Genomic DNA, 115,343 nt, shown 5'->3' with positions numbered 1-115,343 from the left:
TGGCAGGCCCATCATTTACAAATCGTTAAATCTGAAGATATTGTTATTTTTAACAATATAATTTGCTAACTTTAAGCTCTATGCAAAAACTTTAGAGTATGAGTTGGATGGACGACCTCTATGTGATTTATCAAAAGCTGGATGCCAACAGCTGCCAGGAGGTAAAAACAGAAATTATCAAAGCCCAGTTAAACGGCTGTAGCGATGGCACGATTTACTATCTGGTATTGCAACAACTGGTAAAATTAAAGCGCGACAAAGCGCCGGTGTACGAACTGATCAAAGGCGAGGTGGAAAATATCATTCACGCCCAGCATGCTTACGCACACTAAACTCTTAATTCTTCAATCAGCTTCTGCACCTTCAGGTAGTTGGGAGCGCCTTCCGGAATTTTAAGGAGCCATTCGAGGCATTCCTGTTTATGCCCTTCCCTGAGGTAACTGAGGGCGAGGTAGAATGCTGCTTCGTAGCGGATTTTGTTATCGCCGTTGTACACGGCGAGCAGGTCCTGCCGTGCCGGAGCGAGCTGCTGCAGATCTACCAGGCATACGCCGCGGTAGTAGCGGGCGTAGATGTTATCCGGGTGGGCGGCCAGCTCCTGGTTGAGTAGCCGGAGCGCGTCGCTGAAGTGGCCCTTGTTGAATTCCCTTTGCACTTCTTCGGAAAGGCGCAGGGTATCGTTTTCCATGGCCTGCATTTCCGTAGAGGAAAACTGGCTGTAGATATTTTTGCGCCAGGGGCTGATGTAGAGGAGCGTGGCCAGCGTCATGGCGATGATGGCCGTGGCGATGACGTAATTTCGTATAGGCGTGATGGAAGTATCTTTCACCGCAAACCAGGTGTTGCGGTGGGCATACAGCTGGTGTTGCAGCTCATCTCTTTCCGTATCGGCGCAAACGCGTTGCGCGAGCAGCTGGCGGATCAGGTCGAACCTTCTTACCTGGTTAGCCAGCGAAGGATTTTCTTTTAATTTTTCCGCAAACGCATGGCGGTTAGCTTCTGACATGATGCCGCAGAGGAAAGCGTCCGCCGCTTGTATGTCCGATTCCGGCATACTGTCCACCGGTTTCAGTTCCCCATCGATGCGGAGGAACAGGTTTTTGAAGCAGGAAGCGCGGCGTGCCGGCAGTTCCTTAACGGGGATTTTTGTTTCCGCAGCAATATCTTCCTGCAGGCAATCGGTAAGTGCCCAGCGGATCAGCTCCCTGCACTCGTCGCTCAGTTGCAGGTATTGATGGTAGGCAACCCTTCTCTTTTCTCCTTCCCTGAGTACATCTTCCAGGTCCTGCATATCCTCGCGGCTGAGAGCCGCCGTTTCGTCCGGCTCAAGGCCGGGAATACGCGCGCCTCTGCGCTCTACTTCCTTTTCCCATACACGTTTGCAGAGCAGGATGAGAAACGCCTCGAAAGAGGCAACCTTCAACGGATGCCGGCGAACGAAGAAATAAATATCCAGCAGCACTTCTTCAAAGATGTGCGCTGCATCGCGTATTGTTCCTCCTTTTTGCTGGATAAACCGTTGGGCTTTTATCGCAAAGCGCTGATAGATAGAATCAATAACATCTGCCTCATGATGAAGTAATCCGTTAATATAGTCCTGTTCGTTGCTCGTTAGTGATTCAGGTGACATACGTTTGGGATTTTACCTGTTCTCTGATTACTAATTTATTAAACCTTGCAGAGCTGACCTAATTATTTTATTCTACCTCTCACATGTAGATTTTTCCTATATTAGCTGCCGCATTGCAATCTATGCCTGCAATGCGTAATAGGACAGAGACTTTAGAGAATACGCCTCAGGTCTTGTACAGGAGGGAACCTAATTATGTACCAGCCGACTACTGACGCCACTGATCTGATTGTTCGATTTATTAATGCACCTCACGATCCCCAGTTACAGGATGAGATAGCAGCTTTAAAGAATCAGGGACCAGAGCAGGCCGCTTATGTTGAAAAGTTGTTGCAGGATTGGTTACAGGACGATATGCAAAGAACCGTAACCACCCGGCCAACAAAGAAAATACGCCCGATATGTAAATGGTGCGCAGTGGTGATCATACTGCTGCTCACGGTGGGTTGTTACCTTCACTTTTGGAGTCCGTCTTCCCTGGTTGTTACGGCTAACCAAACCGGTTATATAGATTCATTCCTGTTGGCAGACGGCAGCAAAGCCATTCTGAACAGCAGCGCCAGCATTGCCTACCCTAAAAGTTTTGATAAAGCCGTGCGCCGGATGTACATGAAAAAGGGGGAAGCCTTCTTTTCCGTTCCCGGCAAAAATGAGCAGCCTTTTGAACTGATCATCGGCGAAACGGTACACCTGAGAATGAATGCGGCAGCTTTCAATGTGCGCATGGATAAAAACAGGATAGCCGTGTACGTTACAGATGGAAAGCTGAAGATGAAGGCAGACGGAGAGGAGGAGCTGCTGCTGACGCCTGGGTTACAGGGCAGCTACAGCAACAAAGGGCTGGAACAGGAAGTCATGATGAGCGACGGCGCCCTGGCGTGGAAAACCGGCCGGCTCAGGTTCACCAACGTGCCAATGAAAGAGGTATTGCAGGTGATCCGCAACTATTACGACATCCAGGTGGAAGTACCGCCATCCGCCCGCGCTATCCTCAAAAGAAAGGTCACCGCCAACTTTGAATCTGAAGGCGCGGAAAAAGTCCTGGAGGTTGTCAGCAAAAAAATTGGCGTCTATCTTACTAAAGATAAAGAAGGAAGGTATTATCTTACACTGAAGTAAGCTGCCACCTACCGGCACATTTTACCAACACTGTGAACATGAAAAAACAATTTCTTGCAGGACTCATTTTGTCCGCATGTATCCAACAATCGATTGCGCAAAGCCGGACTGCCGTACCTTTCACCCAGAACTGGCAATTCACCAAATCGGACTATTCGCCTAAAGACAGCGCCGTACCCCATACCTGGGAAACGGTGAACCTCCCGCATACCTGGAATAACAAGGACATGCAGGCAGGGAAAGATTTTTACGCCGGCAATGGCCTCTATAAAAAGACGCTGGAAATAGATCCGGCCCTGCAAAACAAAGTGGCGTACCTGCGCTTTGAAGGCGCGGGGCAGGTGGCGGACCTGTATGTGAACAACAAGTTTATCGGCCAGCATAAAGGCGGCTACAGCGCTTTTATCATGGACATCACGGCCGCCCTGAAATTCGGCGCTGAAAACACCATCCTCGTGAAGGTGAACAACGAACCGCGGAAGGACGTGATCCCTATCAATAACAACCTCTTTGGCATTTACGGCGGCATCTACCGGCCGGTGCAGCTGCTGATCATGGATAAGCTGCACATCTCCGCGACGGATAATGCTTCCCCCGGGGTGTACATCCGCCAGCAAAATGTAAGCGCGGCCGGGGCCGATATAACGGTGACGACTAAACTGACCAACCGGTACGATAAGGCGCAAACGGCCAGGCTCAGCACCCGCATCTATACGCAAAAAGGAGAGCTGGTGCAGGAGATAAAAAATGATATCCGGGTACTGCCGCAGGGGCCGCAGCAATTTGTACAGGCTGTCCACATCAGCCAGCCGCGCCTCTGGAACGGCCTGAAAGACCCGCACCTCTACAAGGTAGTTGTATCCCTTACCGGTGCAAACGGCCAGGTGATCGACGAAGTGACCCAGCCGCTGGGTATCCGCAAATTCGAAATTAAACCGGGCAAAGGCTTTTACCTCAACGACCAACCCTACCGGCTGTACGGCGTTTGCCGCCACCAGGACTGGTGGGGCTACGGCTCCGCCCTGGAAAACTGGCAGCATGCGCAGGACCTGGAAACCATCCGGGAAATGGGCGCTAACTCCATCCGCTTTGCCCATTATCAGCAGGCGGATTACATCTATGCCAAGTGCGACAGCATCGGCTTCGTGGTATGGGCGGAAGTGCCTTTTGTAAACGCCGTTTCCGGTGAGGAAGCAGACAATGCCAAACAACAGATTACGGAGCTGGTGAAGCAGCAATACAATCACCCTTCCATTTATACCTGGGGCATGCACAACGAAGTGTATGAAAAGAAGCCTTCCGATTATGTACGCGCCCTCACGGCGGCTATGGTGGATATTGCCAAAACGATTGACCCGGATCGCTATACGGTCAGCACTAACGGTTACGGCACTATGAACCGTCCTGAAAACCTCCAGGGCGATATACAAGGCATGAACCGCTATTACGGCTGGTACGAAGGCCATACACCGGACCTGGAACAATGGGTGAGCGGCCTGGAAAAAAATTACCCGGAGCATAACGTGGTACTGGCAGAATACGGCGGGGATGGCAACGTATTCCAACACGCGGAAATCTTGCCGGAAGTGGAATACAATGGTTCCTTCATGCCGGAAGAGCGGGAAACGCGCATCCATGAAATCCAATGGGGCATCATTGCCAAACATCCATACCTGGTATCCTCCTATCTCTGGAATATGTTCGACTTCTGTGCGCCGATGTGGAGCAGGGGAGGCGTACCTGCCCGGAATATGAAAGGTATGGTCACCTTTGACCGGCAGATTAAAAAGGACGTTTTCTACTGGTACAAGGCCAACTGGAGCGGGGAACCGGTGGTATATATTTCCGACCGCCGCCTCGTGGAACGTAAGCAGGCTGTGACCACCGTTACCGTGTACGATAACATCGGTACGCCGGTATTAACGCTAAATGGTAAAAAGCTGCCAGCGCCTAAAACCGGGACAACTCCAGTGCATTATGTGTTCGAAAATGTAAAGCTGAAAAAAGGAAAGAACGTGCTGGTATGCACAGGCGTGAAGGATGGAAAAACTTATAAGGACCAGGTGGAGTGGATATTGCAATAATCCCATTCCCTATAAAAAAGCAGCGGGTGTATCCTTCGTGATACACCCGCTTTTTTTTGGAATAATATGATAAAGCAGCAGCTGCTGTACCTGCGATTAGCGGTCGCCGTATTACTCAGTCACTGTTTCTGCTTTGGCGTAATATCTCAAACCGGCGGTAGTATTGCTGATCCCTACCTTAAAGCCTTGCACGGTTCTGATATTGGTGGATTTAAGTCAATCGGCGCTTAAAGCCCCCGCGATGCCCATTTCCAGTCCGCGCAACTCCGCCAGTCCACGCAGGCGGCCGATGGCGCTATATCCCGGATTGGTTTTTTTATGCAGGTCATCCAGCATCTGGTGGCCATGATCCGGGCGCATAGGGATCACCACATTGCGGCGTTTCATGGTGAGCAGGATGTTTTTGATCACATGGAACATATCCACATCCCCTTCGAGGTGGTTGGCTTCATGGAAGTTGCCCAGCGCGTCCCGTTGGGTGCTGCGGAGGTGAATGAAGTGGATATGATCGCCCAGGCGTTCTACGATGCCCGGCAGGTCGTTATCGGCGCGCACGCCGTAGGAACCGGTGCAGAAGCAGAGGCCATTGGATTTATAGGGCGCTGCGGCGAGCAGTTCTTTCGCGTCCTGTTCGGTGCTTACCACGCGTGGCAAACCGAAGATAGGGAAGGGAGGATCGTCCGGATGGATGGCCAGTTTCACGCCTACTTCTTCTGCTACCGGCGCAATTTGTTGCAGGAAGTAGAAGAGATGCAATTTCAGTTGCGTTGCATCGATGCCTTTGTAGGTATCCAGCGCAGCCTGGAATTGTTCGAGGGTGAAGGATTCTTCGGAGCCCGGTAAGCCTGCAATGATATTTTTTTGCAGCAGTATTTTGGCTTCCGGCGTCATGCTGTCGAAATGTTCTTTTGCACGCGCAATTTCTTCTTCGGTATAATCTTTTTCAGCATTGGGGCGTGCGAGAATGAACAGGTCGAATGCCATGTAGGCGGCCTTTTCAAAACGCAGCGCTTTGGAACCATCTTCAACGGTATAAGCGAGGTCCGTGCGCGTCCAGTCCAGCACCGGCATGAAATTGTAGGTGACAATTTTTACGCCGCATGCCGCCAGGTTGCGGATAGACTGCTGATAATTGGCGATATATTCCCGGAAGCGCCCCTTTTGGGTTTTGATGTCTTCATGTACGGGAATGCTTTCAACTACTGACCAGGTGAGTCCTGCAGCTTCGATCAGCGCTTTGCGCTGCATAATTTCTTCTTTCGTCCATACCGCTCCGTTAGGCACATGGTGCAGCGCTGTAACGATGCCGGTGGCGCCCGCCTGTTTGATATCAGACAGACTTACCGGATCGTTCGGGCCGAACCAACGCCATGTCTGTTCCATTCTCAGCATATTGCTATAGATTTATAATTCCAAAAGTAAGTGATCCAAACCCCAAAAATAAAATCAATCTGCACATATACAAAGTTTAAGTGTAAGAAAAACCGGCGCATACCGGGGCGCTGGCTTCAAACATTGGCTGGTAAGGGGTTTGGGGGAGATGTTAATGCCGTGATTAACATCTGTTTTTCAAGTGATTAATACGATCTGAATGTCCATAACATTGGTTTGCGTTGCGCCTGTAATTAACAACCTGCTTGTTTGCCTGAAAAAATTCCAGGCATCATTGTTATCAAGAAAGGCCGCAGCGTCGAGTTGTAGCCGGTTGGCCTCCTGCAGCGTGTAGGCATCCGCGATGGCGCCTGCCGCATCGGTGGGCCCGTCCGTACCATCTGTACCGGCGCTGAGCAAGGTGAGGTGGTTGCCGCTGTAACCCGCGTCCTGTAAGGTTTTCAGCGCGGCGAGTGCCAGCTCCTGGTTACGGCCGCCTTTACCATTGCCCCGGATGGCGACCGTAGTTTCCCCGCCCTGCAGCAAACAGGCTGGCACTTTCTTATCATATTGTAATGCAGTATTGGCTAAATTTTTTCCGGCCTCTTTTGCTTCTCCGACTATGAGTTCTTCCCTTACAACGACGGTATAGCCCAAGGCGTTTGCCTGATGGGCTGCTGCCTTAAGGGCTATGCGGTTCGAACCGATGAGCGAATTGTACACCCGTTGAAAAACCGGGTCACCTGGCTTAGGCGTCTCTGATTTCTCCCCCAACCCCCCTTTTTTTAAATGACTAAACACCGAAAGTGGAATTTTGGTCGTTAAATGATAGCGTTCGAGGATGGACATGGCCTGCGCAAACGTGCCGGGGTCGGGCACGGCGGGGCCTGAGCCGATCACTTCCAGCTTATCGCCCGGCACATCGCTGATGATCAGCGTGCATAACGTTGCCGGATATATGCGTTTTGCCAGCTGCCCGCCTTTTACGGCCGAGAGGTGCTTACGCACGGTATTCATCTCCTCGATGTCGGCGCCGGAATGCAGCAGCAATTGAAACAGTTGTTGCACGTCCGGTAAAGTGCATCCCTCCGGAACGTCCGCCAGCAGGGCAGAAGCGCCGCCCGAGAGGAGGAGTATCACGAGGTCGCCCTCCTGCAGGCCCTCCACGGCGGAGAGGATTTTTTGCGTGGCCAGCACACTGTTTTCGTCCGGCACGGGATGGCCGGCCTCCAGCAGTTCCAGCTGTTGTAACGGCAACGCATGCCCGTACTTGGTCACCACCACGCCGCTGACAGGAAAATGCGGCAGCAAAATATTTTCCACCGCCGCGCCCATAGCTGCCGCAGCTTTGCCAGCGCCGATCACTATCACCCGGCTGTGCGGCGCAAGGGGAAACGTTTTTCCGCAACAGGTAAGGCTGCCCGACGTGGCGGACAGGGCATGGGGCAGCAACCGCTGCGGATGTACCGCAGCCACGGCCGCGTTAAAGATTTTCTGTATGTCCTCGTATGGATTCATGGCAAATAAAAACAGCCACACAAAGGTAGTGGTTAGCTCCGGGTGTGGCTGTATAATTATATGGGGAGATGGAAATGCGGCTTAGTGCGGCTGCCCCTCTTTTTTCAATCTTTTCTTTTCAATCTTAGCTTCGAGGTGGTCCTGCTTATTGAGCGTCCAGTCCGTCCACTTCTTGTATTGGGCGGCGGTCAGCACTGTTTTAAAACGCTGATTCCGCTCGTTATTCAGTTTGTTCATTTCGGACAAGGCCTTGCTGTTATCCCGTTTGGTGAACTTTACCTGCTCGCTTTTCTTTTCAATATCGAGGTTGATGGCGTAAATTTCTTTGGTCTGCGCTTTTGAAAGCTTCAGTTCCCGGCTGATCTTGTCCGTCATTTTATCTGCCCTGCCTTCCGCCGTCCACCGGCCACGGCTGGCCGTACTGTCCTTCTGTTGTGCGGCTGCGGGCGCCAGGCTGATAGCACAGCTACTCAGCAACAATATGGCAAATACAGTAAACTTTTTCATAGTCAGATAGCATTGTAACAAACATAACGGCTATTCGTAATTTAAATTATCCCTTTTTCGTGTTAATCCAAAATGTTTATCAGGTTATTAAAACTCCGCCCGGCTACCATTTATCAAAAAATCGATTTATTACTGGCAACGGCTGGGATGATTTGTTAAATTTAGCCCCAAAGTCTAAATCGTATAAATACAGTTTTCATGAAAAAAGCTTTTGAGAAACGCGGGTTGGCATTACCCTCCCGTGGATTAACCTATGCCCTGAAGCGGCGGCGCAGTCAGCTGTTGCTGGCGGCGCTACTCCTGGCCGGCACGCATGCCGGCGCACAGGCGACCTTCCCTGTCAACGGCATTTCCGAACCCAGGGAAGGCTGTTATGCCTTCACCCACGCCACCATCGTAAAGGACCCGCAAACTACCGTCACTGACGCCACGCTGGTGATCAGGGATGGTAAGATCGTGGACCTGGGACCTGGCGCCGCCATCCCCAAAGATGCCGTGGTAGTGGATTGCAAGGGGAAATTTATTTACCCTTCCTTTGTGGATATCTACAGCAGCTACGGCCTGGGCGAACCTAAAAAAGGAGGCGGCTCCTGGAATGCGCCGCCGCAGTTCCTCTCCAACACCAAGGGAGCCTACGGCTGGAACCAGGCTATCAAAAGCGAAGTGAATGCGGTGAGCCTTTTTGCCACCGATGCTACCAAAGCGGCATCCCTGCGGGGCGCGGGCTTCGGTACCGTGCTGACGCACCAGCAGGACGGCATTGCCCGGGGTACTGCCACCCTCGTTACCCTGGCGGACGACCGGGAAAATAATGTGATCATACGGGAAAAAGCGGCATCCGCTTATTCTTTCGATAAAGGTACTTCCACGCAAAACTATCCCAACTCCCTGATGGGCACTGTAGCCCTGCTGCGGCAAACGTTCCTGGACGGGCAGTGGTATAAATCCCGCCCCGCCAAAGAAGGCGTGAACCTGAGTCTGCAAGCCTGGAACGACAACCTGCAGCTGCCGCAGATATTTGCCGTAAACGATAAGTGGGACGCCATCCGCGCCGATAAGATCGGGGACGAGTTTGGCGTACAGTTCATCATCAAGGGCGGCGGCAACGAATACCAGCGCATCCAGGAAATAGCCGCTACCAAAGCAGCTTACATCCTGCCGCTGAACTTCCCTGCCGCCATCGACATGGAAGATCCTACAGACGCACGTTTTGTAGCGCTTGCAGATATGAAGCACTGGGAAATGGCGCCTGTGGAGCCGGCAGCTTTTGAAAAAGCCAATATTCCCTTTGCGCTCACCGCGGCTGAGTTGAAAGATGTGAAGCAATTCCTCGCCAACGTTCGCAAAGCCATTGAATACGGCCTCTCCGAACAGAAAGCCCTGGAAGCCCTCACCAGGACGCCCGCCACGCTTATAAAAGCCTATGATAAAGTGGGCAGCCTGGAGCCGGGCAAGCTGGCTAATTTCCTCATTACCTCCGGACCGGTGTTTAAAGAAAATACCGTCCTGCTGCAAAACTGGGTGCAAGGGAAAAAGTACCAGCTGAAAGCCGAAGGCTGGGCGGATGTGAGAGGTACGTACAATATTAGCCTGAGTAACGGGCAGGCCTATACGATAGAGATAAAAGGCGCAGCCGATAAACCGCAGGTAGCCCTGTTGCAGAAGGATACCCTCAGCGGAAAGATTGATATTTCCGATAAGCTGGTCAGCCTCGTGCTGCCGCTGGCAAAAGGCAATAACAATGGCCTCCGCCTTAGTGGCGTCATCGGCCAGGATAAATGGATGGGCACCGGCGCGGATTCGCTGGGCAATAACCTCCGCTGGACGGCCATGCTCACCAGGCCATTCCAGGAGAAATCCGATTCCGTTAAAAAGAAACCGGCGCTGGAAATTGGCCAGCTCCTTTATCCATTCAACGGCTATGGCTGGGATAAACTGCCGCAGCAGCAGGACATCCTCATCCGCAACGCCACTGTATGGACCAACGAAAAAGAGGGTAAGCTTGAAAATACCGACGTATTGGTGAAAGGCGGGAAAATTGCCCAGGTAGGTAAAAACCTTGCTGCCGGCAGCGCCCGCGTGATCGACGGTACAGGCAAACACCTCACGGCAGGTATTATCGATGAGCACTCGCATATCGCTATTTCCAAAGGCGTAAACGAATCCTCCCAGTCGGTGACTGCGGAAGTGCGCATTGCCGATGTGATCAATCCTGAAGATGTGAACATCTACCGCCAGCTGAGCGGGGGCGTCACTGCATCGCACCTGCTGCATGGCAGCGCCAATGCCATCGGCGGCCAGAGCCAGCTGATAAAGCTGCGCTGGGGGCAATCTGCCGAAGAGCTGAAAGTGGCCGGGGCGGACGGTTTCATTAAGTTCGCGCTGGGTGAGAATGTGAAGCAGTCCAACTGGGGCGACAGGAATACCGTTCGCTTCCCGCAGACCCGTATGGGCGTGGAACAGGTGTACATGGATGCGTTTACCCGTGCCCGTGACTATGAAAAGCAGGGCCCCGGCAAGCGACGCGACCTGGAGCTGGACGCGCTCGTGGAAATCCTGCACAGCAAACGGTTTATCACCTGCCACTCCTATGTGCAGAGCGAAATCAATATGCTGATGCATGTAGCCGATTCCTTCCATTTCCGGGTTAATACGTTCACGCATATACTGGAAGGTTATAAGGTGGCGGATAAGATGAAAGCGCATGGCGCAGGCGCCGGCACCTTTGCTGACTGGTGGGCTTACAAGATGGAGGTACAGGATGCCATCCCGCAGAATGCCGGCATCATGCACGAAGTGGGCGTGGTAACCGCCATCAACTCCGACGATGCTGAAATGGCGCGCCGCCTGAACCAGGAAGCAGCCAAGAGCATCAAATACACCGGCATGTCTGAAGAGGAGGCACTGAAAATGGTGACCCTGAACCCGGCCAAACTGCTGCATGTGGATAACCGTATGGGTAGTATTAAAGTGGGTAAGGATGCGGACCTGGTGCTGTGGAGCGCCGAGCCGCTCAGCATCTATGCGAAAGCGGAGAAGACCATCGTGGACGGTATCGTGGAGTTTGACCGCGAGTACGACCTGCAGCTGCGCCAGCGTATCGCCGCAGAGCGGAGCCGCCTGACAGCCAAACTGCTGAATGAAAAGAAAAAAGGCACGCCGGTGGAAAAAGCGTCCTTCCGTCCGGAGGAGATTTACCATTGCGAGGACCTGCAGGGTGGCCACCAGCACGAAGTAATCCAGTAGCCGTTTAACATTAATCGAGAAAAAATGAAAAGACAATATTTCGTATATACCGCTGCCCTGGCCTTGTTGCTGCATACCGCACAGGCGCAGGAGACCGTGTTGCCGGCGCCGGCGCAGCAAAAGCCGGTGTACCTGACCAACGCTACCATCCATGTGGGTAACGGGCAGGTGATCAGCAACGGAACCATCGGGTTCGACAAAGGAAAGATCATTGCCGTAGGCAGTAATGTAAGCGCGGCGGCCAATGCCACCGTGTATGACCTGAAAGGGCAACATGTGTACCCCGGGGTGATTGCCCCGGAATCCAACCTGGGCCTCGTGGAATTTGAGAGCGTGCGCGCCACCAAAGATGAGCGGGAGGTGGGAGAGATCAACCCTTCCGTGAGGTCGCTGATTGCGTATAACACCGATTCCAAAGTCATCAACACGCTGCGGTCAAACGGTATCCTGCTGGCCAGCGTGACGCCTGCCGGCGGGATTATCAGCGGTACTTCTTCCGTGGTGCAGCTGGATGCCTGGAACTGGGAAGATGCCGCTTACAAGACGGATAACGCGCTGCATTTATTTTTACCGCGCCTCGTATCCGTAGGAAATGCTACCAACGATCCGCTGAAGAATGCGCTGGCGCAGGTGGAAAATGTGCGCAACTTTTTCAGGGAGGCGAAAGCGTACCTGGCGGAGCCTAAGCATGCCGCAACCAACCTGAAATACGAGGCTATGCGCCGGCTGTTTAACAGGGAGCAGAAGCTCTTTATTCATGCGGAGCTGGAAAAGGAAATGCTGATTGCTATTGACTTTGCGAAGGAATTTAATGTGGATGTGGTAATTGTTGGCGGGGCGGACTCCTGGCGGGTGACCGACCTGCTGAAAGCCAATAACATAGCGGTGATCCTCACGCAGCCCCATAGCTTACCGCTCATGCAGGACGATGATGTGGACCAGCCGTATAAAACGGCGGCCATCCTGCAAAAGGCAGGCGTGCTGTTTTGCCTTAGCAACGAGGGCTTCTGGCAGCAGCGCAACCTTGGCTTTGAAGCCGGTACGGCTGCTACTTACGGGCTCACAAAGGAAGAGGCGTTATCAGCGGTGACGCTGAATGCCGCAAAGATCCTGGGCATTGACCAGGTAACTGGTACGCTGGAAACCGGCAAGGATGCCAATATTGCCGTGAGTACGGGGGATATGCTGGATATGAAGAGCAGTGTGATTACGAAGGCGTTTATACAGGGGCGTGAGATTAACCTGGATAATAAGCAGAAGCAATTGTATGAGAGGTACAGGAAGAAGTATGGGTTGAAATAAGTGTGTTTGCGTAGGGTGGAAGTATGATTTTATATAAGCGCAGCTTGCAGGAGAGATTTAAAATGCAGGGGCGTATGGATAAAAAAGAGAGCGCTAATGGCGCTCTCTTTTTTTTATATCGAGTATTATTTATAAGCGGTTATTATTTATATCGGTATTATTTATAAGCGCTTGTTATTTATATCGCTTATTATTTATATCGGGTATTATTTGTTTCGCTTATTATTTTTAAGCGCTTATTATTTATATCGCTTTCAGCAGATAATAGTTTTTCTTTCCTTTTTGAATAAGTATGTATTTATCCCGCAGCAGGGCTTCGGTATTAACCACTTTGTCAATGCCTTCGACTTTTGTTTTGTTCATACTTACGCCGCCGCCTTGTACCATTTTACGGGCTTCTCCTTTGCTGGGGAAGATGCCGGTGTCCGCCAGGAGGGATACAATGTCTTTTCCGGCTTCCAGCTCGGCTTTGGCCACTTCCACCTGGGGTACGCCTGACATAACGTCGAGCAGTTGCTCTTCGGTGAGGGAGAGCAGCAGTTCCGCAGTATCGTTTCTGAACAGCATTTCAGATGCCTGTACGGCAAAATCGTAGGCTGCTTCGCCGTGGATAAATACGGTTACTTCCTGTGCCAGGCGTTTTTGCAGCAGGCGTTTTTCAGGCGCTTCGCGGTGCTGCGCGATGAGGGCCTCTACTTCCGGCTGGGTAAGGAAGGTGAATATTTTGATATAGCTTTCAGCATCTACGTCGCTGGTGTTGAGCCAGAACTGGTAGAAGGTGTAGGGAGAGGTACGGCGGCTATCCAGCCATACGGTACCGGATTCCGTTTTACCGAATTTAGTGCCGTCTGCTTTTTTGATGAGCGGGCAGGTAAATGCAAAGGCTTCCCCGCCGGCTTTGCGGCGAATGAGTTCAGTGCCGGTTACGATATTGCCCCATTGATCGGAGCCACCCATTTGCAGCTTACAGTTTTTAGCGGTGTACAGGTGGTAGAAGTCGTACCCCTGTATGAGCTGATAGGTGAATTCAGTGAACGACATTCCGCTATCGCCTTCCAGTCTCTTTTTCACGGAGTCTTTAGCCATCATGTAGTTCACGGTAATATGTTTACCGGTATCGCGGATAAAATCCAGGAAGGTGATGTTTTGGAACCAGTCAAAGTTGTTGACCATTTCCGCTGCATTAGGTTTGGCAGGATCAAAATCGAGGAAGCGTTCCAGCTGGGCTTTGATGCCGGCTACGTTTTTAGCCAGTGTTTCCAGGTCCAGCATTCTTCTTTCTTCTGCTTTGAACGAAGGGTCGCCCACCATTCCGGTGGCTCCGCCTACCAGCGCCAGGGGTTTATGCCCTGCCTTTTGCAGGTGTACCAGCAGCAGGATAGGGACCAGGCTGCCGATGTGCAATGATTCTGCAGTGGGGTCAAAGCCGATATAAGCAGTGGTCATTTCCTTTTGCAGTTGCTCTTCAGTGCCCGGCATCATATCCTGTAGCATGCCACGCCAGCGCAGTTCTTCTATCAGATTCATGAGTCTTTAAATTTGTCAATTTTGCAAACCTACTGAATTAATAGGAATGGTTTTGTATTAAATCGAAATGCGTATTTCCACTATTTTTTTTATTGATTTAATATATATGTAATCTTTTCTTGTTCAAAGAAAAGTAGAGTAATCTTTTTTGAAATTATAATTTTACATCATATAAAGTCATGTACTAACAAAGAAGGAGTAAAAAAACCTATGAAAAAACTAATGCTTTTCGGCTTTGCCGCCACCATGCTGTTTCTGGCATGCTCCAAAGACAAGGATAAGGGAATTGAAACCAAAGCTTATTCTGCCTCTGAATTAACTGCCGCATCTGTTGCCTTCCATGGAACTATTGTAAAAGGCGATGTGCCTGCGGCTTCCGGTGCTGATGCCCCTGTTCTGGCGGCTGATATGGCGAATGAAAAATATGCGGGCGTTGCCGGCCGTTACATCATCGTGCCGCTGTTCCTGGAAGCAGGTACTGCAAAGGGTGTGTATGCAAAGATCGATGGCGCTGATTCCTATTTCAGCGTAGATTTCACCAAGCCAAGGAACGCGCGTAAAGCCGGTAAGCGTGATCACGGTTTTGCAAGAAGCGGTAATGCTGCCGATTCCTGCCTGATCATCAAAGTGCCTGCTGATGTAAAAACGGGGGATATTAAACTGAAAGTAGCTGTTTATGACGCTGCCGGAAAGGTGAGTAACACTGTTACCCTCTCTGTAAGTCTTTATAACACCGCTGCTGAATCAACTTCCCAGGCATTTGCCGGTAAATGGACGCTGTCCAGAACCCAGGAAGGTACCGGGCCATGGGTGGTAAGAGGCACTCCGGATACCAGCTATTCCAGCTTTGTATGCGTGGAAAATAAATTACAGTATGCCGCTCCCGGAACAGCAAACGCATTCAATCTCATTACGCACATCTATAAGAATAACGACGAATATATACAGCTGAATGCTAATGGCAGTGGCGCTTCCTATTACAGCGACTCTTCCAAATCGCTCATCACCTACAATGTAGCGTGCGACAGCCGCAATTACGAGTTAATCGAAGATATTGGCGGTGGTAACCTATCCTGGTACTATCATCCAACTACCAAACAACTGATTTCTATCGAAGAAGACCTGGAATCTTCTTATCCGCAAGATATTGAAGTGATGTCAGTAAGCGCCAAAATTGAAAATGGTAAACTGATCATTGTTGACGGCGACTGGACTGCTGAATATATTAAGAAGTAGTAGTTTCTCCATACAAAAAAGCTCGCACTTCAGCTGAAGTGCGAGCTTTTTTTATCACTGTATTACTATTAAATAAATTTCAGGCATTCCGCCAGGCTCTCCCGCCAGTAAGGGATTTCAATGCCGAAGGTGGCTTTGATCTTCTCCTTGTTCATAACGCTGTAGGATGGGCGTTTGGCCGGTGTAGGATATTTATCCGATGTGATAGGCAGCACGCGGGTGGTAGCGCCGGTGAGCTCTTTAATGGCCACGGCGAAATCGTACCAGCTGGTGACGCCTTCGTTGCTGTAATGATAAACCCCGCCGATGGCAGCATCCGGCTGTTGAAAGCGGTATTGGAGGATTTGGAGTAATACCCTTGCCAGGTCTACCGCGTAGGTAGGCGTGCCGGCCTGGTCAAATACCACATTCAGTTCCGGGCGTTCCTGCATCAGCTCCTTCATGCGTTTGGCGAAGTTGACGCCAAATTCGGAGTATAACCAGGAGGTGCGCACCACGATGTTATGTTGATTTACATCCAGCACGGCGGCCTCTCCGCGCATTTTGGAGCTGCCGTAAACGCTTTGCGGATCAGTATCGTCTGTTTCCTTATAAGGTACGCAACCATTACCGTTGAATACATAGTCGGTAGAAATATGCACCAGGGTAGCGTTGTGTTGCAGGCAGGCTTCCGCCAGTGCCAGCGGCCCCTGGAAGTTCAGTACAAAGGCGGTGTCCTCATCGCTTTCCGCTTTATCTACGGCCGTATAGGCGGCGCAGTTAATACAGGCGTCCGGCGTGTTTTCGCTGAAGTAGCTATTTAGCGCTGCGGCATCTGTGATGCTTAGGGTGTCGTAGTCCGTATAAACCAGGTTGAAGTCCGGAAACTCGCCTGCAATCTTCCTGATAGCCTGTCCTAACTGGCCATTACCTCCGGTAATAAGAATGTTTTTCATGAAGCGTATTATCGGTTGTAAGTAAAATTATGTGAAATATCGGCCAGCTTTGGCAGCACCAGGTCCTTTTCAGATACGATGGCGTCTTTCAGGTCAATGCCCCAGTCGATCTTCAACGCAGGATCGTTGAAAATAATTCCTCCTTCACTTGCTTTGTGATAGAAGTTATCGCATTTGTACATGACTTCTGCCGTTTCGCTGATAACGGCATAGCCATGGGCGAAGCCTTGCGGCACGAGTAATTGCTTTTTATTTTCGGCGCTCAGTTCAATGGCGAATGACTGTCCGTAAGTAGGAGAGCCGGTACGGATATCTACCGCCACATCGATGATGCGGCCTTCCAGCACCCTTACCAGTTTGGTTTGGGCATAAGGCGCCAGCTGGTAGTGGAGTCCGCGCAATACGCCATAGGTACTGCGGGCCTGGTTATCCTGTACAAACTTGTAATGGATACCTGCGGCGCTGAAGGTATTCGCATTGTAGCTTTCAAAAAAGTAACCGCGATGATCGCCGTGTACTACCGGTTCAAATACCAGCAGGTCCGGTATATGTGTTTCAATAAAAGGCATAGTATCAATTATCTTTTCTGGTATTGCTCACTGTAATATTGTTGATAAGCTCCGCTGGTCACATGATCCAGCCATTCTTCGTTTTGCAGGTACCAGTCAACCGTTTTTTCCAGGCCTTCCTCAAACTGCAGGGATGGTTCCCAGCCCAGTTCCTTATTCAGTTTGGTTGCATCGATGGCATAGCGCAGGTCATGACCGGCACGGTCTTTTACGAAGGTGATCAGCTGCGCGCTGGTACCTTCAGGCCGTCCGAGCTTTTTATCCATCACTTTGCAGAGCAGTTGGATCAGGTCTATATTTTTCCACTCATTGAACCCGCCAATGTTATAGGTTTCCCCAAGGCGGCCGTGATGGAAGATGGTATCGATCGCGCGGGCGTGATCCTCTACAAACAGCCAGTCGCGCACGTTTTCACCTTTGCCATATACAGGCACGGGCTTGTTATTTTTGATATTGTGAATAGCCAGCGGGATCAGCTTCTCGGGGAAGTGATGGGAACCGTAGTTATTGGAACAATTGGAAATAATAGCAGGCAGGTGGTAGGTGTGATAGTAAGCCATCACGAAATGATCGGAGCTGGCTTTGGATGCGGAATAGGGAGAGCGCGGATCATACGGCGTTTCCTCTGTGAATAACCCCTCTTCGCCCAGTGTGCCGTACACCTCGTCGGTAGACACATGGTAGAACAGTTTACCTTCCTCATTGCCTTTCCAGTATTTGCGGGCAGTGTTCAGCAATACCGCGGTACCCAGTACGTTGGTTTTGATAAACGCTAACGGATCCATGATAGACCTGTCTACATGGCTTTCCGCCGCCAGGTGTATAACCCCATCAAAAGCATAACGCTGAAAGAGTGCATCCACCAAAGCCTCGTCCATAATATCGCCTTTCTCGAAGATATAATTCGGCTTGTCTTTTACATCCTTCAGGTTTTCCAGATTACCGGCATAGGTGAGCGCGTCGAGATTCACGATCTGGTAGTCAGGGTATTTATTTACAAATAATCTTACTACATGGGAGCCAATAAATCCGGCGCCACCGGTAATTAAAAGTTTCCGCTTCATGGGAATTAAAATATCGGTTTTATTTTGATAATGCTTTTTTGAAATATTCATAAGTGATCCGTAAGCCTTCTTCCCTGCCTATCTTAGGCGACCAGGACAGGAGCGTGCGGGCCTTGGTAATATCAGGCTGGCGTTGCTTGGGATCGTCTTTTGGCAGCGGAAGATAAACTATTTTTTGTTTAGAGCCTGTTAAGCGGATTACTTCTTCCGCAAACTGGTTCAGGGTGATCTCTTCCGGGTTGCCTATGTTTACCGGCAGGTGGTAGTCGGATAACAACAGCCGGTAAATGCCTTCAATCAGGTCTTCCACGTAGCAGAAGGAGCGGGTCTGGCTGCCGTCACCGAATACGGTGAGGTCCTCGCCGTTCAGCGCCTGGCTCATAAATGCCGGCAGGGCGCGGCCATCGTTGAGGCGCATGCGGGGGCCGTAGGTATTGAAGATGCGTACGATCCGCGTTTCCACACCGTGGAAATTGTGATAGGCCATGGTGATGGACTCGAGGAAGCGCTTGGCTTCATCATATACGCCGCGGGGGCCTACGGGATTTACATTACCCCAGTATTCTTCCGGCTGCGGATGTACAGTGGGGTCCCCATAGACTTCGGAAGTAGAGGCTACCAGTATCCTGGCTTTTTTCTCTTTTGCCAGTCCGAGTAAGTTGTGCGTCCCCAGGGATCCTACCTTCAATGTCTGAATCGGCATTTTCAGGTAATCGATGGGGCTTGCGGGGGATGCAAAGTGCAGGATGTAATCGAGTTTACCGGGAACGTGCACAAACTTGGTCACGTCGTGATGGTAATACTCGAAATCAGGTAAGGGGAACAAATGTTCAATGTTGCTGATATTTCCTGTCAGAAGGTTATCCATGCCAATAACATGGTAACCTTCCTTAATAAAGCGATCACAAAGATGTGATCCCAGGAAGCCGGCAGCGCCGGCTATCAGGATTCTCTTTTTTTCCATATAAGAAAAGCGTTAAGAAACAACAGGAGTACGGCCTACGCTCTCGTAATGATAACCCAGTTCACTCATACGGCTTACTTCAAATAGGTTTCGGCCATCAAAGATGGCTTTGTTTTTTAAGGCGGCTGAAATCTTGTTGAAGTCAGGCGTTCTGAAAACGCTCCACTCTGTACAAATGATCAGCGCATCGGCATTTTCCAGGCAGTTGTACTGGTGTTCGCCATAACTGATTTTATCACCCAGCACCTGTTTCACATTGCTCATCGCCTCCGGATCAAACACAGCCACAGTAGCGCCTTCTGCTAAGAGGGCATCTATCATATATAATGCCGGGGCTTCCCTGATGTCGTCTGTATTGGGTTTGAATGCGAGTCCCCACATGGCAAAATGCTTTCCTTTCAGGTTATTACCGAAATACGCTTTGATCTTTGGGATCAGGAACAGCTTCTGCGCTTCATTCACGTCCATCACGGCATTCAGTATCTTAAAATCGTAATTGGCTTCCTCGGAGGATTTCACCAGTGCCTGAACATCTTTAGGGAAGCAGCTGCCGCCATAACCGATGCCCGGGAAGAGGAAACGCTTGCCTATACGGTCATCGCTGCCGATACCGCGGCGCACCATATCCACATCCGCTCCCAGTTTTTCACAGAGGATAGCGATCTCGTTCATGAACGAGATTTTAGTGGCCAGGAAGGAATTGGCCGCGTACTTGGTGAGTTCAGCGGACTTTTCGTCCATGTAGATCACGGGGTTACCCTGGCGTACAAATGGGGCAAAAAGTTCCCCCATTATCTTACGGGCTTTTTCCGATTCCGTACCGATGATTACCCGGTCAGGTTTCATGAAATCGTCCACCGCCACGCCTTCTCTCAAAAACTCAGGATTGGAAACTACGTCGAAAGGAACATTGGTGTTGCGTGCAATCGCTGCGGCTACCTTTTCGGCAGTGCCTACAGGTACGGTACTTTTGTCTACGATAACGGTATAGGTGGTAATGAGTTTTCCCAGCTGATCAGCCACGCCTAACACATAGGAGAGGTCCGCTGCGCCATCAGCTCCGGGAGGGGTTGGCAAAGCAAGAAAGATCACCGCAGCATCCCTGATTCCTTCTTCCAGGCTGGTAGTGAAATGGAGGCGGTCTTCCTTCAGGTTCCTTTCGAAGAGTTTTTCCAGGCCGGGTTCATAAATGGTGATCTGGCCGGAGGATAATTTCTGTACTTTGTTGGCATCGATGTCCACACAGGTAACATCGTTTCCCGTTTCTGCAAAACAGGTACCGGTTACGAGTCCAACGTAACCAGTACCTACTACTGTAATCTTCATGCAGGGTTCTGATTTAGAAATGATTTGACGGATTGAATAATGTGATCAAGCTGATCAGCGTCCATTTCAGTGTGTATTGGCAAGGAAATCACCTTGTGGGTGAGTGCGTCGGTTACCGGTAAATCAAATGCTGCACCGCCAAATTCAGCAAACATTTTCTGGCGGTGTGCAGGAACAGGATAGTAAATCATCGCAGGCACCTGCTTTTCGGCCAGGTATTGCTGCAGTTGGAGCCTGTCGGCTCCTTCCAGCTGTAAGGTGTACTGGTGAAACACGTGGTAGCTGTTGGCTGCGCGGAACGGTGTTATGATCTGCGGAACGTCGGCAAATGCGGCGTCGTAAGCGTCCGCTACTGCGCGGCGGGCCTTGATATATTCGTCCAGTAAAGGTAATTTGATACGTAAAACAGCGGCCTGTATGGTATCCAGGCGGGAGTTAACGCCTACCACATCGTGGTAGTAGCGGGCGGACTGGCCATGGTTGGCCACCATGCGGATCTGCGCCGCCATCGCGTCATCATTGGTGAAGATAGCGCCGCCATCTCCATAGCAACCCAAATTCTTGGAAGGGAAGAAGGAGGTACAGCCGATATGACCAATAGCGCCGGCTTTTTTCTTGCTGCCGTCTTTAAAGGTATAATCCGCGCCGATGGCCTGGGCATTATCTTCAATCACATACAGGTTGTGCTTTTTAGCCACTTCCATGAGCGGCTCCATGTCTGCCACCTGGCCATAGAGGTGTACCGGCACAATGGCTTTGGTTTTAGGAGTGATGGCTTTTTCAATCTGCGCTACATCGAGGCAATAGGTTTTCGGGTCAATGTCCACAAACACCGGCTTCAGGCGCAGCAGCGCAATCACCTCTGCAGTGGCAATAAAAGTGAAAGAAGGTGTAATGACTTCATCACCCGGTTCCAGTCCTAATGCCATCATGGCAATTTGCAACGCGTCAGTACCGTTGGCGCAGGGTATCACGTGCTTTACACCTAAATATTGCTGTAATTCCTGGGAAAACTGCTGTACAGCTCCGCCATTGATAAAGGCAGAACTCTCCAAAACTTCCTGGATGGCTGCGTCAACCTGCGGTTTAATCTTGTTGTACTGGCGTTTCAAATCGACCATCTGAATAGGAACCATATGCTCTGTATATTTTTATTTTGTTTAAAGTGTGCAAATTTACAAAAATTGACGTTGGGAGGGGCCTATCTTTGTACCTCCCCAATTTTTGGGTAAAAGTACGCAAGCAAAACATGATAGCATCTATTATATATAACTTATTTATAAGGTTGTACCGGGCGGGAGTGGGGATGGCCGCTGCTGCCGGCAACCAGAAAGCCCGGAAATGGATCGATGGGCGCCGCCACTGGGCCAGCCAGCTGAAGGAGCAACACCTGGAACGGGCGGCAGTGGTATGGGTACATGCCGCTTCCCTGGGGGAGTTTGAACAGGGCCGGCCTGTGCTGGAAGCTATCAGGGCTGCTTACCCCGGCCATAAAATTTTGTTAACTTTTTTCTCCCCTTCGGGTTATGAGGTGCGCCGCAACTATCCCGGCGCGGACTATATCTGTTACCTGCCCCTGGATACTGCCGCCAATGCCAGGCAGTTCGTGGAGATCGTACATCCCCGGCTGGTTATTTTTATCAAGTATGAATTCTGGATGCACTTTCTAACTGAGCTGCATACACGAAAAATACCGGTATTGCTGGTTTCCGGCATCTTCCGGGCGGACCAGGTGTTCTTTAAACCTTATGGCGGCATGTTTCGCAGGCTGCTGGCCGGTTTTACGCATCTGTTCCTGCAAAACCAGGCTTCCTTTATGTTATTGCAGCAGTTGGGGCTTAAAAATATTTCTGTTAGCGGAGATACGAGATTTGACCGGGTGTCGGCATTGCTGACGGATGGGCAGACGCTGCCCCTCATCGAAAAGCTTGGCGCTACCAGCCAGCTGTTAGTGGCAGGGAGTACCTGGCCCGCGGATGAACAACTCCTCGCCGGCTGGTGGCATGCACGGCAGCAACAAGGCCTGAAGCTGGTGATTGCCCCGCATGAGATCCATGAAGCGCACATCCAGTCTATCCTGCAGCACTTTCCGGAGGCGGTGCGCTATTCCGCTTTGAAAGAAAGCTGGCAGGAAGCGGAGGTGCTGATTATAGATAATATAGGTATGCTCACCACGCTGTATAAATATGCTGCTATTGCATATGTGGGCGGAGGCTTCGGGAAGGACGGTATTCACAATATCCTGGAACCGGCTGTTTATGGCATGCCTGTAGTGATTGGTCCTGTTTATGAAAAATACTTCGAGGCGGTGGAGCTGGTGGCCGCGGGCGGCGCGCTGGTGATAAAGGATCAGGAACAATTGGGGCAAACGATACAGCAGCTGCTGACAGATGAGGCGGCGTATAAAAAAACAGCGGCCATCAGTAAATCTTACGTGATGGCCAACCGGGGAGCTACCCCTAAAATTTTGGATTATATTCAGGAGAAGCGCTTCCTGAGTAATGAGTAAAATTGCTGTACCAGCGGATGATCGTCCTGCCAGCCCTGTAAAATTTTTATTTCGCGCTGTATCCAGCGGTCTGCATCCTGCAGGGTGGGAAATTCATTGATGGTTTTGATGGAACGTTCATACAGGTCGGAGTCGTTATGGAACAACTCGGAGATGAACTGGTATTTATCGTTGATGCCGATAGCGCTTTTCAGATCGTGAATGCGCTGTTGTCCCAGCTTTTGCCCCAGTTCTACCTGTTGCTGGGCGAGGCGTTCGTTTAAGGATGTAGGGGTGGTGTGGCCGTTGTTGTTTTTTGGTTCAATGTGGTCGAAAAGCGTAGCCACGGAGGGCTTGGGCTTTTCGGTAGGCGGTTGTTTGGTGGCAGGGGGTTGGTGGATAACCAGTTCTTGTACAGGTTGCGCTGGTTGTTGGATGAGTTGTTCCTGTACAGGCGCGGATTGCGGTATATTTACCGGTTGTTGTTTAACCGGTTCCTGTGCAGGTTGCACCGGCTGTTGGATGAGTTGTTCCTGTACCGGCGCGGATTGCGGAATGTTTACCGGTTGTTGTTTAACCGGTTCTTGTGCAGGTTGCGCTGGTTGTTGGATGAGTTGTTCCTGTACCGGCGCGGATTGCGGAATATTTCCCTGTTGATGGATAACCGGTTCCTGTGCAGGTTGCACCTGCTGTTGGATAAGTTGTTCTTGTACCGGCGTAGGTGGCGGTAAATTTACGGGTTGTTGTTTAACCGGTTCCTGTGCAGGTTGTTGGATAAATTGTTCCTGTACCGGCGCAGATTCCGGCACGTTTACCGCCTGCTGCACAACTCCGGCCGCCTCCGCCCGCACTTTTTCCCCCTGTCCCCAAGTCTCCGGTTTAACCCCCGCAACATCCGTCGGTTTATTTGCCGGTAATGTTGTAGTTTGCACCGCTGGTTCAGGAACGGTCACATAAGTTTCCTGGCGCGCAGGCAAAATCACGGCAATCTGCCCCTGGTTAGACTGCGCCTGCATTTGCTGGTTTTGCTGATGCTGGCGGTTGCGCGCATGCAATACCTCTGCCTGCAACAACTGCGTGTAATACGAGATGGTTTGCAGGTCGGCGCCGGTGTACCTCAATTCCTGAAGCTTGTCAATTAATGCATATATTTTTTCCATGCCTTAATTGTTAAAACGGTGAATAATAGATAATTATTTCACTAAAATTATGGTATTTTAATTAATTAATAATCAAAATAGTACATTATGTTTATTGAACCTTCTCTTGCAGGAGGACGCAGAGGCTGGATAGAAGTTATTTGCGGCTCAATGTTTTCCGGAAAAACGGAAGAACTGATCCGCCGACTCAAACGCGCGCGTATTGCCAACCTGAAAGTGGAGATATTCAAACCCGCTGTGGATACACGTTATGATGAGGTAAACATCGTATCGCACGACGAGAATGCCATTATGTCGACCCCGATTGAAAATTCCCAGCAGATATTATTACTCGCCCAGGAAGTAGATGTGGTAGCCATTGATGAAGCACAGTTCTTTGATGCCGAGCTGCCCAATGTATGCGATCAACTGGCACTGCGCGGTATCCGCGTTATCGTGGCCGGCCTGGATATGGATTACAGCGGCAAACCTTTCGGCCCTATGCCCGCCCTGTTGGCTAAAGGAGAGTATATCACCAAACTGCATGCAATCTGTGTAAAATGCGGCCAAATCGCCAATTTCTCCTTCCGGAAGTCTGCCACCAAAGATACCTTGCTGCTCGGGGAAAAAGACCTCTACGAGCCCCGTTGCCGCCATTGCTACTACGAAGTGCCATAAGGATATTCCTACAAACAAAACGGGGATGGGCCATATGGTCCATCCCCGTTTTTATGTTTAACGGAAAAGTTATGCAGTTTGCTTCACCTTGAAGGTGAATTTCTTTTGCGTAAGATAGCTGAAAATCACTACCACCGCAGTGGTACAGATCCTCGCCACAGTCGGGAAAAAGTGCAGGTGCTCTACAAACAGCTTCATCAGCGCATAGTTCAGCAACACGCACACACCCACCAGCATAAAGTAGCGGAATAACTGCGTACGCCCCTGCAGGTTAGATTCTGAGAACACCACATACTTGCTCAATAGGAACCCGGTAGGGAAGGTAACCGCCATGGACATGAACATAGCCGCAATATGCGCCCCGATGTTAATAAATGGCAGATGTACCACCTGTTTTTCCAGGATGAAGTTGTAGCATATGAAATACAGGAAAATATCCAGCAGGGTATTGCCACCCCCGCAAGCCAGGTAGCGGAACGTCTGCTTGGGAATAATTCCACTGAATGGTTTATGGAAGAAGTCAATAATGTTGAGTATGAGTCTGCGTATCATATTAAAAAGTCCCGCAAAGTTAAACGTTTCCCATTTTTATGGAAGCACTTTAACTTATTTAACATAAATATTGAATTATCTTAACGTATTACGTTTTTTCCACCCGTTTGAACCCTGGTTTACCGTTAATGCTTCCTGGCGTAAAGCTAATTGTTCCTGCTGCCATACCTGCGCAGCCAGGATGGCGGCCAGCTTGTCGACCCGGGGATCCTCACTCAGCAAGCTTTGCGGGGTAAAATATTTTCCGATAAAGTTGGTGTCAAACTTTCCTTCTATAAAGGCAGGATGCTGTAATGCCCAGTGGCCAAACGGCAGGGTAGTGCGGATGCCTTTTACCTGGTACTCCTCAATAGTGCGCAGGAGGCGGAACCGGGCTTCCTCGCGGGTGCTGCCCCAGGCAATCAGCTTGGCAATCATAGGATCGTAGAAGATAGGGATATCCATGCCCTGCTCATAACCATCGTCCACCCTTACGCCATAGCCCTGCGGGCGTATGTAGGTTTCGAGCTTTCCGGTATCAGGCAGGAAGTTGTTGGCCGGGTCTTCTGCGCATACGCGCAGTTCAATGGCATGCCCGTTGATATGCAAACTTTCCTGGTTAAACATCAACGCTTCGCCCCTGGCTACTTTTATCTGTTCTTTCACCAGGTCCAGGCCCGTGATCAGCTCCGTAACCGGGTGTTCCACCTGGAGGCGGGTGTTCATTTCAAGGAAGTAGAAGTTCAGCTGCTCGTCCACGAGGAATTCCACCGTGCCGGCGCCGTAATAATTGCAGGCCCGGGCCACATCCACGGCGCATTTGCCCATGGCCGCCCTGATGGCCGGCGTGAGTACGGAGGAGGGAGCCTCTTCAATCAGCTTCTGGTGGCGGCGCTGGATGGAGCATTCCCGCTCAAAAAGATAAACATAGTTACCATGTTGATCCCCTAATACCTGTATTTCAATATGACGGGGGGAGCCTACGTATTTCTCAATAAATACGGCATCATCCCCAAAGGCGCTCATGGCTTCACTTTTAGCCAGGCGAATCTGTTCTTCCAGTTCTTCCGGGGCATTCACCACCCGCATCCCTTTACCACCGCCGCCGGCGCTGGCTTTGATCAGGATGGGGAAGCCTGTTTTCTTCACCACCTCCCGGGCTTCGTCCAAATCCCGCAGCGGCGTTTCGGTACCCGGTACCATCGGCACGCCAAACTGCTGGGCGGCCTGTTTGGCGGCCAGCTTACTGCCCATCACCTCAATGGAAGCAGGAGAGGGGCCAATGAAAGTAATGCCGGCATCATTTACCTTTTGGGCAAAAACGGCATTTTCACTCAGGAAGCCGTATCCGGGATGGATAGCATCCGCGCCCCGTTCCTTCGCTACGGCGATAATTTTATCGCCCAGCAGGTACGACTGGTTGGATGGCGCAGGACCAATACAAACGGCTTCGTCAGCATATTGTACAAAAGGCATGGTACGATCGGCCTCGGAAAATACTGCAACGGTTTTGATTCCCATTTCATGTGCAGAGCGCATGATTCGTAACGCTATCTCCCCTCTGTTGGCTACCAGGATTTTTTTCATCAGCTCGGAATTTATATAAATGGCAATATAAGGAATCGCTGCCAGCTAACCGCAGGTTTTGACCCTCATTGACTATCTTTGCGGCTAATCATGAAGAAAAATAATCCGATCCAACAAACGCTCACGCTGGTAAAAAAGGACCTGTTGCTGGAAATGCGCCAGCAATACGCATTTTATGGCGTGCTGCTCTATATAGTATCCACCGTGTTTGTCATCAACCTCATGATGGGCAAACCGGAAGATAAACTCTGGAACGCCCTTTTCTGGGTGGTTCAGCTGTTTGTTGCCGTGAATGCGGTTGCCAAAAGCTTCATGCAGGAAAGCAAAGGCCGGCTCCTGTACTTTTATTCCCTCGTACACCCCCGCTACTTTATCGCCGCCAAGCTGGTATATAATGTAATACTCATGGTGGTCATGAGCCTGATCGCCCTGGGCGCCAGCATCATGCTGCTGGGCAACCCGATCACCAATCCCGGTTACTTTGTAGGCGTGGTGCTCCTGGGAGGCATTAGCTTATCCCTCCTGTTTACCATGCTGGCGGCTATCGCCGCGCAGGCAAACCATAGCGCCGCCCTCATGGCAATTATGGGTTTCCCGCTGATACTGCCCATTCTCATGCTGCTGTCCAATATCTCCGTTTCGGCCTTTCTGACGGTTTTCCAGCCGGACCTGCCACGGATGTTCTGGCTGCTGGGGGGGCTCGACTTCCTCGTCATCGCCCTTTCCCTCATACTTTTCCCGTTTTTGTGGAAAGACTAGTTAGTGAAATCGCAAAAAAATGCCTTACTTATAATAAGGATGTTTAATGAGTTTTCAGGGATATTGGATAAACTTAAAATCCCTTAAAATCTTTGTGATTAACAGTAAAACGTGTAGGTTTGCCCCGGAATATAGCTGCAATAAAATGGCCAGACATTGGTGGAAAGCATTGGCGATACTGCTTCTGATTTACGTAATTATCGCCGGGTTCACTATCGAAATACCCATCATAGGAACAAACGGACAATCATCCCGTGGACTGTTTTTTCATGTGCCAATGTGGATGTGCATGTACACCATGTTCACAATCTCCGTTATCAATTCTCTCCGTTTCCTTTCGGGCTATGATCTGAAAAAGGATGTATATGCCGCTACTGCTGCCGGCGTAGGGACCCTCTTCGGTATCCTGGGCTTTGCTACCGGCTCCTTATGGGCTACCTATACCTGGGGAGGCACCCTTACCAGCGATCCCAAGCAGATGTGCACCGCCATCGCATTATTGATTTATATGGCTTACCTGGTACTGCGCCTCTCTATCCACGATATGGATAAACGCGCCCGTATCTCCGCCGTATTCAACATTTTTGCCTTCGCCCTTCTCATCCCACTGACCTATATCATCCCTAAAATGGTGGATTCCCTCCATCCCGGCAGCGCCACCACGCCCGGCTTTTCCAAGGAAGATACAGACAACCATATGAGAATGGTGTTCTATCCTGCCGTAATTGGCTGGATCCTCTTGAGTGTATGGATTTACACCCTGGCAGTACGTTACAAGAAACTTGAGCTAAAAAATATTTTTAAATGATCCATAGAAGAATATTCTCCCGCGTACTTACTATCATGTTACTGCTCCTTTCATTCCTGGCGAATGCCCAGCAGCAGAACACAGAAACGGGCCCGGTCAACGAATTGTTCCGGAGTAATGGTAAAATCTATGTGATAGTAGGAATTTTGGTGATCATCTTCATCGGTATTGTGCTATTTCTGATCAATCTGGACAGAAAGATCAAAAAGTTGGAAGATAGGGATAGAAATCTGTAAGAAATCTAATCATTATACCAAAACGATATATTATGCCGCAAGATCAGCATTACAGTTTTTTCCAGAGTGTGGAAAGAAGCTTCGACAAAGCAGCAGCCTTTACCAAATGGGATAAAGGGATACTGGAACAGATCAAGGCTTGTAACGCCGTTTACCAGATCAAATTCCCCGTACGCATCGGCGAATCTGTACAGGTAATCGAAGCGTACCGCGTTCAGCACTCCCATCACAAACTGCCTTGTAAAGGCGGTATCCGCTTCAGCGACGAAGTAAACCAGGATGAAGTGATGGCTCTGGCTTCCCTCATGACCTACAAATGTGCGATCGTAAACGTACCATTTGGCGGCGCTAAAGGAGGTATCAAAATTAATCCCCGCAACTACACCCCATTCCAGCTGGAAGCGATCACCCGCCGTTACACTGCCGAGCTGGTAAAGAAAAACTTTATTGGCCCCGGTACAGACGTTCCCGCTCCTGACTACGGTACAGGTGAAAGAGAAATGAGCTGGATACTCGACACTTACATGAGCCTTCGCCCCGGCGAGATTGACGGCTATGGCTGCGTTACCGGTAAACCGGTGTCCCAGGGCGGTGTGCGCGGTCGTACCGAAGCCACCGGCCTCGGCGTATTCTACGGCCTCCGTGAACTCTGCAACATCAAGGAAGACATGGATAAACTCGGCCTCACTACCGGTATCGAAGGAAAACGTGTAGTCGTACAAGGTATGGGTAACGTAGGCTACCACGCTGCCAAATACTTCCATGAAGCAGGCGCCAAAGTGATCTGCCTCATCGAATGGGATGGCGCCATCTTCAATGAAAATGGCCTGAACCCCGATGAAGTGCTGAAACACAAAAAAGCAACCGGCTCTATCAACAACTTCCCGGGTTCCACCAACCTGAATAAAAATACCGACGGTCTGGAACTGGATTGCGAAATCCTTATCCCTGCCGCCCTGGAGAATGTAATCGACAAACATAACGCGCCCAACATCAAGGCCCGTATCATCGGCGAAGCCGCCAACGGCCCGCTCACGCCCGAAGCAGACGAAATCCTGAACAAAAAAGGCGTAATCGTTGTGCCGGATATGTTCCTGAATGCCGGCGGTGTGACCGTTTCCTACTTCGAATGGCTGAAAAACCTCAGCCACGTGCGCTACGGCCGCCTCGGCAAACGCTTCGACGAGAATATGAACATGCATATCCTCCAAACCATCGAAGACCTGACCGGCAAAAAAGTATCCGAGCAGGAAAGGAAATTCATCGCCCATGGCGCTGACGAGGTAGACCTGGTGTACTCCGGCCTGGAAGAAACCATGCACGCTGCCCTCCACGAAGTGCGCGATGTTATGATCAGCAACCCGCAGATACACGATATGCGTACAGCCGCTTACGTTTGTGCTATCAACAAAGTAGGCGCCGCTTACGAACAACTGGGTATCTTCCCTTGATATTATTTTATACCTTTTTTCGGGGGGAGCGGAAGGTGGCAACGCCTTTTGCTACCCCCGAAATTGTATAAGGGCAGGCTTTTTTCATCACCGGGGCTAAACCGGGATTCTTCCCTCACCAAACCTTCTCCCATTCCCGATACAACCGTATCTTCGCACCAAACGCCCAACAGCTTGATTAAAATAGATTTCCCGGAACCGGACTTCAAAGTGATAAAGGAAGGAGATAAAACACTGATTTTCGATCGGTTGAGGAAGCGCTATGTCACCCTGACCCCGGAAGAATGGGTGCGCCAAAACTTCCTGCAATACCTTTTTAAAATAAAAAACTACCCGCCGGCGCTTACCGCCGTCGAAAGGGAAATCTACCTCGGCGAACTCAAAAAACGATTCGACATCGTCCTGTATAACCGTCAGATGACGCCCTGGATGCTGATTGAATGCAAAGAAATGAACGTCCCCCTCAGTCAACAAACCCTTGAGCAGGTTGTACGCTATAACATGGTCATACCTGCCAAATACCTCGTGATCACCAACGGAACCAATACCTTCTGTTGTACCTACGATCATACCGCCCGCCAGTGGAGCTTCCTCCAGGAGATGCCGGCATATGAATAAGCCGGCCCGGGCTTAAATTTCTCAATCCGCAAACAATTTCTTACATTTGCTTGTCAAAAAGCTATGAAGACAAAAGAAGAAATTGTAGCTAATTGGCTGCCCCGTTACACTGGTGAAAAGTTAGAAAACTTCGGAACCCACATCCTCCTCACCAACTTCAGTAATTACCTTACCATGTTTGCCGAATGGAACAACGTTGAAGTTGTAGGCATCGGTAAACCCATGCAATGCGCCACTGCCGGCGAAATTACCATCATTAACTTCGGTATGGGAAGCCCCGGCGCCGCTACCATCATGGACCTGCTCAGCGCCATCGACCCCAAAGCCGTACTGTTCCTCGGAAAATGCGGCGGACTGAAAAAGAAAAACCAGATCGGCGATCTGATCCTACCGATTGCGGCTATACGCGGCGAAGGTACCTCTAACGACTACTTCCCGCCTGAAGTGCCCGCACTGCCTGCATTCGCCCTGCAAAAAGCTATCTCCACCACCATCAGGGACGCCGGCCACGACTACTGGACAGGTACCTGCTACAGCACCAACCGCCGTATCTGGGAACATGACGCCGAATTCAAACACTACCTCGAAAAAATCCGTGCCATGGCCGTAGATATGGAAACTGCCACCATTTTCTCCGTAGGCTTCTACAACAAAATACCTACCGGCGCCCTGCTGCTGGTATCCGATCAGCCAATGGTGCCGGAAGGGGTGAAAACGGAAGAAAGCGATAAAAAAGTGACCAGCAAATACGTGGACCGTCACCTGAAGATTGGTATTGAATCTCTCCAAAAACTAATCGACAGCCACCAGACCGTGAAGCACCTGCGCTTTTAAGATTTGTTGTATCTTCCCGGAATGCAATATCCGCGGGCTGCCATTAAAGACCTGAGGGTGAGTTTCCGCTCAGGCAATAACAGTGTTACAGCTGTCAACAACATCAGCTTTACCATCGGTAAAGGCGAAATGATCGGCGTTGTTGGCGAATCCGGTTCCGGCAAGTCCGTAACCGCGCTTTCCCTCATGCAGTTGGTGCAGGAGCCCGGCAGGATCGATAACGGGCAGTTACTGTATTACGCAAACGAAGCCCCCGTTGATCTCCTGCGGCTCTCTCCTGACGCCATGCGCCAATATCGTGGCAACGAAATTGCCATGATCTTCCAGGAGCCCATGACTTCCCTCAACCCCCTGCTGACCTGCGGCGACCAGGTCACAGAAGCGATCCGCCTGCATAAGCAAATCCCCGCAGCGGAAGCGAAAGCCCGCGCCATCGCGCTGTTTGCGCAGGTAAAACTGCCGGATCCTGAAGGAATGATGAAACGCTTTCCCCACGAACTCTCCGGTGGCCAGAAACAACGCGTCATGATCGCCATGGCCATCTCCTGCGAACCCAAACTCCTCATTGCGGACGAGCCCACCACCGCGCTGGATGTCACCGTTCAAAAAGCGATCCTCGAACTGCTGAAGGAACTGCAGCAGCAAATGGAGATGAGCGTCCTCTTTATCACGCACGACCTCGGCGTGGTAGCGGAAATCGCTTCCCGCGTGATGGTCATGTACAAAGGTAATATCGTAGAAGAAGGCCCGGTAGCGCAGGTCTTCCATAATCCCGTGCACGCCTATACGAAAGGGCTGCTCGCCTGCAGGCCGCCGCTGGATAAGCGTTTGGTCAGGCTGCCCGTCATTCGCGACTTCATGGAGCAATCCGGCGAAGGGCAGCAGGTAGCCGTAAAATCCTTTGTGGACTCCCTGCAGATGAGCGATGAAATGATCACCGCCCGCCGGAATACGCTTGCCGCCCGCGAACCCATCCTGCAGGTACAACACCTGAGTACCTGGTTTCCCGTAAAACGCTCCATCACCGGCAAGGTGCTGGAATGGCGCAAAGCCGTCGACGACGTGAGCTTTGAGATGAAAACCGGCGAAACGCTGGGACTGGTAGGGGAGTCCGGTTGCGGTAAAACGACCCTCGGCCGCAGTTTATTGAGATTGACAGAACCAACCAGCGGTACAATTGTTTATAAAGGACAGGATTTGAGAAGTTTGTCCGCACAAGGCATGCGCGCCATGCGTAAAGACATGCAGCTGATCTTCCAGGACCCTTATTCATCGCTGAATCCCCGGATTTCCATCGGAAAAGCCATATTGGAACCAATGGAAGTGCACGGCCTGTACGGCAACGCAGCAACCCGCCGGGAGAAAGTATTGGAGCTGCTGGAAAAGGTACGCCTGCTCCCGGAGCATTTCAACCGTTACCCCCATGAGTTTTCAGGCGGGCAACGCCAGCGGATTGTGATAGCAAGGGCGCTGGCCGTAAATCCATCCTTTATTATCTGCGATGAATCGGTAGCAGCCCTGGATGTAAGCATCCAGGCGCAGGTGCTGAACCTGCTGATCAGCCTCCGGGAAGAATTCGGGTTCAGCTGTATCTTCATCTCTCACGACCTGTCCGTAGTCCGCTTTATCAGTGACCACATGCTGGTCATGCGTAAAGGAAAAATTGTGGAAAGCGGGGAGGCGGACCAGATCTACCAACAGCCAAAAGATGCCTACACCCAACAACTGATTGCAGCCATTCCCAAGGGAATCTAATATAAAATGCTTTGATTTATAATGAAAATGGCCAATTTTTGACGATGTGGATAAAAATTGGTACTTTTGCGCACTTTAAAAATTTATTCATACCGTAATATGAAACTATCACAGTTCAAATTCGACCTTCCTTTAAATCTCATTGCACAGCATCCTTCCAAAACCAGAGATGAATCTCGCTTAATGGTGGTGCATCGTGCTACTGGAAAAATTGAACACAAGGTATTCAAAGACATCCTGGGTTACTTTAACGACAAGGATGTGATGATTGTGAACAATACGAAAGTATTCCCTGCCAGGCTGTATGGTCGCAAAGAGAAGACTGGAGCTAAAATTGAAGTATTCCTGCTGCGTGAGCTGAACAAGCAAAACCGCCTGTGGGATGTTATTGTGGACCCGGCGCGTAAAATCCGTGTGGGTAACAAGCTGTATTTCGGCGACGATGAATCGTTGGTAGCCGAAGTAATCGATAACACGACCTCCCGTGGCCGTACGATCCGTTTCCTGTTTGAAGGCAACGATGAAGAATTTAAGCAGGTGCTGGACACCCTGGGTGAAACGCCGCTGCCTAAATATATCAAACGTAAACCGGAAGAAGAGGATAAAGAACGTTACCAGACCGTTTATGCGAAGTATGAAGGCGCCGTGGCTGCTCCTACAGCAGGCCTGCACTTCAGCCGTGAGCTGATCAAACGCCTGGAGATCAAAGGCGTGAAATTCGCAGAAGTGACCCTCCACACCGGTTTGGGTACTTTCCGTCCTATCGAAGTGGAAGACCTGAGCAAACACAAAATGGATGCGGAATACTTTCATATCGATGAGCACGCGGTGAAAATTGTAAACAAGGCAAAAGAAGAAAACCGCAAAATCTGTGCGATCGGTACTACCTCCGTACGCGCCGTGGAATCTTCCGTTACAGCGCAAAATCACCTGAAGGCTGCTGAAGGCTGGACTAACACCTTCATCCATCCGCCATATGATTTCGCTATTCCGAATGCTTTGGTGACTAACTTCCACCTGCCAAAAACAAGTCTGCTGATCATGACCTGCGCATTCGCCGGTTACGACCTGGTAATGGAAGCTTACCAGCAGGCGATCAAAGAGAAATATCGTTTCTTTAGCTATGGCGATGCCATGCTGATCCTCTAATGATAAGCATCTTATGTTTCAAAAGTTCCCACCAGCAGGCTGCCGGTGGGAACTTTTTTTGTTTATATCTTGCAGCACAAGCTATCATCATACATGAAAGAGCGAAATAAAGTGGCCATCATAGTGGCCGGAGGGTCCGGCTCCCGTATGCAGAGCGCTGTTCCCAAACAGTTCCTGGACCTGAATGGCAAGCCGGTATTGTACCATACCATTGCGGCTTTCGTCAACGCCTATGCGGATATACGCATTGTGCTGGTATTGCCGGAGGCGCATTTTGAATCGGCCGAACAGGTATTATCCCATTTCCCCGCCCGGCCGGATATTACCCTGGTCAAAGGAGGGGAAACCCGTTTCCACTCCGTGAAAAACGGCTTGCAGCATGCCGGGCCGGATGCCGTGATCTTTGTACATGACGGCGTACGGCCGCTGATCTCTCCTGCGTTGATCCGTAACTGTTATGAAGCGGCTTTAGTGTACGGCGCCGCTATTCCGGTAATTGACATGAAGGATAGTATCAGGGTGGTGGAGAAAGAAAAAAATGCCGCGGTGGACAGGGAAAAGTACAGGATCATTCAAACGCCCCAAACATTCCTGTCAGAAATATTGCTGCCTGCATTCGACCTCCCCTATGATCCCCTGTTTACGGACGAGGCCACTGTGGCAGAGCGATTAGGGCATACTATTCACCTCGTACAGGGCGAGGAAGCCAATATAAAAATTACCAGGCCGCTGGACCTGATTATAGCTTCCGCATTGTTGCAGGAGCAAAAGTAACCTGATCAAAAAGGGGACTGGTAATGCTACCAGTCCCCTTTTCCTTTAACAGTATCAAAAATTATCTTGCAGTTTGGCTTTCCGCCAGCGTCTTATTGATCTTATGCAGTATCTGGTGGGCTACATCCACGGCCTGCAGGCCATCTACGGCGGTTACAGCCACCGGCGTGTTGTGCAGGATGGCGTCGCGGAACAATTCCAGCTCCATGCGGATAGCATTGGTCTGTTTTACTTCCGGGTTATCGATAGCGATGGTTTTCTTGCCGCTGTTGGTCTCGATGTCCAGTGTGAACAGGCCTTCGTCTTCCGGGGTTTTCAGTTTGATGATCTCTGATTTTTTGTCCAGGAAGTCGATCCCGATATAGGCATCCTTCTGGAAGAAGCGCATTTTGCGCATTTTCTTCAGGGAAATGCGGCTGGAGGTCAGGTTGGCCACGCAGCCATTATGGAATTCGATACGTACGTTGGCAATATCCGGGGTGTCGCTCATAACGGCAACGCCGCTGGCGGATATGCGGCTGATGGTGGATTTAACGATGCTCAGGATGATATCGATATCATGGATCATGAGGTCCAGGATAACGCTTACATCTGTTCCGCGCGGATTGAATTCTGCCAGGCGGTGTACCTCGATGAACATGGGGTTCAGCTGGTAGCCTTTCAGCGCGATGAAGGCAGGGTTGAAGCGCTCTACGTGCCCCACCTGGAATTTGATATTGGCTTCCTCCACGAGTTTCACCAGCGTTTTGGCTTCCTCAATGGTGTTGGTCATCGGCTTTTCCACGAAGATGTGCTTGCCGTTGCGGATGGCCAGCTCGCAGAGGTTGAAATGAAGGGTGGTAGGGGCCACGATGTCAATCGCGTCAACAGCCAGGATAAGCTCTTCGGCTGAGTTGTAACGGGGAATGTTGTAAAGTTCAGCAATGCTTTTGGCATTCGCGTCGCTTGGATCGAAGAAGCCTACTACTTCTACGTCTTTCATGGTTACTAACTGAGAAAGGTGAATTTTCCCTAGATGTCCTACCCCGAAGATTCCTATTTTGAGCATATGGATCAGAATAAATAATAAATGCGAAAGTAAATACTTTAGCGCATTTTATATGCTTTGCTTTATTCCGGCTCCCCGGCCGCCACAAAAAACAGCCATCCCGCTATAGCATCCCTTCTTCCACCAGGCTCAGGTAGCCGGTTTCGGCCACAATGATATGATCCAGGACCTCCATGTCAAAGAGCCGCGCCGCATCGCAGATTTTGCGCGTCACGTTGATATCCGCCTGGCTGGGCCGCAAACTCCCCGAAGGATGGTTATGACAGAGGATAATCTTGGTGGCGTGTAGTTCCAGGGCCTCCCGGAAGATAATTTTGGGATCCACCACCGTACTGGACATCCCTCCGCTGCTGATACAGCGCACATGCAGCACCTTATGGGCATGGTTGAGAAACATGGCATAGAACGTTTCGTGGTATTGATCCGCGAGCATAGGCTTAAAGTACAGGGCAGCGTCTGCGCTGGTCTGGATCACGTTCTTTTTATGCACACAGGTGGCCTGCCTGCGCCGGGATAATTCCAGGGCGGCCACTACCGTCACGGCTTTGGCCTTTCCCATTCCCCGCAGCTTCCGGAGATCGCGCACGTCCAGGCGGCCCAGTTCCGAGAGGTTATTTTTGGCCAGGCGGAGGATTTCCCGGGCTAAATCAACGGCGGATTTCCGGCGGTAGCCGGTTTGAAGGAGTATAGCCAGCAACTCTGCGTCGCTGAGGGCTCTCACGCCCTTGTCCATAAGCTTTTCACGGGGCTTGTCGGCATCCGGCCAGTATTTGATGGCCACATAACTGCCGGGGTTAACATTAACAAACATAAAATCTTTCCCTTTACACAAATATACTCCCTTCCCTCCGGATTTCTTTCACCCCACCATACATTTCTTCCTTACCTATATTGCCTGACTTTTATATTGTAATGAATAATAAAATTAACTTATATAAAATTGATATGAAAAAAATACGGTGCATCCACTCAAAAATCATAGTTTTGCAACCTCTTTTCCACAAGTATGCAACCTTCAGTAAAAATCTTCACAGGCAACAGTAATCCGGAATTGGCTGAGAAAATTGCCAAACGTTACGGCAATGGACTAAACGGCCTTGGTAAAGTAAAAATCCAGAAATTCAGCGATGGCGAAATTCAGCCGGTATTCCTGGAAAGTATTCGTGGCGACTATGTTTTCCTCGTGCAGGGAACCAGCGCCCCGTCCGACAATCTGATGGAACTGCTGTTGATGATTGACGCCGCCAAGCGCGCATCTGCAGGGTATATCACCGCAGTAATCCCTTATTTCGGGTATGCCCGCCAGGATAGAAAAGATAAGCCCCGTGTGGCTATCGGTTCCAAACTGGTCGCTAACCTGCTGGTTGCGGCAGGGGCTAACAGGGTGATTACCATGGATTTACATGCTCCTCAGATACAAGGGTTCTTCGACATCCCGGTGGACCACCTGGACAGTTCGGCGATTTTTATCCCTTATATTGAGCAATTAAAGCTGGAAAATCTTACCTTTGCGTCCCCGGACGTAGGTAGTACCAACCGTGTACGCGAAGTAGCCTCCTACTTCAATGCCGAAATGGTGATCTGCGACAAACACCGTAAGCGTGCCAACGAAATCGCTTCCATGGTGGTAATCGGGGATGTGAAAGACAGAGATATTGTGCTCATTGATGATATTTGCGATACCGCAGGTACCCTCTCTAAAGCCGCTAACCTCCTGAAGGAGAAAGGCGCCAGAAGCGTACGTGCTTTTTGTACCCACCCCGTATTCAGCGGCAAAGCGTACGAAAACATCGAAAATTCAGTGCTGGAAGAAATCGTCGTTTGCGATACCATCCCGCTGAAACAGCACTCTTCGAAGATCAAAGTAATTACCGTTGCCGAACTCTTCGCCGTTGCCATCCGCAATATGCACGAAAATAAATCCATCACCAGCCTGTTCATTCACAGCCAGCGCAGAGGCGATTGATAACTAAGTATTTTTTTATTTATTATATAAATGTTTAAACAATGAACACAATAACCATCGAAGGAGAACTCAGGAGCGAATTTGGTAAAAAAGCCACCCGCCAACTCCGTTCTGAGGAAAAAGTGCCTTGCGTTATTTACGGGGGTGCAGAAGTTGTAAGTTTTTCAGCGCCTGCAAAAGCATTCAAAAACCTCGTGTACACCGCTGCTTTCCAGATCGCAGAAATTAAACTCGGAGCTAAAACTTACCGCGCGGTAATGAAAGATCTCCAGTTTGACGTTGTGACTGACCAACTGTCTCACGTTGACTTCATGGAGCTGGTAGAAGACAAACCAGTTGCAGTAACCCTGCCAATCAAACTGGTAGGCCAGTCCGTTGGTGTGAAAGCCGGTGGTAAACTGGTTTCCAAAATGAAAGCGCTGAAAGTAATCGCGCTGCCTAAATACCTGGTTGAAAACATCGAAGTAAACATCGATAACCTGGAACTGAACGGCAACATCCGCGTAGAAGACGTGAAAATTGAAGGTATCACCATCACCAACTCTCCGCGTATTCCTATCGCTTCCGTGGTAATGACCCGTCAGCTGCGTCAGGAAGAAGCAACCGCTGAAAAAGAAGCTAAAAAGAAATAATCTTTTTAAAATATTCTTTAAAAATAGCCCACGCTTTGGCGTGGGCTATTTAATTTTATACCTGTTGATAACACCATGAAATACTTAATAGCAGGATTAGGAAATATTGGCGCCGAATACCAGCATACCCGCCATAACATCGGCTTCGATGTGGCGGATGCATTCGTCGCCAAACACAACGGCAGCTTTCACAACGATCGCCTGGCCGACGTTGCCGAAATCAAATGGAAAGGCAAGACCTTTATCGTGATCAAGCCCACCACGTATATGAACCTGAGCGGCAAAGCCATCAAATACTGGCTGGATAAGGAAAAGATCAGTATCGAAAACCTCCTCGTCGTGGTAGACGAACTGGCCCTCCCGCTGGATGTAATGCGCCTGCGCCCCGGCGGCAGCGATGCCGGCCACAACGGCCTCAAAAGCATCCAGGACTCCCTGGCCACCACCCAATACCCGCGCCTCCGCTTCGGCATCGGTAACAACTACCCCAAAGGCCGGCAGGTGGAATTCGTACTGGGAAAATGGAAACACAACGAAACCGCCATCGTGCAGGAGAAAATCGGGAAATCCGTGGAAATCATCGAAAGCTTCGCCACTACCGGCCTCGCACGTACGATGAATGCCTATAATAATTTAACTTACCCTTCCGTAAAGTAAATTTGTAAATATGGCAGCTATCTGCTTTATTTAACCTTTAAAAACAAGCGCATTATGAAAATTATTTGCGTAGGTAGAAACTATGCCGACCATGCCAAAGAATTGAAGAATGAAGTGCCTGAGGAACCAGTACTCTTCATGAAACCGAAAAATGCCTTGCTACAGAATAATCATCCATTCTATTACCCGGAATTTACCAGCAACCTGCACTATGAATGCGAGCTGGTACTCCGCGTGAGCAAGAACGGTAAACACGTCCAGGAAAAATTTGCAGATAAGTACTATGACCAGATATCCGTGGGAATCGACTTCACCGCAAGGGATATCCAGGACCGCCAGAAAGCGAAAGGGCTGCCCTGGGAAATAGCAAAGGCTTTCGACAACTCCGCCATCGTAGGGAAATTCCTGCCCATTACGCCGGAAATGGACAAGAAAGACATTAACTTCTGCCTCTATAAAAATAAAACCCTGGCGCAGCAGGGCAATACGAAGGACCTGTTGTTTAACTTCGATTTTCTCGTTGCCTATATCTCCAAATACTTTACGCTCAATATCGGCGACCTCATCTTTACCGGTACGCCGGCCGGTGTAGGCCCCGCCGAAATCGGGGACTCCTTTGAGGCATTTATCGAAAATGACAGCCTGCTGGAGTTTTCTGTAAAATAATTAGGTTTTTCCCTTCGGGAGAAGTAAAACCAGTAATGAAAAAGGGGCCGGTAACAGGCCCCTTTTTCATGGAATATGCCACAGCAAAAATCCATCCCTACTTCGGCACATTCGCATAAATCGTGTCCAGGATACGGGTCAGCTCATTATAATCCTTTTCCGTCAGAGTCTTCCACCCCACCTTACGCATTTCATGCACCATCGGCTTCACATCCTTGTATTTTTCCACACCCTCCGGCGTGAGCTGTAAATAGACCTTCCGGCGGTCCAGGCTGTCAGCCTCCCGCTTTACCAATCCCTTTTTCACCAATAACTCAATAATCCGGCTGATCGTCGTAATGTCTTTCGACGTATTACGCGCCAGCTCGTTGTGGGTGGTCTTTTTATGCTTGTAGAGATTTTCTATCAGTAACCATTGATCCACTGTAATGTCCTTCTGCTTGGCGTCAAACTCTTTTTGCCAATAATTGCGCAGTTTCTTAAGCGTAGCATCCAACTTAAAAAAAGATGGATTACTGACGAAAGTATCAGTCATATTTCTTTAATTTGCATTAGCAACAGTTGTTGTAGCAACTATTTTGCTTTTCCGGATTTCATCACCAAAACAGTCTTACGTGTTTAAAGATAGTACAAGCGTTTCAACTTTAAAAGCACCGGCTGAAGGGAATAGGAAACCAGCCGGTAACCGGGACCTGCTCCAGGCCTACCGCCTGATGTGTGAAGCCGCTGCCATGGCGGCCGTATATGAAGCCAACCGCCCCATCTGCAAGTACGTACACTCCACCTCCAGAGGCCACGAGGCCATCCAGATCGCCACCGGATTACAACTGCGCCCCTGGGACTATGCAAGTCCCTACTACCGGGACGATAGTATGCTCCTTGCCATGGGATTCTCGCCGTACGAACTGATGCTGCAACTCCTCGCCAAAGCGGAAGACCCGTTTTCCGGCGGGCGCTCCTACTATGCGCACCCTAACAGTAACCGGCCGGACAGGCCTAAGATTCCCCATCAAAGCAGCGCTACCGGCATGCAGGTCATACCCGCCACAGGTATGGCACAAGGCCTGCAATACCTGGCCCAGCTCCGGCTAAGCCTCCTGCAAACAGGCCCCGATGGGGAAATGCCGGTCGTACTCTGCTCCCTCGGCGATGGCAGCGTTACCGAAGGCGAAGTGAGCGAAGCCCTGCAGTTTGCCGTACTCAAACAACTCCCCATCATCTACCTGGTGCAGGATAATGAATGGGGCATCTCCGTTACCGCCGCCGAAGCCCGCGCCATGGACGCGTACGAATATGCCGCCGGCTTTAAAGGGCTGGAACGTATGCGGGTGGATGGCAGCGACTTCGAAGCCTCCTACGCCGGCATGGCCGCCGCCATCAGCTACGTGCGGCACGAACGCCGGCCCATACTGGTACAGGCTACGGTACCCCTGCTGGGGCACCATACCTCCGGCGTACGTAAGGAATGGTACCGCGGTGCGGACGACCTGGAAAAACACGCCAAAGACGATCCCATTCCCAAACTGCGACAGCTGTTGCGCAAAAAAGGCGTAACGGAAGCGAAACTGGCGGAAATCGAATCGGAGGCCACAACCTATATTCAACAATGCTTCGATAAAGCGGTAAATGCCGCCAATCCCGATCCTGCTACCATCCACGACCACGTATTTGCCCCAACGCCGGTTACCGCGGAAAGCGGCGACCGCACGCCTGCCGGCGGCCAAAAAGTGGTAATGGTGGATGCCGCCCTCCACGCCGTGGAAGAAATCATGCAGGCCTATCCGGAGGCCATCCTGTACGGCCAGGACGTAGGCCGCCGCCTGGGCGGCGTATTCCGGGAAGCGGCCACCCTCGGCGATAAATTCGGGGACCACCGCGTGTACAACACCGCCATCCAGGAAGCCTATATCATCGGCTCCACCGCCGGCCTCTCCGCAACAGGCGTTAAACCAATTGTGGAAGTGCAGTTTGCCGATTATATCTATCCCGGCTTTAACCAGCTGGTGACGGAAATTTCAAAATCCTGTTATCTCTCCAACGGAAAATACCCGGTGCAAACCCTGATCCGCGTGCCCATTGGCGCATACGGTGGAGGAGGGCCCTACCACAGCGGCAGCATGGAATCCACCCTGCTCACCGTAAAAGGCATCAAGGTGGTATATCCCTCCAATGCGGCGGACATGAAAGGGCTGATGAAAGCCGCCTTCCTCGACCCCAATCCGGTAGTAATGCTGGAACATAAAGGACTTTACTGGAGCAAGGTGCCGGGCGCCCAGGATGCAATGACGATTGAACCAGCGGCGGACTACGTACTGCCGTTAGGGAAAGGCAACATCGTACTGCAGGCGCATCCCAAAGACGTAGCCCGTGGCAATTCCATGTGCGTGATCACTTACGGGATGGGCGTGTACTGGGCCAAAGCCGCCGCCAAAAACTTCCCCGGTAATGTGGAAATCATCGACCTCCGCACCTTATTCCCCCTGGATGAAACACTGATCTTCGAAACCGTGAAAAAGCACGGCAAATGCCTCGTGCTTACGGAAGAACAGCTGAATAACTCCTTTGCCGAAGCCCTGGCAGGCCGCATACAAAAAGCCTGCTTCCGCCAGCTGGATGCACCGGTGTACACACTGGGCGCGCTGGACCTGCCGGCCGTACCGCTCAACACCGGCCTGGAAGCAGCCATGCTGCCTAATCCGGATAAGGTGGCTGCTGCCATTCATGAGTTGCTGAACTATTAATCCATACTACCCATCCATCAGAAAGCAGCGCCACAGCGCTGCTTTTTTATTTCCGGCACAGTTCCTGCGCTTCATCCACACCAAATATTACCCTGATGCCCGATATCAATGACCTGAACATCCGCGAACTGATTCCCGTGTATGATACCACCCGCAATCCTGATGCCCGCGAAGTGCTGACGGCCCTGATGCTGGAACTACCCGGCAGCCCCGAACTGATTTATAAAAAACAGGAGGTCATGAAAGCCATGATCCATCACGGTTACTACCGTACGCCGCTGGAATATTCCAGGGTGGATTATGCCGAAGTACAGGCATTCCTGCACCGCCTGGAACAGGTGGAATTACCCGCGGCGGGGGAGGTGCTGTTCAGGGTCTTCCACTATAAAACGCTCCGCGATGACCTGTATAGGTTGCTGGCCGGCCTGCGGCAGCTGATCGGCTTCCTGGACGTGGCGGACCGTTATTTCTCCATCATCAATCCTGCACACTTTCCGCCGGATTTCCGGCAGCAGTTAATGCTTATACAGGATCTATTCAGGAAGATGCAATTGCCGTCATGGAAGATAGCCGCACGTAACGGCACATTTGCCGCAAGGGAAGTAAGACGGTTGCTGCAATTGTTCCGGCAGGAAATATCCGTTCCGGAGTGGATGGCCTTCTGGCAGACTTTCAACTACTGGGAAGCCTGGCTGTCCATCGCCCATACCGCCGTAAAACTGGAATTGAGTTTTGCAACATTTACCACCGGGAGCTTCACGCTGGAGGATTTTTATCACCTGCTGTTAAAGCAACCGGTGCGCAACAGTATTGATACCGATGCAAGAGTAATACTGCTTACGGGCGCCAACATGTCCGGCAAATCCACCCTGCTGAAAGCAATTGGCTGCTGCGTGTACCTGGCGCATGCCGGTATGCCCGTGCCGGCCCGCGTTTGCCGTATTCCTTTTTATAATGAAATCAGTGCGGCCATTAACCTCCGGGACGATCTGCAAAGTGGTTACAGCCACTTTATGATGGAAGTGCAACAGCTCAAACGTACGCTGCAGTTGGCAGGCGCGGGCCGGAACTGCTTTGCCATATTTGATGAATTATTCCGTGGGACTAATGCCGACGATGCAACGGACATTTCCCTGCAAACGATCCGCGGGCTGGCAACATCTCCGCAAGGATTATTTATTATATCCACCCACTTACACGCGCTGGAAAATTTACTGGCGCCTAATGCCGGCTGGCAGGCAATGCATATGGTATGCGAACCGGGCGATGGCTTGCCCCGCTTTGCTTACCGGCTGCGGGAAGGGTGGGGGCGACTCAAAATCGGCCGCATAATTTTTGAGCAGGAAGGACTGCCTGCAATGTTAAACCAGTGGAAAAGCTTAACTTAATAATAGCAGTTTAAACAGGTAAAATGTGAATATTATACCATTCGAAAAAAAAGTTGCAAAAACGTTTTAGTTATTGGGAAATATCCCTATTTTTATCTAGAGAAAATTGCCAGAGTGAGGACCCGGTTCTGTATTGCTTATTGACCATCATCGAAATGAAAAATTAATTAACCTACTGCATCAGGAACGAAGAACCAGTGTTGAGACGCTATTGCGAAAATGATTTCCACGAAAATGCTGTAAAACCAAAAGGAGAAGTAGAAATAAATAAAACCGAAAAGTATGTAACAAAAAAATTCACAGTTGTACTGGCTTGTATTTTTTGCTAAATCGATTTTATAATACGTTTGAACAGTATTATAAATCCTGTATTCCAGACCCTGTAGAATTGCTTGTAAAACTGAGTGCCAAAAAATATTGCAGATGCCAGGAGTAATTTTTCCACGTATGGCGCCCGGGTCATTCTGCAATAGTGATTCAATTCCATTTATTTAATCAACATCGCATGTAAAACTTAAAACAATGCTATGATGCAACGCTGACGGCTATACGAAAATCCATAGCCCTCTTCACATGTACCACATCCGGTACATAACAGCTTCCTATTGTCCATTTTTCATTACCGCTATGCCGGGATGACTGGGCGCTGTTTGCCAAATCGATTTAGCAGAAATGCTAACCAAAACCTAAAAATCTAAAATGTATGAAGACGAATTTGACATGCCTAATGCGGTCGGCCCTGCTCAGCATACTTATGCTGCTCACCGGTCTGATGGCATTTTCACAATCCAAAAAAATCACCGGGCGTGTATTCGACGGCAGGGATAACTCCCCGCTGCCCGGCGTAACCGTACAGGTAAAAGGCACCAACACCGGCACGCAAACCGGTGCGGACGGTTCCTATTCCCTGAATGCCCCCGCGGGCGCCACACTGGTATTTACCTTCATCGGTTATACCCCGCAGGAAAAAGCGATCGGCAACGCTACGCAAATAAACATGGCGTTAACCACCGATACTAAATCCCTCCAGGACGTTATCGTAATCGGTTATGGTACCGCCAAACGCTCTGACCTCACCGGCTCCGTAGCCTCCGTACGCGCGGCGCAACTGCAGGAAAGACCCGCCCCCTCCCTCAACCAGGCCCTGAGCGGCCGCGTACCAGGGGTGCAGGTAAACACCAACTCCGGACGCCCCGGCGGTCAAACGAAAGTCCGCATCCGCGGTTTCAGCTCCATCAACTCATCCAACAACCCGCTCTATGTGGTAGACGGGGTGGCGCTGCCCGTAGGTACGCAAACCCAGAACAGCAACGCCATCGACTTTATTAACCCATCCGATATTGAATCCGTGGAAGTGCTGAAAGACGCTTCCGCTACCGCCATCTATGGCGCCCGCGGCGCCAACGGCGTAATCCTCGTTACCACTAAAAAAGGAACTGCTACCGGCGGCCGCGTAACTTACGACGGCTACGTAGGGAAAAACACCCCGGGCCCCCACCGCGTGAAAATGCTTAATGCCAGGGAATACATGGCCGTGGAAGACCTGGCCTGGAAAAATGCGGAAATATACGATCCGGAAGGCTGGGCCAAAGGCGACTATGTTTCCAAAAATCCTAAACTCAAAAGAACCGATCCGCGCCTCTTTGATAAAGACGGTAACCCGCTGTACGATACCGACTGGTTCGAAGAATCCCTGCAGCACAAACTTTCCCAGAACCACCAGCTGGGCTTCACCGGCGGTAACGCGGAATCCCAGTACGGCCTCTTCCTCGGCTACCTCGATGATGAAGGACTGCTGAAAAACTCTTACCTCAAACGCTACTCCGCACGCTTTACCATCGACAGTAAAGTGAAGGAATGGCTGCGGGTGGGCGGTTCCCTCTCTTACAACAACCAGGAAGAAAACCTGGTGGACATCGGCACCGGCGGCCTGAACTCCGTACGTATGATTACGGAGGCGCTGCCTTTCCTCCCGGTGAAATTTGCCGATGGAACCTGGTCCAATAATAAGGTATATCCCGGCGCGGAAGGTGGTTCCAACCCCGTGCAAATCCTCACGGACAGGAAATATATTCTCAACACCCAAAACCTCCTGGGCAACGTTTACGCGGAATTGCAACTGGCCAAAAACCTGACCTTCCGCAGCGTATTCGGTACCAACATCGTTACCCGCGGCCGCAACGAGTGGAACGGCCGTTCCCTCCTGGATATCTCCGCCAGCCAGAAAGGTATTGCCATCAGCGCGAACGACAGGGAAACCTACTGGTCATTCGAAAACTATATGACCTATTCCAAACGCTTTAACGATAAACATAGCTTCACCGGCATGGTGGGCTTGTCCTGGCAGGAAAGCAACTTCTTTGGTTTCAACGCCCGCGCTGAAAACTTCTCTACAGATTATTTCGAGAACAACAGCCTCGGCTCCGGCTCCAATATCCCCGCCAGCGGCGTGGGTTCCAGCCGTAACAAATTCGCCTTCAACTCCTATTTCGCAAGGCTGAACTATACCTTCCGCGATAAATACATGGTGACCTTCACCGGCCGTGCGGACGGTTCTTCCAAATTCGGAAAGAATAAAAAGTACGCAGTATTCCCTTCCGCAGCTTTGGCATGGAGAGCCTCCGAAGAACCTTTCCTGAAAGACAGCCGCGTGATCTCCAACCTGAAGCTCCGCACCAGCTACGGTTTAACGGGTAACTCTGAAATTGCGCCATACACCTCCCTGGCCTCCCTTTCCGCCAGCAGCACCTATGCGGCCGTTATCAACGGCGCTAAAGTACAGGGGGTAGGTACCAACCGCCTCGCCAACAGCGACCTGCACTGGGAAAGAACCGGGCAGTACGACGCCGGCGTGGAAGTGGGCTTCCTGAAAAACAGGCTGAACCTGGAACTGGATTATTACTACCGCAAAACCACCGATATGTTGCTGGATGCCCCGGTGCCTACTACCAGCGGCTATACCACCATAAAAAAGAATATCGGTACCATGGCCAATAAAGGGGTGGAAGTAAACGTAAACGCCACCATTATTGACAAGGAGAAATTTACCTGGAACAGTGCCTTCAATATTTCCTTCAACAGGAACAAAGTATTGTCCCTCGCTACCCCGGCAGATATCTTCGGGGTGGGTGGTCCTAACTTCACCAACCAGACCAACGTGATTCGTGTAGGCGAACCCGTGGGTTCCTTCTGGGGCCTGGTACGCCTCGGCACCTGGAGCACCGCAGAAGCGGCTGAAGCGGCTAAATTCAAGGATTACCGTGGCGGTAAGCCCATCCTGCCGGGAGATATCAAATACCTGGACGTAAACGGCGACTACGCCATCAACGATGCGGACCGTATGATAATTGGTAACGGTAACCCTGACGGCTGGGGCGCATGGAATAACAACTTCCGGTACAAAAACTGGGAACTGGCCATCGAGCTGCAATTCATGTACGGCAACGATGTGCTGAACATGACCCACCACTCCGGGGAAGACCGTACCGGCCTTGCCAACAGCTTCAAATCCGTACTGGACTACTGGACGCCGGAACATCAGAACACCATGATTGCCGCGCCGCGCAACCCATCCGCCGGCTATGTAACGAACGTGGATACACGCTGGGTAGAAGACGGCTCTTTCATCCGTGGTAAAAACCTGCTGCTGGGTTATTCCTTCCCGGGCCAGACGGTGCAGCGCCTGCACCTGCAACGCCTGCGCGTTTACGGCTCCGTGCAGAACTTCTTCCTGAAAACCAAGTTTAGCGGCAATGATCCGGAGGTGACCACCTATGGCGATGTGTTCGCTCAGGGGCAAACCTTCTTCGACTATCCGAAACCAACCACCTTCACCGTGGGCGTAAATGTGGCATTCTAAACCTGTTGTGTTATTAAAATGAACAAGATCATGAAACGTAAGATATTTAATAAATCGCTGCTCCTGGTGCTCACAGGCGCGCTGATGCTGGGTACCGGAACCGGTTGTAAAAAGTTCCTCGAAGAGCAGGACCCCTCCAACCTCTCGCCGGACAGCTACTTTACGCTGCCTGAACATGCGGATGCAGCCGTATTTGCGGCTTATGCGCGCACCCGCATCATTGCGGAAGGGGCGGGTATCTTTTCCAACAACTTCCAGCTGCTGGACGCCGTAACCGGTACCGCTACCACCGGTACCGCGCAGAACTCCGACCTCAACAACCTGCTCGGCCTGGTGTACAACGGGGAAAACCTCCATATCCAACAATGGTGGAGAGGCTTGTACCGGGTGATTGCCCAGTGTAACCTGACGCTGGATAACGTGCCTAAGATCAATCCCATGGATGAAGCCCAGCGTAAACGGGTAATGGGAGAAGCCAGCTTCCTCCGCGCATGGGCCTACTTTTATGCCGTAAGGTTCTGGGGCGATGTGCCGTTGATATTAAACTCCCAAACGGCCAGCTCTCCTGATTTTGCGCCTTCCCGCACCAAAGCCGAGGATGTGTATAACCAGATCGTAAAAGACCTCCAAACCGCCGAAGCGGCAGGCTTGCCCTGGGTAGACCCCACCGGCCGCGTCAGCACCGCAGCCATCAAAACACAACTGGCAAAGGTGTACCTGACCATGGCGGGCTTCCCGCTGGCAAAAGGCGCCTCCCATTATAAACTGGCCGCCGATAAAGCGAAGGAAGTGATCGACTACGCCACTGCGCATCCCGGGGAAATAGGGCTGTTTACCAATTACAGCCAGCTCCATGCCGTGGCCTCCAACAATAAGCTGGAACACCTCTTTGAAGTACAATACCTGAGCGGCGTAGAGGAAAATCCTTTACAGTCCGTCATGCTGCCCAATAACTCCCTGTCCAAAAACATCTCTGCGGACGGTAGCGGTGTGGGCAGCTCCATGCCTACCCGTTCCTTCTACGACTCCTACAAGAAATTTGAGCCGAAGGATAAACGTACGGACGAGCAGCAATTCTTCTTTACCTCCTATTACGTGGATGGCAGCGGGGCGGACTTCCCGCTGGGCGCTCCCTACATCTTCAAGCATTTCGACGTGGTTTGCCATGGTACCAAAGGCGTACCCGGTACCGGTATCAGTAACCTGAACCTGCCACAGATCCGTTATGCGGAAACCCTGCTGATTTATGCGGAAGCGCAGAACAGGGCGGACGGGACGCCTAACGCTACCGCCTACACGGCGCTGAACGCCATCCGCGGCAGGGCAGGCCTTGACCCGCTGGCCGGCCTCAGCTCCGCCGCCTTTGAACAGGCGGTATGGCGCGAACGCTGGCATGAGTTCGCCTACGAAGGCATCATCTGGTTCGATATGGTGCGACTGAGAAAAGTATATAATGAAGATAATAACGGTTTCGACGAGTTTGAAGGACACGTGAACAAAAATTCAGGCCAGGCGCTGCAGAAGAAGCATCTGCTCTTCCCGCTGCCTACCTCTGAAATGAAGAACAATCCGAATCTGAAACCGCAGAACGAAGGTTACGGTAACTAGCAGGTTACTGGTTTAAGGCAGTGTCTTCTCGTGGCATAGCGCGGGAAGCACTGCTTTTTTATTTGTACAGGTCCTCCTTTTCAAGGGTAAACTTCACAGCGGCAGTGAGTCGCTTAATGGCAATGGCCAGCTGGTTCTCCACCGTTTTGACGGATACATTCAGGATTTGCGCCGCTTCCCGGTATTTTAACCCATGCTGCTTGATCATCAGGTAAATGGTTTTACACTTCGGGGGTAACTGCTGAATGGTGGCTTCCATTTTCCGCACCATCTCGGAAGTGATCATTAGCTCCTCGGGATTGCTGTCGAAAGTAATTTGGATATGGGCGTCAGGAGGGAGGTCAACAGCCCGGAAATGGGCTTGCTTTCGCTTATAATCCACCGCTTTGTTGCGGGCCACGACGAAGAGGTACACCTCCGGGTTTTTAATGTCTCCCAAAGACCCCCTTTTTTGCCAGCAATGCATAAATACGTCGTTGGCAATTTCTTCGGCTACTTCCCTGGATTTGGTAAGCGTGTAGGTATATCGCAACAGGCGCACGAAACACTGATTATAGAAAAGCTTGAAAGCCTCCTCATCATTGTTCGCCGTCATATCAGTAAAAAGCTGATTAATGTTACACTGTTCCATCCCTGTTGACTGCTAGATATTGGTTGCAATTTATATAACGCAGATTAAGCTAAAGTTAACAAAATATTCCGGCTGCAAACGCCAAAAAAAATTTCTCCGGTCTTTGGGGGTATTTCACCCCCGGTGCGACCTACCTGTATAACGATCAGTAGCATTAATGAGTGAACAAAACCGTATTTATGCACTAATGGCCAGGAAGGCAGCGGGAGAAGCTTCCCCTGACGAACTGGAAGAACTGGAACAGCTCCTGCTGGAAAATCCGGAATTACAATATGCATTCAATATTGTAGTTGATATCCGTGAAGTGCATGAAACCAACAACTTTACAGCCGAAGAGGCCGAGGTGCTGAAAACCAAAGGGCTGGAACAACTGGCCGGCTGGCTGCAACAGGAGCCGGACCCGGTAAAGCGCCACCGCCTTACCTGGAAAGTGTTTGCCGCCATCGCCGCGGGCGCCGGCCTGCTCATCGGCACATTCTTCTACTGGCCTAAATCCGGGACCACTACATTCGCCAACCAGGTAGTGACCCGCAATGGTTCCAAATCCACCATGGTATTGCCTGACGGCAGCACCGTAGCGCTCAATGCCTGCAGCCGGCTGCAATATGATGCGGATAAATTCCTGAAAGGTAACAGGGAGGTAACACTCACGGGAGAAGCCTATTTCGATATCAGGCACGATCCCGCACACCCCTTCATTGTTCATTCAGGGAAAGTGAACATCAAAGTATTGGGCACCTCCTTTAACGTGAAAGCCTACCCGGAGGACAAACAAATCGAAACAACGCTGATCAGCGGCAAAGTGGCGGTATCTTTCAAAACCGCTGAAAACTCCGAAGCAAAAGAAGTAGTACTGCTGCCGGCGCAACGCCTGCTGATCAACAAACTGCCGGCGCAAGGGATACCTGCCCATGCGGCACAGGCCGGTCTTACCAACTATTCCGTGGCCACCGTCCGCAATGCCGCCGCCAACACCATAACAACAGAGGCTATACCAACGGCCTGGATGAACGACCGCTTCGAATTCGACAGCATCCCGCTGGGGGAATTGTCGCACGACCTCGAACGCTGGTACGACGTCCGTATCATCTTCAAAAATGAAAAATACAAGCAGGAACTTTTTACAGGCGTGTTCAAAAAACAACAGCTGGAAGAAGTGCTGAGCGCACTGCAACTTACGCTGGGCTTTAGTTACGAGATAGATAAAGAGAAGAAAACAGTCACCATCAGGTAACAACAAAAATCCATCATCTATGGAATAACAACACCATCAACATATTTCCAGACATGAAAAAGGGAAATGCGGCAACATTCCCCTTTACAAAGGCTAAACAAGTAAACCGATCAGCGAGATCCGGTAATGGCCTATTATTTAACCTAATGAAACAAAATTATGAAAAAAAACTATTGGTGGCCTTCGCATATTCCCCATGGGAGTATGAGGAAACTCATTATGCGTATGAAATTGACTTCCGTATTGCTATGCGCCGGTTTTTTACAGTTGAGCGCCCACGGATTCTCGCAGGAGAAAATCAGCGTGGACCTCAGCAATGTCCATATCAGTAAACTACTCAGCCTCATAGGTAAGAAAAGCGACTACACCTTCCTCTATAAAACCGGCGCCCTACCGGATGTGCGCGTAAGCCTCCGGATGGAAAATGCCGCCGTTACCGCTATCCTGGATAAAGCCTTCACCGGCACCAATCTCAATTACCGCGTAATGCCCAACAACCTCGTGGTAATTGTAAAAGGAAGCGAAGTGGTAAAAACAATACCCGTAAAAGGTGTGGTGAAAGATATGGAGGGCACGCCCCTCATCGGCGTAACCGTAAAGGTACAGGGCACCTCCCAGGGCGTTACCACCAACACCAAAGGAGAATATGAACTGGAAGTGCCGGAAAATGCCGTGCTGGAATTCAGCTATATCGGCTACGAATCCAAACAGATGCCCGTTAAAGGCGTTCAGCATTTTAACGTAACCCTCACTGCCAACTCCAGCGGCCTCAACGAAGTAGTGGTAGTAGGTTATGGCACGCAGAAAAGGGTAAACCTCAGCGGCGCTGTCGATAACATTTCCGGCAAGGCGCTGGAAAGCCGCCCGATCACCAACGTGGGCACAGGCTTGCAGGGGCTGATCCCCAACCTGAACATCGGCATTAACAACGGCCGTTCCTCTTCCGCGCCTACGTTTAACCTGAGGGGTTATACCTCCCTCTCCGGTGGCGATCCGTTTATCCTGGTGGATAACATCCCTTTCAGTGCGGAAGAAGTATCCCGCCTCAACCCCGCCGATATTGAAAGCGTAACGGTATTGAAAGACGCTGCCTCCGCCGCCATCTACGGCGCCCGCGCGGCTTTCGGGGTGGTGCTCATTACCACCAAATCCGCAATGGACGGCAGGCTCACCGTTACGGCCAATACTAACTATGCCGTGCGTACGCTCGGTAAAGTGCCGGATGTGATCACGGATCCGCTCATCACCATGCAAATGAAGCACGATGCCGCTACGCCGCTCTACAACCTCTACCCGGATGCGGTGAGAGAGTACGCCGCTAAAAGATCTAAAGATCCCTCCCTGCCGGCAGTTATCACCGATCCTACCAATCCCAATGCCTACGCTTACTACGGCACTACGGACTGGCTGCACGAAGTGTACAATAAAAGCGCGCCCGCCTTTACCGGCAACTTCAGCATTGCGAGAGGGGATGAAAAGCTGAACTATTACCTCTCCGGCGAATATTACCAGCAGGACGGTATGCTCCGCTATAACCCGGATGTTTACAAGCGTTACAACCTCCGCGCAAAAGCTACCTATACCTTCAACGACCGTATTAAATTAGGTACCAACACAACCTATACCACTTCTTCCTATGACGCGCCCAGCACAGCGATGGATTACCTGTTTTTCCATAATGCGAACCGTACGCCGTCCCTCTCGGTGCCACGTAACCCGGATGGTACCTGGACTTCCGACGGCGCCGCGCTGCTCGGCCGCTTGCAAAGCGGTGGGCGGAATACGACGGACATGAACGAGTTCCTCGCCAGCTTCAACGGCGAGCTCGGTATCATCAAAGGTATCTGGAAATTAAAAGGGGAAGCCACTTTCCGCCGTACCAATTCTGCCGGCAAATCTTTCGTACTACCGGTAGCGTATCGCACCGGGCCCGGCCAACCGTTGCAATACACAGACGGAAACCAGTCCAGCGCTTCGTTTAACAGCCTGGGCATGAAATACACCGTGTATAACCTCTATTCCGATTTCAATAAAAAATTCGGCAAGCATGAACTCTCCGCGCTCGTAGGCTTCAACCAGGAGTACTTCCAGACGGATGCCTTCAACGGTAACCGCAATGGCCTGATCAGTACCCTGTACCCCACCGTGCAACTGGCTACCGGTACGCCTAAGATCGGGGAAAGTTTCGAGGACTGGGCAGTGCGCGGCCTCTTCTACCGCCTTGCTTACAACTACAGTGATAAATACCTGCTGGAGGTGAACGGCCGCCGCGATGGCTCCTCCCGCTTCCCGATGTATAAACGCTGGGGCACCTTCCCGTCCGCCTCTGCGGCCTGGGTGGTGACGAATGAAAACTTTGCCAAACCGCTGGCCACCGCCATCGGGATGGACTTCCTGAAACTCCGCGGCTCTTATGGCTCCCTGGGGGATCAGACTTTTAACTCCTACGGTTATTTTGAAACCATGAATGCCGGCACCCTCAACACCATCCTCGACGGATCGCAACAGGTAGCCGTATATATGCCCAGCCCTGTAACGGCTGATTATACCTGGCAAACAGTGAGGTCTATCAATGGCGGGGTAGATGTGGCCTTCCTGAAAGAACGCTTGTACGTGAGCTTCGATCATTATACCCGCTTCACCGAAGGGATGTTTGTGAAAGGCAAAACCCTGCCCGGCGTTTATGGCGCTGAATCGCCCAAAACGAATGCGGCCGACCTGAAGACCCGTGGCGGCGAACTGTCCATCATGTGGAGGGACCGCATTGCGATCGGGAAGGACAACCTGTCGTACAGCATCAAGGTAGCCGTGGCTGACAGCAAAACCTTCATCACCAAATACGATAACCCGGTAGGCAACCTCAATGACTACTACGTAGGTCAGCGTTTAGGGGAGATATGGGGGCTGGAAACAGAAGGATTCTTCCAGAGTGAAGACGAAATCAAGGCCCATGCCGATCAGTCGAAGGTTGGCTCGGACGACCAGGGTTACAAATGGTATGTAGGCGATCTGAAATTCAGGGACCTTAACAATGACGGTGAGATCAGCTATGGCAAGAATACCGTTAGCGATCACGGGGACAAGCGCATAATCGGTAACAACAGGCCGCGGTTGCCCTACAGCGTGGACCTGAACGCCAGCTACAAAGGCTGGGATTTCAGGGCTTTCTTCCAGGGTATCGGCAAACGCGACTGGTATCCGAATGCCGGCAACCACTACTTCTGGGGCATTTATGCGCAACCATGGGCAAACGTGCAGGTGCAGAATATGGACCACTGGACGCCTGAAAATCCGAACGCTTACTTCCCCCGCGTGAAATCCTACATCGCGGAAGATGCTACGGAGCTGGGCGCGCCGCAGACGCGCTACCTGCAAAACGCCGCTTACCTGCGCCTGAAAAACGTGACGCTGGGCTATACCCTGCCTAAGTCCGTAACTGACCGGCTGAAGATTGCGCGCCTGCGCTTCTACCTCTCAGCGGAAAACATCTTCACCGTTTCCCACCTGAAGGCCGACCTGGATCCGGAAGGGCTGGATGGCAGCGTATATCCGTTCCAGAAAACCTATTCCGCCGGCTTAAACCTGAATTTCTAAACTCTGCAACATGAAAAAAACTGCTTCTTATATACTTTTACTCGCAGCAGGCTGCTGGACTGCCTCCTGCAACAAGGACTTCCTCCAGCGTAACCCGGAAACATCCATCGTTCCCGATGCTTACTTTGGCTCGCCCAAGGACCTGGAAACTTATTCCAACTCTTTCTACAGCGTGCCTACCTATGCCACGGATGATATCAACAGCGATAACATTTCCTATTATAGCCAGGCCGGCGAGCTGGACCTGATGATGGAAGGCGGGCTGAATGCCACTACGGCGGGCAGTACCGGCTGGGACGACTGGGGGCGCCTCCGCTCTTACAACTACCTGCTCGATAACGCCAATAAAGCCACCGGCGATACGGCGCTGATCAATCATTACATTGGCATCACCCGTTTCTTCCGCGCCAAGTTCTATTTTGATAAGCTGGCCCGCTACTCTGACGTACCGTGGTACTCGCATGTGCTGAAAAATACGGATAGCGCGCTGTATGCGGCCCGTAGCCCGCGCACGCTGATTGCGGATTCCATCATGGCGGACCTTCGCTATGCCATCGCCTACATCAAACCGGATGAAGGCAACAGAACGCGGGTAAGCAAATGGACGGCCCTGGCGCTCATGAGTCGCTTTGGCTTATTTGAAGGCACTTTCCGCAAATATCATCCGGAGCTCGCCTTACAGGAAACGGCCAAGCCCTTCCTGGAAGCGTCGGTAGCAGCTGCGCAGGAACTGATCAACAGCGGCAGGTTCCAGGTGTATAATACCGGCAAGGGCGCGGTGGATTACCGGGCGTTGTTTGTAAGTCCTACGCTGGCTTCCAACCCTGAAATGATCCAGTGGTACGAATGCCGCCAGGCGTTGAAGGTGGGCAACAACACCCATACCGTGCTGGGCTGGACCTGGTCCATCAGCAACAGCCTCGTGGAAACCTACCTGATGAAAGACGGTACGCCGTTTACCAGTCAGGCCAATTACAACAAAAAAGGTTTCGTGGAAGTATTTGCCAACCGCGATCCACGGCTGGCGGAAACCGTGGCCTACCCCGGTTATTCCACCACCAACGATAACAAATATTATATTCCCAAACCAAACCTCGGCGGCTTTGACCAGCTGAAGTTTTACCCCCGCGACCCTGCGCTGCGCCAGGGTTGGGATGCCAACTACACCAGCCTGCCGGTTTACCGCTACGCCGAAGTATTGCTGAACTATGCCGAAGCCAAAGCGGAGCTGGGAATGCTCACCCAGGATGATTTGACCAACAGCGTCAACAAGCTGAGGGCGCGTGTACAAATGCCTGACCTCCTGATGGCTGTGGCCAACGCCAATCCGGACCCCGTACTGGCGGCTGCTTACAGCAATATAAACGGCAGCAACAAAGGCGTATTACTGGAAATCAGGCGGGAACGCCGGGTGGAGATGGCCTGCGAAGGCTTACGCCTCAATGACCTCAACCGCTGGGCTGCCGGCGCACTGATGGAGCAGGCCCAACAAGGTATGTATGTACCTGCATTGGGTCCTTTGGATATTACGGGAGATGGGGTAGCTGACATTGCCATACTGGCAACGCCGAATGACACAGCTTCGCTGGGCGGCCTGCCGCCGGCAGTAAAACAATCGATTAGTCGGTACGCCCTCAAAGACGTGAACGGTAAGGAAAATAACTTCTACCTGGATAATAACACTTCCGGTCATATTTCGTTTACCCGTTACCGTGATAACAAACGGAAATTCGTAGCGCCGCAATATTACTATCGCCCGATTCCGTTCAGTGAAGTGGTGCTGAATCCAAACCTGAAGCAAATACAGGGTTGGTAGCAAGTTAAAACTTACAGGAGGGTGTGTGAACCGGAAATGACCAACGGGGCATTCTACGCAGTACGCAGAAAATGTGCATCCGGGCGTTTACTGTTCACATACCCTCCCCCTTTTTATAATTACTATGAAGATACAGCTACTCGTTGCCGTACTGCTAAGCCTCGCAGGCAGTGCATCCGGACAGGGATTTTCCGGGAATGTTTACCATGATTTGAACCGCAATGGCATAAAGGATGCAGGAGAACCCGGGATTCAACATATCAGTGTTTCGGATGGGCGCCATGTGGTGAAAACGGACGTGGCAGGCAACTACCGCCTACCCGGCCACGCCCGGCAAAAGTTCATTTTTATCACTCCTGCCGAGGGGTTTAATTTCGTCACCAATTATTACCAGCCGATCGATTCAGGAAAAAGCAGTTACGACTTTGCGCTCTATCATACGGGGAAAGTTGCTGCCAGCAGCCGATTCGTAAGGATCACGGATACGGAAACCTATATGTACGGCGATTGGATCAATGAGGTGAAGCGCTTTGCGCGCAACGAAGCGGCGGACTTCATTGTACACACCGGGGATATTTGTTATGAAAAAGGGATGGAGTTCCACGCCCGGCAGATTAATTCGAAAACGATGGGGCTGCCCGTGTATTACTGCATAGGCAATCACGACCTGGTACGCGGGCCTTATGGCGAAGCGCTGTATGAATCTCTCTTCGGACCTGTATTTTATTCCTTTGAATACGGGAACACGCACTTTGTGGTAACGCCCATGGCTTACGGGGATTACAAGCCGTCGTACACGATCGATGATGTGTATGACTGGTTGCAAAACGATCTGGCCAATACCGATCCGTCAAAATCAGTGGTCGTGTTTAACCATGACCTGCTCACCTTCGGCAATGATTTTTCCATTAAGAATTCAAAGGGAGAAGTATTGGACCTTCACAGGCATAACCTGAAAGCCTGGATCTACGGGCACTGGCATTATAATTTCACGCACCGGCATGGCAACAGCGGTATTCGCAGCCTCTGCGCCGCGCCGGCCGCTGACGGAGGCATCGATAATTCCATTGCCAATTTTGAACTCGTGCAGGTGGATAAAGCCGGTATTACCGCCGTAACGCGCCGTTATAGTTATGTGGCCAATCACATCTCCCCCATAACCCCCACTGTAAACGGAATAGCATACAGGAATGGAAAAATACTAGTGAGCGCCAACGTGTATCAAACGGATGAATTGGTACAAGGCGTAAACTATAAAGTTTACAACAGGAAAGGCAACCTGCTGCAATCCTTATCCCTGCAGCCTTCCGGCGACTGGAACTGGAACGGGGAAATGGAGGCCGCACCGCTGAAGCCCTACCTGAAAGACAGCTGTTACAGTACTTTGGAGGCTACTTTACGCTCCGGCCGCATACTCTTCCGGCGGGATACGTTTGTGATGCAATCTCCTGCGGTGGTTAAACCATCGAAGGATAGCTGGACGCAGGTGCTTCAAAACCCGCAACGGACGCCGGTTACCAGGCCGGTAGATTTCAGCCGGCTGCAATTGATGTGGTCCGCCAACCTGGGTACGGCCGTTTGGAAGTCGTCCCCGATTGTGGAAAACGGCAAATTATACCTGGCCGCTATTGATGATGAAAACCTGGAAAAATGCGGTATCACCGCTATGGATGCCGCTACCGGTAAGGTTTTGTGGAGATATAAAACCAACAATTCTATAAAGCATAGTTTATCGTTGCAGGGTAACGTACTCCTTGGTACGGATGCAGAAGGCATCACCTATGCCCTGGACGCCGCCACAGGCAAGCTGTTATGGCAGCATGCCGGCCCAATGAAAGGCCTGCCGCCTTATAACTGTGCAGGCGTGGTGTTTGAGGATACGTACATCACCGGTACCGGCAACTTCCTCGAAGCCCTGGATATCAATACCGGAAATGCCCGCTGGACCAACACTTCCTGGAACGGGGGAGAGGCTACGCCCACGGCTATGACTATCTGGAACAACCTCCTCATTACCTCCAGCAACTGGAATCACCTGTTTGCGCATGACGCCCGTACCGGCCAGCTGCGCTGGAAAAGGAGCGACGGTGGCATCCGGTTCAGGAGCGGCACGCCGGCGGTGTTTGATAATAAATTATACGTGCAGGGTATTCGCATGCTGCACGTGCTAAACGAAGCAGGCAACACTATCGATAGTATAAAGGTGGATGCAGAGCTGAAAACGATGACTGCGCCTGCCTTCCGGAAGGACCAGGTATTACTGGCTACGGCAGCGGACGGCGTGCAGGCTTATACGTTAGGAACGGGAAACCTTGCCTGTGCCTTCAAACCCGCACAGGCATTGAGCTTTACGGCTCCTTACTCCCTGCCGCCGGCAGCAACGGTGGAAAGCACGCCGCTGATCAACGGGGATCGCGCTTTTGTAGCAGCGGCGGATGGCTGGCTGTACGTGCTCGACCTTAGCGCCAAAGGCAAGGTGGTGGCGAAGTTGGAACTGGGCGCACCCGTGTATGCGGATATGGCGTTGACGGGCGATATGTTATACGTAGCAGATTTTTCCGGGAATGTAAATGCATTTAGGTTGATTAAATAAACGAAGAGACGCCAATGCAATTTAGTCTCTGGTATAAACAACGAGGCGGAATTCATTCCGTCTCTTTTTTTTGTCTGATCCCGACCATGGCGGCAAACGCTTATGGGCTGCGGACCTCCCGGGATGGGACCAACGAAAAAAGGCTTTCAAGCGTCTGCTTAAAAGCCTTTCTTTTTGTAGCGAGGAGCGGATTCGAACCACTGACCTTCGGGTTATGAGCCCGACGAGCTACCTCTGCTCTACCTCGCAATGTGGTTGCAAATGTAGGCAAATAAATCAAACCACAAAAAATAGTGTTAAATTTTTTTTATCAATTCGTGAAATGATAAAAAATTACGCCTGCTGAAACCCTTTGCAGTAAAGCGTTTCCGATCGTATGAAAAATGCCGGAAAAATATTTTTTAAAAATCTGAATAGGCTGTCGGACGCACAAATATTATATCCTGATGTGATACATTGTGTGCGTATTCAGGCATTGCAGAAAGTTTTTTCCAGGCAGGATCTGCGCCAAACGACTTCCAGTGCGCGTCGCGGTCAGCTTTATTATTGAAGGTAGTCATGTACATCAGGTTCGGCATTTGGCTGCCGGCAATTACGCTACCGTAGAACACTGCATTGAAACCCAGGCGGCGGAAAATTTCTATCTCGCCTCCTTCATTGAACATCTTTACTTTATTGTGATGGTAGGCTTCCGTAGCGCTCTCGTAGCTGCGAAGCTCATACACCCTTTCTGATTTCGGACTGTTGAGCGCGGGCACTGCCATGGCAGGCATGTCCTTAAAAGCCAGCAGCAGTATAGATTCTACGCGACGGTAAGGCGCCGTTTCGTTGTAACCGCTCATAAAGGTAGAAGCGGCGCTGTTGTATGCGGCATCTTTTTCCAGCCTGGCGGGGAGTTGCGCCACCTGCTCCAGTGAGCTGAATGCGCTGAACACGTACACACGAAGATCGGCAGTATCCTGCGTGATAGGCTTAAACACGCCCACGCGGCTGATGCCCGCGCGATGTAAGGCCGGCAGGTAGGCTTGTTCCAGGTAATTATCCAGTGCAGCCTCCTGGGATGCATGAATGTGGTACACCCTGATCTGGTAATATTGTTGTTTATCCTTGCCTGTAGCGAAAAACGGCATCGCTATGCACCAGGTCAGCAACGCTAATAATGTTTTCATATCCGTGAATTTTGCCTGTCAAAATACAAAAAGAAGCGGGAGAATACCAACATTTCCCGCATCTGCAAGGATAGGCGTATATTAGCCGTTATAAATGGAAACTTATGTATAGCGAACCCGTAATGCTGATAGAAGAAGCGAACGACAGAGGTACCATGTATGCCATGGTAGAGCAGGATGACCGCACAGCATACTTTTATTTATACCCATCCGAAATCATGGGGAACCGTTTTAAACCCAGGCCCTGCTGGTTGCGCAATCTGCAACCCGCCCCTGAAAAGCGGGATACGGCCGCCATGGAAAATGGCGTAGCGCCCATGCTGGAAGCAAAATTTTGCAAATACCCTGAAGGCCAGGCCCCATTGGAAAAAGAACGCATCTCCTTTATATGGAATGCTGAAGGCGACGGCGCTGCCGTGCTGTACGATGAGGAGATCATCGGGATCATTCCCGGTTGGGGATTGTATATGGACAAGCCGCCGGCTTATGCCGCCGCCTGTGCAGACAGTGACGATCACAGCATCACCTTCCCCATGGGAACACCGGATACCAACGTGCAATACCGCAAGTTCCTGGATGCGGCTGAGTTCTGGGGCAGCTGGCACGATGAAACCAATCCGCAATGGCCCGCTATCCAGTCCGCTTTCCTGGACGCCTATACGAAAGTCTTCGGCCCGGATCAGGCTTACTACGCCATTGACGGCAACAAGTGGCCGCCTATGGCAATGGCTAAATTTGAAAAAGATGACATCGTTTATTTCCTGACCCTGGGAATGAGCATCCGCCCTATGCCCTGGGTGGACTTCCTGTATAGCGAGAACGCCAATGCCTATCACCGTGCGGAACTGGCGCTGGCTATGGACAAAAAAGTTTTTACGGACGAACAGATCATGCAGGTGGCGCAGATACTGTCCGGCCTGGCAGACAGGCCATGGAGGTTCGTTACCTGGCTGGGGGAAGGGCATACCGTGTCGTCCGGCGCGCTGCAACCGCCCTACGAGAGCCTTGTTCTCTCGTCCGCCCTCTATAACGGGCCGGCCATAGATATGCCGCAAATGTATGGGGACAAGGTGAACCTCTACTGGTGTGTGCCTATTACCTTCGAGGAGCGCAACTTTGCGCACAGCAAGGAAAACGGCGGGTACGACCTGCTGGAAAAAATGATCGGGGAAGGCAGTAATCACATTGTCGGGAACCGGACTCCGGTCGTGTAGCCGGGCCGTAATAATAGGAACTGATAGAAAAAAACAGGGGTGTATCAATGAAGTGAACCCAAAACCTTAGACAAAAGGTTATATAATTAAGCGGCTTGAGTTCGGTATTGTACTGGACTCAGGCCGTTCAGTTTTAGTTTTATTCTGTCGTGATTATAGTAATCAATGTATTTAACTATGCTTCGTTTTAGAGACTCTACTGAATCAAATTTTTCAAGATAGAGTAGTTCAGACTTAATAATACTGAAAAAGTTCTCCATTACAGCATTATCGAGGCAATTTCCTTTTCTGGACATGCTTTGCTTTATTTTATTCTCTTTTAGTTTTTCCTGATATTGTCTCATTTGATATTGCCAGCCCTGGTCAGAATGAAGGATTGGCCGGGCCTTTTCCGGAAGCTTTGTAATCGCCTTTTCCAACATACTCATTACTTGGATAAAGGTTGGCCTAAAAGAGAGATTATAGCTAATAATCTCGCCATTATAGAGATCCAATATTGGAGATAGATAAAGCTTTTTACCTGCAACACTAAATTCTGTAACATCTGTAACCCATTTCTTAAATGGCTTTCTAGCCTCAAAATTACGTTGCAGTAGGTTTTTAGCAATCTTACCTGTCTTACCCTTATATGACTTATATTTCTTTATTCTAACCAGACTTTTAAGACCTGATTTGTGCATGAGTCTTAATACCTTTTTATGATTTATGGTCAGACCTCTTTGCTTCAATGTCATAGTGATGCGTCTATAACCGTATCGGCCTTTATGCTGATGATATATGTCTTTTATGGCTGCTGTAATAGTGGCCGATTTATCTGGTTTCTGGAGCTGCCTGAGGTAATAATAGAAGGTACTCCTCGCCATCGTGGCAACTTTTAACAATAGTTCCTGATTGTGATCCCGCCTTAATTCCTGGATTACTTTTGCGATTTGAGCCCCGTTGTGGCCTGCTTCTCCTCTTGAATTAAGGCGTCTAACTTTTTTAGGAACGCATTTTCTGCTCGTAAATATTCATTCTCCTTCTGTAAGGCTAACAGTTTGGCCTCTGCATCGCTAGTAGATTTGACAACTTTATTCTTACCTTTCTTTGCCATAATTGATTTGCGCCCTCTGGTTTCAACTAGCAACCCCTTAGCCCCTAATTCTTTATATTTTTTAAGCCACAAGCCAACAGTACAATCCTGTGGTACTCCAAAAAAGGCTGCTGTTTGCGTTAAAGATAATTGTTTTTTGAGCATGTATTGAATTACCCGGACTTTAAACTGACCGCTATATCGACCTGCCGACCGATCAAAAACTGCTCCACCGTGATGACGATAAAGATTTACCCACCGTAGGATCACTGTATCCGTTGTTCCGATTTTAACCGCAGCTGAACAACAGGACTCTTTTCCTGATATAACTGCCTTGACTATTATTAACTTTTGCGATGAACTGTATTTTATTCTTTTATCCATAAAAGTGCCCCCAAAAAGTGTCTAACTTTTTGGGGGCACTTCAATTTTGATACACCCTTTTTATTTTTCCTGAGTTGCTTTTTACGGTATTTGTTCAGTGTGTACTGTTCCCGGTTTACGCTTGTTTATGATCTCCCGAGCCGTTGATCAAACTGGAATGGCTGGGTTTTTCTTACGAGTATTTCCGCAGCTTCCGGGTGCTCCGGGTTGATGAGAAAGTTATATTCATCCGCAATGATGACGGAAGGGATTTTCAGTACGGGGTATTTCGCCGTTTCAATCCATTCATCCCCGATACACTGCAGTTCCGGCAACGGCGTCAGCGACTGCCAGTTGGCCGGCAGCTCTTCCGGGGTAAGGGTTTTGATCCCGATATTATCCGGGATATGAATCGCTGCAATGCAAAAATCCTGTATGATATTTTTCAGTGGTATGTGTACCAATACCTCCAGGGCAGCAAGCGCACGGGAGCCTGCCGTGTACACAATGGAGTGCCCTTTGCTGTTCCAGCGGCCGCCATACAGGCGCGCGCCGGTTCCGCTCAGGTCATTGATGTAAGCGCACTTACTGATCCTGTAAACGTCCATGAGAAAAAAGTTAATAGCTATGCAAACAAACCATGTTCAATCCGGCCCAGTTCATCCTGGATGAGCTGAAACCCGAAAGTGGTGTCTAATAGCGAAATAGGGAGTTGATAGTTGAAGGATGGCAGCGGTGTGCGCATCCATTCCTTGAAGTTTTCGAGGTCGCCGAATACTTCGGCCCCTCTCTGGTAAAGCGCGGAAAGCATAATGGCCCGCTCGCTCGTGTCCAGCGATAATTTGGCATCGTCCGCATAACGTTGTAAGGTACGCTCAGATATATGTACCACCTGCGCCAGCTCCGTTAAGGAAAAAGATATCTGCCTGCTCAGGTTTAATAAAGCTCTTTTAATAACGCCACTTCTGGACAACGCGATGAAATCAAAGTATCCGGTACCCGGGCCCACGTGGTCCGCCTGAATCAGCAGCGCATTTTCCTGTGCCTGGTATCCTTTAAAATTTTGCATAATCCGACATTTGTCACAAAAATAAGGATTTTTGTCGTAATTACTGCGCTTTATCCTCAAAATAGCCGATTTTCCGCATCTGGCTGATTTCCAACGTAATAACTCCGTACTCTGACACCACCCGGCCCTGTAGCTGGTAAAAACCGCCTTTCTGGAAAGGGTATTGGCGCAAACTGTCCGGAAAATGGACGGTATCGATGAACTGGTCTTCCGCATCCAGGAAAGTACCGAAACACATGGGCTCTCCCCGGGAGGTCCGCAACATCTTCATCGTCACATAATACCCCAGGGCAATCACCTCTTTCCCTATGTATTTCGGGAAGTCGCGGGCAAGGATATAGGCCGACTGGTTATGCTGCAATATGCTGAAGGGCGATTGCAACGGAAAGCCCAGCAGGTCGATCTCATCAAATGCATCCTCGTGGGTATGGTAACTGAGCTGGGGCAGGGTACAGTCTACCGGTGCAGGTTTGAATAAGGGGAGATGGTGGATCTGCTTTACTTCCCTGCCGCGTACCAGCAGGCTGCCTTTCCAGAGCAATTCCTTTTTCGTATAGCCGGTGAAGTTAAAGCAGCCGATACGGATCAGGATTTCCAGTTGTTCCGGCCCGGGGCCTATCCGCTCTACAAAATCTTCCAGGTGCAGGTAGGGGCCGTAATCCTTCCGCTCCGTCAGTATCCGCTCTGCCAGCGCCTGTTCCAGTCCTTCGATGTGGATAAGTCCCACATATACATCCTTGCCTTTAATGTTGGTCACATAGTCGCTATGATTGATGCAAGGCGCATGCAGCCGGACGCCCGTTTGTTTCAGCTGGTTGAAATACAGTTCCCTGCTGTAAAAGCCTCCGAAATTATTGATCACCGCCACCATAAACTCTGCCGGGTAATAGGTTTTCAGGTACAGGCTCTGGTAGCTTTCCACCGCAAAGCTGGCGGAGTGGGCTTTTGAGAAGGAGAAGTTGGCGAAGCTGGCAATCTGCCGCCATACTTCCTCGCTCACATGCCGGGGATGCCCTTTGGCATCGCAGTTCCGGAAAAATCGCAGTTGTATCTGTTCCAGGTCTTTATATCCCCTGTATTTCCCTGCCATGGCCCTGCGCAGCCGGTCGGCATCCGCCAGTTCCATATCGGCGAACTTATGCGCCACTTTAATCACGTCCTCCTGGTACACCATGATGCCAAAAGTTTCTTTCAGCAGCTCTTCAATAACCGGATGCAAATATTGCACGCTATCAGGATTATTATACCGCTCAATATATTGTTTCATCATGCCGGACTGCGCTACCCCGGGGCGGATGATGGAGCTGGCGGCTACCAGCGACCGGTAGTTGTCGCACCGCAGCTTGGTGAGCAATTGCCGCATGGCCGGCGATTCTATATAGAAACACCCGATGGTATTTACATTCCGCAGGTTGTGCTTCACCTGTTCGTCTTTCATGAAGGCCTGCACCTGGTGGATGTCTATATCCACGCCGTGGTTCTGTTTGATCAGGTCAATGGCGTCACGGATATGCCCCAGTCCGCGCTGACTCAGGATATCGAATTTATACAGCCCGATGGCTTCCGCCTGGAACATGTCCAGCTGCGCCGTGCTGAAGCCTTTCGGCGGAAAGTAGGTCGTGCAGTAATGATGGATGGGTTCATCGCTGATGAGTATGCCGCCGGCATGAATGCTGAGATGGTTGGGAAAGGATTTCTCCTGGTTGTCCATCAGCTGGCAAAAGTGCAGGATTTTGCGTTGTATGTTGTCTTCATTCAGCTGGATGGTTAGTCCGCCGGTAAGTATCCGGTCTATCTCCTTCTTGGGCAGCCCGTATGCCTTCCCCAGCTCGCGTATGATCGCATGCGTCTGAAACGTGGTCACCGTACCGAGTAACGCAGTATGTTCTGCGCCATATTTATCAAAAATATATTCAGTAATGGTATCTCTGTCTTTCCAGGAGAAGTCGATATCGAAGTCCGGCGGCGAACTGCGGTGCAGGTTCAGGAACCGTTCAAAATACAGGTCCAGTTCAATGGGGTCCACATCCGTGATCCGCAGGCAGTAGGCGACTATGGAATTGGCGCCGCTGCCCCGGCCTACATAAAAGAATTTTCTTTCCTGTGCAAAGCGGATAATATCCCAGGTAATGAGGAAGTAGGATTCAAAGTTTAGTTTGGCGATGATATCCAGTTCCTTTTCTATCCTTTCCCGTGCCTGTTCCAGTTCATCCGTCTGGCCATACCGGTGGATCATTCCTTCGAAGGCCAGGTCCCGCAGGAGTTGGCGGTCTTCTTCAATGCTGCCGGAAAATATTTTTTTATTGCGGGGGATGCCCATTTGCATCTCCACTTCACAGGCATCGAGTACGGCCAGTGTGTTCTCTACGATATGCGGGTATTGTTCAAAGTGCGCTACCAGGTCTGCCGGGTGTATGAACATTTCGTCCGGCGCGGCAATAGTATCGGGCGTTAGCTGGGAGATGAGGATGTTTTGGTCAATAGCCCGGAGTACCTGGTGCAGTTCATAATGCAGTTCATCCTGGAAGGTGACCGGTTGCATGATCACCAGTTTTTTCCGGATGGCGAGGGTATCCACCCTGAACAGTTTATTGATATCGCGCACGCTTACGCCGAGGAGTTCATGCTCGTGTAATGCAAGCGGGTCCTGCGTTCCCCAGGGATAGATAACGAAGGTATCCGGCAGCAGCGGCGCTCTTTCCGGGAAAGGCTCCTCTGTATGCAGCTTATGGGAAAGGAATTTATTGATATGGAACCATCCCTGCTGATTCTTTGCCAGCAACAGGTAGCAGCGGGTATGTTCATTCCTGCATTCCACGCCCAGTACGGGTTTGATATCATGCTTCCGGCATTCGGTTACAAAGGTCCATGCATCGGAAGTGATGTTGATGTTGGTAAGCGCCAGCGTGGTGATACCCAGCTGTCTTGCCTGCTCCACCAGTGTTTCCACGTGCATGGTGCCGTATCGTAAGCTAAAAAATGTTTTACAGTTCAGGTACATATGCTGTTTTGTCGCCTTTTTATTTACTTAGTTGCCTTAACAATGGATGAAAAGCCGTGCTATACCTTGAAATAGGGGGTGATTTCTTTTTTCCTGCTCAGGTGCTTTTTGTCTGGTGGGATTACATTGGTGCCTTTCATTAAGAACTCCCAGCCGAACCTGTTTTTGATCTGGTCTATGGCCTGGTAGAGCGCAATCATTTCCTGGCTGTCGTCGAAGAGGCTGATCTGGTAGTTGCCTTGTACGAGGTGGCTGAACCGTACGCCGATGAGGCGTACCAGCAGCCGGCGGTCATAGAGTTTTTTAAAAAGCTCCTTTACTTTTTCCAGGAGTATATGGTCGGAGCAGGAGTAGGGGATGGTCATCTGCTTGGTAACGGTTTCAAAGTCCGAATACCGGATTTTTACCGTGATGCAGCCGGTAAGTTTATTTTGTTGCCGGAGTTCAAACGCAATTTTTTCTGTCATGCGTACCAGTTCCGCATGCATGAAGTCCATATCGATGGTATCTGCGGGGAAAGTACTTTCCGTTGAAATAGATTTCTGTTCATAGTAGGGGATGACGGGGGTTTCATCTATCCCGTTGGCCTTTTTCCAGAGGGAGATGCCGTGTTTTCCCATCCAGGCTTCCAGCAGGGATACCGGCACTTCGCTGAGCGTTTTTACGGTTTCTACGCCGCGCCGGCGCAGTTGTGCGGCGGTTTCTTTTCCCACCATAGGTATTTTTTCAATTTTCAGGGGGGCGAGAAATGATTTTTCCTCCCCGAAAAGTATCTCGAGCTGGCCATTGGGTTTCGCTTCGTCGGTGGCGACTTTGGAAACCAGCTTATTGGAGGCCAGTCCGAAAGAAATGGGCAGTCCTGATTCTTTCATAATGGTTTTCCTCAGCTCGGAGGTCCATTTCAGGGAACCGAAGAATTTATCCATGCCGCTGATGTCTATATAAAATTCATCGATGGATGATTTTTCGTAAAGCGGGGCTTTTTCGGCAATGATCTCCGTCACTTCCCGGGATTTGTTGCTGTATGCCTCCATGTCGCCGCTGCGTACGATGGCGTGCGGACAAAGGCGCAGGGCCGTTTTCATGGGCATGGCGGAGTGAATGCCGTAACGTCTGGCTTCGTAACTGCAGGCGGATACCACGGCCCGGTCGCTGCTGCCGCCTACGAGTAATGGCTTTCCTATCAGGCTGCTGTCCTGCTGGCATTCCACCGAAACAAAGAAGCAGTCAAGGTCGAGATGCGCAATGGCGCGTTGTTGCAACGATAGCATAACACAAGTTTTTGAATGAGTCTGTTTATGCAAGCAGAGGGGTAGTGGTTAACACCGCGATTGATGCGGAATTCAAAGATACTAATATTTTTAGTTTTACTAAAATTATTAGTAAAATAATCGGGGTGCTGAAGAGATTTCGTAATTTTACAACATATCGGGCATACAATCTGTAATATGTCAAGCATATGAGAATGAGGTAAAAGGAAATTGTGAATATTCATCCTTTAAAGCATGTTCCTATGACAAAAACGGATTATCGCAAAGAGCTTCTTCTCCTGGCCCTCCTCGTGGCCCCGCTCATTTACCTGGGCCTTATCTGGCAATCGCTACCGGACGTTTTTCCTGCAGCCCTGAATGATACGGTACAGCAGCAGATCCAGACCAAAAGCGACTTCCTGCTGTTAATGATATTTGTATTTCTCACGAATGGATTGTTGTATGCACTGTTTCGCTATCTGCCACGTACGGACGGAGAGGAGGTAAGCGATCCGGAAGCCATGCGGCATGAATATTACCGGGTGCGGTTTGTGATGCAGCTGGCGCTCACGGCGATGAGCTGCCTCATTATCCTGATGGTGCAAACAGGGCATTCCTATGCCATGGAACGCTGGGCGTTTATCGGAATAGGGCTGGCCATCGCAGGCATTGGCCTCTACCTGAGAAACCTGCAACCCAATAATTATGTAGGGATACGCACCCCGTGGACACTGCGCAGCGCCGCCATCTGGAAGGAAACGCACCGGTTTGCCAGCATCCTGTGGACGGCCGCCGGCATCGTGTTCATTGCGGGGGCCTTCTTCATGTCGCTCATTACGGGGATATTCGTTATATTTGCTGCATCAATGATACTGCCGGTACTGCCCTACATCTACTCCTTCAGACAGTACAACGAGGACAAGGGCTAACGGTAAACACGCAACGTTGCTTAAATAGTGGTCAATTCATAAAAAAGAAATGGCGGCTCCTGACAGGGGCCGCCATTATTATTTGGAGTATATCTTCAAGGGATTAGATCCAGCCGCGCTGGCCTTTTGTCATAATCATTGCTACCATGATAATAATAAGGATCATCGCGATACTGTAGAAATTCAGCGCCAGTTTGTGTTTTTTAACCGCGTCTGTAGCTTTCTTTACTTTGGATTTACCAATGTGAACCAACGCAATGGCAACGATTGCCAGCGTTTCATGTTCCACAGTGAATAAACGCAGTACGCCGTCTTTCATAGCTGCTCCCATATCTGCACGGGCTGCAGTTACCAGCGGACTGGTAAAGAAAAGAATGATACCTACCAGTAATTGGATATCACAGGCGATCATAAAGAAAAGACCTGCCTTATTATCTGCAGCGGTGAACGGAGTTTTGCCTGAAACACCTTTGTAAGCACGGATTACGGCCCATATTCCGGTGAGCAGTACCGCCCATCTCAAAATGGAATGTACAAGTAACATAATTAGTTAAATTGATTAATCCGGGCAAAAATAAGTCTTGGCCGCCAGATATATTTGGTAAATGATAAAAATATTTGCTAATTTTGTTAGCAAGGTACTAAATAATTTAGGTTATGTCCGTAGTATGCCAGAATTTGAAATATCTGCGTAAGCAAAAAGGCTGGACGCAGCAAGAATTTGCCGACAAGCTCGGTATCAAGCGTTCCCTGCTCGGCGCATATGAAGAAGAGCGTGCGGAACCAAGAACGGAAGTGCTGGAACAGGTCAGCGACATGTTCCGCGTATCCATTGATGATCTGCTGCGAAGAGATCTCAGTTCACAGAAAGACAGCTACCTGGAAAAACGCCGTCAGCAAAAGCTGGGCAGCAACAGGCAGTCTATCACTTTTGTGCCTGTGAAAGCCGCCGCAGGTTACCTAGCTGGATACAACGATGAAGAGTTCATCGAAGAGCTGAACACTTTCACGCTGCCTATGCTGGGCGCAGGAGATTACCGTGCATTTGAAATCGCGGGGGACTCCATGCTGCCGGTTCCTTCAGGTTCCGTTATCGTTTGTCATAAGATCGACGGCTGGGACGATATCAAGAATAACGAAACCTACGTGGTAGTTACCTCCCGCGGCGGTATCGTATTTAAAAGAGTGCAGAAGAGCAACCGGGCCAAATCCAAAATCACACTGGTATCCGACAACGAACAGTTTGAACCTTATTCCGTAGAAATGGAAGATGTACTGGAACTCTGGCAGTCAGATGCAGTCATCAGCAAGTCCAGCCAGCAAAGCCGGATGAGCGTCAACCACCTGGCCGATATGGTGAGCCAGCTGCAAGACCAGGTTAGCCTGCTCAAAAAGAAAATTAAAGATTAATGCAGCGCAGCTTTAAGAGCTGCGCTACTCCCCGGAAAGGGTAGCGTATTCCTGTGGATTTACACAGGGACGGGATTTGTACTGTCTTGAGCTAATTGTAGGGCTTGGGGTTAATAGCAGTTTGATTGCGCGACCATGCCATACAATGCCGGCCTGCCGGCAATTCCGCCGGTATAGTATTCTTTATTGGTCAGGTTATCGAGTTTCAGGCCTATCCTGTAGCGTTTCACGTCATAGAAAACGGATGCGCCGAGTACAGTATAGGACCCGTGAGCTGTATTGATATTGCGGCGGTTCGGCCTGTATCCGGGCCGGTATTCCCTGATCGCTATACCTCCACCCCTGGGATAAGCGCATTCCTACAATAGTACTGCGGGAACTATCCTCGTAGTCTTTATCTGCGGGAATGGCCTGGTTCCCCTATTGCCAGCTCATTCCCGCTTCCTTGTTTCCGGATTTTTCCTACGTTTCCGAGAACAACACCCCACAGTATGCCGGTTGCCTGATGATCAGGGTAGTTAGCAGTTAGTACCGTGACCATGCGGTAACCGCAGCTGAGGGGAATTAACAGGCCTCGTAATGGAAAAACCACCAATACCCAACTTACTGATTCAAAGTGATTAGTACTTGCAGCCTGTTCAGGTGGCTGACGGGGAAATAAGGCGAAGGGTCCTTTTCTGGTTAGTGCAGGTAAGACTGCCTGGGAAGTTCACCGGGAATGCGGTAGAAAGCCGTCATTTGGTTATTGTAAGTAAGCCCGCTGTGTAAACTAGCGGGAAATACGGTAAAAGGCCGTTTTTGGGTTATTATGGGTAAGCTCACCGGAAAAACCACCGATTGTCCCGGTAAGCCTGTCTTTCTGGTTAATATCAGTAAGACTACATGGGAAATTCCACCGGTTATCCTGGCAAAGCCCGTCATTCTGGTTAATATCAGTAAGACCATATGTGCAATCCCACCGGTTTCCCGGTAAGCCCGTTTTTCTGGTTAATATCAGTAAGCCCACATGGGAAATCCCACCGGTTATCCTGGCAAAGCCTGTCTTCCTGGTTTTTACAGGTAAGACTACCGGTTTCCCGGCAAAAGCCCGCCTTTTGTGTTAATATCCATAAGACCACATGGGTTATCCCGCCTTCTGGCTATTACAGCAAGCCCACCCCGGCAAGACCTCACCTACCCCCCAACCAGATACCGCCCCGCCTTTTTACATCCGCCTGACCGGTACACAAAGGCACAAGTCCATGCAGCCACTGCAGCCCTGAGCCTTTGTGTACCGCGGTACTTTCGCACCAACCTTTGGCCGTTCGCACGAAAATTCCTAATTTAAATGACAATTTCCGATCCGATCACCCAAATTGTCTGCCCATGAGGTTTCATGTATCGCTGGCCGAAGCATTGCAACAACTGCAGAAAAGTGAAGACGACTTTGCCGTTCTATTCGAACACGGCAGTATGAGAGGAATCATTTTCAGACCGGAAGACATCGACGACCAGGAGCCCCATCTCCAGGATGAAATATATATAGTCCTGAAAGGGAGCAGCGATTTTACCCTGGAAAATAAAACGGTGAAGGTGGGTCCGGGCGACTTCCTCTTCGTTCCCGCAGGAGCTGAACACAGATTCACTAACTTTACAGCCGATTTGCTACTCTGGGTCATTTTCTACGGAGAAGAAGGGGGAGAGGAAGATTAAAGGCAAAAAATATCCAACCTTTTTGTTTTTCCGGAATATTATGCTATCTTTGCGTTCCTAAAAATAAGAGGCAAAATTATGTTGATAATTGATTCTAAAGATTGCGAAAACATAGACAAGGCGCTGAAAAAGTACAAAAAGAAATTTGAGAAAGCTCGCATCCTGCTGCAACTCAGATCACGCCAGTCTTTTACCAAACCATCTGTTAAACGCCGTACTGAAGTACTGAAAGCGGTTTACAAACAACAGCTGGCTTCTGGTAAAATTGAAGGATAATATCCTTTTGCTAATTTAGCTTAGAGCAACTCAAAATATTTGATGATTGTAAGGTTATTTGATAACTTTACAATCATCAATCTTTTTGTGTTGAATCAAGAGCTATATTCCTTATCCGAGCGCTTTTTAACCTATCTGCAGCTCGAGAAACGATACTCAGTCCATACCTGCACTGCCTATCGTAATGACCTGACCCAATTCCTCGACCATATTACCACTACTTATGGTCGCACCCTCCTCGGTGATATTTCCCATGTAATGATCCGCGACTGGCTGGCTTCCCTGATGGAAAATGCCATGACCGCCAAAAGCGTCAACAGGAAAATCTCCACCCTTAAATCATTTTTTAAATACTGTCTGCTGCAATCGCTCATCACCCAGTCGCCCATGGTGAAAGTGATCGCGCCCAAAATCAAGAAACGCCTGCCCGGCTTTATTGATGAAAAAGGTATGCGCGCCCTGGAAGAAAACCGCAGTCCCGTGTCCACCACTTCGCTGCATATTTTCTCCAACGATTTCGAAGGCAGAACACATCAGCTGATATTTGAAGTGTTTTACCAGACAGGCCTCCGTTTGTCCGAACTGATAGCGCTGGAAGAATTTAAAATAGACAAAAGGAACCTCACCATTAAAGTAATGGGGAAGGGGGGTAAGGAGAGAATCATACCCATCTCCGCCTCACTGGCCGCGCAAATTGAGCATTATCAAACGGAAAAACGAGCCGGCTTTGAAACCTTCGAGGAAGGGGTCTTATTTGTACACCCGCAGACAGGCCGAAAACTATATCCCAAATACGTGTACCTGATGGTGCGCAAATACCTCAGCGAACATCAGATCACCACGCTGAAAAAGAAAAGTCCGCATATACTCCGCCATACATTCGCCACGCACCTCACCAATAACGGTGCGGATCTGAACGCGGTGAAGGAGCTGTTGGGGCATTCATCACTGGCAGCTACACAGGTCTATACGCACAATACAATAGAGAAATTAAAGAAGGTTTATCAGCAGGCGCATCCCAAGGCGTAGACAAAATCCATTACATATTACAGAAACTGCAATAAAAGGCCTGTTTGGGGCGGTTTTGGCTAGTTTGAGCACGGCAAAATTTCATTTTAACAAAATATTACGCGGTATAGATGCGGTGAATAGATAAAGTGAGTATATTAGAGTAAGTAGAACTTCATACTGAAAGAGAATGCCTATGGCCAAGCATTACCCCTTAGTATATAGATTGTTAAATATTTAAAAAATTAGTGCTATGAACGTTCAAATTCAAACAGTGCATTTCGATGCTGACTCAAAACTGATTGATCATGTGACAAGAAAGATTCAGAAATTGAATACGTTTCATGATCGGATAGTAAGCGTGGATGTTTTTCTAAAATTGGACAATTTAGCGCATCAGATAAAGGATAAGATTGCGGAGATCCGTGTACGAATACCGCGGCAGGACTTATTTGTAAAGCACGAATCAAAATCATTTGAACTCTCATTTGACATGGCCTTTGAAAGCCTGATAGAACAGGTGAAACGTAAGAAGGAGAAAAAAATTCAATAATTTTTTCAAATAATTTTGGAAATATCAATTCCTTTGCTACCTTTGCCATCCCGATTCGAAAAGGGGTCGGTAAAAGGTAGCAAAGTTCTTTATAGCAGGGCGTTTTAGCGGAAACAAATAAATTTTTCATTATTTGTAAGAAACTAAAAAAAAGATTTGGAGAAATAAAAAATTCACTTAATTTTGCGCTCTCTTTCAACGAGTTACTTACTCCACAGAACGAGTTACCGAATTGAAAGAATGTTTTTTGAAAGATGCCAGCATAGCTCAGTTGGCCAGAGCTACTGATTTGTAATCAGTGGGTCGGGGGTTCGAATCCCTCTGCTGGCTCATCGTTTTGGTTAAGTTATCCGGTTCACTAACGGTAACCGGATAACGAAAATCAAATCCAAAAATTAAGTTAGGGCAGGTTCCAGAGTGGCCAAATGGGGCGGACTGTAAATCCGCTGTCTACGACTTCATAGGTTCGAATCCTATCCTGCCCACAGAACGGCGTGTTCCGCCTTTGCCTTTGCAGAGGCGGAACATAGTTGTGAATGGAAGGTGAGTAATTCAGAAGTTGGACACACCGGTGATACAACAGCCTTTATGTTCTTTAATTTATTTCTATAATTCATTAACAGGAATGATTTCACTGTTATTCCATGTGAAGTGAGTTATTAATGCGGGAGTAGCTCAGTTGGTAGAGCGACAGCCTTCCAAGCTGTAGGTCGCGGGTTCGAACCTCGTCTCCCGCTCGCATTAATTTGCAATTTTTCAAGCTGTTGTAGCTCAGGGGTAGAGCACTTCCTTGGTAAGGAAGAGGTCGAGAGTTCAATTCTCTTCAACAGCTCAGAATTTTTTTGAAGAATAGTTGTAGTGAGTAGTTAAGTCGCATCAACAACTCCATAAAATTCGAATTTCGGGATTCGAATTTATTAATTCCCTCTCCGAAATTAAACTTAGCGTTGTAGCTCAATGGAAGAGCGTCCACTGAAACATTTCTGCGGAAGGCAATGAGTTCAATTCTCATCAACGGTACAAGTTTGTAAATCGTGTTTTAAAAACAACTATCAATACAATCTTTACAAACCATCTAAAAAGAAAATACAATGGCAAAAGAAACCTTTAAGCGGGATAAACCCCACGTAAACATTGGTACCATCGGCCACGTGGACCACGGTAAAACTACCTTGACTGCTGCCATTACCACAATTTTGGCAAACAAGGGTCTGGCAGAGAAGAGAGGTTATGATGAGATCGATGCTGCTCCTGAAGAAAAAGAAAGAGGTATCACTATCAATACAGCTCACGTAGAGTATCAGACTGCAAACCGTCACTATGCTCACGTTGACTGCCCTGGTCACGCTGACTATGTGAAAAATATGATCACTGGTGCTGCTCAGATGGACGGTGCTATCCTGGTGGTAGCCGCTACTGACGGTCCTATGCCACAAACCAGAGAACACATCCTCCTGGCTCGTCAGGTAGGTGTACCTCAGGTAGTAGTATTCATGAACAAAGTTGACCTGGTTGACGATGCTGAACTGCTGGAACTGGTTGAAATCGAAGTTCGCGACCTGCTGTCTTCTAACGGTTTCGACGGTGACAACGCTCCTGTAATCAAAGGTTCTGCAACCGGCGCTCTGGCTGGCGAAGAAAAATGGGTTGGCGCTATCGAAGAACTGATGGCTGCTGTTGATACTTACATTCCTCTGCCTCCACGTCCAGTTGATCAACCATTCCTGATGTCTGTAGAGGACGTATTCTCTATCACAGGTCGTGGTACCGTAGCAACCGGTCGTATCGAACGCGGTCGTATCAAAGTTGGTGACAACGTTGAGATCGTAGGTCTGCAGGACGAGCCGCTGAAATCTACTTGTACTGGTGTTGAGATGTTCAAAAAACTGCTGGATGAAGGTGAAGCTGGTGACAACGCTGGTCTGCTCCTCCGTGGTATTGAGAAAACTCAGATCCGTCGCGGTATGGTTATCGTTGCTCCTGGTTCTATCAAACCTCACTCCGAATTCAAATGCGAAGTTTACGTACTGAGCAAAGAAGAAGGTGGTCGTCACACTCCATTCTTCAACAAATACCGTCCTCAGTTCTACTTCCGTACAACTGACGTTACCGGTGAAGTTGAACTGCCAGCTGGCGTTGAAATGGTGATGCCTGGTGATAACGTTACCCTGACCGTTAAACTGATTGCTCCAATCGCAATGGATAAAGGTCTGAAATTCGCTATCCGCGAAGGTGGCCGTACCGTAGGTGCTGGTCAGGTTACTGAAATCATCAAATAAGGTAACTACATTGTGAAGTAATTCACAATCTTAATAAAACTGTTAGCTTTGACTATCTTTGCCTCAAAGCAGCGAAAAATCAAAGCTAACAGTTCATACACGGGCATGGTGCAACGGTAGCATACGGGTCTCCAAAACCTTTGATCTGGGTTCGAATCCTAGTGCCCGTGCAAGGTTGAAAAATTTGTAAAATGGTTGAATTGTTGTTATTTTAAAAAAATAAAGCAATTCAACCTTTTTAGGCTTTATCCAATTGACCAAAAATGTATTTTAAATGAATAAGATCAGAAACTATTTCCGCGAGTCTTATCATGAACTGGTTTACAAAGTGTCCTGGCCTACCTGGCAGGAACTGCAATCCTCTACCATGGTAGTACTGATTGCAACCCTCTTTGTAACAGCTCTGGTATGGGGCATGGATGCAGCCTCCAACTTCGTGTTAACTCACTATTATCAATTATTCAAACACTAATTATATGGACGCAACCAATACTCCTGCGCAGGAAACAAAGTGGTACGTGCTCCGCGTTGTTAGTGGCAAGGAAAAAAAAGTGAAGGAATATCTGGATATTGAAGTGCGCCGCTCCGACTGGGGTAACGTGATCACCCAGGTCTTCCTCCCGGTAGAAAAAGTTTATAAAGTGCAAGCCGGTAAAAAAGTGATGCGCGAAAAAAACTTCTACCCCGGTTACGTGATGATCGAAGCCATCGACGGTAAAATGACTGATGAAGTAATCCAATCCATACGCAATGTATCTGGTGTTATCCACTTCCTCGGTAAAGAAAAACCAATCGCACTCCGTAAAGCAGAAGTAAACAAAATGTTAGGTAAAGTGGATGAACTGTCCGACCAGGGCCTCACCATGAGCGAACCTTTCATCGTTGGCGAAACCATCAAGATCATCGATGGACCTTTCAACGACTTCAACGGTGTGATCGAAGAAGTTATCGAAGACAAGAAGAAACTGAAAGTGACCGTGAAAATCTTCGGTCGCGCTACTCCGGTAGAACTCAACTTCATGCAGGTAGAAAAGCTGGCTTAAGCAATTCATCCCGCACCATCATATTACGCAACGTTCCGGCATACGCCGGAACGTTGTTGTTTTAAACCGGTTTCGCCAACTCATCATGAAGCGCCCACACATGAAAGGTATTATCCTACTTCTTGCTGGCCTGCTCCTGTCCGCCTGTAATTATGCACAACAGCCGGATACCGCGGTACTACTCATTCCCACTACGGTTACCCACTCGGCACAGGCCATGGGCCAATGGCTGAAAGCCAACGCCGCCAACGATTACGACGCAATTAAATCTCTCTACTACTGGATAGGAAATAACGTCAGTTATGACGTAAAGCTGGCTAACAGTACACAGACATACAAAGACACCGCCGATGCCGCCGCCCAAACACTCGCCACCCGGTCCGGCATCTGCCAGGGATATACCTGCCTGTTTTTTGAAGTATGCCGCCACGCCAACATCCCCATAGACCTTATTACCGGCTATACCTACATACAAGGCCAACTCTCCCTCGAAGGCAGCCACGGATGGATGGGCGCCAAACTCAATGGCAAATGGGGAATTATAGATCCCACCTGGGGCGCCGGCGCCGTAGATCGGGATACTTTTGTGCGGTCTTTTAACTGGGCGCATTTCATGATCCCGCCGGAAAAAGCCATCTATACGCATGTCCCGTTTGATCCCATTTTTCAGTATCTCCCGCATCCGCTGAAGCCCGCCGAATTGAGGGACCATTCCTGGCATACTGCTAAAGAACGCCCTGCCATTTACTTTGAAGACAGTATTGCCGCCTATAAACAGCAAACCGCCCTGGCACAGGTTAAAAGCCGAATGCGCCGCATGGAAACCTACGGCGTCATCAATCAACTCCAGCGCAACGAAATGGCTTTCCTCCGGCAATCCCTGCCTGCCGCTGCTTACAGCACGGATGTTGCCTCCGGCAACGATGCGGAATTTCGTACACTCATAGACCGTTATAACAAGCTGGTGGCCAAACTTCGGGATCAACCACCGGCCGCCGGTGAGGTGTTACTGAACTGGGTCAACGCCTGCTATAAGGAATCGGGGGAGATTTATAATGCGGCTAGCAGGATACGCCTGGAATGGGACGTAAGTGAAAAGGCCCGCCAGGACTTCCTGAAACGCGTTCAGACAACCCTGGAAAAACAGGAAAGCTTCCGGAAAACACTAACGGAATACCTACAGAAAAAAAAGTAATTATCCCTGCCATGAAAAAATCATTACTACCTATACTCCTCCTGCTACACCTCACCACCCACCTGCCCGCCCAACCCCTCCCCAAACCCCCATTTTCCATCCCGGCCAATGCGGACAGCCTTGCCTGGTGGATCAACGCAAATTGTAAAACAGAACGGGATAAACTGGCCACCCTGTACGCCTGGATATCGGATCATATCAAGTACGACAAAAAAGGCATGGATAGCCGCACCCACCAGATCGCCGGGGTAGATACCCTCGGGCTTATCAACCGGGAACTGCAATCAGGTAAAGCCGTCTGCGTTGGCTATGCTGCCATCTTTATGCATATCGCCCGAAAAATGGATATTACGTCCCTGCTGGTAACAGGCTATTGCTTTGACCGCAAAATGAAACGACTCGATACCGCCCACGCCTGGGTGGCGGTTAAAACCGGGGCTGACTGGTCGTTCGTAGATCCCACCTGGGGCGCTGGCTACATAGTGCCGGCCTCCCAAAAAATCCTGTTCTGGAAAATCAGGCGCTTTCATTTTCTTCCACGGCTGGACTGGCGGTATTTCATGAAATCCAACGATGTCTTTATTAAAGATCATGTGCCCTTCGACCCGCTGCTTCAATTCTCCTACCGGCCGGTAAGCCACGATTCCATCCGGATGAAAAGCCGGAACGCCGATACCACCCTGCCGCTTTTCCGGTTTAATGATACCCTGAACTATGTGAACCGCCTTAATAATGCGGAAAAGGCACTGAATGAAATCGCCCGTATCAGGCGGTACGGTACGGCAAACGCACTGCTGTCGGAATATATCAACGCACAACGGCAAAATATTCCCTACTACCAGTACCAGGATGATAAAGCTTCCGGGCAATACGATAAATACCGCGCAACAGCCACGGAATTAACCAAATTAAAAGAGGAATATACCAACATCGAAGCCGCGCTGAATACCCAAACGCCCGACTGGAACGCATTAACCGCCCGGCTCCAAACACTGGCAATCAAAGCAGTCAGCCTCGAAAAGGAGATGACTGGCATTGTGCTAACCTACATCGACAACAAATACGACCTGCGCAGCAACATCCGGCTGGTGCAGCTCCTGCAACGCCAAATAGCTGCGCAACAGCGTTATATAGAACGGAAAACCAACCCGATAATTCGAAAATCTGCACTTTAAAGTCGATATTTGCGACAATTTTAAATCAACAGACAGTAACCAAAACACTAACCCAACTTATGAGATTAATTGCCGCGATGGGAATTGCGGTGATGCTGGGAACAGCATTTACCGGCAATGCACAGACGACAAAGCCCAAGCCTGCTGCCAACCCAACCCTAACCTATGCAAAGATTCCGGATACGGAAGTCATGACATCCACGGCTATGGCCACCTGGGTACGCAACAATACCAGTAATCAGACGGATGCGCTGAAAGCCATCTATGCCTGGGTAGGAAAGAACATTGCCTATGACACCCGCAACACTTACGATCCCCAATACTATAAGGATACCACGGACGCGGCCCTGAAAACGCTCCGCACCCGCCAGGCTATCTGCTATGGCTACTCCTCACTTTTTGTGGAAATTGCCCGAAAAGCCGGGATTTCTGCCATGTTGGTGTCCGGGTACACCATTAACGGCTCACAGCTCAGCGCGGATGGTAGCCATGCCTGGGTAGCCGTAAATGTGGATGGTAAATGGTCCCTCGTTGATCCTACGTGGGCTGCCGGCGGCGTAAGCGGCAATAAGTTCTATCCTTCCTTTACGTGGAAATATTTCATGGTGGCCCCTGCCATCTTCATAAAAACCCATGTACCCTTTGATCCCATGTACCAGTTCCTGGATCACCCTTACACCCACACGGAAATCAAGGAGAACAACTGGACCGCAGCCGCATCCCGCCCGGTATTTGCATATGCGGATACCATTGCCGCCTGGCAAAAACTGGATAGCACGGCGCGGCTCGAAAGTACGGTCGACCGAATTCGCCGCTTTGGCGTCAGCAATATGTACATTTCCACAGAGCTGAGCTATATGCTGCAGGTGCTGGACGTTGGCCGCCAAAACGCCAAAGTGATGGCGCAAAACGCAATGGCAGAAAAGTTCAATGCCACTACCACCCGGTATAATGAACTGGTTAACGACTACAATACCTACGTGGCGTTTAAGAACAAACAGTTCACGCCTTCCAAACCCGACGCAGAAATCCGCCAGTGGGTGGATAAAATGGCTGCTGATGCGGAGGCCATCGTAACAGGGCTCAACGAAGTGGTTTTTGAAGACGGGAGCAATGCCAGGTCCGTTAGCGAAGCAAAACGCTCTGCCAAGGATATGAAGGACAGGATTGCGGAGGAGCAGGCGTTTGTGACCAAATACCTGAAAACCGGCAAGATGTTCAGGAAATCCCTTTTCTATAAGATGTCCTGGATGGGAATTCCCTTAAACTAAGGTATGCGTTGATTAACTGTAGAAGCTGACAAATATTATCCCTAACATGAGAATAGTAATCGCATTAGCGTGTTTGCTGGCCGTTGCGTCCGCAAACGCGCAGGCGCCCGGGCCAGCAAAACCTGCTCCGGCTGTAGTGTCTATTCCGGACGCAGTTACCGGCACTCCCGCCGGTATAGCCAGGTGGCTGAAAGCTCATACTGGCAGTAACCAGGCCTTTCAGCAGGCCCTTTACCACTGGATCGCCACGCATATAGCCTACGATGTGCCCGGCAGGTACCAGCAAAAGAACTACAAGGATACTGCGGCAGTATTGCAGCAGGTCTTACAAACCAGGACCGGCATCGCTGCGGATTACGCCAGCTTGTATGCCCGGGTATGCCAGGAGGCCGGTATTTTGGCCTTTACGGTAAACGGGTATTGTTTGGAGAACGGAAATATAGCGCCTGCAGGCGCGCACGATTGGGTGGTGGTGAAAAACGGGGGCCAGTGGACTATTACGGACCCAACATGGGGAGCCGGCACGGTAGATGGCGCCCGCTTTACGCCCAGGCTGAGCTGGGACTGGTTCCAGGTGCCGCCCCGGGTCGCAGTGAAGCGCCACATCCCGTTTGATCCAATGTGGCAATGCCTGGCAAACCCGGTGCGGCACGACGAAGCTGGCGTTTCCAGGCAAAACGGGCCTGTGTTCAATTTCAATGATACGATTAATAAATACCTGCGTCAGCCCCGCCTGGAGCGTTTGGCCGGAGCCCTGGCCAGGATAGAGCGCTATGGCGCCGCCGCTAATCCGTTCGTGATGGCGGAGCTGGACTGGCTGCGTCAAACCGTGCAGGTGCTGGCAGCCAACCGGGAGATAGAGGAACGGAATCAGCTGGTGGACCGGTTTAACGCGGCTCATGCCGACTATACTGAGCTGGTAAAGTGGTATAATGAGTACGTTTCTTTCAAAAACAGTGAGTTTTTGCCGGAAAAACCGGATTCGGCGGTCAGGAAGATGATGGATGCCCAGGTGGGCAGGGTAGAGGACCTGAACAAGCGCATCGAAGCTATGCAGGGCAGGGATGCCGCCATGGCGGACAATTTGCGGGAGCTGGGCGCCGCGGTGGAAGAAATCCGCGCCAGGATAAAAGCTGCTGATCAGTTCGTCAGCCGGTATCTGAAAACAGAGAAATCGAAGCGCCGGTCATTATTTTATGCAGATGTGGCTAATAAGTCTTAACTTTGCAGGCTTCGCATATAAGGAAAAAATTTGGGGAATGCAATAGATTTGTAAAAAAATCCCTTCTGGTAGCAAAAAGAATGCCCAAATTCAAATACTTTTTGGCGAGTTGATATTATTATATACCTTTGCATCCCGTTTAAAAGGTTATTTTCGTCCTTTTAGTTTTGGGAGCCTTCTGTTTTGGCAGAGGGCGCTTAACCAAATTAAATAATAAAGTATGGCAAAAGAGATCGCAACGTACGTGAAATTGCAGGTAAAAGGCGGCCAAGCCAACCCTGCTCCTCCAATCGGACCTGCTCTGGGTTCTAAAGGTGTGAACATCATGGAGTTTTGCAAACAGTTCAATGCGCGTACCCAGGATAAAATGGGTAAAGTACTGCCTGTGTTGCTGACTGTTTACACTGACAAATCATTTGACTTCGTAATTAAGACTCCTCCGGCTCCGGTTCAGCTGAAGGAAGCTGCCAAACTGCAAAGTGGTTCTAAAGAGCCTAACCGTAACAAGGTGGGTAAAGTGACCTGGGCGCAGGTTGAAGCTATTGCTCAGGACAAAATGCCTGATCTGAACTGCTTCACACTGCACAGTGCGATGAGCATGGTTGCAGGTACTGCACGTAGCATGGGTATTACTGTAGAAGGTAAAGCTCCTTGGGAAAACTAATTGTTTCACCCTGTTAAGGCAGGACTTAAAATCATTTTGACAAATGGCGACTAAAAAAAGAAAAGTAGCTGAAGCAAAGGTGGACAAAAACAAACAGTACACCCTGAAAGAAGCTTCCAGCTTGGTAAAAGAAATTAATTGCACTAAATTCGACTCTTCTGTCGATGTTCATATCCGCTTAGGCGTTGATCCTAAGAAAGCTGACCAGGCTATCCGTGGTTCCGTAACGCTTCCTCACGGTACTGGTAAAACCAAAAGAGTGTTGGTACTTTGCACCCCTGATAAAGAAGCGGCTGCAAAAGAAGCTGGCGCAGATTACGTAGGTCTGGACGAATTCATCACTAAGATTGAAGGCGGTTGGACTGATGTTGACGTTATCGTAGCTACACCTGCTGTGATGCCTAAAATCGGTAAACTGGGTAAAATCTTAGGTCCCCGTAACCTGATGCCTAACCCTAAAACCGGTACTGTTACTAACGACGTGGCAGCAGCTGTAAACGATGTTAAAGGCGGTAAAATTTCCTTCAAGGTTGATAAAGCTGGTATCATCCACGCTTCTATCGGTCGTGTATCCTTCGGTGTTGAGAAAATTGAGCAGAACACACTGGAACTGATCAATGCTATCATCAAGCTGAAACCAGCTACCGCTAAAGGTACTTACCTGAAAGGTCTGTCCATGGCTGCTACTATGAGCCCTGGTATCGCTATCGACACTAAATCTGTTCAAAACTAATTGATCACGAGTGTGTAGCCTTTGTTCGCGAGGGTATAGGCTAGCTGCAAACGTAATAATATGAATAAAGATCAAAAAAATGAAGTGATCGAACTGCTGAAAGGCAAGTTCTCTCAATACAGCAACTTCTACGTTACTAACACCGAATCACTGACTGTTGCACAGGTGAACGACCTGAGAAGAGTGTGCTTCGACAAGAACGTGGAAATGAAGGTTGCTAAAAACACCCTGATTAAGAAGGCGCTGGAATCCCTGGATGCTGAAAAATACGCAGGTATCTACGATTCTCTGCACGGCGTAACTGCCCTGATGTTCTCTGATTCTCCAAAAGAACCAGCTGTAATCATCTCTTCTTTCCGTAAAGCTAACAACAAACTGGAAAAACCAGTACTGAAAGCTGCTTTCGTTGCTGACGAAATCTTCATCGGCGACAACCAGCTGAAAGCGCTGACCGAGATCAAAACCAAGAACGAACTCATTGGCGAAGTTATCGGACTCCTCCAGTCTCCTGCAAAACGCGTTATTGCTGCTCTCCTCGAGAAAGGCAAAAACGAAGGTGGCGAAGCACCAGCAGCAGAGTAATCTTTGGGAGAAATATCTCCCCACAACACATTGGCTTCCAAGTCATAATATATAATTAACAACAATTACAAAAAAAATATCTAAATTTTTATAAAATGGCAGACGTAAAAGCATTAGCCGAACAATTAGTAGGTTTAACTGTTAAGGAAGTTCAGGAACTCGCAGATGTACTGAAAACTGAATATGGTATCGAACCAGCAGCTGCTGCTGTAGTAGTATCTGGCGGTGGCGAAGGTGGTGCAGCTGTAGAAGAGAAAACTGCTTTCAACGTTATCCTGAAATCTGCAGGCGCTAGCAAACTGAACGTAGTTAAGGTTGTAAAAGATCTGACTGGTCTCGGTCTGAAAGAAGCGAAAGAACTGGTTGACGGCGCTCCTAAATCAGTAAAAGAAGGCGTTAGCAAAGCTGAAGCAGAAGATCTGAAAGCTAAGCTGACTGAAGCTGGTGCTGAAGTTGAAATTCAGTAATTCTTTGCTTAAGATATACATCTTTTAAAGGTCAAAAGTGCGCACAGCACTTTTGGCCTTATTCCCTTTGGGAAAGTGTCTTTTTCAGAGAGTCAAAATAGGGAATCACATGAGTGAATTTGACAATGTGCAAGAGGCAAATTTTAATACGATGGGATATTGGCAAAGAAACCTTAATTTCCCTAATTCTTACAAGTCATATAACTGCTAACTTCGAATATGTCTCTAAAAAAAGCCCAAACAAACGAAAGAGTAAATTTTGGAAAGATCAAACAAGTTACTGAGACACCGGATCTGTTGGCTATCCAAATCCAATCTTTCAAGGATTTCTTCCAATTAGAAACCACACCAGACAAGCGAAATAACGAAGGCCTTTTTAAAGTATTTAAAGAGAACTTCCCGATTACGGATACGCGTAATATCTTCAATCTGGAGTTCCTGGACTACTTCGTTGATCCTCCGCGTTATACCATCGAGGAATGTATTGAGCGTGGGCTTACCTATTCCGTTCCACTGAAGGCGAAACTCCGCCTCAGCTGTAACGACGAGGAGCATGTGGATTTCCAGACTATTGTGCAGGATGTGTTCCTGGGTAACATCCCCTACATGACCCCAAGAGGTACTTTCGTTATCAATGGTGCTGAGCGCGTAGTTGTATCACAGCTGCACCGCTCTCCTGGTGTTTTCTTTGGTCAATCCATACATCCGAACGGAACCAAGATTTACTCTGCTAGGGTAATTCCGTTCAAGGGCGCGTGGATGGAGTTTGCAACGGACATCAACAACGTGATGTACGCTTACATTGACCGTAAGAAGAAATTCCCGGTTACCACCCTGTTACGTGCCATTGGCTATGAAACAGATAAGGACATCCTCCAGCTGTTTGGCATGGCGGATGAAGTGAAGGCAGATAAAAAATCTCTCGAAAAATACGCAGGGAAAAAACTGGCTGCACGCGTGCTGAGAAGCTGGGTGGAAGACTTTGTGGATGAAGATACCGGTGAAGTAGTGAGTATCGAACGTAACGAAATCATGCTCGAACGCGATAGCATCCTCGATGAAGAAAACATCGAAACCATCGTGGATATGGGCCTGAAATCCGTATTCGTTCAAAAAGAAGAGGTAAGCGGCGACTTCTCCATCATCTACAATACATTAAATAAGGATACATCTAACTCCGAACTGGAAGCCGTTCAGCACATCTACCGCCAGCTGCGCGGTGCCGATGCGCCGGATGATGAAACAGCAAGGGGTATCATCGATAAATTATTCTTCTCCGATAAACGTTACGATCTCGGAGATGTTGGTCGTTACAAAATCAACAGAAAACTCGGTCTTCCTACGCCGCTGGATATGAAAGTCCTCACGAAGGAAGATATCATCGCCATCATCAAATACCTGGTACAACTCACCAACAGTAAAGCAGAGATCGACGATATCGATCACCTGTCCAACCGTCGTGTACGTACCGTGGGCGAGCAGTTATATGCTCAGTTTGGCGTTGGTCTGGCGCGTATGGCACGTACCATCCGCGAAAGAATGAACGTGCGTGACAACGAGGTGTTTACCCCGGTAGACCTGATCAACGCGAGGACCCTGTCTTCCGTTATCAACTCCTTCTTCGGTACCTCCCAGCTGTCACAGTTCCTGGATCAAACCAACCCGCTCTCCGAGATCACGCACAAACGTCGTATCTCCGCTCTCGGACCTGGTGGTCTGAGCCGCGAAAGAGCAGGCTTCGAGGTGCGTGACGTACACTATAGCCACTACGGCCGTCTGTGTACCATCGAAACCCCGGAAGGTCCAAACATCGGTCTGATCTCCACCCTTTGCGTACACGCTAAAGTGAACGAAATGGGCTTCATCGAAACGCCTTACCGTAAAGTAACCAACGGTAAAGTGGATATGAGCAAAGTGGAATTCCTCAGCGCTGAAGAAGAAGATTCCGTGAAAATCGCGCAGGCAAACGCCCCGCTCGATGATAAAGGAAACTTCATCAACGATAAAGTAAAATCCCGCGAAACCGGCGACTTCCCAATCCTCGATAAAGAGGAAGTGGAATTCATGGACGTTGCGCCTAACCAGATCGTAGGTCTGTCTGCATCACTGATTCCGTTCCTGGAACATGATGACGCCAACCGTGCGCTGATGGGATCAAACATGCAACGCCAGGCCGTTCCGCTGATCAACCCGGAAGTGCCTATCGTAGGTACCGGCCTGGAAGCGAAAGCTGCACGCGACTCCCGCCTGCAGGTGACGGCTGAAGGTAAAGGCGTGGTGGAATTTGTGGATGCAAGAGAAATCCACGTTCGCTACGAACGCGATGAAATGCAGAAACTGGTGAGCTTCGAAGATGATCTCGTTGTGTACAACCTGACCAAATTCGTTAAAACCAACCAGTCTACCTGTATCAACCTGAAACCTTGTGTGAAGAAAGGTCAGCGCGTGGAACCAGGCGACTTCTTAACCGAAGGTTACGCTACCCGCGGCGGTGAACTGGCACTCGGACGCAACATGAAAGTGGCGTTCATGCCTTGGAAAGGTTACAACTTTGAGGATGCGATCGTAATCTCTGAACGTGTTGCACGTGAAGACCTCTTTACCTCCATCCACATCGATGAATATGAACTCGAAGTTCGCGATACTAAACTGGGTGAGGAAGAACTGACCCCGGATATCCCTAACGTAAGTGAAGAGGCTACCAAAGACCTCGACCAGAACGGTATCATCCGTGTGGGCGCTCACATTAAAGAAGGCGATATCCTGATCGGTAAAATCACGCCTCGTGGCGAATCTGATCCTTCTCCTGAAGAAAAACTGCTCCGCGCTATCTTCGGTGATAAGGCCTCCGATGCGAAAGACGCTTCCCTGAAAGCACCTCCATCCACTGAAGGTGTGGTGATCGATAAAAAACTGTTCAGCCGCGCCAAGAAAGATAAAAACTCCAAAACCCGTGAAAAAGCGGCCCTGGAGAAACTGGAAAAAGTACACCAGAAAAACGAGGAAGATCTGCTGGAAGTACTGATGAGCAAACTGCAGGTACTGTTGAAAGACAAAACCTCTCAGGGCGTTACCAATACTTACGGCGAAGTTCTGATCTCCAAAGGATCTAAATTCTCTCCTAAAAACCTGGTAAACATCGATTTCCAAAACGTAAATCCGCTGGGTTGGACTACCGACGAGGTAACCAACGACCAGATCAACACCCTGCTGCACAACTACAATATCAAGTACAACGAAGAGCTGGGCCGTTACAAACGCGAGAAATTCAACATCTCCATCGGTGACGAGCTCCCTGCCGGCGTACTCAAACTGGCGAAGGTGTACCTGGCCAGCAAACGTAAGTTGAAAGTAGGTGATAAAATGGCGGGACGTCACGGTAACAAGGGTATCGTTGCCAAGATCGTGCGTGATGAAGACATGCCGTTCCTGGAAGATGGTACACCACTGGATATCGTACTGAACCCACTCGGGGTACCTTCCCGTATGAACCTCGGACAGATCTACGAAACCGTATTGGGTTGGGCAGGTCTGAAACTGGGCGTACGCTTCGCTACTCCAATCTTTGATGGTGCTACCACTGAAGAAATTGCATCCTATATCAACGAAGCCGGTCTGCCAAGCTTCGGTCACACTTATCTCTACGATGGTGAAACCGGAGACCGCTTCCACCAGAAAGCTACCGTAGGCGTGATCTACATGCTGAAACTGAGCCACATGGTGGACGATAAAATGCACGCGCGTTCTATCGGACCATACTCCCTCATTACACAGCAACCGCTGGGTGGTAAGGCACAGTTTGGTGGTCAGCGTTTTGGTGAGATGGAGGTATGGGCACTGGAAGCATATGGTGCTGCCAATATCCTGCAGGAACTGCTTACTATTAAATCAGATGATATCGTAGGTCGTGCGAAAGCTTATGAATCAATTGTGAAAGGCGACAACATTCCGAAAGCCGGCGTGCCTGAGTCCTTCAACGTATTGATCCACGAGTTACGCGGTCTGGGTCTGGATCTGAAATTTGACTAAGAGCTTTTAGCTACCAGCCATTCGCAGCAAGTGCGGATGGCTGATAGCTTTGATATTTCGCAGGAATAAATTTTTTGTCGCTGACCCTGAACAGCAGCGGCTAACAGCTAAAAGCTAATAACAGATGGCTATCAAGAAAGAAAATCGTCCTAAATCAAATTTTAACAGCATTACCATTAGTCTGGCTTCTCCTGATGTGATTCTGGAGCGTTCATACGGTGAAGTGCTGAAACCTGAAACCATCAACTACCGTACTTACAAGCCGGAACGTGATGGTTTGTTCTGCGAAAGGATTTTTGGTCCTGTAAAGGATTACGAATGCTATTGCGGAAAATATAAACGTATCCGTTATAAGGGTATCGTTTGCGACCGTTGTGGTGTGGAAGTAACTGAGAAAAAAGTGCGTCGCGAAAGAATGGGACATATTCGTCTTGTCGTTCCCGTTGTACACATCTGGTACTTCAAATCTCTCCCAAATAAAATCGGCTACCTCCTGGGTATGTCCTCCAAAAAACTGGAGACGATCATCTACTACGAACGTTATGTAGTAATCCAGGCCGGCGCCAAACAGGAAAAAGGTATGAACTACGGTGACCTGCTCACTGAAGAAGAATACCTGGATATCCTGGATACCCTGCCTAAAGACAATCAACTGTTACCGGATGAAGATCCTAACAAGTTCATTGCTAAAATGGGTGCGGAAGCGGTAGAAATGATGCTGGCCCGTATCGACCTGGACAGCCTCTCCTACCAGCTGCGTAACCAGGCAGCCACCGAAACCTCCCAGCAACGTAAAGCGGAGGCCCTGAAACGCCTGAGCGTGGTGGAAGCCTTCCGTGAAGCTAACAGCCGCGTGGAAAACCGTCCTGAATGGATGGTAATGCAATATATCCCTGTCGTTCCGCCTGAACTGCGTCCGCTGGTTCCGCTGGATGGTGGCCGTTTCGCGTCTTCCGACCTGAATGACCTCTACCGCAGGGTAATTATCCGTAACAACCGTCTGAAACGCCTGATCGAAATCAAGGCGCCTGAAGTGATCCTGCGTAACGAAAAACGTATGCTGCAGGAAGCGGTAGACTCCCTGTTCGACAACTCCCGCAAATCCAACGCGGTGAAAGCGGAAGGCGGTCGCGCCCTGAAATCACTCTCCGACGTACTGAAAGGTAAACAAGGCCGTTTCCGTCAGAACCTCCTCGGTAAACGTGTGGACTACTCCGGTCGTTCCGTAATCGTGGTGGGCCCTGAACTGAAACTGCACGAGTGCGGTCTGCCAAAAGATATGGCGGCAGAGCTGTTCAAACCATTTATTATCCGTAAACTGATCGAAAGAGGTATCGTTAAAACCGTGAAATCAGCTAAAAAGCTGGTGGATCGTAAAGAAGCGGTAGTTTGGGATATCCTGGAGAATGTACTGAAAGGTCACCCGGTGATGCTCAACCGTGCCCCAACACTGCACCGTCTTTCTATTCAGGCCTTCCAGCCTAAACTCGTGGAAGGTAAAGCTATCCAGCTGCACCCGCTCGTGTGTTCCGCGTTCAACGCCGACTTCGATGGTGACCAGATGGCGGTACACGTGCCTTTGAGCAACGCCGCAATCCTGGAAGCTCAACTCCTGATGCTGTCTTCCCACAACATCCTCAACCCGCAGAACGGTACGCCGATCACCCTGCCTTCACAGGACATGGTACTCGGTCTGTACTACATCACCAAGGGTAAGAAAACCATGGGCGATGACATCGTAAAAGGAGAAGGAAAAGCTTTCTACTCTGCTGAAGAAGTTATTATCGCATATAACGAGGGCCAGGTAGACCTGCACGCACACATCCGCGTTAAAGCCGATGTACGCAACGCTAAAGGCGAACTGGAAAGAAAACTGATCGAAACCACCGTTGGTCGCGTGATGTTCAACCAGTTTGTACCAAAAGCCGCAGGTTACGTAAACGCCCTGCTCACCAAAAAATCCCTGCGTGAAATCATCGGTGATATCATCAAATACACGAACATCCCAACCACTGCGAAGTTCCTGGATGATATCAAACAGTTAGGTTTCCGTACGGCATTCCGTGGTGGTCTGTCCTTTAACATCAACGACCTGATCATCCCTGACGTTAAGCAGGAAATGATCGACAGCGCTGCAAGCGAGGTAGACGAAGTTTGGGACAACTACAACATGGGTCTGATCACCAACAACGAACGTTACAACCAGATCATCGACATCTGGTCCCGCGTGGATACCAAAGTAACCGAAACGCTCATCCGCGAGCTGGCTACCGATAAACAAGGTTTCAACTCTGTTTATATGATGCTGGATTCCGGTGCGCGTGGTTCCAAACAGCAGATCAAACAGCTGGCCGGTATCAGGGGTCTGATGGCTAAACCTCGTAAGTCTGGCTCTACCGGTTCCGAGATCATCGAAAACCCGGTATTGTCCAACTTTAAAGACGGTCTGAACGTATTGGAATACTTCATTTCTACGCACGGTGCCCGTAAAGGTCTTGCGGATACGGCGCTGAAAACAGCGGATGCGGGTTACCTGACCCGTCGTCTGGTGGACGTTGCTCAGGACGTTGTTATCAACGAAGAAGACTGCGGAACCCTGCGTGGTATCGCTACTTCAGCGCTGAAAGACAACGAGGAAGTGGTAGAACCACTGTACGACCGTATCCTGGGACGTACTTCCCTCCACGATGTATTCGATCCGCATACCGATGAGCTGATCGTAGCCGGCGGTGAGGAAATCACAGAAGATATCGCTAAACGCATTGAAGACAGCGCTATCGAAACCGTGGAAATCCGCTCCGTACTGACTTGCGAAAGCCGTCGTGGCGTGTGTGTGAAATGTTACGGTAAAAACCTGGCAACCGGTTATACCGCGCAGAAAGGTGATGCCGTGGGTATCATCGCTGCACAGTCCATCGGTGAGCCTGGTACACAGCTGACACTGCGTACCTTCCACGTGGGTGGTGTGGCTGGTTCTACTTCCGTTGAATCCGGCCTGACCGCTAAATTCGAAGGTACCGTTCAGTTCGACGGTCTCCGTACCACTACCTACGAAAACGCCGAAGGCGACAAAGTACAGGTGGTTATCGGCCGTACCGGTGAGCTCCGTATCATGGATGTTAAAAATGATCGCCTCCTGATCACCAACAACATCCCTTACGGTTCTACCCTCCTGGTGAAAGACGGTCAGAAAATCTCCAAAGGAGATCAGATCTGTACCTGGGATCCATTCAACGCCGTTATCGTGTCTGAAATCAATGGTAACATCCGTTTCGACAACATCCTGGAAGGTATCACCTTCCGTGAAGAAGCCGACGAACAGACCGGTCACCGCGAGAAAGTGGTTATCGAAACCAAAGACAAAAACAAAATTCCTTCCATTGTTGTAGAAGGCAACAAAGAAGTGAAATCATACAACCTGCCGGTTGGTTCTCACATCGTAATCGATGAGGGAGACAGCGTGAAATCAGGTCAGGTAATCGTGAAGATCCCACGTGTACTCGGCAAACTGCGCGATATCACGGGTGGTCTGCCACGTGTAACCGAGCTGTTCGAGGCACGTAACCCAAGCAACCCTGCCATCGTTTCTGAAATCGACGGTGTGGTAGCTTTCGGTAACATCAAACGTGGTAACCGTGAGATCATCATCGAGAGCCGCGAAGGTCAGATCAAGAAATACCTGGTGCCATTGACCCGCCACATCCTGGTGCAGGACGGCGACTTCGTGAAAGCCGGTACTTCCCTGTCCGACGGTTCTACCACCCCTGCTGACATCCTGGCCATTAAAGGTCCGTTTGCAGTACAGGAATACCTGGTGAACGAAATTCAGGAAGTGTACCGCTTACAGGGTGTGAAGATCAACGATAAACACATCGAAGTGATCGTGCGCCAGATGATGCGTAAAGTAAACATTGAAGATCCGGGAGATACCCGCTTCCTGGAAGGCGATACCGAAGACAGGTTCGACTTCTTCGAAGAAAACGACCTCATCTTCGATAAGAAGGTGGTAACAGACGCCGGTGACTCCACTACCCTGAAAGCTGGTCAGATCGTGACCCTCCGCCAGGTGCGTGAAGAAAACTCCCTGCTGCGTCGTGCAGACAAGAAACTGGTTGAATTCCGCGATGCGCAGCCAGCTACTTCCAGTCCGCTGTTACAGGGTATCACCAAAGCTTCCCTGGGTACGCGCAGCTGGATTTCCGCAGCGTCCTTCCAGGAAACTACCAAGGTACTGTCTCAGGCAGCTATCAACGGTAAGATCGATGATATGATGGGCTTGAAAGAGAACGTTATCACCGGTCACCTGATCCCTGCCGGTACAGGTTTACGTGAATTCGAAAACATGATCGTAGGTTCCAAGGAAGAATACGACATCCTGGCATCTTCCAAAGAAGTATTCCAGTTTGATGAAGAAGAATAGTGCGTAAGCATGCTGATATTAAGCAAAGCCGCTCCTGTAAAGGGGCGGCTTTCTTGCTTTATAGCCTGTATAAGCGTATCTATTTAATCGATAATTGCGCGTACAAATATGCCGTAGTTTTATTCCCAAATCATGCGATATGGGAATCATTGTTCAGCAAACCTATACCCGTCAGCAGGAAATTGTGAACGGGTTGATACACGCGGCAGGAGTTATTTTTGGAGTGAGCGCATTGCCCGTACTGACGGCCATCGCCGCTATTCATGGCAACACGCCCGGCATAGTAGGGGCGGGCATTTACAGCTTTTGCTTCATTCTCCTCTTTACCAATTCCACGGTGTACCACCTCAGCCTGGAACCATATGTAAAAAAAATTTTCCTCGTACTGGATCACATCAGTATCTACTTCCTGATCGCGGGCACCTACACGCCGTTCTTGCTGGTGTATATGCTCAACAGCTTCGGCATCACGCTGCTCTGCATCCTCTGGGGCCTGACGCTGGTAGGCGTATTCTTCAAAATCTGGTTCACCGGCCGCTTCGATATTTTATCCACCATCATCTACCTGGCCATGGGCTGGATCATGGTCATAGGAGGGAAGCGGTTTTTCGAAAATATGCCCATGCCGGTGATCGTCATGCTGTTTGCAGGCGGCATTTTATATTCGGCCGGCGTCTTCTTCTACATTTGGGATAAATACAAATTCACCCACGCCGTATGGCATTTCCTGGTGCTGTCGGCCGCCATCTGCCACTATGTGGCGGTACTGCTGGCGGTTTAATAAACAATAATTTTTTTTGGTTGGGGGAAAAAATATGGCCGCACTGCGCAGTGTCCCGTCCGCGGAAATCACGGCCGCCGCATTGTTCCATCGCCACGGGGCCATGCCAATGCGGCCCCTGCGCCGTCAGGCCCGGCGTAATATTTGCCCGTAACCGGCCCCGTGCCGCGAATAATTGTTTGATACCAATTAAAAGTTATTTTTGAGTTCCTAAATTGATCCGGATCTGATGAAAAAGTTTTTAGTAATGGCGTTAGCGGCGATGGCCCTGATGGCAGCGTGTAAGAAAGACAGCGACAGCGCTATCCCGCAGACATCCTCCAACTTTATGTTCTTCAACGGGGTGCCTAATACCACCTTCGGGGTGCTGATAGATTCAGTACGCATCTCTTCCGGTGTGCCTTTCGGGCAGGCGACTGCCTACCGTTCTTTTAAGGCGCAGGCCTATAACTTGTATTTGTATAATACGGCAGCACCCAATGTACTTATTAACTTTGGCCAGGTCAATCTTCGTAATGGAAAATATATTTCTACCTACCTTGGTATAGATACCACCAACGCTATACCGGGCGGGTTAAGGCTGACACTGGCCGAGGACGACCTCTCCGCCGTTCCGGCGCAACAGGCGAGATACAGGGTGGTAGATATGAGCGATACCTATAAAACCCTCAGGAACAACAAAACCGCATTGGCAATGGACTTCCGGGTGGATAGCAGTCGCTACATCTACGGCTTCAGGGCGATGCAGTTCACCGCCTTTTCAACTTTCAAAACCATCCGGGGCGACAGCTCCTATAAGCTGAACGTCAACTGGGTGGATTCCACCAAACAGTTGGGAACCTTCCCCATGAATCTGCAGAGCGGCAAGGTGTACACCTTTGTAGCTACCGGCAATGCGCTGGATTCCCTGAATTTTAAAGTATTTGCGATCCAGCATAACTAAAATGCCTATATTGGCGCCAAAGCGGCTGAATCCTGCTATGGGAGGGCAAACCGCCGCCGGTTAAGTTAAAACATAGCTAAAAATCCAAAACAATATTTGAAAATCCGGCAAAAGCTTTATTTTAGCCGTTCTAATTACAACACTGTAGAAAATCTACCCTTAAACATGCGCACTCGTAATCAAATCGTAACAAAAGGATTATTGGCCACACTGACAGCAGGCTTGTTCATGGCGTGCCAGAACAACAAAACTGCGAACAATGCACCGGCTGCATCAACCACTAATACTGCTGCTACAGCTGCTGCCAGCTTCAAAATTGCGTATGTTGACTTAGATTCTCTGGAAGCGCGTTTTGAGTACTTTAAAGAAAAGAGAGCAGAGCTGGAGAAGAAACAACAGTCTATGGATAATACCCTGCAAGCCAAAGCGCGCAGTCTGCAGAATGAGTTTGAAGATCTGCAGCGCAGAGCGCAGACGCTGACCCAGGAGCAGGGCGAAAACGCACAACGCAGTATCCTGGCCAAAAAGCAACAACTGGAGCAGGAAGCGGCACAAATGCGCGCTACGTACTCCGAGCAGGAAGCTAAGTTCAACGATGAGCTGCAGACCCGCCTGGACAACTTCCTGGAAGCCTACAACAAGGACAAACGTTTTGCTTACATCTTCTCTTACCGCAAAGGCGTAAGTAATATCCTCTGGAAAGATTCCAACTACGATATTACTGCCGATGTGATCAAAGGCATGAATGAGCAGAGCGCTACTCCGGCAAAATAAGCATCCTGCATGCACAATCTTGTAGAAAATTACTACCTTATAGTCCTGGTTCATTGAGCCAGGATTTTTTTTGTACTTCTACTTTAACTTATGGAAATCAACCAAACTAAATCATTCAAGCCCACGCTGGGTTTACTCGATGCCACTATGGTAGTAGCCGGTTCCATGATCGGCTCCGGGATATTTCTTGTTACCGCGGAAATTGCACGCAATGTGGGCGGCGCCGGCTGGATCACCGCCATGTGGGTACTGGCAGGCGTGGTCACCCTCATCGCCGCATTGAGTTACGGCGAGCTGTCCGGCATGTATCCCAAAGCAGGCGGCCAGTACGTGTACCTCCGGGAAGCCTACAATCCCTTCATCGCCTTCCTCTTCGGATGGACGCAGTTCGGCGTCATTCAAACAGGTACCATCGCCGCGGTGGCAGTAGCGTTTGCAAAATTTACCGCCTACCTCGTGCCGGGCTTCAGCGAAAAGAACCTGCTGTTCGAATCGTCCCTGTTCAATATCTCCGCAGCGCAGATCGTGGCGATCATCTCCATCGTGATCCTAACGTACATCAATACACGCGGCGTAAAACACGGCAAGGCCATACAAACGGTATTTACACTGGCCAAGCTGCTGTCCTTATTCGGCCTGATTATTTTCGGCTTCCTGCTGGGCGCCAAAGCAGAAATATGGAACGCCAACTGGGAAAACGCCTGGGCAGCCAATTCCCTCAGCCTGACGGACGGTAATATGGTAACGGCCGCCCTCAGCGGGATTGCCCTGATGGGCGCCATCGCTATCTCCATGAAAGGCTCCCTGTTTTCCAGCGATGCCTGGAACAACGTTACTTTCATTGCAGCGGAAATCAAGAACCCGCAGAAAAATATCGGTCGCTCCCTCTTCCTCGGCACCCTGATCGTAACCATCATTTACGTGAGCGCCAACCTCATGTACCTCGCGGTTTTACCGATTAAGGACATCGCGTTCGCAGCCAACGACCGCGTAGGCGTAGCAGCGGCCGAGCAGATTTTTGGCAGCACCGGCAGCATGGTGATCGCAGTGATGATCATGATTTCCACCTTCGGCTGTAACAACGGACTGATTTTGTCCGGCGCCCGTATCTACTACACCATGGCGCAGGACAAGCTCTTTTTCAAAGGAGCGGGAGAGCTGAATGCCCACAGCGTACCGGCGAAAGGCCTGTGGATACAGTGCTTCTGGGCATCGTTCCTGTGTTTGACCGGGCGTTATAACGACTTGCTGGCGCTGGTCATCTTTGGCGTATTACTCTTTTACATCCTCACTATCCTGGGCATATTTATCCTGCGGAAGAAGCGTCCGGAGCTGGAACGGCCCTATAAAGCATTTGGGTATCCCGTGTTACCTGCCATCTACATCGTGGTAGCGTTGGGGTTAGCATTGCTGCTGCTTCGCTTCGAAGCCCGCTATACCTTGCCAGGCCTGGGTATCATCCTGCTCGGCGTACCGTTATATTATCTAGCTATGAGCCGGCAACGCAGGCAGACAGCAGGATAAACCGCTAAAATTTTAACACAAACGTTGTATGAAAAAAATGGGCCACTGCACATAATATTGCAGTGGCCCACTTTAATTTGCATCAAGAGGCAGAGAGATAATGAGGCGGCAGTTTCCCCGATTAGTAGTAAATGATTTGAAACCCTGAAATTAAATCGGCCCTTTAGGACATCACAATGAGGAAATGAGTTTGATAGTCCGGCATCAAAGAACCACTTAAGCCTATTGATTGTTCCCGCTGCGAAGGCAGTAATTGAAATGTGACTGATCAATGTGACTGGATTGTTTTTTGAAACCCTCAAAAATTTTTGCCATAGAGTAATGTGTACTTCTTTTAAAAAAATTACAGTTCAAAAATATTTATACAAGCGCTGACGGGCTATGCTATTGTTTTAGCAGTACGTTGGCGGGAGTAACAAATTATGAGGTAATGACCTTGCGGGATTAAACATCCACAAGATAACCATTGATGCCTACACGATTTGCATTCTCGAACATTCACATGACAATCTTTTACAATAAGCGTATGGTTTCAACCGTGCGCTTTTTTATTTTCCCTAAAATCCCCGGGAAATAACCCGCTTTGCGAGATATGGAAATTCTTTCTAATTTTGACAGATGTTTACTCAACTGTGCAATCAGATTTTTAACCAGAGCATACTGGATTACCACCAGTATAACGATGTGCATCGCGCCATCAGCAATCCATATGACAAAAGCAGCATTGAGCACCTGCTTTATTTGAAAAACTGGATCGACACCGTGCAATGGCACCTGGAAGACATCATCCGCGACCCGAATATCGACCCGGTGGAAGCGCTGGGCATCAAGCGCTGGATTGATAAGTCGAACCAGGAACGCACGGATGTAGTGGAATATATCGACAGCTATTTCCTCGAAAAATACAAATCTGTAACGCCGGCTGCGGACGCGGCAATCAACACCGAGAGCCCGGCCTGGGCAATCGACCGCCTCTCCATCCTGGCGCTGAAGATCTATCACATGCAGGAAGAGGCTACCCGTGAGGATGCTACCCCGGAGCACAGGGAAGCCTGCCAGCGCAAGCTGGACATCCTGCTGGAGCAGCGCCGCGACCTGGGTACCGCCATTGAAGAACTGCTCACAGATATCGCAGCAGGCAGGAAGTACATGAAAGTCTACAAACAGATGAAGATGTACAACGATCCTGCGCTGAATCCCGTGCTGTATAAAGGCGCGCAATAACCGCATTCACTCATTCAAATCCGAATACTTTGGCAGCTGCAGCAACCGGACGTACACTGCTCGTCTTCCGCTTTTCCGCGTTGGGCGATATGGCCATGACCATTCCCGTCATGAAACAGGCGTTGGACAGCCATCCTGACCTGCAGATCGTTTTTGTGTCCAATAAAAACTGGGGTGCGCTCACGGAGGGGATTCCCCGCCTGACTTTTTATCCGGCGGACTTTAAGGGCGTCCATAAAGGGATTCCCGGCCTGTACCGGTTATTCCGGGAGCTGCGGCGCCAGTTCAATATTGCCGCGGTAGCGGACCTGCACAACGTGCTGCGGTCTAAAATCGTGAGTACCTTTTTCCGGCTGACGGGGGTACGGGTGCGTACCATCGATAAAGGCCGGGCTGAAAAAAAGGCCCTTACCCGCCAGGAAAATAAGGTGCTGCAACCCCTGACCTCCACCATTGAACGCTACGCAACAGTATTCCGGCAACTGGGCATCCAACTGGAAATGGGCACAAAGCCCGTTTTTAGCCCCAGGGAGCTGACGGAAGCCGCCAGGGCGGTAGTGGGCGCCAAAGGTCTCGAAAAATGGATAGGAATAGCTCCTTTCGCCACTTACCGGGAAAAGATGTACCCGCTGGAGAAAATGGAAGAGGTGATTGCGGCCTTATCTTCCCGCCCCAACCATAAAATACTGCTCTTCGGCGGTGGGAAAAATGAAGCCGCGCTATTACAGGAACTGGCGGGCAAATATCCCAATACCGTTTCGCTGGCCGGCAGGTTTTCCCTGAAGGACGAGCTGACGGTGATCAGTCAGCTGGACCGTATGATCAGCATGGACTCCGCCAATATGCACCTGGCTTCTTTATTCGGCGTGCCAGTGGTATCCGTCTGGGGCGCCACCCATCCGTTTGCCGGCTTCATGGGCTATGGGCAGTCGGAAAGCGATGCCGTACAGATAAATGACCTCCCATGCCGGCCTTGTTCCGTGTTCGGCAATAAGCCTTGTTTCCGGGGCGATCATGCCTGCATGGAATGGATCAAACCCAACCAGATCACGGAAAAAGCGGGTTTCTAAAATTTTTTTTGCAGATTCAAAAAAAGTTATACTTTTGCCATCCCAAACAAAGGGGGCCTTGCCCGATAGTATAAGGGTAGTACATCAGATTTTGGTTCTGACTGTCTTGGTTCGAATCCAGGTCGGGCAACACAAGGTTAAAAGCCGCAGATTATATCTGCGGCTTTTTTATTTTCTGCTGAGATGGTGGGTATTGGCCGGTATCCAATGCCGGCTGTGCAGGCGGCGGTATTCTATGGCCAAGATAGATCCGGAGTGAATAGGGGGGAGCAATGAAAGTAGGTTCCATTTCCCCTTCCATGAGTTGAAAAGCATCCCGCAGGCTTTGGTCATATTCATCCGATGAAAAAGGATATAATCTGCTATGGTAGTCATCCGGGGTATAACTATGCAGCCACCAGACTTTATAGTGTGGAAGTCCTTTTACGGCTGGAATAAATTTGTACCATGGAAAAGTATCCAGGTCAGGAAGGTGCCTTTTTATGAAGTCCATAAACAGCCTGGTGCTGTTTTTTGAAAACACTATTGGCTCTACCAGCCGGCCATTATCATATTCCAGTTTGATCGCATAGATGCTAGTTTTCCCATCCTCGGTGATTGGGAATGGAGCAGTGGGCGCAGCGCTGAAATAATCTATATACCTCGGGTAAGTAATACCTTCCTGCGCGTAGCAACAACAGGTTGTTACCAGCAGGAGCAGGATTAAGACGCTTTTCATGGAATAATGTTTTTAAATAGATCACCAAAAGCACTATTTACATTTTGTGCCGGAAACTCCAACCTTAAAGTTGGTGTAAGTGAATTCAATCCTATTTCGGTCACTTTGTGGTAAGGACAGATATTGACTGGTTGATTGCAATCCGCTCCATACTAGCGCTTCTGCATCCGTCGGTGACAAATTGGGATACATTTCTATCAGGGCTGTCTTCATTTTATCAAAAAAATCCGTTCCTGCCATTTGTCCATGGTCCCATGGATCATTGCTTTTATTATACTCCAGCCTGTAATAAGCATGCAATATCTCATGCATAATAGTAGCAGCAATGTATTCCCTGGATCCATTGCCAAGATTCGAATTAATCGTTATATCAAATGTCATATAATTTCCTGATTTTGACCCTTGGGTAAAGCCATCTTGGGAGTAGGATAAAGGGGTATCACGGAAAATCGCAGTAACCGTCTTGTCAAATTGAAAACAAGTTCTTAATAATTCTGCAATGGAGCTGGTAAGTTTGTTCATACTCATCTGGCCCAGGGTCGCCGAGATACATGGGTTATTGATGGAGTTTCTTATATCTGTCAGCATCACCGGAGGCAGGGTAGTGTTGCCCGGAGTAGTACCTCCTCCTCCGCCTGTACCACCGCCACCACCGCCACTGCCTTCATCAGGAGGTAACTCCTGCCAGTCCCCCGGGCTATTGCCACCACTATCACCACCACTGGCTATATAACAATAAGTGTTGGAAAAATTAAACTGCCAGGGGCCACCATTTACCTGGTAATAATAGTTAATCGTGACACAACTCATTGTTGCCGCCGTGTTTAAGCTATTGTTGCCGGCCCTTCGGGCTGTGGGATTAATCACCTTGCCGGAATCCATGGCTAGCCGCTTTTGGTTGTTGCCTGCCCAATCCTGCATGAACAGGAAGCCCGAGAAACCAGTGGCGTTTGATCCGGTAGGAATAGTACGCATGACAATATTTTGGTAAACACTGTCCTTGTCTTTAAAGATTAATAGATAATCTTTGAATCGAATGGGAAGGATATGATCATCAAAGGTGACGCCCTGGGCGCCTTCAATTGCAAGCGGTATCTGGACAACCGTTCCCCTGCTTAACCGTCGGACGGTTGCGGCTTCCCATTGTGGCCCGCCATGATCAAAGCTGCCTTCTATCCTGGCGTTGCTGCCGGCGTTGGCAGATACAAGTTGCTGTTCAAAATAATTACGTGCGGCCTGGATAATATCCGACTGCTGTTGCTGCGGAGGTAGCGCACTTTTTGAGCATCCCAATGCAAATAGGATCAGTACTAAAAATAGGAATCTGGATAACGACATATATATGTATTTGGTTGAAAAAGCAGATCACAAGGCTACATACATTTAAACCGGGAAGTTTGGGCAACAAGCCACGTGCACTAGGTCATTACCAAAATAACTTATTTCATTGAAATTTTTTATTCAATTTTTTGCAGGGGATGAGGTAATTTATAGGTGTTCGGTTTTATATTTTTGTGTTCGGAATCGAACAGTTTCAGGATTGTTTAGAATTGATTATCAGTAATTTGTCGCGTGGCATTCTATTAGTTGACCCAATTCAAATTTCTCATGTATGATCCGCAACTACCTGAAATCCGCCTGGCGCAATTGTAAGTCCAATCCGGGCTATACACTGCTGAATGTATCAGGGTTAGCTATAGGCATGGCTGTAACGCTGCTCATAGGTTTGTGGGCTTATGACCAGTATTCCTACAATAAATTCCTGCCGGATTACAGGCAGGTGTATCAGCTTAAAACCAATTATATCAATAATGACGGGCAGATGGAAACCATGCCCTGGGTATCTATTCCCTTAACGGAAGGAATGCGCCAGGAGATAACCGGTGTGGAAAAGGCAGCCATTACGGACATTTTCTCCAAACGCACCTTCGTGGTGGGGGATAAGAAGTACGAATTTACCGGCGGCGGCGCAGGCGAGGACTTCCTCGATATTTTCCGTATTCCCGTGCTGAAAGGCGGCAGGGATTTGTTACAGGACCCTAACAGTATAGTGCTGACCAGATCTACGGCCAAAGCATTATTTGGAGATACAGATCCGCTTAATAAAATTGTAAAGGTAGACAACCAGCTCAACCTCCGGGTAACAGGCGTAATAGCGGATGTTCCTCCGAATGCCAGCGTGCCGTTTGACTTTGTTTTCCCATTTAAAGCACTGCTTCCCGTCAATGAATGGATGCAGAAAGCACGTACCGATTTTGGCAACAATTCCTTTACCTGTTTTGTGAAGCTGGCGCCCGGCGTAAATCCTGACCAGGTTGCAAAACAGGCGTCGCAACTGATTCAGAAAGGCCTGGGCGATAACCATTTAACCGCGATGCTACATCCGGCATCACTGTGGCGGCTATATGACAAAGTTGAAAATGGTAAGCCCGCCGGCGGGTTTATCAGTTATGTACGCATGTTCATGAGCATAGGCATATTGATCCTGATCATTGCCTGCATCAATTTTGTAAACCTCTCCGTTGCGCAATCAGATAAACGCGCCAAAGAAGTAGGCGTGCGTAAAGCGATTGGCTCGGGTAAGGCCGAGCTGATCATACAATTCCTCACCCAATCTTTTTTACTCACGCTCATGGCTACGGTATGCAGCCTGCTGATATTAGCCTTCGCATTGCCATCTTTCAATGCGCTTGCCGGCAGCAACCTGCAACTGCCGTACGACAAGCCTGCCGCATGGGCAGTACTGCTGGCGTTTATTGTACTGGTCACTTTGCTGGCCGGCAGCCGTCCCGCATTTGTACTATCCTCCCATCGCCCGGTTATTGTGCTGAAAGGATTAAAAGAGCCAGGCCACAAGGGCAGTGGAGTGATGAAGACGATGGTGATTATTCAGTTTGCCGCTTCCATAGCTTTGATTATCGCTACAGCCACTATTTATCAGCAGATACAATACGGAAAATCCCGGCCTACCGGTTATAATATTTCCGGGCTCGTAGCCACAGACATGACGCTCGAACTGAACCGCAATTTCAGGGCGCTGAAAAACGACCTCCTGGCATCCGGCGCCGTGACGGCTGTCACCGCCGCTACCAGCCCAACTACAGCAGTATGGTCGCACAGCGTTATAAACGATTGGCAGGGTAAAACCGCTGCATCCGGCAATTACCTGAACGTGGCAAGGGTATCGGTACTGGAAGATTACTTTGCTACCACCGGCATGCAAATCAAAGAGGGTAGGGACTTCCACAGCACTATCGCTGCTGATTCAAATGCGGTGATTGTGAACGAAGCCGCTGTAAAGCAGATGGGGCTTACATCTCCCATAGGCCAAATCATTACCTGGGGCGGCGATAAGCGGGCAGAGATAGTGGGTGTGGTAAAAGATGCGCTCATGGTATCGCCGTTCACCCCCTGCGAGCCTACAATTTTTCATCACAGCGAAAAGAACGGCACGGTGATCTATCGCCTGTCGCCAACAATGCCTACGGCGGATGCGCTGAAAATAACCGGGCGTATTTTTCAACAATACAATCCAATGTACTTGTATAACTACACCTTTGCAGATGTGGATTACCAGCAGAAGTTCAGGATGGAAACGCTGACGGGCAAGCTGGCAGGGATCTTCGCCGTACTGGCCGTTTTCGTTTCCTGCCTCGGGTTATTGGGCCTGGCGGCTTTAACCGCTGCTACCCGCACCAAAGAGATTGCCATCCGCAAGGTAATGGGGGCCTCTGTTTCAAATCTCTGGCTGCTGCTGAGTACACAGTTTGTCATACTGGTGTTGATCGGCGGGGCGATTGCCATACCGGTAGCGTGGCTGGGGCTGAATTCCTGGCTGAGCAAATACACTTATCATACGCAACCCAGTCCGTTGTTATTTGCCTCGGCATTATTGCTGGCGGTGCTGATCACCGTATGTACGGTGAGTTACCAGGCGATCCGCGCGGCATTGCTCAATCCTGTACACAGTCTCAAATCACAATAAGTTGATTGATCCCATAAGAAACAAGGGCCGGATTATTCCGGCCTTTTTGTTTCAATGACATGTGAAAAAAAAGGGAGCAACACGCACTGTTACTCCCTCCCGTTTATAATGAGATTAAACTATATCGCTTTCAGCGTATTCGTCAGCAACTGATAAAACCTTTCCACAGATGATATCTGCACTCTTTCCTTAGGCGAATGCGCATCCAAAATAGTTGGACCAAATGAAATCATATCCATACCAGGCAGGTGGGAGCCGAGTATGCCGCATTCCAGGCCTGCATGTACTGCCCCCACTTCCGGCGTTTTGCCATACTGCGCCTCAAACAGCTTAGTCATAATCCCGAGGATTTCAGAATTCGGGTTAGGCTTCCAGCCGGGGTAGCCGCCTTCCTGGTTAATCTCGCAACCGATATTTTCCAGGCCTGCCCTTACCGCGTAAGCCACATCCTCTTTGGTACTATCCACGCTGCTGCGTTGCAGGGATTGTGTGGTGAAAACGCCGTCTTTGACGAGCACGCGCGCCAGGTTGGTAGAAGCTTCTACCAGCCCGCTGATTTCAGGGCTCATCCTGTAAACCCCGTTTGGCATGGCATACAGGGCACGGGTCAGTTTTTCAAAATATGCCGGCTCCATCATGAGGCCAGGATTAGTCGCCTTTTTCAACTCGATGGTTAAGTCTTTTTCGATAGCGCTGTATTCTTCTTTCAGCGTAGCGGTGAAGCTGCTGATAAACTCCAGGAAATCCGCTTCTTCCGCTTTGGAGATCAGTACCTGTGCAGTGCTTTCCCTCGGGATGGCATTACGCAAACTTCCCCCGTTTATGCTTACCAGTTGTATATCAAACAGGGGCTGCGCTTTATACAGCAGCCGGTTCATGAGCTTGTTGGCGTTGCCTCTGCCTTTGTGGATATCCATACCGGAGTGCCCGCCCAGTAATCCTTTCAGTTCGATGATGTAAGAGAGGAAGCCATCGCCGGCAGGCACCTGCTGGTATTCCCCGCGGGTATTGGTGTCCAGCCCGCCCGCGCAACCTATCGTAAAGGCATGTTCTTCCTCTGTATCCAGGTTCAGCAGGATGCTGCCGCTGATCATGGATGGGTCCAGCTGTATGGCGCCCGTCATCCCGGTCTCCTCATCAATGGTAAACAGCGCCTCCAACGGGCCATGTTGCAAACTTTTATCAGCCAGTATAGCCATAATCGCCGCCACGCCGATGCCATTGTCTGCGCCAAGCGTCGTCCCCCGGGCTTTTACCCAGTCGCCATCGATATACATATCAATGCCTTGCGTATCAAAGTCGAAATTGGTATCGTTGTTTTTCTGATGCACCATATCCAGGTGGGATTGCAGCACCACCGTTTTCCTGCCTTCCATACCAGGGGTAGCAGGTTTTTTAATCACGACGTTGCCCGCTTTATCCCGCGTAGCAGGCAGGCCCAGCTGCTCTCCGAATTTGATCACAAATTCAATAGCTGCCGCCTCTTTTTTAGAAGCCCTTGGGATCGCGTTCAGTGCGGCGAAATAGGACCACAGTGCCTGTGGCTGAAGGTCTTTCCATTCCATTGTTGTAACGTTTTAGTAGCTATTTCCACGGAAATAACGGGCTCAATTTAACGAATATCAAACGGCCATGGCTATATTTTTTTCTGAAATTATTTGCGGTTTTAAAATCGCGTTGTATATTTGTCTACAGTTTTAGTAGACTATTTAGAATTTACCACCACCAGTCGCCATTTCTGGCGAAAGTCTTTGTTCCCACCACACAAAGCACCTTATTACTTTATTGAAGTTACCTCCGGGGTAGCCCGGTCAACCATGTAAATTTTTTCAACCATGAATCAGTTATCGCGTTATCAACAGCCATCATCCAATACGTTACCGGCCGGTGCAATGCCTGCCTGCTGTTGTTGTTAACGGAAATTGTTCCATCTCTTTTAATCCTGCCCGAACATCCGGCCATTACACGCCGGCAGGAGCTTCTATTGCTTTACATCTCCTTACATACTCATTGTTATGATGTCTAATTATATACGACATACCTTATTGCTTGCTGCATTATTATTTCCTGTTGCGGAGTTGCTGGCGCAGGCGCCGGTTATACTCAAAGGAAAGGTAATCGACAGCAAAACCCTGGAAGCCCTGCCAGGCGCCTCTGTACGCATTAAAAGCGGCAAAACGGGCGCGCTGGCAGATGCTACCGGCAACTATCAACTCAGCATCCATCAACTGCCGCAGACCATCGTGGTTTCCTTCATCGGCTATCAGCCGCAGGAGCTGGAAATCACCAAGAATGAACTCAACAAGATCATTAAACTGGAACAGCAGCAATCCCTCTCCGAAGTAGTGGTTACCGCGGTGGGCATCAAAAGCGCCACCCGCTCCCTGGGTTACAGCGTGGGCGAGGTGAAAGGCGCCGCGCTGAAGGAGAGCCGGGAACCCAATATAGTAGCGGCGCTCAGCGGGAAGGTTTCCGGTGTGCAAATCAATAATTCAGGCGGCTCTCCCGGCGGCTCTTCCACGATCAAGATCCGAGGCAACAGTTCCTTGCTGGGCAGCAACGCCCCGCTGTTCATCCTGGATGGCATCCCGGTGGATAACTCCATACAGGATATTTCCCCGGTGTCCAATACCGTATCGCTGGCCACACCCAGCAACCGGGCTATTGACATCAACAGTGCGGACATCGCCAGCGTGACGGTGCTGAAAGGCCCCGCCGCTGCAGCGTTGTACGGCATCCGCGCGGCAAACGGCGCCGTGGTGATCAATACCAAACGTGGCAGCGTACTCACGGATAAATCTTTCGGCGTCACCTACAGCGGCTCTTTCACGGTGGATAAGATCAACCGGCGCATGCAGCCCCGCCAGTACGTCTACAGCAACGGCATCGGCGGGCAGTATGTAAAGCCCGGCACTACCGGTTCGGACGAAAACTGGGGCGCGCTGCTGGATACGCTTACCTACAGTACCCAACCCAGCCCGTTCTATAAAGGCGGCGCTATTGTCGGCAAAAGCGATCCAACTTCCAACGGCGTAGCGGTAGAGCGTTTCAATAATATCGACCGGTTTTACGTGAACGGCTATACGAATGATCATAATGTGAGCTTCTACGGTAACACCGGCAATGCAGGCTATTACTTTTCCTATGGCAACCTGAAACAAACAGGCATTATCCCGACAACAGATTTTTACCGGCAAACCTTCCGGTTTAATGGCGACTATAACGTGAGCAACCGCCTCAAGCTCTCCGGCGGCGTGAATTACATTAAGGACGGCTCCAACAACCGCGCGCTGATGGGCGGCTTCAATACCAACGTAGTAAGGGCGCTCATGAACAGCGCCGCCAATTTCGATATTACCAACGGTTACAGCGAACCCTGGAAACACCCGGAATCCTATAAGCTGCCGGCCACTTCCGCCAAACCATGGGGTGATAGCCGCTCCTACGCCAACGGCATCGGCTGGGATAACCCTTACTGGTCCCTCAACATGAACCCGCAGACCGATGAAGTGAACCGCTTTATCACCTTCGCGGAAGCCAATCTCGACATCACCAGCTGGCTGAAAGCCACTGCGCGCTATGGCGTGGATAATTATACGGACGTGAGAAAGGGTGCTTTTAGTCGCGGTACCTCCGGCGTGCCTACCGGGGCTGTCAACGATGTGAACTACGGCAGGAGGGATAACAACCTGGACGTGCTGCTGGTAGCGGACCACAAGCTGCATAAGGACCTGCAGCTGACGGCCGTGCTGGGGTACAACTATTACAACTCCTGGCGCAACCAGGTAAACACCCGTGGGGACGGGCTCACCATCCCCGGCAATTTCAACATCTCCAATGCGGCCGCTACGCAAACTTTCAACCAAACCATCCGCAAAAAGCTCGTGGCCGGGTATGCCGACCTGAAGCTGGATTACCGGAAATACCTCTACCTGGAAATAACAGGAAGGAATGAGTGGACTTCCACGCTGGCCAAAGGAAAGAACGCATTCTTTTACCCCAGTGTAAGCAGCAGCTTCATATTTACGGACGCGCTGCAATGGCGCAGCAGCATCCTCAATTTCGGTAAAGTGCGGGCTACCTATGCCCAGGTAGGTAATGACGCGGATCCCTATTCCCTGGAAACCTATTACGTACCTACGACCACTTCCGGCTGGATACAGAGCGGCATCAGCTTCCCCTTCAACGGCAAGCAGGGCCTCAGTTACAGCGCTACCATCGGTAACCCTAACCTGAAACCGGAGCGCATCAGCACCTGGGAAGCAGGGCTGGACCTGCACTTCTTCCGGGATAAAACACAACTGGAAGCAGTGTATTACTACAACAGCAGTAAGGACCAGATCATTCCGGTAACGTTGCCTTATTCTACCGGGGCCGCCTATACGCTGACCAATGCCGGTAACATTATCAATAAGGGGCTGGAGCTCAACCTGCAACAAAAAATCATTACCGGCACCCGGTTTAACTGGTCTGCCACGGCATTGTTCAACAAGAATATCAGCAAGGTGAATTACATCACCGATAATATTACCAGCGTAAGTTTAGGCGGTATATGGATGGAAGCCAGGGGCCAGGCCGGCGAGCCCTACGGCGTGTTTTATGGTACGGATGTGAAGCGGAATGCAGCCGGCAAGCCGGTGATAGATGACAACCCTGCCAGCGCCAGCTATGGCTACCCGATTGTAAACAGCACCTTTACGAAAATAGGGGATCCTAATCCTGACTTCAACGTAGGACTGCGCAATGAATTCCATTACGGGGCCTTTACCTTCTCCTTCCTGCTGGACGGCCGTTTCGGGTTCGATATATTCAATGCGCCGCGGCTGCAAATGGTGTTTAACGGTGTGGATGCGTCCACCGTCGCACGCGGCACCCAAACGGTGTTTGACGGCGTAACGGCTTCCAAGGGAACACCCAATACCATACCGGCGGTGCTTTCCCAGGCATGGTACAGGAATACTTTCAGCATTCAGGGTTTGTACGTGGAGCATGACCTCTATTGGGTGAAGCTGAAAGATGTGAACCTGACATATGCGCTGCCGGCGCATATCCTGAAGCCCGCGCATATCAGCGCGGCCAGCATCACGCTTACCGCCCGGAACTTTTTGCTGGCTACAAATTACACCGGCAGCGATCCGGACCTGGGTAGCCGCAATGGCTTGTCGAACGCCTCCGGTATCGACTTCTGGACAACGCCCAATACCAGGAGCTATGGTGTGGCGCTCAACGTTTCCTTTTAACCGATCAACTATTGAACATGGAATTCATTCAACATACCTTAATACGTGTAACCATTGCTGTTAGTCTGTTCATCTTCCCGGTGGCCTGTTCCTTACAGGATATCAATGTGAACCCCGATGCCTCCACCCAAACCTCGGTGAGTGCCGTCCTCACCGGAGCGGAGGTGGCCCTGGCCTTTAACCTGGGCGTCAATGCCGGGCTGATAGCGAACATTTACATCCAGCAGGCTTCGGGCGCCAATGGCGATGCCGCTTCGTTTGACAACTATACTTCGTCGCCTCAGTATTTCAACGCTACTTGGCGGGGATTTTATGTGGATGTGCTGGACGAGCTGAAGATTGTACAGCGCACAGCCACGGAGCAGCGTTTGCCCTATTACAGCGGTATTGCCCGCATCCTCAGTACTTATTCCTTTGCTACGCTGACGGATTTGTTTGGGGATATTCCCTATAAGGATGCGTTGTATGGCAATAAGGTGACTACGCCCGCATTTGATAAGCAGGAAGATATTTATACAGCGCTGCAACTGCAGCTGGATACGGCAATCAGGGAATTGTCCGTGCCGGCGACGGATAATTTCGGAGCGCTGCCCGGTACGGACGATGTGATTTACGGCGGGAATGTGGAACGCTGGAAATCCCTCGCCTACACGCTGAAAGCCCGGTATGCCATACATCTCTCCAGGCTGAACAGCGCTGCTGCCGCGCAGCAGGTCCTCAACGCGTTGTATGATGGAAGCAGGTTCCGTGCGATCGCGGATAACCAGTCAGATGCGCTGGTGGTCTTTGGCTCAGGCGCCACCAACAGCAATCCTTTCTATCAGCAGAATGCCAACCGCCCCGGCTGGATAGGGCTGGGCGCATCGTTTGTAAATCTGCTCAATGGCAATGAGGTCACCGATGCCCCCACGAAGCCGGAAGGCCTCCTGGTGGACCCCCGCCGTGCGTTTTTCGCGACCCCGTACCCTACCGGCAGCAATACTTTCCGTGGCAGTGCCCCTGGAATTCCCGGAGCGTATTCCGTGATAGGTACTTATTACGGGACGGCAACTTCTCCCATAATAATCAGTAGCTACAGCGAAGCAAAGTTTTTGGAAGCAGAAGCGCGGTACCGCCTCAATGCCCAAGACCCGCTGGTAAAAACTGCGCTGGAAGCCGCCATCAAAGCCTCTTTTGCAAGGGTGATCAGCAGCAGTGCGGACCCCTATGCCACTCCTGAAAAACAACAGGCATACATTGCGGCAAAAATTGCCAACCCGGATCTGAATACGATCATCACCCAAAAATATATCGCGCTGTTTTTACAACCGGAAGCCTGGACGGACTACCGCCGTACGGGGTATCCGGCGATACCTCCCGCGAAAGACGCTACCAGCGCGGCTAATCCGGAAGGGAAGATTCCGCGGAGAATTCCGTATCCGCAAAACGAAGTTTCGCTGAATAAGAATACGCCCGCAGGAGCCGGTTACCAGACTCCCGCGCTGTGGTGGGATAAATAGCCTTTTCAACTAACTAAAAAAATATAACATGACACTCTCTGATATTACCATACTGGTTAAAAAAATCGCGATTGGCTTTATTATTTTCCTCGTGCCGCTGCTGGTAATCGGGGGAACTATCTGGTTTATCTATCAATTGCTTAACGCACACCACTAAACTTTTTTTCTATGACAGCACCCGCAAAAGTAAACGCACAGATCATCCTACGGGATTCACTTATCAGCCTGCTGCTGTATGTAGCACCGATTGCGCTGATGTTCCTCACATTTTATATTACCGGCAGCAGGCCATGGCTCACAACAGCTTCGGAGGCGCTGCCTTTCCGCATGCCGGCACTGGTGGAGCTGGTATTCCAAAACCTGCGTACCTGGGGGCTCCCGGCCATCATGGTAGCGGTGGGCATCGTGGAATTTTCCGTTGGCCTCTACGAAAATAAATGGACTAAAAACGAGCGTGTACTCGACATCGTTTGTTTTATACTGCCGAAGATCGTGGTGCGGCCGCTGATCGCCTACTTCGGCCTGAAGATACTGCCGTATGTGCTGCCCGGCGCTAAGGATGCATTTGCCTGGGTGCCATTCTGGTGGGCCTTCGCCATCATGGCCGTGGCGGACGATCTGACCCAGTACTGGTACCATCGCCTGCATCACCAGCTGCCCGTGCTGTGGCGCTTTCATCGGACGCATCACTCCGCTCCCTATATGGGAATGGCGATGGCGAGCCGGCAAAATATTATCTACACGGTTTTCTTTTCGCAGATTTACCTGACGGTGGCGCTTACGTATATGGGTTTGGGGTATGCCGCCTTGTTTGTAGGCGGGATTAAATCCCTGATCACTACCGGCGCGCATTCCAGCATCAAATGGGACAAGCCGTTTTATACCTACAAAGCGCTGAAGCCAATCGGCTGGGTGATGGAGCGACTGATCTCCACACCGGCCACACACCACGCCCATCATGCGGATACGACAGACGATGGCGTGGGCTACTACAAAGGGAATTTCGGAAATATGTTCTTTATCTGGGACCTGATTTTTGGCACGGGCATCATTACACGTCAGTATCCGAAAGCCTATGGCTTAAAACATTACAAGGAGGAAGAATGGTACGCACAGCTGCTTTGGCCGATTTTCAAATCTTCGAAAGCTGGCAGCGAATTGGCGGCAAACGGTCCGGTGGTGGGAGATGAATTGCCATCCGTGCCGGAGGAGGAAGCAGTGGAGCATGCTGTAGAACCGCCGCCAGTCAGCGTTGTGGCCGCTCAAATTTAATAGTTGCTGTATGTGAATAACATGCCTCGCTGCAAATTTTTGTAGCGGGGCTTTTTGATTTTTTTTCCGCAGCTCTTGTTTTTTTAAAATATTGTCCTACTTTTGCGACCCATTGATGCCCGATAGTATAAGGGTAGTACATCAGATTTTGGTTCTGACTGTCTTGGTTCGAATCCAGGTCGGGCAACAAAAGGCTTTACTTGAACCGTTGTAGTTTTATGCTGCAACGGTTTTTTTGCGCCCGCAATTTTCCCCGTAAGACCGGCCATTGTGGCCTATATTTTGTTCCACGGAATTTTATTATCTTTTGAGAATGAAAACAGAAATCGTTTGTTTCGGAGAGGTCCTGTGGGACATACTGCCTGATAAAGAGCTGCCAGGCGGCGCTCCCATGAATGTGGCGTACCACCTGCAGAAGATGGGGCATACAACGGCCATGGTTACACGAATTGGAACGGATGCCTACGGGGAGCAATTGCTGGAGCTGATGCGCGGTTACGGGCTGAATACGGCTTATGTGCAGCGGGATGAGCAGGCGCCCACGGGGAAAGTGCTGGCTACCATTACGCCCGCACAGGAAATGGCCTATGATATTCTGTTTCCGGCCGCGTGGGATTTTATAGCGGCGGACCTCACCTGGGAAGCTTTCCTGGATGCGCATCCTGCCTATATTATTTTCGGCTCGCTCTCCTCCCGGCACCTGGTGAGCAGGGAAGCGCTGAAGGCGATGTTGCGGATACCCGCGTTGCGCGTGCTGGATGTGAACCTGCGGCCACCGCATTTTACCCGGGAGCATGTAGATTGGCTATTGCAGCATGCGGATATTGTGAAAATCAACGAACATGAGCTGGCTGAGTTGAGCGAGTGGTTTGGGTTTTCCGGGGATATGGAAGCCCGCATTGAACAGCTGCAGGAAAAGTATCTGCCCCGCGCCATCATCGTAACGCTGGGAGCGGCAGGCGCTGTACTGTATGAGGACGGCGGGTTTCATTACGAAAAAGGCCACCGGGTAACCGTAGTAGATACCATTGGCAGCGGCGATGCCTTACTGGCCGGCTACCTGCACGCGCGGCATGAGGGCAGGGGCCCGGCTGCGGCTATACGTTTTGGGAATGCCCTGGGCGCTTTGGTGGCCGGGAAGGCCGGTGGTTGCCCGCCTTATGAAAAGGAAGAAATCGATGCGCTGATGAAAACGGTTTAAAGATAAAGTCAGCGGAAGGATGAAATGGCAGGCGCGGGAAACGGCTCCTGCTTTTTTGTACCTTTGCAGGAAGTTCAAAAATCGGGATGCAATGAATTTTTATACAAGAAAATGGGTGAAACCGGAGGACCTGAATGCCCACGGAACCTTGTTTGGCGGTAGCTTGCTGCGATGGATCGATGAAGAGGCGGCTATCTATTCCATTATACAGCTGGGCACTAATCGTTGTGTGACCAAATACATGTCTGAAATTAACTTCATTAACTCGGCCCGCCAGGGTGATATCGTGGAATTAGGTATCAAGGCAACGCATTTCGGCCGTACTTCCCTTACGCTGCAATGTGAAGTGAGAAATAAGATTACCCATAAGAGTATTCTAACGATCGACAGGATCGTGTTTGTCAGCGTGGATGAACACGGAGTGCCGGTGCCGCATGGTAAAACGGCGATTACTTATACGGACGAACGATTGAGAGAAGAATAGCCACGTATCCCCAATCTATATATCCGGTACCGGTTCCGCAGTATCGGACCATATGGGTGTATTATCGTTTTTCTCAATCAACAGCAACACCCCGAATGCCAGCAACACAATCAGCATTGCCTGGTAACGCAGCACCACAGGGGCCGCCAGCGTGCTAAAGCAAAAGTGTACCAATTGGAAGGTAACAAAGAGCGCCATCACCTGGTTGAATATCAGCGCTACATACTTATGCCGTTTGAGATAAATAAACCGGATGATTTCCTCTATAAATGCCAGCTGAAGGAAGATAAAAAGGAAAGTATATTTCGACATCAGGAACGGCTGCAGCTGCGGAAAGCGGTCGTTGATTAACACCGGCGTATTGCGGAACCATTGCCGCATCACACCGGGCGTACCGATTTTATTCCTGTTACTGTTGCCGATCATTTCAGTGCCCGGGCGCAGGTATTCTACCACATTTGGCAGCCAGAAGTGTGTGGCAAAAGCCAGGGGATGTTTTTTGATGAGGAATTTGCCATAATCGCTATAGGCATCTGAAACCCTTGCCCAGCCTGTATAACTGTCTGTTACCTTGTGCTTTTTCATGTAGCTGGCCAGCATGACTTTTAAGGGCCCGTGCTGCGTCCACATATAATAAGCACCCGCCGGCAGGGTAGCTTCTTCCGGGTTAAATAATTTACTTTTTACCAACTGGTGCGCATAGCGGTGTAATCCCTGTAAATGTGCGGGCAGGCCCGTGGTGTCATAGGCGATGTAAGGCAGCATGTACATGGCATTGTTTGCCAGCTGCCAGCCGCTGAAAACAGAGAATTTTCTTACGCCGGTTAGTTTGTAAGTCTGGTAACTGGTGTACCAGATAAAAGCGCCGATGAGTACCAGGGGTAACGCGATCGCATATACTTTT

The 115,343-nt window shown here is 50.0% G+C and carries 92 protein-coding genes and 9 tRNA genes (1 of these 101 cut by a window edge); 70 read left to right on the top strand and 31 right to left on the bottom strand.

Annotated features, from left to right (window positions below; genetic code table 11):
• The first annotated feature begins 98 nt into the window (after nt 1-98).
• Nucleotides 99-332 carry a hypothetical protein gene (locus tag BOC67_RS09780; RefSeq protein WP_291909863.1) on the top strand — a complete coding sequence of 78 codons (234 nt, stop codon included), beginning with the start codon at nt 99-101 and terminating at the stop codon, nt 330-332.
• On the opposite strand, the gene BOC67_RS09775 is transcribed toward BOC67_RS09780, so the two are convergent.
• Nucleotides 329-1,630, bottom strand: coding sequence for a hypothetical protein (locus tag BOC67_RS09775; protein WP_291909862.1), 1,302 nt, complete (start codon nt 1,628-1,630; stop codon nt 329-331). The two genes, BOC67_RS09780 and BOC67_RS09775, sit on opposite strands and share 4 nt — an antisense overlap.
• A 354-nt stretch (nt 1,631-1,984) precedes the next feature.
• Between BOC67_RS09775 and BOC67_RS09770 the strand changes: the two genes are divergently transcribed.
• Nucleotides 1,985-2,749, top strand: coding sequence for a FecR family protein (locus BOC67_RS09770; protein ID WP_291909860.1), 765 nt, complete (start codon nt 1,985-1,987; stop codon nt 2,747-2,749).
• Nucleotides 2,750-2,787: 38 nt separating this feature from the next.
• Entirely contained in the window at nt 2,788-4,833 is a 2,046-nt protein-coding gene (locus BOC67_RS09765; protein WP_291909859.1) for a glycoside hydrolase family 2 protein, read from the top strand.
• Between the two features lie 216 nt (nt 4,834-5,049).
• Here BOC67_RS09765 and uxuA read toward each other — a convergent pair whose 3' ends face one another.
• From uxuA to BOC67_RS09750, 3 genes are all read right to left on the bottom strand, one after another.
• Nucleotides 5,050-6,216: a mannonate dehydratase gene (gene uxuA, locus BOC67_RS09760; RefSeq protein ID WP_367115552.1), complete on the bottom strand. Its 1,167-nt coding sequence runs from the start codon at nt 6,214-6,216 to the stop codon at nt 5,050-5,052.
• Between the two features lie 186 nt (nt 6,217-6,402).
• Nucleotides 6,403-7,743, bottom strand: coding sequence for a glycerate kinase (locus BOC67_RS09755; RefSeq protein ID WP_291909855.1), 1,341 nt, complete (start codon nt 7,741-7,743; stop codon nt 6,403-6,405).
• 60 nt (nt 7,744-7,803) lie between these two features.
• A complete protein-coding gene (locus BOC67_RS09750) occupies nt 7,804-8,229 on the bottom strand; it encodes a hypothetical protein (RefSeq protein ID WP_291909853.1) in 426 nt (141 codons plus the stop codon).
• A gap of 198 nt (nt 8,230-8,427) precedes the next feature.
• On the opposite strand from BOC67_RS09750, the gene BOC67_RS09745 reads away from it, so the two are divergent.
• Nucleotides 8,428-11,475, top strand: coding sequence for an amidohydrolase family protein (locus BOC67_RS09745; RefSeq protein WP_291909851.1), 3,048 nt, complete (start codon nt 8,428-8,430; stop codon nt 11,473-11,475).
• Between the two features lie 24 nt (nt 11,476-11,499).
• Entirely contained in the window at nt 11,500-12,777 is a 1,278-nt protein-coding gene (locus BOC67_RS09740; RefSeq protein WP_291909849.1) for an amidohydrolase family protein, read from the top strand.
• Between the two features lie 243 nt (nt 12,778-13,020).
• Here BOC67_RS09740 and tyrS read toward each other — a convergent pair whose 3' ends face one another.
• Nucleotides 13,021-14,304: a tyrosine--tRNA ligase gene (tyrS, locus tag BOC67_RS09735; protein ID WP_291909848.1), complete on the bottom strand. Its 1,284-nt coding sequence runs from the start codon at nt 14,302-14,304 to the stop codon at nt 13,021-13,023.
• Between the two features lie 210 nt (nt 14,305-14,514).
• Here tyrS and BOC67_RS09730 point away from each other — a divergent pair, with 210 nt between their 5' ends.
• Complete coding sequence (locus BOC67_RS09730; protein ID WP_291909847.1) at nt 14,515-15,540, top strand: hypothetical protein; 1,026 nt, start codon at nt 14,515-14,517, stop codon at nt 15,538-15,540.
• A 68-nt stretch (nt 15,541-15,608) separates the two neighbouring features.
• On the opposite strand, the gene rfbD is transcribed toward BOC67_RS09730, so the two are convergent.
• From rfbD to BOC67_RS09700, 6 genes are read right to left on the bottom strand one after another with little or no spacing between them, the layout of a single operon-like run.
• Nucleotides 15,609-16,475: a dTDP-4-dehydrorhamnose reductase gene (rfbD, locus tag BOC67_RS09725; protein WP_291909845.1), complete on the bottom strand. Its 867-nt coding sequence runs from the start codon at nt 16,473-16,475 to the stop codon at nt 15,609-15,611.
• 8 nt (nt 16,476-16,483) lie between these two features.
• Nucleotides 16,484-17,044 (bottom strand): dTDP-4-dehydrorhamnose 3,5-epimerase, encoded by a 561-nt coding sequence (gene rfbC / locus BOC67_RS09720; protein ID WP_291909843.1) that lies wholly within the window; start codon nt 17,042-17,044, stop codon nt 16,484-16,486.
• 8 nt (nt 17,045-17,052) lie between these two features.
• Complete coding sequence (gene rfbB / locus BOC67_RS09715) at nt 17,053-18,108, bottom strand: dTDP-glucose 4,6-dehydratase (RefSeq protein ID WP_291909841.1); 1,056 nt, start codon at nt 18,106-18,108, stop codon at nt 17,053-17,055.
• Between the two features lie 19 nt (nt 18,109-18,127).
• A complete protein-coding gene (locus BOC67_RS09710; RefSeq protein ID WP_291909840.1) occupies nt 18,128-19,072 on the bottom strand; it encodes a UDP-glucuronic acid decarboxylase family protein in 945 nt (314 codons plus the stop codon).
• Nucleotides 19,073-19,084: 12 nt separating this feature from the next.
• Nucleotides 19,085-20,398: a UDP-glucose/GDP-mannose dehydrogenase family protein gene (locus tag BOC67_RS09705; RefSeq protein WP_291909837.1), complete on the bottom strand. Its 1,314-nt coding sequence runs from the start codon at nt 20,396-20,398 to the stop codon at nt 19,085-19,087.
• Nucleotides 20,395-21,534, bottom strand: coding sequence for a DegT/DnrJ/EryC1/StrS aminotransferase family protein (locus tag BOC67_RS09700; protein ID WP_291909836.1), 1,140 nt, complete (start codon nt 21,532-21,534; stop codon nt 20,395-20,397). The genes BOC67_RS09705 and BOC67_RS09700 overlap by 4 nt, the downstream gene beginning before the upstream one ends.
• A 113-nt stretch (nt 21,535-21,647) precedes the next feature.
• On the opposite strand from BOC67_RS09700, the gene BOC67_RS09695 reads away from it, so the two are divergent.
• The gene (locus BOC67_RS09695; protein WP_291909834.1) at nt 21,648-22,907 is read left to right on the top strand and encodes a glycosyltransferase N-terminal domain-containing protein; all 1,260 of its coding nucleotides are present in this window, start codon (nt 21,648-21,650) and stop codon (nt 22,905-22,907) included.
• Here the strand turns inward: BOC67_RS09695 and BOC67_RS09690 are convergent.
• Entirely contained in the window at nt 22,877-24,046 is a 1,170-nt protein-coding gene (locus BOC67_RS09690) for a hypothetical protein (RefSeq protein WP_291909832.1), read from the bottom strand. The genes BOC67_RS09695 and BOC67_RS09690 overlap by 31 nt on opposite strands.
• An 87-nt stretch (nt 24,047-24,133) precedes the next feature.
• Between BOC67_RS09690 and BOC67_RS09685 the strand changes: the two genes are divergently transcribed.
• Nucleotides 24,134-24,703 carry a thymidine kinase gene (locus BOC67_RS09685; RefSeq protein ID WP_291909831.1) on the top strand — a complete coding sequence of 190 codons (570 nt, stop codon included), beginning with the start codon at nt 24,134-24,136 and terminating at the stop codon, nt 24,701-24,703.
• A gap of 69 nt (nt 24,704-24,772) precedes the next feature.
• On the opposite strand, the gene BOC67_RS09680 is transcribed toward BOC67_RS09685, so the two are convergent.
• The gene (locus BOC67_RS09680) at nt 24,773-25,255 is read right to left on the bottom strand and encodes a GtrA family protein (protein ID WP_291909830.1); all 483 of its coding nucleotides are present in this window, start codon (nt 25,253-25,255) and stop codon (nt 24,773-24,775) included.
• A 75-nt stretch (nt 25,256-25,330) separates the two neighbouring features.
• On the bottom strand, nt 25,331-26,821 hold the full coding sequence (gene accC / locus BOC67_RS09675) for an acetyl-CoA carboxylase biotin carboxylase subunit (RefSeq protein ID WP_291909828.1): 1,491 nt from the start codon (nt 26,819-26,821) through the stop codon (nt 25,331-25,333).
• Between the two features lie 90 nt (nt 26,822-26,911).
• Between accC and BOC67_RS09670 the strand changes: the two genes are divergently transcribed.
• The 9 genes from BOC67_RS09670 (at nt 26,912) to BOC67_RS09630 (ending at nt 35,205) form a co-directional block, all read left to right on the top strand.
• On the top strand, nt 26,912-27,580 hold the full coding sequence (locus BOC67_RS09670; RefSeq protein ID WP_291909826.1) for a heme exporter protein CcmB: 669 nt from the start codon (nt 26,912-26,914) through the stop codon (nt 27,578-27,580).
• Nucleotides 27,581-27,626: 46 nt separating this feature from the next.
• A complete protein-coding gene (gene ccsA / locus BOC67_RS09665) occupies nt 27,627-28,388 on the top strand; it encodes a cytochrome c biogenesis protein CcsA (protein WP_367115551.1) in 762 nt (253 codons plus the stop codon).
• Nucleotides 28,385-28,624, top strand: a complete 240-nt coding sequence (locus tag BOC67_RS09660) for a CcmD family protein (protein ID WP_291909823.1) — start codon at nt 28,385-28,387, stop codon at nt 28,622-28,624. The genes ccsA and BOC67_RS09660 overlap by 4 nt, the downstream gene beginning before the upstream one ends.
• A 32-nt stretch (nt 28,625-28,656) precedes the next feature.
• Complete coding sequence (locus tag BOC67_RS09655; RefSeq protein WP_291909822.1) at nt 28,657-30,075, top strand: Glu/Leu/Phe/Val dehydrogenase; 1,419 nt, start codon at nt 28,657-28,659, stop codon at nt 30,073-30,075.
• A 174-nt stretch (nt 30,076-30,249) separates the two neighbouring features.
• Nucleotides 30,250-30,693, top strand: a complete 444-nt coding sequence (locus BOC67_RS09650; RefSeq protein WP_291909820.1) for a type I restriction enzyme HsdR N-terminal domain-containing protein — start codon at nt 30,250-30,252, stop codon at nt 30,691-30,693.
• Between the two features lie 63 nt (nt 30,694-30,756).
• Nucleotides 30,757-31,527 carry an AMP nucleosidase gene (locus tag BOC67_RS09645; RefSeq protein WP_291909819.1) on the top strand — a complete coding sequence of 257 codons (771 nt, stop codon included), beginning with the start codon at nt 30,757-30,759 and terminating at the stop codon, nt 31,525-31,527.
• 57 nt (nt 31,528-31,584) lie between these two features.
• Nucleotides 31,585-33,282 (top strand): ABC transporter ATP-binding protein, encoded by a 1,698-nt coding sequence (locus tag BOC67_RS09640; protein WP_291909818.1) that lies wholly within the window; start codon nt 31,585-31,587, stop codon nt 33,280-33,282.
• A 99-nt stretch (nt 33,283-33,381) separates the two neighbouring features.
• On the top strand, nt 33,382-34,431 hold the full coding sequence (queA, locus tag BOC67_RS09635; RefSeq protein ID WP_291909816.1) for a tRNA preQ1(34) S-adenosylmethionine ribosyltransferase-isomerase QueA: 1,050 nt from the start codon (nt 33,382-33,384) through the stop codon (nt 34,429-34,431).
• 93 nt (nt 34,432-34,524) lie between these two features.
• Entirely contained in the window at nt 34,525-35,205 is a 681-nt protein-coding gene (locus BOC67_RS09630) for a 2-C-methyl-D-erythritol 4-phosphate cytidylyltransferase (RefSeq protein ID WP_291909815.1), read from the top strand.
• Between the two features lie 61 nt (nt 35,206-35,266).
• On the opposite strand, the gene BOC67_RS09625 is transcribed toward BOC67_RS09630, so the two are convergent.
• Both BOC67_RS09625 and radC read right to left on the bottom strand, forming a co-directional pair.
• Nucleotides 35,267-36,253: a Gfo/Idh/MocA family oxidoreductase gene (locus BOC67_RS09625; protein WP_291909814.1), complete on the bottom strand. Its 987-nt coding sequence runs from the start codon at nt 36,251-36,253 to the stop codon at nt 35,267-35,269.
• A 103-nt stretch (nt 36,254-36,356) separates the two neighbouring features.
• A complete protein-coding gene (radC, locus tag BOC67_RS09620) occupies nt 36,357-37,064 on the bottom strand; it encodes a DNA repair protein RadC (RefSeq protein ID WP_291909812.1) in 708 nt (235 codons plus the stop codon).
• A gap of 195 nt (nt 37,065-37,259) precedes the next feature.
• Between radC and BOC67_RS09615 the strand changes: the two genes are divergently transcribed.
• From BOC67_RS09615 to BOC67_RS09600, 4 genes are all read left to right on the top strand, one after another.
• Nucleotides 37,260-38,219, top strand: a complete 960-nt coding sequence (locus BOC67_RS09615; RefSeq protein WP_291909810.1) for a ribose-phosphate pyrophosphokinase — start codon at nt 37,260-37,262, stop codon at nt 38,217-38,219.
• Between the two features lie 41 nt (nt 38,220-38,260).
• Nucleotides 38,261-38,851 (top strand): 50S ribosomal protein L25, encoded by a 591-nt coding sequence (locus BOC67_RS09610; protein ID WP_291909808.1) that lies wholly within the window; start codon nt 38,261-38,263, stop codon nt 38,849-38,851.
• A gap of 75 nt (nt 38,852-38,926) precedes the next feature.
• The gene (pth, locus tag BOC67_RS09605) at nt 38,927-39,508 is read left to right on the top strand and encodes an aminoacyl-tRNA hydrolase (protein ID WP_291909806.1); all 582 of its coding nucleotides are present in this window, start codon (nt 38,927-38,929) and stop codon (nt 39,506-39,508) included.
• A gap of 54 nt (nt 39,509-39,562) precedes the next feature.
• Nucleotides 39,563-40,174 carry a fumarylacetoacetate hydrolase family protein gene (locus BOC67_RS09600; RefSeq protein ID WP_291909804.1) on the top strand — a complete coding sequence of 204 codons (612 nt, stop codon included), beginning with the start codon at nt 39,563-39,565 and terminating at the stop codon, nt 40,172-40,174.
• A gap of 97 nt (nt 40,175-40,271) precedes the next feature.
• On the opposite strand, the gene BOC67_RS09595 is transcribed toward BOC67_RS09600, so the two are convergent.
• A complete protein-coding gene (locus BOC67_RS09595) occupies nt 40,272-40,709 on the bottom strand; it encodes a MarR family winged helix-turn-helix transcriptional regulator (protein ID WP_291909802.1) in 438 nt (145 codons plus the stop codon).
• 79 nt (nt 40,710-40,788) lie between these two features.
• On the opposite strand from BOC67_RS09595, the gene BOC67_RS09590 reads away from it, so the two are divergent.
• From BOC67_RS09590 to BOC67_RS09575, 4 genes are all read left to right on the top strand, one after another.
• The gene (locus BOC67_RS09590) at nt 40,789-42,915 is read left to right on the top strand and encodes a thiamine pyrophosphate-dependent enzyme (RefSeq protein ID WP_291909800.1); all 2,127 of its coding nucleotides are present in this window, start codon (nt 40,789-40,791) and stop codon (nt 42,913-42,915) included.
• A gap of 95 nt (nt 42,916-43,010) precedes the next feature.
• A complete protein-coding gene (locus BOC67_RS09585) occupies nt 43,011-44,303 on the top strand; it encodes a hypothetical protein (RefSeq protein WP_291909799.1) in 1,293 nt (430 codons plus the stop codon).
• 703 nt (nt 44,304-45,006) lie between these two features.
• The gene (locus BOC67_RS09580) at nt 45,007-48,162 is read left to right on the top strand and encodes a TonB-dependent receptor (protein ID WP_291909797.1); all 3,156 of its coding nucleotides are present in this window, start codon (nt 45,007-45,009) and stop codon (nt 48,160-48,162) included.
• A gap of 30 nt (nt 48,163-48,192) precedes the next feature.
• On the top strand, nt 48,193-49,770 hold the full coding sequence (locus BOC67_RS09575) for a RagB/SusD family nutrient uptake outer membrane protein (RefSeq protein ID WP_291909795.1): 1,578 nt from the start codon (nt 48,193-48,195) through the stop codon (nt 49,768-49,770).
• Between the two features lie 58 nt (nt 49,771-49,828).
• On the opposite strand, the gene BOC67_RS09570 is transcribed toward BOC67_RS09575, so the two are convergent.
• Nucleotides 49,829-50,365: an RNA polymerase sigma factor gene (locus BOC67_RS09570; protein WP_291909794.1), complete on the bottom strand. Its 537-nt coding sequence runs from the start codon at nt 50,363-50,365 to the stop codon at nt 49,829-49,831.
• 223 nt (nt 50,366-50,588) lie between these two features.
• Here BOC67_RS09570 and BOC67_RS09565 point away from each other — a divergent pair, with 223 nt between their 5' ends.
• The 4 genes from BOC67_RS09565 (at nt 50,589) to BOC67_RS09550 (ending at nt 59,638) form a co-directional block, all read left to right on the top strand.
• Nucleotides 50,589-51,635: a FecR domain-containing protein gene (locus tag BOC67_RS09565; RefSeq protein ID WP_291909792.1), complete on the top strand. Its 1,047-nt coding sequence runs from the start codon at nt 50,589-50,591 to the stop codon at nt 51,633-51,635.
• Nucleotides 51,636-51,860: 225 nt separating this feature from the next.
• Nucleotides 51,861-55,229 (top strand): SusC/RagA family TonB-linked outer membrane protein, encoded by a 3,369-nt coding sequence (locus tag BOC67_RS09560; protein WP_291909790.1) that lies wholly within the window; start codon nt 51,861-51,863, stop codon nt 55,227-55,229.
• Nucleotides 55,230-55,239: 10 nt separating this feature from the next.
• The gene (locus BOC67_RS09555) at nt 55,240-57,045 is read left to right on the top strand and encodes a RagB/SusD family nutrient uptake outer membrane protein (RefSeq protein ID WP_291909788.1); all 1,806 of its coding nucleotides are present in this window, start codon (nt 55,240-55,242) and stop codon (nt 57,043-57,045) included.
• Nucleotides 57,046-57,169: 124 nt separating this feature from the next.
• The gene (locus BOC67_RS09550; protein WP_291909787.1) at nt 57,170-59,638 is read left to right on the top strand and encodes a PQQ-binding-like beta-propeller repeat protein; all 2,469 of its coding nucleotides are present in this window, start codon (nt 57,170-57,172) and stop codon (nt 59,636-59,638) included.
• Between the two features lie 177 nt (nt 59,639-59,815).
• On the opposite strand, the gene BOC67_RS09545 is transcribed toward BOC67_RS09550, so the two are convergent.
• Together BOC67_RS09545 and BOC67_RS09540 are read right to left on the bottom strand one after the other, a co-directional pair.
• Nucleotides 59,816-59,887, bottom strand: a tRNA-Met gene (locus BOC67_RS09545).
• Nucleotides 59,888-60,039: 152 nt separating this feature from the next.
• On the bottom strand, nt 60,040-60,807 hold the full coding sequence (locus BOC67_RS09540) for an NIPSNAP family protein (RefSeq protein WP_291909786.1): 768 nt from the start codon (nt 60,805-60,807) through the stop codon (nt 60,040-60,042).
• A 104-nt stretch (nt 60,808-60,911) separates the two neighbouring features.
• Between BOC67_RS09540 and BOC67_RS09535 the strand changes: the two genes are divergently transcribed.
• Nucleotides 60,912-62,021 (top strand): suppressor of fused domain protein, encoded by a 1,110-nt coding sequence (locus BOC67_RS09535; protein WP_291909785.1) that lies wholly within the window; start codon nt 60,912-60,914, stop codon nt 62,019-62,021.
• Between the two features lie 86 nt (nt 62,022-62,107).
• On the opposite strand, the gene BOC67_RS09530 is transcribed toward BOC67_RS09535, so the two are convergent.
• From BOC67_RS09530 to dinB, 6 genes are all read right to left on the bottom strand, one after another.
• A complete protein-coding gene (locus BOC67_RS09530; protein ID WP_291909977.1) occupies nt 62,108-62,938 on the bottom strand; it encodes an IS3 family transposase in 831 nt (276 codons plus the stop codon).
• A complete protein-coding gene (locus BOC67_RS09525) occupies nt 62,938-63,477 on the bottom strand; it encodes a helix-turn-helix domain-containing protein (protein WP_291909784.1) in 540 nt (179 codons plus the stop codon). Before BOC67_RS09525 ends, BOC67_RS09530 begins: the two co-directional genes overlap by 1 nt.
• Nucleotides 63,478-63,602: 125 nt before the next feature.
• Nucleotides 63,603-64,064: an RES family NAD+ phosphorylase gene (locus BOC67_RS09520; protein WP_291909783.1), complete on the bottom strand. Its 462-nt coding sequence runs from the start codon at nt 64,062-64,064 to the stop codon at nt 63,603-63,605.
• A 17-nt stretch (nt 64,065-64,081) separates the two neighbouring features.
• Nucleotides 64,082-64,525 carry an antitoxin Xre/MbcA/ParS toxin-binding domain-containing protein gene (locus BOC67_RS09515; protein ID WP_291909782.1) on the bottom strand — a complete coding sequence of 148 codons (444 nt, stop codon included), beginning with the start codon at nt 64,523-64,525 and terminating at the stop codon, nt 64,082-64,084.
• A gap of 40 nt (nt 64,526-64,565) precedes the next feature.
• Nucleotides 64,566-67,526 carry a DNA polymerase III subunit alpha gene (locus BOC67_RS09510; RefSeq protein ID WP_291909781.1) on the bottom strand — a complete coding sequence of 987 codons (2,961 nt, stop codon included), beginning with the start codon at nt 67,524-67,526 and terminating at the stop codon, nt 64,566-64,568.
• A 59-nt stretch (nt 67,527-67,585) separates the two neighbouring features.
• Complete coding sequence (gene dinB / locus BOC67_RS09505) at nt 67,586-68,797, bottom strand: DNA polymerase IV (RefSeq protein WP_291909780.1); 1,212 nt, start codon at nt 68,795-68,797, stop codon at nt 67,586-67,588.
• A gap of 242 nt (nt 68,798-69,039) precedes the next feature.
• Between dinB and BOC67_RS09500 the strand changes: the two genes are divergently transcribed.
• Nucleotides 69,040-69,705 carry an SdpI family protein gene (locus BOC67_RS09500; protein WP_291909778.1) on the top strand — a complete coding sequence of 222 codons (666 nt, stop codon included), beginning with the start codon at nt 69,040-69,042 and terminating at the stop codon, nt 69,703-69,705.
• 103 nt (nt 69,706-69,808) lie between these two features.
• Here BOC67_RS09500 and BOC67_RS09495 read toward each other — a convergent pair whose 3' ends face one another.
• Nucleotides 69,809-70,249 (bottom strand): hypothetical protein, encoded by a 441-nt coding sequence (locus BOC67_RS09495; RefSeq protein ID WP_291909776.1) that lies wholly within the window; start codon nt 70,247-70,249, stop codon nt 69,809-69,811.
• 113 nt (nt 70,250-70,362) lie between these two features.
• On the opposite strand from BOC67_RS09495, the gene BOC67_RS09490 reads away from it, so the two are divergent.
• From BOC67_RS09490 to BOC67_RS09335, 31 genes are all read left to right on the top strand, one after another.
• On the top strand, nt 70,363-71,115 hold the full coding sequence (locus tag BOC67_RS09490) for a LexA family transcriptional regulator (RefSeq protein WP_291909774.1): 753 nt from the start codon (nt 70,363-70,365) through the stop codon (nt 71,113-71,115).
• Between the two features lie 1,365 nt (nt 71,116-72,480).
• Nucleotides 72,481-72,807, top strand: a complete 327-nt coding sequence (locus BOC67_RS09480) for a cupin domain-containing protein (protein WP_291909773.1) — start codon at nt 72,481-72,483, stop codon at nt 72,805-72,807.
• Nucleotides 72,808-72,885: 78 nt separating this feature from the next.
• The gene (rpsU, locus tag BOC67_RS09475; RefSeq protein WP_073083426.1) at nt 72,886-73,083 is read left to right on the top strand and encodes a 30S ribosomal protein S21; all 198 of its coding nucleotides are present in this window, start codon (nt 72,886-72,888) and stop codon (nt 73,081-73,083) included.
• Nucleotides 73,084-73,173: 90 nt separating this feature from the next.
• A complete protein-coding gene (locus BOC67_RS09470) occupies nt 73,174-74,112 on the top strand; it encodes a tyrosine-type recombinase/integrase (RefSeq protein ID WP_291909772.1) in 939 nt (312 codons plus the stop codon).
• A gap of 232 nt (nt 74,113-74,344) precedes the next feature.
• Nucleotides 74,345-74,644, top strand: coding sequence for an HPF/RaiA family ribosome-associated protein (locus BOC67_RS09465; RefSeq protein WP_073083428.1), 300 nt, complete (start codon nt 74,345-74,347; stop codon nt 74,642-74,644).
• A 256-nt stretch (nt 74,645-74,900) separates the two neighbouring features.
• A tRNA-Thr gene (locus BOC67_RS09460) sits at nt 74,901-74,974 on the top strand.
• A 73-nt stretch (nt 74,975-75,047) separates the two neighbouring features.
• Nucleotides 75,048-75,129 (top strand) — tRNA-Tyr (locus BOC67_RS09455).
• A 179-nt stretch (nt 75,130-75,308) separates the two neighbouring features.
• Nucleotides 75,309-75,381 (top strand) — tRNA-Gly (locus tag BOC67_RS09450).
• A gap of 23 nt (nt 75,382-75,404) precedes the next feature.
• Nucleotides 75,405-75,476 (top strand) — tRNA-Thr (locus BOC67_RS09445).
• 111 nt (nt 75,477-75,587) lie between these two features.
• Nucleotides 75,588-75,664: transfer RNA gene (locus BOC67_RS09440), tRNA-OTHER, on the top strand.
• A gap of 71 nt (nt 75,665-75,735) precedes the next feature.
• On the top strand, nt 75,736-76,923 hold the full coding sequence (gene tuf / locus BOC67_RS09435; RefSeq protein ID WP_291909770.1) for an elongation factor Tu: 1,188 nt from the start codon (nt 75,736-75,738) through the stop codon (nt 76,921-76,923).
• A 99-nt stretch (nt 76,924-77,022) separates the two neighbouring features.
• Nucleotides 77,023-77,093 (top strand) — tRNA-Trp (locus tag BOC67_RS09430).
• Nucleotides 77,094-77,197: 104 nt separating this feature from the next.
• Nucleotides 77,198-77,395 carry a preprotein translocase subunit SecE gene (secE, locus tag BOC67_RS09425; protein ID WP_073083431.1) on the top strand — a complete coding sequence of 66 codons (198 nt, stop codon included), beginning with the start codon at nt 77,198-77,200 and terminating at the stop codon, nt 77,393-77,395.
• A 4-nt stretch (nt 77,396-77,399) separates the two neighbouring features.
• Nucleotides 77,400-77,966 carry a transcription termination/antitermination protein NusG gene (gene nusG / locus BOC67_RS09420; protein ID WP_291909766.1) on the top strand — a complete coding sequence of 189 codons (567 nt, stop codon included), beginning with the start codon at nt 77,400-77,402 and terminating at the stop codon, nt 77,964-77,966.
• Nucleotides 77,967-78,066: 100 nt separating this feature from the next.
• A complete protein-coding gene (locus BOC67_RS09415; protein WP_291909764.1) occupies nt 78,067-79,161 on the top strand; it encodes a transglutaminase domain-containing protein in 1,095 nt (364 codons plus the stop codon).
• An 11-nt stretch (nt 79,162-79,172) separates the two neighbouring features.
• The gene (locus BOC67_RS09410; RefSeq protein ID WP_291909763.1) at nt 79,173-80,336 is read left to right on the top strand and encodes a transglutaminase-like domain-containing protein; all 1,164 of its coding nucleotides are present in this window, start codon (nt 79,173-79,175) and stop codon (nt 80,334-80,336) included.
• A 59-nt stretch (nt 80,337-80,395) separates the two neighbouring features.
• Complete coding sequence (locus tag BOC67_RS09405) at nt 80,396-81,607, top strand: transglutaminase domain-containing protein (protein ID WP_291909762.1); 1,212 nt, start codon at nt 80,396-80,398, stop codon at nt 81,605-81,607.
• A gap of 46 nt (nt 81,608-81,653) precedes the next feature.
• Nucleotides 81,654-82,829 (top strand): transglutaminase domain-containing protein, encoded by a 1,176-nt coding sequence (locus tag BOC67_RS09400; protein WP_291909760.1) that lies wholly within the window; start codon nt 81,654-81,656, stop codon nt 82,827-82,829.
• Nucleotides 82,830-83,049: 220 nt separating this feature from the next.
• Nucleotides 83,050-83,493, top strand: coding sequence for a 50S ribosomal protein L11 (gene rplK, locus BOC67_RS09395; protein WP_291909758.1), 444 nt, complete (start codon nt 83,050-83,052; stop codon nt 83,491-83,493).
• 43 nt (nt 83,494-83,536) lie between these two features.
• Nucleotides 83,537-84,226, top strand: coding sequence for a 50S ribosomal protein L1 (rplA, locus tag BOC67_RS09390; protein WP_291909756.1), 690 nt, complete (start codon nt 83,537-83,539; stop codon nt 84,224-84,226).
• A 60-nt stretch (nt 84,227-84,286) separates the two neighbouring features.
• Nucleotides 84,287-84,808, top strand: a complete 522-nt coding sequence (gene rplJ / locus BOC67_RS09385) for a 50S ribosomal protein L10 (RefSeq protein WP_291909754.1) — start codon at nt 84,287-84,289, stop codon at nt 84,806-84,808.
• A 95-nt stretch (nt 84,809-84,903) separates the two neighbouring features.
• Nucleotides 84,904-85,275 (top strand): 50S ribosomal protein L7/L12, encoded by a 372-nt coding sequence (gene rplL, locus BOC67_RS09380; RefSeq protein ID WP_291909752.1) that lies wholly within the window; start codon nt 84,904-84,906, stop codon nt 85,273-85,275.
• Nucleotides 85,276-85,494: 219 nt separating this feature from the next.
• Entirely contained in the window at nt 85,495-89,304 is a 3,810-nt protein-coding gene (gene rpoB / locus BOC67_RS09375; RefSeq protein WP_291909750.1) for a DNA-directed RNA polymerase subunit beta, read from the top strand.
• 124 nt (nt 89,305-89,428) lie between these two features.
• Nucleotides 89,429-93,724: a DNA-directed RNA polymerase subunit beta' gene (rpoC, locus tag BOC67_RS09370; protein ID WP_291909748.1), complete on the top strand. Its 4,296-nt coding sequence runs from the start codon at nt 89,429-89,431 to the stop codon at nt 93,722-93,724.
• A gap of 139 nt (nt 93,725-93,863) precedes the next feature.
• The gene (locus tag BOC67_RS09365; RefSeq protein ID WP_291909747.1) at nt 93,864-94,505 is read left to right on the top strand and encodes a hemolysin III family protein; all 642 of its coding nucleotides are present in this window, start codon (nt 93,864-93,866) and stop codon (nt 94,503-94,505) included.
• A gap of 229 nt (nt 94,506-94,734) precedes the next feature.
• A complete protein-coding gene (locus BOC67_RS09360; RefSeq protein WP_291909746.1) occupies nt 94,735-95,448 on the top strand; it encodes a DUF4397 domain-containing protein in 714 nt (237 codons plus the stop codon).
• Nucleotides 95,449-95,613: 165 nt separating this feature from the next.
• On the top strand, nt 95,614-96,222 hold the full coding sequence (locus BOC67_RS09355; RefSeq protein ID WP_291909744.1) for an OmpH family outer membrane protein: 609 nt from the start codon (nt 95,614-95,616) through the stop codon (nt 96,220-96,222).
• A 90-nt stretch (nt 96,223-96,312) separates the two neighbouring features.
• Nucleotides 96,313-97,746, top strand: a complete 1,434-nt coding sequence (locus BOC67_RS09350; protein WP_291909743.1) for an APC family permease — start codon at nt 96,313-96,315, stop codon at nt 97,744-97,746.
• A gap of 618 nt (nt 97,747-98,364) precedes the next feature.
• Nucleotides 98,365-98,970, top strand: coding sequence for a DUF4254 domain-containing protein (locus BOC67_RS09345; RefSeq protein ID WP_291909742.1), 606 nt, complete (start codon nt 98,365-98,367; stop codon nt 98,968-98,970).
• 29 nt (nt 98,971-98,999) lie between these two features.
• Nucleotides 99,000-100,040: a glycosyltransferase family 9 protein gene (locus BOC67_RS09340; RefSeq protein WP_291909741.1), complete on the top strand. Its 1,041-nt coding sequence runs from the start codon at nt 99,000-99,002 to the stop codon at nt 100,038-100,040.
• 59 nt (nt 100,041-100,099) lie between these two features.
• Nucleotides 100,100-100,170, top strand: a tRNA-Gln gene (locus BOC67_RS09335).
• Between the two features lie 21 nt (nt 100,171-100,191).
• Here the strand turns inward: BOC67_RS09335 and BOC67_RS09330 are convergent.
• Both BOC67_RS09330 and BOC67_RS09325 read right to left on the bottom strand, forming a co-directional pair.
• A complete protein-coding gene (locus BOC67_RS09330; RefSeq protein WP_291909740.1) occupies nt 100,192-100,758 on the bottom strand; it encodes a hypothetical protein in 567 nt (188 codons plus the stop codon).
• A 33-nt stretch (nt 100,759-100,791) separates the two neighbouring features.
• Nucleotides 100,792-102,096: a hypothetical protein gene (locus tag BOC67_RS09325; RefSeq protein ID WP_291909738.1), complete on the bottom strand. Its 1,305-nt coding sequence runs from the start codon at nt 102,094-102,096 to the stop codon at nt 100,792-100,794.
• A 274-nt stretch (nt 102,097-102,370) separates the two neighbouring features.
• Between BOC67_RS09325 and BOC67_RS09320 the strand changes: the two genes are divergently transcribed.
• Nucleotides 102,371-104,743 carry an ABC transporter permease gene (locus tag BOC67_RS09320; RefSeq protein WP_291909737.1) on the top strand — a complete coding sequence of 791 codons (2,373 nt, stop codon included), beginning with the start codon at nt 102,371-102,373 and terminating at the stop codon, nt 104,741-104,743.
• Between the two features lie 119 nt (nt 104,744-104,862).
• Here BOC67_RS09320 and BOC67_RS09315 read toward each other — a convergent pair whose 3' ends face one another.
• On the bottom strand, nt 104,863-106,308 hold the full coding sequence (locus BOC67_RS09315; protein ID WP_291909735.1) for an aminoacyl-histidine dipeptidase: 1,446 nt from the start codon (nt 106,306-106,308) through the stop codon (nt 104,863-104,865).
• 450 nt (nt 106,309-106,758) lie between these two features.
• Here BOC67_RS09315 and BOC67_RS09310 point away from each other — a divergent pair, with 450 nt between their 5' ends.
• The 7 genes from BOC67_RS09310 (at nt 106,759) to BOC67_RS09280 (ending at nt 114,439) form a co-directional block, all read left to right on the top strand.
• Nucleotides 106,759-109,983, top strand: coding sequence for a SusC/RagA family TonB-linked outer membrane protein (locus tag BOC67_RS09310; RefSeq protein WP_291909733.1), 3,225 nt, complete (start codon nt 106,759-106,761; stop codon nt 109,981-109,983).
• 17 nt (nt 109,984-110,000) lie between these two features.
• Nucleotides 110,001-111,482 carry a SusD/RagB family nutrient-binding outer membrane lipoprotein gene (locus tag BOC67_RS09305; RefSeq protein WP_291909731.1) on the top strand — a complete coding sequence of 494 codons (1,482 nt, stop codon included), beginning with the start codon at nt 110,001-110,003 and terminating at the stop codon, nt 111,480-111,482.
• A 28-nt stretch (nt 111,483-111,510) separates the two neighbouring features.
• On the top strand, nt 111,511-111,639 hold the full coding sequence (locus tag BOC67_RS09300; protein WP_291909729.1) for a hypothetical protein: 129 nt from the start codon (nt 111,511-111,513) through the stop codon (nt 111,637-111,639).
• Nucleotides 111,640-111,650: 11 nt separating this feature from the next.
• Nucleotides 111,651-112,754, top strand: a complete 1,104-nt coding sequence (locus BOC67_RS09295; protein WP_291909727.1) for a sterol desaturase family protein — start codon at nt 111,651-111,653, stop codon at nt 112,752-112,754.
• Between the two features lie 116 nt (nt 112,755-112,870).
• Nucleotides 112,871-112,941, top strand: a tRNA-Gln gene (locus BOC67_RS09290).
• Between the two features lie 126 nt (nt 112,942-113,067).
• Nucleotides 113,068-113,955: a carbohydrate kinase gene (locus tag BOC67_RS09285; RefSeq protein WP_291909726.1), complete on the top strand. Its 888-nt coding sequence runs from the start codon at nt 113,068-113,070 to the stop codon at nt 113,953-113,955.
• Nucleotides 113,956-114,046: 91 nt separating this feature from the next.
• Nucleotides 114,047-114,439 carry a hotdog domain-containing protein gene (locus tag BOC67_RS09280; protein ID WP_291909725.1) on the top strand — a complete coding sequence of 131 codons (393 nt, stop codon included), beginning with the start codon at nt 114,047-114,049 and terminating at the stop codon, nt 114,437-114,439.
• A 15-nt stretch (nt 114,440-114,454) separates the two neighbouring features.
• Here the strand turns inward: BOC67_RS09280 and BOC67_RS09275 are convergent, their stop codons facing one another.
• Nucleotides 114,455-115,343 carry the 3' portion of a hypothetical protein gene (locus BOC67_RS09275; protein WP_291909723.1) on the bottom strand. 629 nt of this gene lie beyond the right edge of the window, so 889 of the gene's 1,518 nt are visible here — the last part of the coding sequence; its start codon lies off the right edge, out of view; it ends in the stop codon at nt 114,455-114,457.

Source organism: Chitinophaga sp. CB10 (genome assembly GCA_001870995.2).
GTDB lineage: Bacteria > Bacteroidota > Bacteroidia > Chitinophagales > Chitinophagaceae > Chitinophaga.
Note: the sequence above shows the minus strand (reverse complement) of the source record. Positions and strands in the feature narration are given on the sequence as shown.

What these genes read in the sequence shown, in the direction of transcription:
- tyrS (WP_291909848.1), bottom strand. Translation starts at nt 14,304, where the DNA reads ATGAATCTGATAGAAGAACTGCGCTGGCGTGGCATGCTACAGGATATG.
- BOC67_RS09365 (WP_291909747.1), top strand. Translation starts at nt 93,864, where the DNA reads ATGGGAATCATTGTTCAGCAAACCTATACCCGTCAGCAGGAAATTGTG.
- BOC67_RS09310 (WP_291909733.1), top strand. Translation starts at nt 106,759, where the DNA reads ATGATGTCTAATTATATACGACATACCTTATTGCTTGCTGCATTATTA.
- BOC67_RS09770 (WP_291909860.1), top strand. Translation starts at nt 1,985, where the DNA reads ATGCAAAGAACCGTAACCACCCGGCCAACAAAGAAAATACGCCCGATA.
- BOC67_RS09595 (WP_291909802.1), bottom strand. Translation starts at nt 40,709, where the DNA reads ATGACTGATACTTTCGTCAGTAATCCATCTTTTTTTAAGTTGGATGCT.
- rplL (WP_291909752.1), top strand. Translation starts at nt 84,904, where the DNA reads ATGGCAGACGTAAAAGCATTAGCCGAACAATTAGTAGGTTTAACTGTT.
- rplJ (WP_291909754.1), top strand. Translation starts at nt 84,287, where the DNA reads ATGAATAAAGATCAAAAAAATGAAGTGATCGAACTGCTGAAAGGCAAG.
- BOC67_RS09695 (WP_291909834.1), top strand. Translation starts at nt 21,648, where the DNA reads ATGATAGCATCTATTATATATAACTTATTTATAAGGTTGTACCGGGCG.
- nusG (WP_291909766.1), top strand. Translation starts at nt 77,400, where the DNA reads ATGGACGCAACCAATACTCCTGCGCAGGAAACAAAGTGGTACGTGCTC.
- rplK (WP_291909758.1), top strand. Translation starts at nt 83,050, where the DNA reads ATGGCAAAAGAGATCGCAACGTACGTGAAATTGCAGGTAAAAGGCGGC.
- BOC67_RS09575 (WP_291909795.1), top strand. Translation starts at nt 48,193, where the DNA reads ATGAAACGTAAGATATTTAATAAATCGCTGCTCCTGGTGCTCACAGGC.
- rfbB (WP_291909841.1), bottom strand. Translation starts at nt 18,108, where the DNA reads ATGAAGCGGAAACTTTTAATTACCGGTGGCGCCGGATTTATTGGCTCC.
- BOC67_RS09570 (WP_291909794.1), bottom strand. Translation starts at nt 50,365, where the DNA reads ATGACGGCGAACAATGATGAGGAGGCTTTCAAGCTTTTCTATAATCAG.
- BOC67_RS09655 (WP_291909822.1), top strand. Translation starts at nt 28,657, where the DNA reads ATGCCGCAAGATCAGCATTACAGTTTTTTCCAGAGTGTGGAAAGAAGC.
- BOC67_RS09540 (WP_291909786.1), bottom strand. Translation starts at nt 60,807, where the DNA reads ATGAAAACATTATTAGCGTTGCTGACCTGGTGCATAGCGATGCCGTTT.
- BOC67_RS09685 (WP_291909831.1), top strand. Translation starts at nt 24,134, where the DNA reads ATGTTTATTGAACCTTCTCTTGCAGGAGGACGCAGAGGCTGGATAGAA.
- BOC67_RS09645 (WP_291909819.1), top strand. Translation starts at nt 30,757, where the DNA reads ATGAAGACAAAAGAAGAAATTGTAGCTAATTGGCTGCCCCGTTACACT.
- rplA (WP_291909756.1), top strand. Translation starts at nt 83,537, where the DNA reads ATGGCGACTAAAAAAAGAAAAGTAGCTGAAGCAAAGGTGGACAAAAAC.
- BOC67_RS09360 (WP_291909746.1), top strand. Translation starts at nt 94,735, where the DNA reads ATGAAAAAGTTTTTAGTAATGGCGTTAGCGGCGATGGCCCTGATGGCA.
- BOC67_RS09560 (WP_291909790.1), top strand. Translation starts at nt 51,861, where the DNA reads ATGAAATTGACTTCCGTATTGCTATGCGCCGGTTTTTTACAGTTGAGC.
- BOC67_RS09480 (WP_291909773.1), top strand. Translation starts at nt 72,481, where the DNA reads ATGAGGTTTCATGTATCGCTGGCCGAAGCATTGCAACAACTGCAGAAA.
- BOC67_RS09780 (WP_291909863.1), top strand. Translation starts at nt 99, where the DNA reads ATGAGTTGGATGGACGACCTCTATGTGATTTATCAAAAGCTGGATGCC.
- BOC67_RS09330 (WP_291909740.1), bottom strand. Translation starts at nt 100,758, where the DNA reads ATGAAAAGCGTCTTAATCCTGCTCCTGCTGGTAACAACCTGTTGTTGC.
- BOC67_RS09415 (WP_291909764.1), top strand. Translation starts at nt 78,067, where the DNA reads ATGAAAGGTATTATCCTACTTCTTGCTGGCCTGCTCCTGTCCGCCTGT.
- BOC67_RS09325 (WP_291909738.1), bottom strand. Translation starts at nt 102,096, where the DNA reads ATGTCGTTATCCAGATTCCTATTTTTAGTACTGATCCTATTTGCATTG.
- rpoC (WP_291909748.1), top strand. Translation starts at nt 89,429, where the DNA reads ATGGCTATCAAGAAAGAAAATCGTCCTAAATCAAATTTTAACAGCATT.
- BOC67_RS09615 (WP_291909810.1), top strand. Translation starts at nt 37,260, where the DNA reads ATGCAACCTTCAGTAAAAATCTTCACAGGCAACAGTAATCCGGAATTG.
- BOC67_RS09315 (WP_291909735.1), bottom strand. Translation starts at nt 106,308, where the DNA reads ATGGAATGGAAAGACCTTCAGCCACAGGCACTGTGGTCCTATTTCGCC.
- BOC67_RS09495 (WP_291909776.1), bottom strand. Translation starts at nt 70,249, where the DNA reads ATGTTACTTGTACATTCCATTTTGAGATGGGCGGTACTGCTCACCGGA.
- BOC67_RS09740 (WP_291909849.1), top strand. Translation starts at nt 11,500, where the DNA reads ATGAAAAGACAATATTTCGTATATACCGCTGCCCTGGCCTTGTTGCTG.
- BOC67_RS09300 (WP_291909729.1), top strand. Translation starts at nt 111,511, where the DNA reads ATGACACTCTCTGATATTACCATACTGGTTAAAAAAATCGCGATTGGC.
- BOC67_RS09280 (WP_291909725.1), top strand. Translation starts at nt 114,047, where the DNA reads ATGAATTTTTATACAAGAAAATGGGTGAAACCGGAGGACCTGAATGCC.
- BOC67_RS09775 (WP_291909862.1), bottom strand. Translation starts at nt 1,630, where the DNA reads ATGTCACCTGAATCACTAACGAGCAACGAACAGGACTATATTAACGGA.
- BOC67_RS09730 (WP_291909847.1), top strand. Translation starts at nt 14,515, where the DNA reads ATGAAAAAACTAATGCTTTTCGGCTTTGCCGCCACCATGCTGTTTCTG.
- BOC67_RS09535 (WP_291909785.1), top strand. Translation starts at nt 60,912, where the DNA reads ATGTATAGCGAACCCGTAATGCTGATAGAAGAAGCGAACGACAGAGGT.
- BOC67_RS09355 (WP_291909744.1), top strand. Translation starts at nt 95,614, where the DNA reads ATGCGCACTCGTAATCAAATCGTAACAAAAGGATTATTGGCCACACTG.
- dinB (WP_291909780.1), bottom strand. Translation starts at nt 68,797, where the DNA reads ATGCTATCGTTGCAACAACGCGCCATTGCGCATCTCGACCTTGACTGC.
- BOC67_RS09410 (WP_291909763.1), top strand. Translation starts at nt 79,173, where the DNA reads ATGAAAAAATCATTACTACCTATACTCCTCCTGCTACACCTCACCACC.
- BOC67_RS09680 (WP_291909830.1), bottom strand. Translation starts at nt 25,255, where the DNA reads ATGATACGCAGACTCATACTCAACATTATTGACTTCTTCCATAAACCA.
- BOC67_RS09670 (WP_291909826.1), top strand. Translation starts at nt 26,912, where the DNA reads ATGAAGAAAAATAATCCGATCCAACAAACGCTCACGCTGGTAAAAAAG.
- BOC67_RS09585 (WP_291909799.1), top strand. Translation starts at nt 43,011, where the DNA reads ATGCCCGATATCAATGACCTGAACATCCGCGAACTGATTCCCGTGTAT.
- secE (WP_073083431.1), top strand. Translation starts at nt 77,198, where the DNA reads ATGAATAAGATCAGAAACTATTTCCGCGAGTCTTATCATGAACTGGTT.
- BOC67_RS09660 (WP_291909823.1), top strand. Translation starts at nt 28,385, where the DNA reads ATGATCCATAGAAGAATATTCTCCCGCGTACTTACTATCATGTTACTG.
- rfbC (WP_291909843.1), bottom strand. Translation starts at nt 17,044, where the DNA reads ATGCCTTTTATTGAAACACATATACCGGACCTGCTGGTATTTGAACCG.
- BOC67_RS09625 (WP_291909814.1), bottom strand. Translation starts at nt 36,253, where the DNA reads ATGCTCAAAATAGGAATCTTCGGGGTAGGACATCTAGGGAAAATTCAC.
- BOC67_RS09705 (WP_291909837.1), bottom strand. Translation starts at nt 20,398, where the DNA reads ATGAAGATTACAGTAGTAGGTACTGGTTACGTTGGACTCGTAACCGGT.
- tuf (WP_291909770.1), top strand. Translation starts at nt 75,736, where the DNA reads ATGGCAAAAGAAACCTTTAAGCGGGATAAACCCCACGTAAACATTGGT.
- radC (WP_291909812.1), bottom strand. Translation starts at nt 37,064, where the DNA reads ATGTTTGTTAATGTTAACCCCGGCAGTTATGTGGCCATCAAATACTGG.
- BOC67_RS09465 (WP_073083428.1), top strand. Translation starts at nt 74,345, where the DNA reads ATGAACGTTCAAATTCAAACAGTGCATTTCGATGCTGACTCAAAACTG.
- BOC67_RS09520 (WP_291909783.1), bottom strand. Translation starts at nt 64,064, where the DNA reads ATGGACGTTTACAGGATCAGTAAGTGCGCTTACATCAATGACCTGAGC.
- BOC67_RS09630 (WP_291909815.1), top strand. Translation starts at nt 34,525, where the DNA reads ATGAAAGAGCGAAATAAAGTGGCCATCATAGTGGCCGGAGGGTCCGGC.
- BOC67_RS09745 (WP_291909851.1), top strand. Translation starts at nt 8,428, where the DNA reads ATGAAAAAAGCTTTTGAGAAACGCGGGTTGGCATTACCCTCCCGTGGA.
- BOC67_RS09710 (WP_291909840.1), bottom strand. Translation starts at nt 19,072, where the DNA reads ATGGAAAAAAAGAGAATCCTGATAGCCGGCGCTGCCGGCTTCCTGGGA.
- uxuA (WP_367115552.1), bottom strand. Translation starts at nt 6,216, where the DNA reads ATGGAACAGACATGGCGTTGGTTCGGCCCGAACGATCCGGTAAGTCTG.
- BOC67_RS09345 (WP_291909742.1), top strand. Translation starts at nt 98,365, where the DNA reads ATGTTTACTCAACTGTGCAATCAGATTTTTAACCAGAGCATACTGGAT.
- BOC67_RS09400 (WP_291909760.1), top strand. Translation starts at nt 81,654, where the DNA reads ATGAGAATAGTAATCGCATTAGCGTGTTTGCTGGCCGTTGCGTCCGCA.
- BOC67_RS09600 (WP_291909804.1), top strand. Translation starts at nt 39,563, where the DNA reads ATGAAAATTATTTGCGTAGGTAGAAACTATGCCGACCATGCCAAAGAA.
- BOC67_RS09490 (WP_291909774.1), top strand. Translation starts at nt 70,363, where the DNA reads ATGTCCGTAGTATGCCAGAATTTGAAATATCTGCGTAAGCAAAAAGGC.
- BOC67_RS09765 (WP_291909859.1), top strand. Translation starts at nt 2,788, where the DNA reads ATGAAAAAACAATTTCTTGCAGGACTCATTTTGTCCGCATGTATCCAA.
- BOC67_RS09405 (WP_291909762.1), top strand. Translation starts at nt 80,396, where the DNA reads ATGAGATTAATTGCCGCGATGGGAATTGCGGTGATGCTGGGAACAGCA.
- BOC67_RS09580 (WP_291909797.1), top strand. Translation starts at nt 45,007, where the DNA reads ATGAAGACGAATTTGACATGCCTAATGCGGTCGGCCCTGCTCAGCATA.
- accC (WP_291909828.1), bottom strand. Translation starts at nt 26,821, where the DNA reads ATGAAAAAAATCCTGGTAGCCAACAGAGGGGAGATAGCGTTACGAATC.
- ccsA (WP_367115551.1), top strand. Translation starts at nt 27,627, where the DNA reads ATGAGTTTTCAGGGATATTGGATAAACTTAAAATCCCTTAAAATCTTT.
- BOC67_RS09750 (WP_291909853.1), bottom strand. Translation starts at nt 8,229, where the DNA reads ATGAAAAAGTTTACTGTATTTGCCATATTGTTGCTGAGTAGCTGTGCT.
- BOC67_RS09555 (WP_291909788.1), top strand. Translation starts at nt 55,240, where the DNA reads ATGAAAAAAACTGCTTCTTATATACTTTTACTCGCAGCAGGCTGCTGG.
- BOC67_RS09350 (WP_291909743.1), top strand. Translation starts at nt 96,313, where the DNA reads ATGGAAATCAACCAAACTAAATCATTCAAGCCCACGCTGGGTTTACTC.
- BOC67_RS09510 (WP_291909781.1), bottom strand. Translation starts at nt 67,526, where the DNA reads ATGTACCTGAACTGTAAAACATTTTTTAGCTTACGATACGGCACCATG.
- pth (WP_291909806.1), top strand. Translation starts at nt 38,927, where the DNA reads ATGAAATACTTAATAGCAGGATTAGGAAATATTGGCGCCGAATACCAG.
- BOC67_RS09550 (WP_291909787.1), top strand. Translation starts at nt 57,170, where the DNA reads ATGAAGATACAGCTACTCGTTGCCGTACTGCTAAGCCTCGCAGGCAGT.
- BOC67_RS09305 (WP_291909731.1), top strand. Translation starts at nt 110,001, where the DNA reads ATGGAATTCATTCAACATACCTTAATACGTGTAACCATTGCTGTTAGT.
- BOC67_RS09515 (WP_291909782.1), bottom strand. Translation starts at nt 64,525, where the DNA reads ATGCAAAATTTTAAAGGATACCAGGCACAGGAAAATGCGCTGCTGATT.
- BOC67_RS09700 (WP_291909836.1), bottom strand. Translation starts at nt 21,534, where the DNA reads ATGGTTCCTATTCAGATGGTCGATTTGAAACGCCAGTACAACAAGATT.
- rpoB (WP_291909750.1), top strand. Translation starts at nt 85,495, where the DNA reads ATGTCTCTAAAAAAAGCCCAAACAAACGAAAGAGTAAATTTTGGAAAG.
- BOC67_RS09285 (WP_291909726.1), top strand. Translation starts at nt 113,068, where the DNA reads ATGAAAACAGAAATCGTTTGTTTCGGAGAGGTCCTGTGGGACATACTG.
- rpsU (WP_073083426.1), top strand. Translation starts at nt 72,886, where the DNA reads ATGTTGATAATTGATTCTAAAGATTGCGAAAACATAGACAAGGCGCTG.
- BOC67_RS09295 (WP_291909727.1), top strand. Translation starts at nt 111,651, where the DNA reads ATGACAGCACCCGCAAAAGTAAACGCACAGATCATCCTACGGGATTCA.
- BOC67_RS09500 (WP_291909778.1), top strand. Translation starts at nt 69,040, where the DNA reads ATGACAAAAACGGATTATCGCAAAGAGCTTCTTCTCCTGGCCCTCCTC.
- queA (WP_291909816.1), top strand. Translation starts at nt 33,382, where the DNA reads ATGAAACTATCACAGTTCAAATTCGACCTTCCTTTAAATCTCATTGCA.
- BOC67_RS09610 (WP_291909808.1), top strand. Translation starts at nt 38,261, where the DNA reads ATGAACACAATAACCATCGAAGGAGAACTCAGGAGCGAATTTGGTAAA.
- BOC67_RS09690 (WP_291909832.1), bottom strand. Translation starts at nt 24,046, where the DNA reads ATGGAAAAAATATATGCATTAATTGACAAGCTTCAGGAATTGAGGTAC.
- BOC67_RS09565 (WP_291909792.1), top strand. Translation starts at nt 50,589, where the DNA reads ATGGCCAGGAAGGCAGCGGGAGAAGCTTCCCCTGACGAACTGGAAGAA.
- rfbD (WP_291909845.1), bottom strand. Translation starts at nt 16,475, where the DNA reads ATGAAAAACATTCTTATTACCGGAGGTAATGGCCAGTTAGGACAGGCT.
- BOC67_RS09320 (WP_291909737.1), top strand. Translation starts at nt 102,371, where the DNA reads ATGATCCGCAACTACCTGAAATCCGCCTGGCGCAATTGTAAGTCCAAT.
- BOC67_RS09525 (WP_291909784.1), bottom strand. Translation starts at nt 63,477, where the DNA reads ATGGATAAAAGAATAAAATACAGTTCATCGCAAAAGTTAATAATAGTC.